Genomic DNA, 104480 nt, shown 5'->3' on the forward strand with positions numbered 1-104480 from the left:
GGAGGGAGCAACCGGCTCGACTGGTTCGACCGGCGCAACTGGCTCGACAGGTGCGACTGGCGACACTGGTGCGACTGGCGATACCGGCTCGACCGGAGCCACCGGCTCGACTGGTGCGACTGGCTCGACTGGTTCGACCGGCGATACCGGCTCGACAGGCGCCACTGGCGATACTGGAGCCACAGGTTCGACTGGAGCAACCGGCGCCACAGGTGCGACCGGCGATACCGGAGCTACTGGCTCGACCGGTGCAACCGGCGCCACGGGTTCGACGGGTGCGACTGGTCATACCGGCTCTACCGGTGCAACCGGCTCGACCGGAGCAACGGGTTCGACGGGCGCGACCGGCCATACCGGCTCGACAGGCTCTACCGGTGCGACTGGCTCTACCGGTGCAACCGGCTCGACCGGAGCAACGGGTTCGACGGGCGCGACCGGCGATACCGGCTCGACAGGCTCTACCGGTGCGACTGGCTCTACTGGGGCAACCGGAGCAACGGGTCATACTGGTTCCACTGGCGCCACTGGTTCGACGGGTGCGACTGGTCATACCGGCTCTACCGGTGCAACCGGCTCGACCGGAGCAACGGGTTCCACGGGTGCGACTGGCCATACCGGGTCGACAGGCTCTACCGGTGCGACGGGCTCTACCGGGGCAACCGGAGCAACGGGTCATACTGGTTCCACTGGCGCCACTGGTTCGACGGGTGCGACTGGTCATACCGGCTCGACCGGTGCAACCGGCTCGACCGGAGCAACGGGTTCCACGGGTGCGACTGGCCATACCGGGTCGACAGGCTCCACCGGTGCGACTGGCTCTACCGGGGCAACCGGAGCAACGGGTCATACTGGTTCCACTGGCGCCACTGGTTCGACGGGTGCGACTGGTCATACCGGCTCGACCGGAGCAACCGGCTCGACCGGAGCAACGGGCGCGACCGGCCATACCGGCTCGACCGGAGCAACCGGCTCGACCGGAGCAACGGGTTCGACGGGTGCGACTGGCCATACCGGGTCGACAGGCTCTACCGGTGCGACTGGCTCTACCGGGGCAACCGGAGCAACGGGTCATACTGGTTCCACCGGCTCTACCGGTGCAACCGGCTCTACCGGAGCAACGGGTTCGACGGGTGCGACCGGCCATACCGGCTCGACAGGCTCTACCGGTGCGACTGGCTCTACCGGGGCAACCGGAGCAACGGGTCATACTGGTTCCACTGGCGCCACTGGTTCGACTGGTCATACCGGCTCTACCGGAGCAACCGGCTCTACCGGTGCCACTGGCTCTACCGGGGCAACCGGCTCGACCGGGGCAACCGGCGCGACTGGAGCAACGGGAGATCCAGGCGCCACGGGTTCGACGGGTGCGACCGGCCATACCGGTGCAACCGGCTCGACCGGAGCGGCGGGCTCCACCGGTTCCACAGGTGCGCCTGGTCCGACTGGTGCGACCGGTTGGGGCGGTGATCATGACAAGTATGACCAGCATGGTCACCATGGCCATCATGGCAACAACGGCAACGGCAACAATGGCAATGGCAATGGCAATGGCCACGGCCACGACAACGACCACAAGAACAGCAGCAATTCAGCGAAGGGACACAACAAGCATGACCACGATGGCAAGCCGGGTAACGGTCACGCCGGCAAGGTCACGTTCGAGTCGCTCGGGCTCAAGGACGCTGCGAAATTCCTGCAGTCGGGCTCGACACATGGCAACAGTGATCACGGCAGCCATGCGTCGTTCCGCAACCTGATCGGCCTGGCGTCCACATCTGTGACGACAGACCTGCTCAATGTCCTCAAGACGATTAGCGGATTTGGCCAGAACCAGAACAAGCCGTCGGGGGCGAGCACGGATCTCACCTCGGATCAGACAAAGCATGGCGCCGGCTTCGCCAGCAACGACCACACCGCCAAGACCCTGAAGGACCTCTTGAAGCCACACGAGTGAGCAAGAACCTTGAAGAGAGACGACCGACAGAAAAACGTGCGCGCGGATTTCGCGAGGGAGCGGATCCGCGCGTTCATCATCTCAAGACAACGAGTGGCATGAGAGTCGCGCGGCCGATCAGTTCGGAGTACAGTGGGGCATTGCGGGAAATCGAGGCTGAAACGCCTCGGCCCGGGCATTGTTGAACCTCGCCCTGCGTACCGGATGAGAAGTCCATGGTGAACGTCCCTGTGAATGCCGAAAACCAGCCGGTCCCGATCCGTTCCGGCACCGAAGCCGAAGTCGCGACGGGCAGGGCGGACGGCGAAAACGCGGCCAGGAGTCCCGGCGGACCCGCCGAGTTCGACCGGATCCAGCCGCGCCTCAAGGCCATGCTGCGGGTCGCGCGCTATCATGGCGTCGAACTCGACCCCAACGAGTTCAGGGCGGCGAGCCCAAGCACGGTTCCGAACGCGACCGACCTCTCGCAATGGGCCCAGAACGGCGGCATGTGGTCGCGCGCGCTTCGCATCCGCTGGTCGCATCTCCTGCGCTTCGAGCACACGGGGCCGGTCGTCCTGCTGTTCAATGACGGTGGTGCAGGGCTCCTCACCGGGGCCAGCCCGGAGCGGAAGGTTGTCTTCCTCAAGAGCGCGGGCGCGCCAGACGATGACGAAGCCATCGCCATCGACGAGTTGCGGCTGTCGCAGGTGTGGACCGGTGAGGCGGTGTTGTTGCGTCCGGCGCGATCCTACATCGCGGCCGATGCGCCTTTCACGCTGCGCTGGTTGATCGACCTGGTACGGTTAGAAAGCCGTTCCATGCGTGACATCGGTATCGCCTCGTTCACGCTCAGCATCCTTACCGTTCTGCCGCCGCTCATCGTCATGACGCTGGTCAACAAGGTGCTGCAGTTCAACAGCGTTTCGACCCTCGTGCTGCTGTCGGCCATAATCGCCGTCCTGTTCGTTTACGAGACGCTCCTCGGTCACGCCCGAAGGCTGATCATCAACGTCGTCGGCGCCCGGCTGGACACCAAACTGAACTTGCATGTCTTCAGCCGGCTCCTGCGCCTGCCACTTGACTATTTCGAGCGTCATCCGGCCGGCCAGACGATGTACCACCTCGCGCAGATCTATCGCATCCGCGAGTTCCTGACCGGAAAACTCCTCAGCACGTTCCTCGATCTGATCACGCTCTGCGTGCTGATCCCGGTGATGTTCTACATCAACGCCACGCTCGGCTGGATCGTGCTTGCCTGCGCGGGCGTGATCATGCTGATTATCTTCGCCTTTCTCGCACCATTGCGCCGCAGCTACCAGCAGGTGGTCGAAGCGGAGACCTGGAAATCGGCGGCGCTCGGCGAAACCGTCGTCGGCATCAAGACGGTGAAGGCGCTCGGTCTGGAACCGCAACGCAAGGCGCTCTGGGACGAGCGGGTGGCGGACGCGGGCAGGGCCCGACTTGCCTTCGGGCAACTCGCCAACTGGCCGCAGACGCTTGTCACGCCAATCGAGCGTGTGATGGTCCTCGGAACCATGTTGATCGGCGCTTATCTCGCGATGAGCGACACCTCTGGCTACATGATCGGCAGCCTGTTCGCATTCATGATGATCGCCCAACGCGTCGCGCAGCCTCTCGTCGGCCTTGCTCGACTGGTCGAGGACTTCGAGGAGGTAGGGGCGGCAATCGGCGAAGCAGGATCCGTCCTCAACCGACCCCTGGAAAGCAGTTCGAATTCCACCGGCCTGAGGCCGAAGCTGGTTGGCGAGATCAGTTTCCGTGACCTGACCTTCTCCTACATCGGCACCAAGACGCCAGCGCTCGACCGGGTCAGCTTCGACATTCCGGCAGGGACGATGTTCGGCATCGTCGGGCGCAGCGGTTCAGGAAAATCGACAATTGCGCGGCTGCTGCAGGGGATCAATCGCGATTACAGCGGTTTTCTCAAGCTGGATGGCGTCGACCTCAAGGAAATCAACCTGCGTCACCTTCGCCAGGGGCTCGGCGTGGTCCTCCAGGACAATTTCCTTTTCCGCGGGTCGATTCGTGACAACATCATCGCCGGGCGCCCCGGTCTGACCCTTTCGGATGCCATGCGAGCCGCTCACCTTGCCGGCGCCGAAGAATTCATCGAACGCATGCCGAACGGTTATGACACCTATATCGAGGAAGGTTCGCCCAACCTGTCGGGTGGTCAAAAGCAGCGGCTGGCGATCGCGCGCGCTCTCATCCACAATCCGACCGTCATGATCCTCGATGAGGCGACCAGCGCGCTTGACCCGGAGAGCGAGGCGGTGGTCAGCGCCAATCTCATGCGCATCGCCAAGGGTCGCACGATGATTATTGTTTCGCACCGGCTTTCCTCGTTGACCGAGTGCGACCAGATCCTGGTCATGGATCAGGGCAAGGTCCTCGATGTCGCGCCGCATGCGACCCTGCTCGAACGATGCGCGCTCTACCGCCAGCTATGGTTGCAGCAGAACCGACATCTCGACAGCCGTCACGGTCGTCTGGCCGCCGTGCCGCCGCGACTTGTTTGAGCATCGGCATCGGGGCGCCCCATGAGCAGCATCAGCATCACCCAATCCAGCCTTCCCGCCCGCCGGCGCCGGACAGAACCGAGCGATCCGACGATGCCCGCCATCCTGGAATTCCAGTGGCCGTCGACGGCTATCGCCAATGCGCCTGTTCCGCGAATGGCGCGCAGCATCGTCTACATCATCTTGAGCATGGTCGTCGCCCTGATAACACTTGCAGGGATCATACCGGTCGATCAGGTCGTCACCACCAGAGGGCTCGTGGTCTCGCAATCGCCAAACATCGTGGTGCAGCCGCTCGAGACAGCCATCGTGCGCTCGATCGAGGTACGCGAAGGACAGCGCGTGCGAGCCGGTCAAACGCTCGCTCGCCTCGATGCGACCTTCGCCTCGGCTGACCTCACTGCGCTGGCGACACAGGTTTCGACGCTTGAGGCCGAAGTGGCGCGGTTGAAAGCGGAGGCCGACGGCAAGCCCTTCAACTATGACGGCCTGGACCCGAGTTGGACCCTGCAGGCGTCGATCTACGATCGCCGCAAAGCCGTCTACGACGCCAAGCTGGCGAGTTTCGACCGGCAGAGCGATGAACTCAGTTCAGTGATCTCGCGTTCCCAGTCCGATGCTGACGGCTACCGCCAGCGGCTGGCCGTCGCGGCCTCGATCGAACAGATGCGCAAGCAACTGGAAGCAAGACAGGTGGGGAGCCGCCTCAACACGCTTCTGGCCGAGGACAACTCGGCGGAAATGTCCCGGGCGCTCGGCAACGCCTTGCAGACATCGGAAGCCGCCAAGCGACAGCAGGCGACGGTGTCCGCCGACCGCGATGGCTACATCCAGAGCTGGCGCGCGGAAGTCTCGCAGGGCCTGTCGGAGGCGGGATCGCGCATGTCCGACGCCCGTGAGCTTCTCAACAAGGCGAAGCTGCGCAAGCAGCTGGTCGAGCTGAAGAGCGAGGCGGATGCCATCGTCCAGTCGGTAGCCAAGGTCTCCGTCGGCTCGATCCTGCAGTCCGGCGACCGATTGATCACGCTGGTGCCGGACGACGCGGTGCTGGAGATCGAGACGAACATTGTCGGTCGCAGCAGTGGGTTCGTCCATGTCGGCGATCCCGTGGCCATCAAGTTCGATACCTTTCCTTATTCGCAATATGGCCTGGCTCATGGCACTGTGCGCGCGGTCAGCCCGGATTCCTTCTCGGCTCGCGAACAAGCGCGCGACCCGAACAGCTCGTTGGCCATGCTGCCATCGGACACTGACCTGTTCTATCGCACGCAGATTTCCATCGACCAGGTCGCCCTCCATGGCGTGCCCGCCAGTTTCACGATCAGCCCCGGCATGCCGGTGACCGCCGACGTCAAGGTCGGCCGTCGCACCGTGCTCAAGTACATTCTCGGCGCCATGCTCCCCGTAGGCCAGGAAGCGATGCGGGAGCCATAGGCTTGGGTGCCGTGCCGCGACAAACGGAGGTATGAGTTCTCGCATCGATGGCAATCCTTGACCGGCTGACTGCCCTTGCCCCGCCGGCGCTGGTGTTGCGCCGGGCGATAAAGCTTTCCGACAGTGGCAAGCATTCAGAAGCCTTTCCGCTGATGGCAATTGCCGCACGCGCCGGCATCACCGATGCCGAATACCGGGTCGCTCGTTGCTATCTCGAAGGTTTGGGTGTGCCGCCGAGCCGGTCGGAAGGCGCGCGCTGGCTGCGGCGGGCCGCCGATCACGGCAGCCCCGATGCGCAGTCGCTTCTCGCCGCGCTTTACGTGGCTGGACTGGCGACACAGGAGCCCGACGGCAATCGCATCGGATCGGAGAGCCTGTTCGAACGGGATTCTTCGCGGCAGCCGGAATTCGCGCCAGCGCTCGGCCTCGCGAAAAAAGCTGCCGAAGCCGGCTCCGCGACCGGGCAGGCAATCCTCGGCTATATCCTCAGCAGAGGCCCCGAAGCGATGCGCGACCTCGATGCGGCGCATGGCTGGTATGAGAAGTCCGCGGCTGCCGGCTGCCCCGAGGGATGCCTGGGCCTTGCTCTTTCCCTCGCCCGGCGCAGGCAACCTGGGCAGGCGGACAAGATTGCCGCCGAGGTTCGACGCGCTGCCGACGCCGGCCTGCCCACCGCAATCTACCTCCTTGGGGTGCTGACCGAGCATGGGCGTGGCGTGCCGGTCGATCGAGCGGCAGCGGCGCGACTGTATCAGCTCGCTGCCGAGAAAGGCCTTCCCTCGGCCCAGTTCCGGTTGGGATTGGGGCTCATCGATGGTGGCCTTGCGGGTCAGGATATCGCGGCCGGCGAGGCGTGGCTGCGGCGCGCCGCATTGGCGGGAAACATCGAGGCAGCCTACCGTCTCGGCGATCGCTATGTGAAGAGTTCGCATCCGGACTATGCGGAGGCCGCGACGTGGTATCGACGCGCGGCCGATGCAGGACATCAGGCCGCCGCTCGCGCCTTGGCATCGCTCTATCTGTCGGGAAACGGTGTCGCCCAGGACGTCGAGGAGGGCGCGCGCTGGCTGCGGACGTCCGCAAATGCGGGAAATCAGGAAGCGCAGGTCGACTTTGCCAATCTGGTCCTCGAAGGCGCAGGCGAGCCTGACGATCGCGCCAGCATTGCCGGATGGTTCGAGGCGACCGCCTCGTCGGGCGATCTGGTTGCAGCCTTCAACCTCGGGCTCTGTTTTGCCCAGGGCGTCGGCGTGCGAAAGGACGAGGAGCAGGCGGCGCAATGGGTGAGGCGCGCGGCCGAAGGCGTGGCCGAGGCGCAATATGCGTATGCGCGCATGCTTCAGGATGGGCGCGGCGTGGCCGCCGACCAGAAACAGGCCCGTCTCTGGTTCGAGCGCGCGGCCAACGCCGGCATGGTCGACGCGCAGGTGGCGCTGGCCGAAATGCTCCTCAATGGGCGCGGCGGCGCATCCTTGCCCGTGGCTGCGGCGCAGTTTTTCAAGCGGGCAGCCGCCGCCGATCACGTCGGGGCGATGTTTGCGATCGGCGCCCTGTACGGGAGCGGCCAGGGTCTGTCACTCGACCCGGCGGCAGCGCAGAAATGGTTCGCCGCCGCCGCCGAGCGGGGACATGGCCAGGCCCAACTCATGCTCGGGCGCTATCTCTCCAATGGTCTTGCCGGGGACCACGATCCGGCAGCCGGTCGCCTGTGGTTCGAGCGAGCGGCTGCACAAGGTGTTCAGGAAGCCGTCGACGAACTCGCCGAGTTCGCCTCGATTTGAGGCTGGTGTGGCGGTCGCCGCACGTTGCCGAACGACCCGCTTACCGGATCGGCGTCTCGCCGCGAAATAATGGCTGGTGCGCCCGCATCAAGGTGGCAATCCGGTCGGCGACCTTTCGCACCGGCGGGGCGTGACGCTCCTCGTGATGGGTGACGATCCATTGGTCGGTTTCGAGTTCGGGGATAGGCTGGGCGACGCGAACCAGCCGCGGATCGCTGTCACCGACGAAGCACGGGAAGACCGAAAGGCCGGCGCCGGCGGCCACCAGTTCGCGCACCGAATGGGTGTTGTTGCCGCGCACCGCGATGCGGTCGCCATGATGGGCTTGCAGCCAGCGCGCCGAAGCAATGTTTGCCCCTTCGCCGGTGACGCCGACGAACAGCCCGGCGGCGATGCCGTTGATCAGGTGGCGTCCGGAATAAATGGCGTGGGCGACCTTGCCGCTTAGACGGCCGGCCAGCCACTGCTCGGTCGGGCGCTCGCTGCGGATGCCGACGTCGGCGGCACGGCGTCCGATATCGACCCGGTCGGTTGTGGTGACGAGTTCCACCCTGATGCCGTCATCGACCGTCCAGATCTCGCCGATATGGGCGGAAACGAAGGCCGAGGTCCACGGTCCGGCCGAGACGCGGACGATGCGGTCGGGCAGGCTTCCCTCGCGCCAGCGGGTCAGCGACTGCATTGCCGCCTCGACGTCCTCGGCGCGCCGCAGCAGTTCTTCACCGACCGGGGTCAGCCGGTAGCCGGTCTGCTGGCGCACGAACAGGGGTTCGCCGATCTGCTTTTCGAGGGCGGTGACGCGTCGTCCAAGGGTGGCCGCGCTGAGCCGCGTGGTTCCCGTCGCCGCGCTCAGGCCACCCAGCCGCGCAACGTCGAGAAACAACCTTAGATCGTCCCAGCCGATATCCATTTTGCAGAAATGAAAAACTCCTTGCGACCCTGGCTGTAGCGCGAAGCAGGCATCATACGCAAGTATGCAGGCCTTGGAGGCGTTGGACAATCCTGCCTGGCGGGATCGTGCCAATCGCCTCGGGCTTGCCAGCAAGCCAGTGCAATCCCTTCGATCGCGCATGCGCTTGGCGCGGATGCTTTGCGCTTTCGACCAACCAGGCGCGCTGGCCATCCGCGCGCCAGAGGAGACGATCATGTTGGATGAACTTCGACGCCGTTTCGCCCGCTGGCGGGCCTATCGCCAGACGCTTGCGAGCTTGAGGCATGTCCCCGACAGCACGCTGGCGGATGCCGGCATTTCCCGCCAGGAGATACGCAAGCGCGCCCGCCAAGCCAGCCAGCGTCTTTGAGATCGTGGAGGGGCGTGCGCCGAGACCGCCTAGTGCGGTTCCACCGTTTCAGGCAAAACGCAGAACCGCTCTATCGGCTGCCGAGCGCGGCGCTCAAGGTACCGGTGCGCCGGCTTCGATCAGCCCGGCCTGCTTGAGATCGGCCCACAAAGCCGGCGGAATGTCCTCGCGCAGATAGGCCAGGTTCTGTTTCAGTTCGTCGGCCGATCGCGCCCCCGGAATGACGCTTGAGACGATGGGATGGCCGAGCGGGAACTGAAGCGCGGCCGCCGGCAGCGACACCTTGTGACTGATGCAGATCGCCTCGATGCGGCGGACGCGCTCGAGCACCGGCTCAGGCGCCGGCCTGGTGTTGAAGGTTGCGCCCTTGACGGCGCCGGTGGCCAGGATGCCGGAATTGTAGGGCCCGCCGATGATGATCCTGGTGCCGCGTTGCTCGCACAGCGGCAGCAAGGTCGCCAGCGGTTCCTGCTCGAGCAAGGTGTAGCGGCCGGCGAGCAGGAAATAGTCGAACGCACCTGCCACGACGAAGTCGGACAGCATCTGCCATTGGTTGATGCCGACGCCGACCGCCTTGATGACGCCTTGCGAACGCAATTCGTCGAGCGCCGGGTAGGCGCCGTCCATGGCTTCCCTGAAACGGCTCCTGGCATAGGGATCCTCGCCTGGGCCGAAATGAATGGCTTCGTCCGGGTCATGGATCGAGACCATGTCGACATAGTCGGTGTCGAGGCGCTTCAGCGTTGCTTCGAGCGAGCGCATCACGGCATCATGCGAATAGTCGAACTCGGCGCGGAATGAACCGGGCTGGTCCCAAAGCGCCGGCTGAAGCTCCTCGGGCGGGATCGGCACGAGGTCGTAGCCAATCTTCGACGAGATGACGATGTCCGCGCGGGGTAAGGATCTGATCGCCAGCCCAAGCCGGGTCTCGCTGACGCCAAAGCCATAGACAGGTGCTGTGTCGAAATAGCGGATGCCATTGTCATAAGCCGCCTGCACCGTCTTGACCGCGGCGTCGGTGTCGACGGCGCGATACATATTTCCCAGCCCGGTGCCGCCGAGCCCGATCGTCGTCAACTTCAGGCCGTTCTTCGCGACAGCCCTGAATTCGATTTCAGCCATTTTCTCTTCCTGTGATCCCTGCTGTCCATCGTGCCGGCCAAGCGGCAGCCTTCCCGCACCACGGTCGGGCCGCGAAAGCCCGTCGTGAATCCGGTGTCGAAAAACCATTGACACAAAAGTTATCATATAACAATGTAACCAGACGACAAATGTGGGCAAGCCCGCAAAACGAAGAGGGAGGAACCAAGTGGACGACGAAACGAAAAATCAGATGGAGATGGGCAATGCCGCCATCAGCCGGCGCAGTGCCTTCGCGCTGGCCGGCAAACTCGGTCTCGGCGCCGCCGGCCTTGCCAGCGGATTGGCGGGTGCCGGACTTGTCGGCGGCGTCAGCGCCGCCAAGGCAGCGGATTCATCGGCCGGCCTGCCAAAGAAGCCCTACAAGTTCCACTTCGTCTGCCACGTGACGCTCGACCAGTTCTTCACCCCGACCGTCTATGGCATCCAGGACGCCTGCGCCGCCTTCGGCTGCAGTTACCAGTGGACCGGTTCGCAGAAGAACGTCGTCTCCGAGATGGTCAGCGCCATGCAGACCGCGATTGCGCAGAAATCGGACGGCATTGCCGTCTGCCTGGTCGATCCAACCGCCTTCGACGCCGCCACCGACATGGCCGCACAGGCCGGCATTCCGGTCGTGGCCTTCAACGCCGACGTGCCGGTCGGCAGCCCCAACAAGCGGCTGTCCTATGTCGGCCAGCCGCTCTATCAGTCCGGCTACAACTCGGCGCTGAAATGGCTGAAGCTGATCCCCAAGGGCGGCCACGTCATGCTGTCGATCGGCGTGCCCGGTTCGCTCAACACGCAGCCGCGCCTCGACGGCTACATCCAGGCGATCAAGGACAGCGGCAGCGGCGTCACTTACGATGTCGTCAACACCGGTCCCGATCCGGCAACGGAAATCTCGCGCGTCGAGAGCTACTATCTCAGCCACAAGGACGTGAAGGGCATGTTCGGCACCGGCGGTTCCGACACCTACGCCTGCGGTTTCATCTCCAACAAATATGGCCTGGTGAAAGCCGGCGGCGCGGTGGCCGGCTTCGACCTCTTCCCGCAGACGCTGGACTTCATCAAATCCGGCGACGTCAATTTCACCACCGACCAGCAGGCCTATCTGCAGGGGTTCCTGCCTGTCCAGCAGATGTATCTCTACAAGCTGTCGGGCGGTCTCGTCGGCCCGGCCAACAGCGACACCAGCCAGGCCTATGTGACCAAGGACAATGTCGACGCCTATGTCGGCAAGTCCCGCTTCGAGGGCCGCAGCGACGTCGAGCCGACCTGACGCAGTTCAGCCAAGCGAAAACTCCTGCCCTCGCCACGTCATTGTCCGATGACGTGGCGAGGGCGCCGCTGACTGCCGCCGGCTTGCCCGTCGCCGATCCCCGCCCAGAATTCGAAATCAGGAAGACAAGAGTGCCGCCAATCGCAACAGCAAGAGCCGGGAAGGGCGCCGTTGGCGTCAAGGTTCCGCACACGATGGCGGAAAGGCTGCTCATCCTGCTTTCCCGTTATCGCGAGGCCAGCATCGCCGTCGTCGCCATCGTGCTTGTGGTCTATTTCCAGGTCGGCAGCGATGGCGGGTTCCTGTCGCCGCAATTCATGAGCGTCGTGCTGCGCGACACCGGCCGGCTCGGCCTGATCGCGGCTGCCGAAGTCATGCTGATGATCACCGGCGAGATCGACCTTTCGCTGAGCGCCATCTTCTCGATCGCGCCCTATGTCATGGCGCTGATGTCGGTCACCTGGGGCGTGCCGCTGGCCGTCGGCGCAGTAATCGGCGTCTTGATCGGCGTGCTGGTCGGCGCCATCAACGGCATCATCACGGTGCGTTTCCGCGTGCCCTCGCTGATCACCACGGTCGGCATGCTGTTCTTCCTGCAAGGCATCGTCGTCTCGATCTACAACAGCCAGCCGATCGTGGCGCCTGTCGAGCAGCCCTTCAACGCGATCTTCGGGCAGAGCCTCTACCAGCCGTCGGATGCGCTCCTGTCCTGGCATGGCGTGACGGCCTTCACGCCCTTCCTGTGGGCGGTGCTGATCGTGCTGGCGCTGGCGCTTGCGCTGAACCGCACCACCTTTGGCCTGCACACCATCGCCACCGGCAGCAACATCATCGGCGCGCGCGAAATCGGTGTGCGCACCGACCGCATGAAGATCTACAATTTCATGATCGCCGGTGGCTGCGCGGCCTTCGCCGGCATCATCAACACCGCCCAGTTCACCTCGGCCGACCCGCAGGCCGGCAGCCCATTTCTCACCTTGCAGGCGATCGCGGCGGCGGTCATCGGCGGCACCTCCCTGCTGGGTGGCTCAGGCACCGTCATCGGCGCGCTGATCGGCGCGTTCGTGGTCGCCTCGCTCAACAACGGCCTGGTGATGATCGGCGCCCAGGCCACCGTTTCCGACATCTATCTGGGCGCCGCCATCATCGCGGCGATGATCCTGAGCATCCAGGTCGACCGGCTGCGCACAAGGAGGCGCCTATGAACACGCAGAGCATTCCGCCACTCGCGCCCGACGCGCCCGTGGTGCTGGAAATGTCAAACATCTCCAAGAGCTTCGGCGCCGTCACAGCACTTGTCGACGTCTCGATCAAACTTCGCCAGGGCGAGGTTCTGGCCCTGGTCGGCGACAATGGCGCGGGCAAGTCGACGCTGATCAAGATCCTGTCAGGCTTTCATCAGCCGGACACCGGCACGATCGTCTCGCAAGGCAAGGAGGTGCGTTTCGCCTCGCCGCGCGACGCGCGCGCCCAGGGCATCGAAACCGTCTACCAGGACCTTGCGCTGATCGGCGACCTCAGCGTCTTCCACAACATGTTCCTCGGCCGCGAATACCGCAAACGAATCCTTGGATTGAACCTGCTCGACAACCGGAAGATGCGCGAACAGGCGCAGGTCTATCTGGACACGCTGGGCATCTCGATCCCCAGCGTCAACAGCACGGTCGACCTCCTGTCGGGCGGACAGCGCCAGTGCATCGCCGTTGCCCGCTCGATCTATTCGTCGCCCAGGATCCTGGTCCTCGATGAGCCGCTGGCGGCACTCGGCGTGCGTGAGAGCGCGCATGTCCTGGGCCTGATCCAGAACCTGCGCCAGCAGCGCCAGGTCTCGGTGATCCTGATCGTCCACAACTACAACCAGATCTTCGAAGTCTGCGACCGCATCAACTTCCTGCATTCGGGCGAGGTCGCGCTGGACGCCTCCACGGCCGACACCAGCGAGGAGGAATTGATCCGCATCGTCAAGTCGGGCCTTGGCCGCAAGGCGATCGACGCCGCCGCGGCCGAAGTCCGGCCCGGCATCATATGAGCCCGCACAACGCCACGGCTGCGGAAGTCTGCCAGCCGACCATCCATCTACCGGCCCCACACACGGAGTACTCGTTTTGACGTTCTCACCGACCGAGCTGACCAAATCCCTTGGCCGCGGGCTGCTGTCCTTTCCGCTGACCTTCTTCGACGATGCCGGCGCCTTCAACGAGAAAGGCTATCGCGCCCATGTCGCGCAGCAGGGCGCTGCCGGAGCAAGCGGGCTTTTCGCGGCCGGTGGCACGGGTGAGTTCTTCTCGCTGACGCTCGAGGAGTACAAGCGGGTCGTGCGGGCGGCATCGGAGGAAGTTCCCGATCACCTGCCGCTGCTGGCCGGCGTCGGCTACGGCACGCATATGGCGGTCGAGTTCGCCAGGGCCGCGGAGGCCAACGGCGCCGACGGCCTGCTGGTGCTGCCGCCCTATCTGGTCAAGTCCGAACAGGATGGCCTGCGCCGGCATCTGACCGCCATCTGCCGCTCGGTCGGTATCGGCGTGATCGCCTACAACAGGGACAATGCGGTGCTGACGCCCGAAACCCTCGACCGGTTGGCGCAGGACTGCCCGAACCTGATCGGGCTCAAGGACGGCGTCGGCGATATCGAGCTTCTCACCGCCTTGCGCTACCGCATGGACGACCGCCTGATCTTCATCGGCGGCATGCCGACGGCCGAAGTCCATGCCAGTGCCGCCGCGGCAATAGGCATGACGACCTATTCGTCGGCGATCTACAATTTCGCCCCGGAAATGGCACTGCGTTTCTTCAACGCCTTGCGCGCCGGTCGCACGGCCGAGGTCGGCGATCTCATCCGCAGCTTCTTCCTGCCCTATCTCGCCATCCGCAACCGGCGCGCCGGCTATGCCGTCTCGATCGTCAAGGCCGGCGCGCGCATCGCCGGGATCAACTGCGGGCCGGTCCGGTCACCGCTGCTTGACCTCACAGTGGATGAAGAGCGGCAGCTCGCGGCGCTCATGCAGTCCTGCCGCATGCCGGTTGGAGAGCTGGCGTGAGATCACGGAACGAAGAAGGTCAGGCTTGTGGTCGTGCTACGAGCTGACCGAACCGTCGACCATGCGGCGATAGCGCTCGCGGCCCGCCTCCAGATGCTCGCGCAAGGTGAAGCGGGCGGCCTCGACATTCTGCCGCTCGATGGCTTGGTAGATGCGGCGGTGCTCCGTCTGGACCTGCTCGAGATAGAGCCGCCGCTGCTCCGGCGTTTCGGCCCGCGGGCGGATCGACTGGCGCGGAATGATGACGGGTCCGAGAAAATGCATGAAGCGCTCGAAATAGGGATTTCCGGTGGCCGAGGCGATCGCCCGGTGGAAGGCAAAATCCGGCTCGATGGCGCTGTCACCGGCCGCGATCGACGCGTCGATGGCGTCGAGGCAATCGCGCATGCGGGCAAGGTCGTCGTCGCTGCGCTTCTCGGCGGCGATGCCGGCCGCTTCGAGTTCCACGGCGAGCCGCAGCTGCAGCACGTTCTGCACTTCCGTCAGCGAACGAAGCTCGTCGGAGACGATACGAAATGTGGTGTTGGCCTCGTGGTCGGCGACGAACACACCCGAACCCTGACGGCTGACGACCAGCCCTTCCGAGCGCAGCGAAGCCATGGCCTCGCGTATCACCGTGCGGCTGACCCCGAATTGCGCGATCAGTTCCTGCTCGGTCGGCAGTTTCTCGCCACTGGTCAGATGGCCGGCGCGTATTTCGCGCGCAAACCAGTCGGCCACCTGCGCCGTGCGGCTGATCTGGGGGGGAAGGCCAAAGGAACGTTTCATCGCCACCAAGCAATAAACGAACCGCAGTTCTTGGCAACCAATTATTTATATGGTGATATGATGACATTCGCCAGTCGCCCGAAGCGCACTACAGCCATTCGCCTTACCGGGCGGGCGCGAACATGTCTCCCGATTTCCCTATCATGAAAGGACAGGGATTGGCTCTCTCCGACAAACCGGTGCTGCTGACCGGGGCATCCGGCACGATTGGGCGCCTGCTTTCGGTCAGGCTGGCAGAACTGGGCTGGACCTTGCGGCTGGCCGATGTCGCGCCCTTGCCAATCCCGCTGCCGCAAAACGCAAGTTTCGATCGTGTCGATCTCGAGGACCGGCACGCGGTGAACGATCTTGCCCAAGGCTGCGGGCTGATCCTGCATTTCGGCGGCATATCCACCGAGCAATCCTTCGAGACGGTGCTCGGCCCCAATCTGCGCGGCAGCTTCCACATCTACGAGGCGGCGCGCAGTCAGAAGGCACGCGTGGTGTTCCCGTCGTCCGTACACGCGGTCGGCCTCTATGAGCGGACCGAGATTCTCGACCAGGACTGCCTGTTGCGTCCGGATGGCTACTACGGCCTGTCGAAGGCCTATGGCGAGATGCTGGCGCGGCTTTATTGGGACAAGCATGCGGTCGAAAGCGTGTTGATCCGCATCGGCTCGGTGCTGCCGGAGGTTCCGGACGAAAGGATCCTGTCGACCTGGATATCCCACGGCGATTTCGTCCGCCTGATCGAGCGTTGCGCCGAGGCCGAGCAAGTCGGCTGCTCGGTGATCTGGGGGCAGTCCAACAACAGCCGCGGTTTCTGGCGGCATGATGCCAGGCAAAAGATCGGCTGGACGCCGCTGGACAGTTCCGACAGCCAGGCCAAGCGCGTGCGTGGCAAGGTAACGGACAATCCGGTCGTGGAACGATACCAGGGCGGCAAGTTCATCGTCGTCGACTACAGCCGCGCCGACTTCCCGCCGCGTTCGATGTTCCCGGACGAGTGAGTTTGTTGCGCCGGGAGCGGGATAATCGCCTATGGCGTCCCCCACTCCGTCTCGGCTTCGCCGAGCCACCTCTCCCCCCACATTCGTGGAGGGAGAGGAAATGCCAATCGCCGAAGTCGCGGCCTCGAAAAGCTTGGGTTTCCTCTCCCCCATGGACATGGGGGAGAGGTGGCCGCGCAGCGGACGGAGTGGGGGGCTGGCGCCGCCATATGCAATCGCCTGCCCTTGTGGGAAGGGTTAAGGTTAGGGATACTCGTCGGGCGAAAGCCACCTGCGATTATCCTGCCTATCCCGCTTGCGCCTTCCGCCCGGCGATCATGTCGGCGGCCTTTTCGGCGATCATGATGACCGCTGCGTTGGTGTTTGACGACACGATGCTTGGCATCACCGAACTGTCGCAGACGCGCAGGCCCTGAAGCCCGCGCACGCGAAGCTCGGGATCGACGACGCTCTGCGCATCGCCGCCCATCCGGCAGGAGCCGACCGGGTGATAGGCGCTGCGGCCATGCTCGCGGGCGAAGGCTTCGAGTGCCGCGCGTCCCTTCGTTGCCGTGCCCGGAAGGTGCTCCCGGCTGATGTATTTGGCGAAGGCCGGCTGGGACAGGATCTCGCGGCTGATCTCGATCCCGTCGACGGCGCGCTCCAGGTCGTAGCGTTCGGCGAACGGGTTGGGATCGATGATTGGCGGATCGCGCGGATCGGCTGATTTGAGCGTGACGCTGCCGCGCGAGCGGGGGCGGACATGGTAGGAATTCAGCGTGCAGCCATTGCCGCCGGGTACCGAGCCGATGCCTTCTTCGACGCCCGCGCCAGGCAGGAAATGGAACTGGATATCCGGCGTCTTCTCCGTTCGGTCGCCCCACCAGAAGCCGCCGGCTTCGACGATGTTGGACGCCACCGGCCCCTTGCCAAACAGCGCGTATTCGAGGCCGGCGACCGCCTGCCAGCGCTTCTTCTTGTAGCGGTCGATGCCGTGCGGCCCGTTGAGTTCGGCGACGACATCGACATCCATGTGGTCATGCAGGTTCTGGCCGACGCCGGGCAGATCGTGGATCACCTCGATGCCATGCGTGCTGAGGTGCCCAGCCGGGCCGATGCCGGACAGCATCAAGAGTTTGGGCGAGCCGATGGCGCCGGCGGTGACGATCACCTCGCGCCCGGCGCGCAGCAGCTCGGTACTGCCATTGGCGACGATCTCGACGCCGATGGCGCGCCCGTTCTCGACAACGATGCGGCTGACCGTGGCGTCGGTGCGCAAGGTCAGATTGCTGCGGCCAAGCGCCGGCCTGAGATAGGCGACCGCCGTGCTGCTGCGTTTCCCCTGACGCGTCGTCGTCTGGTAGAATCCGGTGCCTTCCTGCTGGCCGGCGTTGAAGTCGGCCCTGAAGGGAAGACCGGCCTGCTGCGCCGCCTTGACGAAGACCCGGGTCAGCGGATGCGGCGCGCCGCTGGAAACGCCGAGCGGTCCATCAATGCCGTGCTGTGGGCCGGCGAAGGTGTCGTTGCCTTCGGAGCGCCGGAAATAGGGCAGCACGTCGGCGTAGCTCCAGCCGGTGCAGCCATCGTCGACAGCCCATCCGTCGTAATCCTGCGGGCAGCCGCGGGTGAACACCTGGGCGTTGATCGAGGAGCCGCCACCGAGCACGCGCGCCTGCGGATAGACCATGGTGCGGCCGTCGATCGCCTCGCCGGGCGCTGTGTCATAGCCCCAGATCAGCGGCCCTGCCGTCATCTTGAAGAAGCCGACCGGCAGATGGATGTAGCGATCGGTGTCCGGCGGCCCGGCCTCCAGCAAGGTGACGGACAGGTCCGGGTCCTCGCTCAGCCTGGCAGCCAGAATGCAGCCGGCCGAGCCGCCGCCGACGATGATGTAATCCGGCATTCTCGCTCCCTCATGTGGGCACAATCGGCGCCCCCTCGTGTGCGCGACGATCTCAAGTCCCTTGTGCCGCGTCAAGAGAAAGGGTATGGTTGCCGTGTTGAAGGGTTGTCGTACAAGTGGAGGAGCTTGACAACCCGTCGATCGGAGGCCCGGCCGCGCTCCCCGCGCAAGCCGCCGGGCGGAAACAGAATTCAATCGGGAGGTTCGATAAATGAAGGACAGGACAGGTTTAACGCTTTCCGGCGCGGTCAGCCGCCGGACGCTGATGATGGGCGCCACCGCCGGAATGGCGGCGCTCGCCATGCCAAAAGTTTTGCGGGCGCAGGAAAAGCCGACATTGGTGACGTCGATCCGCTCGCTGTCCAACCCCTACCACGCGGTGTGGAAGACCGGCGCCGAGGCCTACGCCAAATGGGCCGGGCTCGAACACGTCACGCTGGTTTCGGAAGGCAACAGCGAGAAAGGCATCGCCGACATCAAGGCGATGCTGGCCAAGACCGGCGGCAACATGGTGCTCAATTCCGATCCCAACGACACGCCTGATGCACGCCCGATCGTCGAGGCCTGCGCCAAGGCTGGCGCCTATGTCGTGACGCAGTGGAACAAGCCGGCGGATTTGCATCCCAAGGACTTCAACCCGAACTACGTCTCCCACATCGAGTTCGACGGCATCTCGAGCGGCAAGACCATCGCCGAGATCCTGTTCAAGACCATCGGCGGCAAGGGCGGCATCGTCGCCCTCGGCGGCCTGATCTCGACCACGGCGGCGATCGAGCGCAAGAAGGGTCTCGACGCAGCCCTTGCCGCCAACCCCGACATCAAGCTGCTCGACTTCCAGGTCGCCAACTGGAAATCAACCGAAGCCTTCGACCTGATGGGCAATCTGCTCACCCGCTTCGGCGAAGACATCAAGGGCATCTGGGCCGCCAATGACGACATGGGCTCAGGCGCGCTCGAGGCGCTGCGCGCCGAAAACCTTGCCGGCAAGGTGCCGATCGTCGGCGTCGACGGCATCAAGACGGCGGTCGACGCGGTGCGCACCGGCGAATTCGCCTGCACCGTCACCTCGGATCCGTTCTGGCAGGGCGGCATGGGTCTGGCCATCGGCTACAACGCCAAGATCGGCAAGTTCGACCCGGTCAAGGAACCACCGGAGCACCGCGAATTCTACGGCAAGGCGGTGCTGATCTCGCACGACAATGTCGAGGAATATTACAAGACCAATGTCGACGCCAAGCCGGAGATCGACTGGAACGATCTTTGGGGTCGGGTGACCGGAGCCATCCGGACCTGACCGCCGGGGCGGGCTGCTGCTCCCTGGCGGCCCGCTCCCCTTTACAGTTCGTCGTGCATTGTACCCGCCCGGCGATGGTCTTCAGCAGACGGGAAGCGGTTTCTTGACAATCCATACAGAACCCCTGAAGTCCGTTTCGGACATCGAGCGGACGACGCTTATGACATTTCTCCCCGGCCGCATCGCCACCATGTTCGGCGGCAGGCGCTGGCGCAGCCTGGCGCCGCTGGCGGTGCTGATCGTGCTGTGCGTGCTGATCGCCATCGCCAATCCGAACTTCATCGAGCTGCGCAACCTGGTGCGCCTCGCCAACTCCGCCGCCGTGCCGCTGACGCTGGCGATGGGGCTGACCTTCATCATCCTGATGGGCAGCATCGACCTCTCGGTCGAGGGCACGCTGTCGGTCTCGGCGATGGTCGTGGTGCTGCTCGCCGCCAATGACAGCAATGGCAACGACTATGGCTGGTGGGCGGTGCTGGCCGCGATCGTTGCCGGCACCGCCATGGGTTTCGTCAGCGGTCTCGTCCAGACCATGCTGCGCATCCCGTCCTTCATGGCGACGCTCGGCATGTGGTTCATCGGCCTTGGCCTGTCGGTCTATATGCTCGGCGGCTCGGCGATCCGTCTCAACGACGCCTCGATCCGCGATCTGGCGCTGACCCGTTTCCTTGGCCTGCCGCTGGCGGTGTGGGTCGCCACCGGAGCGTTCCTGCTCGCCGCCGTCATCCAGTATCACACGAAGCTCGGCCGCCACATCCTGGCCATCGGCGGTGACGAGGACGTCGCCAAGCTCTCCGGCGTCAACGTCTTCCGCGTGCGCATCACCGCCTTCGCGCTGGCCGGTTTCTTCTTCGGCATATCAGGCGTGCTTGCCGCCGCTCAACTCGGCCAGTCGCATGCCGTCATCGGCGACGGTCGGCTGTTTGCCGCGGTCACCGCCGTCGTCGTCGGTGGTACGGCCTTGACCGGCGGCGAAGGCGGCGTCGTCAACACGCTGATTGGCGTCCTGATCGTCACCGTGCTCGCCAACGGCATGATCCTGCTCGGCATCTCGCCCTATATCCAGCAGACGGTGCAGGGCCTGATGATCATCGCCGCGGTGGCGCTGTCGCTCGACCGCGTCCGCCTCAGGATAGTCAAGTGACCGCCATGCTGCGCGCATCCGGCATCATCAAGAACTTCCCCGGCGTCCAGGCCTTGCGCGACGTCTCGATCGACGTCCGGCCGAACGAGGTGGTCGGGCTGATCGGCGAGAACGGCGCCGGCAAGTCGACGCTGATGCGGGTGCTGGCCGGCAGCTATCGGCCGGACGGCGGCAGCCTCACCCTCGACGGCGAGCAGCTGCGCATGCGCAGTCCGCGCGACGCGGCACGGCATGGCATCGGCATGGTGTTCCAGGAACAGTCGCTGGTGCTCAATTTGACGGTCGCCGAAAACATCTATCTCGGCGAGGAAGACCGCTTCACCCGCTTCGGCATCGTCAACTGGCGTGCCATGAACGCGGCGGCGCGCCGCCAGTTGGCCAAGATCGGCATCGACATCGACGTCACGGCACGCACTTCCGAGCTCACCTTTGCAGCACGCCAGATGGTGGAGTTGGCCAAGGCTCTGACGCTGGAGGAAGTGGTCGAGCGACAGCTGCTCATCCTGCTCGACGAGCCGACCTCGGTGCTCAACGCCGCCGACATCGAGGTGCTGTTCGCGCGCGTGCGTTCGCTCAAATCCCGCGCCAGCTTCGTCTTCGTCTCGCACCGTCTCGACGAGGTGCTGGCGATATCAGACCGCGTCTACACCATGAAGGATGGCGCGGTCGTCGCCGAGCATCGCGCGGCCGATGTCACCGCGCCGGAGCTGCACGAGATCATGGTCGGGCGTGGGCTGCAGGCGGAATATTACCGCGAGGCCCGCCAGCAGCCGCCGCGCGATACGATCATGGTCGAGGCAAAAGGGCTGGGGGCGGGCGGCGCCTATCATGGTGTCGACCTCAAGATCAGGGCCGGCGAGATCGTCGGCATCGCCGGCGTCGTCGGTTCCGGTCGCGAAGAGGTGACGCGCACCATCGGCGGCTTCCTCCAGCACGATGCCGGCGAAATGAAAATCGCCGGTGACGCGGTGCGTTTCGGCTCGCCGGAACCCGCGGTGCGCAGGGGTATCGGCTATGTGCCGCGCGAGCGCAGGCTCGAAGGGCTGGTGATGTTCCTGTCGATCGCGGAGAACATTTCACTGGCCGACCTGTCGAGCGTCATGCGCCATGGTGCCATCGACTATGGCAAGGAGCGCCGGCTCGCCGCCGACTGGATCAAGCGGCTGCGCATCAAGGCGCCGGGCCCCGACGCCGCCTGCCGCAAGCTCAGCGGCGGCAACCAGCAGAAGGTGGTGCTGGCACGCTGGATGACGGCGGGCTCGCGCATCCTCGTGCTCGACCATCCGACGCGCGGCCTCGATGTCGGCGCCAAGGAGGAGGTCTACGAACTGGTCCGCGATCTCTCCGCGCAAGGCGTGGCGATCCTTTTGATTTCCGACACGCTGGAGGAAACCATCGGCCTGTCGCACCAGGTGCTGGTGATGCGCGACGGTGAGATCACCGCGCGTTTCGACGCCAGCCCTGGCAACAAGCCGAACCAGGTCGAGTTGCTACGGGCGATGGTGTGAGGCAAGCCGATGAATGAAGTTTCCATCAGGCGCATCTTCGAAGGCAAGTGGACGCAAGGCGCCATTCCGCTGGTCCTGCTTGTCGCCCTGCTTTTGATCATCGAGATCGCCGCGCCCGGCTTTCTCACCGGCGAGACCGTGGCGCTTTTGTTCGCCAACACCGCCGTGCTGTTCATCCTGGCGACCGGCGTCACCTTCGCCATCCTGCTCGGCGGCATCGACCTGTCGATCCAGGCGGTCGCCTCGCTGGCCAGCGTCATCCTGGCGCAGCTGCTGCCTTCGCTCGGCCTTGCCGCCTTTCCGGTGACGATCCTGTCCGGGCTCGCCTTCGGCACGCTGAGCGGCATCGTCCATGTCAAGCTGCGCGTCCCGTCTTTCGTGGCGACGCTCGCCACCGGCGGCGTGGTCACCGGCATCGCACTGTGGGTGTCCGACGGCCGCGCCATCACCATCGAGGAAGGCGGCCGTGAAAACACCGCCTGGATCAACGCCACGGTCGCTGGCCTGCCGGTGGTGGTGCTGATTTCGGCGGTCATCGGCATCGCCAGTTTTCTCGCGCTGCGCTACACGCGCTTTGGCCGCCAGGCGATTGCAGTCGGCGCCGGCGAGCCGGCAGCCTGGGCGGCGGGCATCAATGTCGACCGCACCAAGATCATCGCCTTCGCGGCCTCCGGCATGCTCGCCGCAATCGCCGGCGTCGTGCTGGCAGCCAGGCTGTCGAGCGGCTCGCCGGTCCTCGCCAACCAGCTGCTGCTGCCGGCCATTGCCGCCGTCATCGTCGGCGGCACCGCCATCACCGGCGGGCTAGGCGGCGTCGCCCGCACGGCGGTCGGCGCGCTGATCATCTCGATCGTGCGCATCGGCATGACCTTCGTCGGCGTCAACATCTTCCTGGAAAACATGGTGTTCGGCGCGGTGCTCATCGCCGCCGTCGCCATCACCATCGACCGCAGCAAGATCGCGGTCATCAAGTGACAGATCCATCCGCACCGCCTCCCAAGCAAGCGCGGACCGGACGGGGTCGCATCAAAAGCGCGATGCGGCCCCGCCGGCTCAGGTCATTGCATCGTGTCGAGACCGATCAGCTCGATCTTGTAGCCGTCCGGGTCCTCGACGAAGGCGATATGGGTGGTGCCGTGCTGCATCGGCCCAGGCTTGCGCGGAATCTTGGCGCCACGCTTTTCCAGTTCGGCGCAGACGGCGTAGATGTCGTTGACGCCGAGCGCCAGGTGGCCGAAGCCGGTGCCGATCTCATAGGGCTCCTCGCGGCCCCAGTTCAGCGTCAGTTCGACGACGGCTTCCTTGTCCTCCGGCCCATAGCCGACAAAGGCGTTGGTGAACTTGCCCCCGGGATAGTCCTCCCGGCGCAGCAAGGTCATGCCGAGAACCTCGGTGTAGAAGGCGATCGACTTGTCGAGATCGAGCACCCTGATCATGGTGTGCATATAGCGAAAGCCCGGGGCGTCGCTCATTGGGAAAGTCCTCCGAATTTGGTGATTGGCTGGTCTGACCGTCCACATCAAGCAGCTGGCGGGAACATGGCCTTGCTTGATGTTCTAAATCAGGGTTGTATGATAACACGACAAGCAAGGTGGTTGTCCAGTCGTTTTCCCAGAGGGTCCGGAACCAGGTCATGAATGTCGTGCCGCCTACTTCCGCATCGCTGCTATCGGCCCTTGCCGGCGTGCTGCCGGATGGCGGGCTGCTGACCAGCGACGAAGACCTGGCGCGCTACAGCCGCGATTGGTCGGGCGATCATTTCGGCCGCCCGCTGGCGGTCGCGCGTCCGGCCTCGGTGGAGGAGATGTCGGCGCTGATGCGGCATTGCCATGCGGAGCGCATCCCTGTCGTGCCGCAAGGCGGCCTGACCGGCCTCGTCGGCGCCGCGGTCGCCGCCGATGGCGGCGAGATCGTCATCTCGCTGGAGCGCATGAACCGCATCCGCTCGATCAGCCCGATCGACTTCGCCATGGTGGTCGAGGCCGGCTGCATCCTCGAGGACGCCAAGCGTGCCGCCGGGGAGAGCGACTGCCTGCTGCCGATCACCTTCGGGGCGCAGGGAAGCTGCCGCATCGGCGGCAACGTCGCCACCAATGCCGGCGGCTTCAACGTGCTGCGCTACGGCATGACACGCGACCTGGTGCTTGGCCTCGAAGTGGTGCTGGCCGATGGCCGGGTCTGGAACGGGCTGAAGGTGCTGCGCAAGGACAATCGCGGCTATGACCTCAAGCAGATCTTCATCGGCTCGGAAGGCACGCTCGGGATCGTCACTGCCGCCGCGCTAAAGCTCTTTCCCAAGCCGACGCAGATCGAGACGGCGCTGGTGGGCTTGCGTTCGGTCGAGGACGCCATGGCGCTCTATGCGCGGGCCCGGCGTGACTGCAGCGATCTCCTCACCGCCTTCGAACTGATCCTGCGCCAGGGCATCGAGATCACCATGCGCGAGGGTGCGGATTTTGCCGATCCGCTGGCAAAAGCCTATCCGGCCTATGTGCTGATCGAGGTTTCCTCCGGTGGGCTGATCGACCTGTCCGCCATGCTCATGGGTTTTCTCGGCGGCGTCGCCGATATCGTCGAGGACGGCATCGTCGCATCGACCCGGGCGCAGGCCGAGCGGCTGTGGCTCTATCGCGAGATCATGGTCGAGCGGCAGGGCAGGGGGGGCCGCTATCTGCGCACCGACGTCTCGGTGCCGATCTCCAAACTCGCCGATTTCGTCACCGACGCGCTCTTCGAATTGCAGCGCGCCCGGCCCGACGCGCTCGCCGTCACCTACGGCCATGTCGGCGACGGCAACATCCATTTGAACGTCGTGCCGCCGGAAGGCATGGACCCGCAAGCGGTGGAGCAACTGTTCGAGGAGGCGGAGGCCGAGATCTTTGCCGTCGTCGACCGCTATGGCGGCTCGATCAGCGCCGAGCACGGCATCGGCCGGGTCAAGCAGAAGGCTTTCCTCGACCGGATCGATCCGGTGACGCTTGATCTGGCGGCCGGCATCAAGCAAGCCTTCGATCCGCGCCATATCCTGAGCAATGGCCGCATTCTGGCAAGCAAGGCCAATCATGGTCTATAGGTGAGCGATGACGCTGAAGCTCGACAAGGTCAATCGCGGTCCGCACCTCTCAACCCTGGTTGCGAGTTCGATCTCGCGCGAGATCGCGCAGGGGCGCCTGAAGCCCGGCGACCAGTTGCCGACCGAACAGGCGCTGGCCACCACCTTCGGCGTCAGCCGCAACGTCGTGCGCGAGGCGATCGCCCGGCTGCGCTCGGAAGGCCGCATCTGGTCGCAGCAGGGGCGCGGCGCCTTCGTGGTGGAGAGCACCAACCCGACGGTGCTGACCATCGACTACGAGGCGCTGCAGCGCGCCGACTCCTTCCGCAACCTGTTTGAGCTGCGCGGCATCCTCGAGGTGCAGGCGGCGGCCCTTGCCGCAAGGCGGCGCACCGAAGCCGATCTCACCGCGATGGGCGATGCGCTGGCCGGTATGCGCGCGGCCCCCTATGGCAGCGTCGCCTGGCTGCGCAGCGACCTCGAGTTCCACCGCACCGTCGCCGAGGCGACGCGCAACGCCTATATGGGCCAGTTCCTGGTCTTCGTGTCCGAGCGGGTTCGCGAAAGCATTCTCGCCGCCGGCAACCAGCAGAAATCGGACGACATGGCCCGCATCACGCTCGGCGAGCACGAGCGCATCCTGGCCGCCATCCGCGCCGGCGACGCCGAGGCCGCGCAGACGGCCATGCGCGACCATCTGGCGGGCGCGGCCCTGCGGGTTGGGTTGCACGATGGTGAGGCGGAGGCGGAGCCAGCAGCTCCGGTGCGGCACTCGAGACTGAGGAAGGCTATCCGCAAGCAGGCGGCGGGATAGGCACTGGCTCAGTTTGCAATCTGATGGGTGGTCGAGCGAAACAGCAAGATCCCTTCCTCGGCAACAATCTCCTGCACTTCCGATAGATAGAAGAAATCGCTTTCCAAACCGTCCAGAAAGCGTCCTACCTATCCACAAACTGACCAAGCCGATCACGCCTAAGCAATTGGTGAGGCTTTCCGGCGATGGCGGATCGCAAAGAAAAAGGGTGCGCGAGACGATCCCTTTTTTGGTGGGGCGTAAGGGACTCGAACCCTTTGCCTTCGGATGCGAGTCCGATGCTCTGTCCAGATGAGCTAACGCAACACGTACCTGGTGCTCCGGTCTCGCGACTACAAGAGTTCGATGCACTTTCCGCGCCTGATTGACTCTTTTTGTCCTTTGGCTTCCCCTTCGTCTCGTCTTGGACGGAGGGTTTTCAATGCATTGCGAAGAGCATAATCACGACGCTTGGCGGTTTGTTGCTCTGACTGCATGTCTGTGTTTGGTTCCTTTACGGTGCCAACTGTCTTGACCAACCTGACGCGAATTCACACACTAAAGGTAGAGTACGACCGAGCCGAAAAATGCATCTACTGCGGCTCGAATGGAGGCACCGAAGGCCTGCGAAAAGAGCATATCATACCCGACTCCATTGGAGGTCGATTAATCTATCCAGGCGCCAGCTGCCACAAATGCGAGAAAGAGACACACGCTTTCGAGGGTCGAGTAGTCTCGGCTGCATATGGTGATACTCGTGCCATTTTTGGCATGCGACGAGGGAATAAGCGCAAATGGCCGCCTCTTTTCAACGTACCGGTGAAGCGCGGTGATGATACCGAAGTCGTTGCCGTGACCGAAGAGGATCTTCCAGCGGCCAATTGGCTGGTGATGCTAAATCACGCCCCTCCGATTATCGAAAACAAACCTGCTTTGAACGGACTCAAAGTTGATTTGGCTCTGTGGAGTCCATCAGAAGACTATTTAGAGCGCCTGCATAGGTTGGGACCTGGTACTGTAGACGTTGCCAAAACCTTCAAATTCGATGAGTTCTTTCGTTTTCTCAACAAGATCGCTTATGGCTTTGCGCACGCAACCCTAAAGGGTCAGTTCAACCCGTTAACAAACACATGTGTTTATATGGATAAAGGCAAGCGCGTTCGACAGTATATCGGGGGAGACATTATTGGGAGACGATCAGATCGAGTTAGCGATATTCACGAACTGGACCTAGTTCAGATACAGTCGGGGTCGATTCCCTACATAGCAGTTAGGGTGCATCTATTTGCGTTCGCCGACTTCCCAGCTTACGTTGTGGTTGTTGGCACTGCGAGCGATCTCACAAAGCCGCCAGAGGGCATTTCTTATTGTGTAGGAAAGCCCGAACGCTGGATCGAAAAAAATTCTGATCGAATTCGGCCAGATCCTCCCACTTCTCGGGTTCGCTTTCAACGGAAATAGGATCGAAACGCTACATCTTCCAGGGAAGATATTGGGCGCCAGGTGTGTCTATTGTGTCGAGTCTTTGTTGCCGTGACGCTCGTTGTACGTGATAGTTGCCGCAAGCGAGCTTTTCCCTTCCCTTTCTGTCTGATTCTCTTGAGCCTAGTCGCTATCGTGGCCTTCTGGCGGCGTTTTGAGCATCCGCTCAAGCGCATCGTTGAAACGGGTTTCGTCTTTTTCTTGAGGGTCTTGCATGTTCACTACACACCTCCCTGACGATGCCATTTTCCGCATCATCCCTCAGTCAGTTAAGAAGGGGCTCTGGTACATTGGCGTCATATGCGCAGGTTGCGGTGAGCCGATTTTAGCGCTGGATGATCCGTCAAATGGTAAGTTTTTGATTCCGCTCACCGGGGAGGGCAAACTCAGCATACCGTGTTTTCCATGCGGCCATGATACGCAGTACGGAAAAGAGGCCCTACAACTTTTTAAAGCCGCAGAAGACATTCCAACATATCGGGACCTCCGCCCTGATCCCTCCAGTTCCTCCCGTCAACCACTCTTGAGAAAGTATCGCGACGCCAAGATCACGCTCGGCGTTGGCGCCATAGAGCAGCGCCCAGAAGCGGCAAAGGTTATTGCTAGGTGTATCACTTATTGGACCTTTGTGGAGGTTCAGTCGGCGCGGCTACTTTCCATCATGCTGAAAGCCAATACCGAACCCGCAGTCGCCTTATTCCTCTCCATTCGAAACGCTAGATCTGAACGCGAAGCTCTCAGCGCTGTAGCTGAGAAGGTCCTCGACCAGAATGATCTCGATCTGTTTTTGGCACTTCTCCAATACAAAAGCGCTGTCGAAAAGGAAAGGAACGCCTTGGCTCATGGAGTTTTTGGCTTCTCTGCGCAGATAACGGACGGCCTCGTGTGGATAAGCACATCAGACTACATAAGTCATTTGGCTAATCACGCAGCTACTGGAAAGAACCAAGTTAGGGACAAATGCTTTGTATACGAAATCGGCGATCTGGAGACCATTGCGCGAGATGTGGAAGACTTGGCCCAGCAGATTGGGTTCTTTCTAGGATATCTTGCCTCTGACGAACCTTTGTGGCGTGCGACGCGATATCCACAGCTATGTTCCTCGCCTCGCGTGGCGCAAGAATTAGACCGTCTACGTCTACGTCGGCAAAATGCACAAGACGCTCAGCCTCAATGATCTCCCACAATTGATGCGTGGCCGGCTATCAAATCAGCGCCGAAATGCTCGATCGTGCGACTGCCGGTTGACAGCGAATGATACGGGATCAAATTTGAAATAGAGACGCTGCCTTGCCATACGGTCTATCGCTCGCCGTCACATCTATGCCGGCCCCACCAACGAAACCCCGTTCAGGCCAGCGATGACATCGGGCAACGCCGGCACGAACGTCTCGCAATGGCCGGTTGCTGCCGCGGTGGCAAAGCCATTGCGCACCGCCGCGCCGATTTCGACTAGTCGCAGGATCGCTCTCACGGCAGAGTGTGGCCATGTGCAACCTCTACAACATCACCACGTCGCAAGAAGCCGTCCGCCAATGGACCAGGACGTTGCGGGACATCCTGGGCAACCTCGAGCCGTCCATCGACATCTATCCCAACCAGCCCGGCCCGGTAGTGCGCAATGCACTGGACGGAGAGCGCGAGCTTGCCAACCTTCTGTGGGGCATGCCGACACCCGCCGAGCGGATGAAGGGCAAGGCCGACTACGGCACCACCAACATACGCAATCCACAGTATGGCCATTGGCAGCAATATGTCGGTGTCGAGAACCGCTGCGTGGTGCCCGTGACGAGCTTTGCGGAGCCGAGCCCGACGCCCGGCGACAAGGACCCCGATACGGGCATCCAGCGAAACTATTGGTTCGCGCTCAACGAGGACCGCCCGCTGTTCTTCTTCGCGGGCCTGTGGACGCCATGGCATGGGGTGCGCAAGGTCAAGGACGGCCCCGGCGACTTCGAGCTTTACGGTTTCATGACGACCGCGCCCAACGCCCTCATCAAGCCGATCCACGAGAAGGCCATGCCGGTGATCCTGAGGACGCAGGAGGAAACCGAGACGTGGCTGACAGCGCCCTGGCCGGAAGCGAAGCGGCTGCAGCGCACGGCCCCGGACGATGCCCTGGTGATTGTCGAGAAGCCGGCCACGCAGATCAAGTTTCCCGAGCAGCCGGCATCGCCTGCGCCCGCTCAGGGCTCACTGTTCTAGGGACTGAAAAATGCACGTAATTATTTGGTTTGGCGTCGGCTTTATCATTCTTGGATGTTTCCTTTTCGCCATCGCCGGCATGATTGACATGCGAACCAACTACCAGCGACACAATGACAGCGTCCTAAGAGTGTCTAGGGAAGGTGGTCGAACAGGGGTAGATCTCTCAAATCCAAAAGCTCGATGGTGGGCTATATCCGGCATTGCCGTGATCATTTTCGGTTTTATGATTATGGTGTTCGGCTAGAAAAAGCGTTTTTTCTTAGCCCTCATCCTTCCATATCACCCGGCGCACCATGCGGATTTCGACAAGCCGCCTCACGCGTATCGTCATGCCCTCCAACGCACTCGGCAGCAGGATATCCACGTCGAGCTCGCGGCGTTTGCACCGCTCGCAACGCATGTGCCGGGCCACGTCCCAAAACGGAATGTCCCCGACGAGCTTGGCGAGGTCCCCCGGCAGGTAGTGGCGGGTGATGTTGCAGTTGATGCAGCGGACGCGGATCAGCTGCCCGACCTCATGCGCTCGGCACAGGGTCTGCACAAGGCGGCGCGGTCGTCTGCTCTGTTCCGGCATGGCCAAAAATAGGAACCTATTCCTCGCCAAGTCAATTCGCTCTTGACATTTTCGTTCCCTTTTTGTTCACTGCGGCCATGCAGCGTTTGGAGGAATTGCCATGGATCGCATTGTCACACTCAACAGCCGGAAGGAGGCCGCCCTCCAGGCCCATGCCGAGGATTTCATTGCAGTCCACAAGGGCGACGCGATGAAGGCGCTCAAGGAAATGATCGTACTCAACGGGCACCTTCAAGAGCGGCTCGACGCGCTCTCGGCCCCGCGCAGGGCAAGCCGCTAGGGGAGGGACCGCAAATGGCCAGGGCGATGTTCCGGCTCGTGGACTCGGCCGGCCGTCGCCCGTACAATCCCGGCTCTGCTGCGCTTGAAGGACAATCTCGCGAATGGCCGAGGGACGCGTCCAACGCCGTCTTGCCGCAATCCTGGCCGCTGACGTGGAGGGTTATACGCGCCTGATGGGCAGCGACGAGGCCGGCACACTTGGCGAACTGAAGACGATACGGGCCCACCTTATCGACCCCAAGATGGTCGAGCACCAAGGCCGCATCTTCAAGACGACCGGCGATGGCGTCCTCGCCGAGTTTCCAAGCGTCGTCAACGCCGTGGCTTGTGCGGTGGCCACCAAATGACGCCTTACAAAAGTTTCGGCGATCTGGAACACCTTCGCGAGAATTTGCGCAAGGCCGGCATGCGGGAATGAGACGAAACGCTGGCGCATTGCCGTCAGCGTACCTGGTGGGCGTCTGGCAGCGCGACATGATCGGCATGGCGCCTTTGCCTAGTCTCCGGCATGGGCGTCTACCTGCTGTTAGCGCTTCTCCTCGCCCTTTGTGGGTATTTGCATTTAGAGGATGCTGGCGATCACTCAAATGCGTCGGGTCCGCTGTCGACGGCTCCAAAAGCGCAAACGTTTCGCAGATGGGCACTTCCGAGAGACAGCGGACTCAAACTCGGGCCAAGAGGGGCAAGGCCCGTTATGATCCCTATGCGGGGATCAAGGTGACAACACCGGGCGAGTACAAACGTTCCGTTGGCTTAAAGATATATCCCAAGCTCCGTTCCACGCCCGATTTGACTCGCTAATCCCCGACTAAAGCGTACTGAAGGAACGTCGCTGGCCAATTTGAACGGGCGCCTGGCGCTTGGAAGAGTCGATCACGCTTTCGCCCCACGAGGGATAAAGCGATGTCATTCGACGATCATCTCGATTCTGAGCAACTTGCAATGCTGACAAAGGTTCTCAACAACTATTGCACAGAGGCAGGAATTCCCGAAGGCCATCCGGCATGGGAACACTTCGGCCGGCGCCTCAAGGGCCTATTCCAGTCTGGGATACATCATCCCGATGAACTGATGTCCAAAATGAACACTGGCTACGAGGATTGGCTAGGCGAGATCGGCGCTACCGGTCGTTTCATACCGCCCAAACTATCGTCCGAAGACCGTCTCGTAGGCGACAATCGCTTGCCAGGGTCAGACCTAAGAGGCAGGCCAGCCGTAGCGAATAGAGTTCGGATTTAAGAAAGCCATAGCCAAGGCCCATATTCCGCCGCTCAACCCCAGAGCGGGCTTGCCTGTATGCTGTTGCTGGCAGGCGCCTGTTGATCCATGCCAAATCGCAAGATCGGTCGAGCGCGCCATATGCCGAAGGGCCTAGCTGGTGTCGCCACGGAGGAAGAGACGGTGAAGGCGTCGCTTGAAAACTACCATGCCCGAATGCAGCGGGTGCTGGACCACATAGACCGGCATCTGGACGTCGATCTGGGCCTGGAAGCGTTGAGCGGCGTCGCGGCGTTCTCGAAATACCATTTCCACCGGCAGTTCATGTCCACCTTCGGATTGTCCGTGCATCGCTATGTCCAACTCGCCCGCATGAAGCGCGCTTCGTACCGGCTGGCCTACACGGACGCCCAAAGCGTCACGGACATCGCGATGGATGCCGGTTACGACGCACCCGATGCCTTCGCCCGCGCCTTTCGGCAACGGTTCGGGCAATCGCCTTCGTCGTTCCGGAAGTCTCCCGAATGGGAGCCGTGGCTTGCGGCCTTCGGGCCTCTCGACAACGCCAGGAGCAAGCTCATGCAGAAGACTTTTGCCATCGACGACGTGACAATACGCGATGTGGCCCCGACGCCGGTGGCAATCATGGAGCATCGGGGCGACCCGGCGATGCTCGGCGCCACCATCCAGCGGTTCATCGCCTGGCGCAAGGCCGCCGGCCTGTCGCCGAAGACAAGTCCGACCTTCAATGTCTGGCGTTCCGAGCGGCGTCCTGCGTCGCCTGCCGACTACAGCGTGGACCTTTGTGTCGGGACCGGCCAACCGATCGAGGCGAACGGCGGGCAGATCAAGGCCGGCGAGATCCCCGGCGGGCGCTGCGCGGTGCTGCGCGTCGTCGGCAATACCCACAATCTGGAGCCCGCCGCGCTCTACCTCTATCGCGACTGGCTGCCGGCCAGCGGCGAGGAAGCAAGGGATTTCCCGATCTATTGCCAGCGGCTGAGCTTCTTTCCGGAGGTGCCGGAGCATGAGACGGTCGCGGAGCTGTTCCTGCCGCTGAAATAGTTCTGCTGGACAGCGGCTTGCAATGGTTCGGGACGCCCAGTGACCAAGGGACTTCAGTCTTAGTTGAGCTATGACTAATATGCCTGTAGCGTTGGCAGTGCGGGGGACGATCCCAAATCCTATCCCGCAATGGCCGGTGCAGCTCGCTTCACCCAAGCACCCCTGCACCGGCCATTCTTTTCTGCCATGGCCGGCTAGGCTCGCTAGCGCTGGGTAGCCTATGGCCGGCTTGAAATCGTAACCTGGGTGGGCGATTATCGCCCGCTTGGGGGAGATAGGTGATCGATGCGCCGCACTACAAAGGCTCTGCCTTTCGTGCCGACCGAGCTTCACGTCAGTACTGTCGAGGATGAGAAGGGCCTTCTAGGCATCCTTTCGATTCAGACAACGGAGGGCATTTTAGACCTGGCCCTCGACCTCACGACTGCGGACGCCATTGCAAGCGCCGTCAAGGAAATCCGGTCGAAGCTGGTCCCCGAGAGTTAAAAGAAAGCCCGGCTTGAAACCGGGCTCGGGAGGTCAGTTGGGAACACCGAAAGTGAGAGGATCCCCTTCGGTATTGCTAACTTTGCATCGCCTTCATGACGACTGCGTGAAGCCACCTGTCCGGTCCCCTCAAGTCGCCGGCGGCTCCACCAGCGAGACGCCATTCAGGCCGGCGACGATATCCGACAGCGCCGGCACGAACTTCTCGCCATGGCCGGTCGCGACCGCGGTGGCAAAGCCGTTGCGCACCGCCGCACCGATCGGATTGGCGACATTGGCGGCCTGGGCGAAAGAGGCGAGGTAGGTCATGTCCTTGAGCGCATTGACGATGGCGAAACGCTGGGCGTTCTCGTTGCGGGTCAGCACGAAATCGAAGAACGCCTGGTAGAAGCCGCAATCCATGCGGCTGCCGGAGATCACGCTGTTGAAGACCTGCGGCGTCAGCCCGGCCTTGGCGCCGAGCGTCAGCGCCTCCGAGTAGATCGCCGAATAGCCCATCGAGACGAAATTGTTGAGCAGCTTCATCGTGTGGCCGCTGCCGGTCGGCCCGGTATGGACGACGCGCGCGGCAAACGCCTCGAGCACCGGCCGCGCGCGGGCGACGGCGTCGGCCGGGCCGCCGACCATGACGTCGAGCTTGCCCTCGGCCGCTTCCTTGGGCGTGCGCGCCAGCGGCGCATCGATCAGCGTCATGCCAAGTGCCGCGAGGTCGGCCGCAAGCGCCGTCGTCGAGGACGGATTGGAGGTCGAGCAGTCGATGACCAGCAGCGGCTTGCCTGCCGCGGCCAGTCCATCCGGCCCCTTGACCAGCATTTCCACCTCGCGCGAGCCGGTGACGCACAGGATGATGACATCGCAGGCGGCGGCGAGCGCGCGCGGGCTTGCCGCCTCGGTGGCGCCGGCTGCGATGAGCCGGTCAGCGGCGGTGCGGCTGCGATGCACGTACACCGCCAGCGGCCAGCCCTTGCGCAGCAGGTTGTCGGCCATGCCGGCGCCCATGCTGCCCAGACCAATGAAGCCGATGCGTTCTTTCATGCAATCCTCCAAATGGCCCACGTCGGCGGGCCGCATTTCGTCACCTTGCGGCGGGCACCTGTCGATGCAATCCTTCGAAGAAGAATCGGCCTTTGCCGAAGAATCGGACCGGAGGCCGTATCCCCCGATGGCGGAGCCCATGCTTTTCGATGCCATACCGCAAGCGCCCAATCTGCGGACCGGGCTCGTCAACACGCTTATCGCGCAGATCGAGTCCGGCGACCTGGCGCCGGGTCAGCGGCTGCCGACCGAGCAGGAGATCGTCGCCGCCACCGGCGTCAGCCGCACCGTCGTGCGCGAGGCGCTCGCCGCACTGCGCGCCCGTGGTCTGATCACCACGCGCCAGGGCCTCGGCGCCTTCGTCGCCAAGGACCCGCTGCCGCGGACCTTTTCCATCCTGCCGGACGACCTTGAATCGATCGACGAGGTGCTGCGCGTGCTCGAACTGCGCATGGGCATCGAGGTCGAAGCGACAGGGCTTGCCGCCGAGCGGCGAAGCGACGCGGCACTCGAGCAGATGGGGTCGCGGCTGGATGCGCTGGAGGCGGCGGTGCGCGCCGGCGGGTCGGGCTCGGAAGAGGATTTCGGCTTTCATCGCGCCATCCTCGCGGCGACGCAGAACGCCAATTTTACCCGGCTGTTCGACACCTTCGGCAGCGCCATGATCCCGCGCCAATGGATACGGCTCGACCGGATGACCCTGCCGGAGCGGGAGAAATACCTGGCCCGCATGCAGCGCGAGCACCGCGCCATCCTCGCCGCGATTGAGGCCAGGGATGCCAACGCGGCGCGGCGCGCCATGCGCAGCCATCTGACCAAGAGCTATGCCCGCTTCGAGGAGTTGCGCGACAGGGCAAGCCACGACTGAGCGCTTGCTCATGCCGTGGCTCCCGCCACGCCGCCGAGATAGAGTTCCCGCATCAGCGACATGTCGTGCAATTCGGCGATCGGTCCCGAGACGACGATGCGGCCGTTCTGCATGAGATAGCCGCGCGATGCGACGGAGAGCGCCAGGCCGGCATTCTGCTCGACCAGCAGCACCGAAGCGCCGAAGCGCTCGCCGATGCCGAGGATGATCGCCTTGATCTCCTTGACCAGCAGCGGCGACAGGCCGAGCGACGGCTCGTCGAGCAACAGCACGCGCGGCCGCGTCATCAGCCCGCGCGCGATGGCCAGCATCTGCTGCTGGCCGCCGCTCAGCGAGCCGCCCTTGTCGCGCCGCTTGGTGGCAAGGATCGGGAAGAAGGCCAGCATCGTTGCGAAATCGGCCTCCACGGCCGCAACGTCGCGGCGTGCATAGGCGCCGAGACGCAAATTCTCCTCGACGCTCATCTCGACGAAGATCTTCCGCCCCTCCGGCACAAGCACGACGCCGCGCCTGGCCATGACATCGGCGGCAAGTCCAGTCACCTCGGTACCGTCGAAGGAAATGGTGCCCGCGCGCGGCCGGATCAGCCCGGCGATCGCCTTGAGCAGCGTCGACTTGCCGGCGCCGTTGGGGCCGAGGATGGTGACGATCTCGCCCGCCCCGAGCGTCAACGAGACGCCGCGGTTGACGATGGTCGGCCCGTAGCCGGTGACGACATCGGAAACGGCGAGCAGGTTCACAGATCGCCTCCCAGATAGACTTCCAGCACCTTGGGATCGGCAAGCACCGCTTCGGTCGGTCCGTCTGATATCTTGGAGCCGAAATCGAGCACGGCAAGGCGCCGGCACAGCATCTGCATCAGCTTCATGTCGTGGTCGATGACGCAGACGGATATGCCGTGGCCGGGAAGCTGGCGGACGAGTCCGACCAGGGCCGTGGTCTCGCGGTCGTTGAGGCCTGCGGCGGGTTCGTCGAGCAGGAGCAGCGACGGCCGCGTGGCGAGCGCCAGCGCGAGGCCGAGCAGGCGCAGGCTGCCGAACGGCAGCACGCCGGCCTTCTCATTGGCAACCGCGCTCAGCCCGACGAAGTCGAGCAGCGCCTGCGGCGTCGGCCACGGGTTGGCGATGCTGCCAGTCCCCACATGCTCGCCGGCGATCCGCACATTCTCCAGCACGCCAAGGCCGGCAAAGGCCATCGCCTGCTGGAAGGTGTAGCCGATACCGGCCCGCGATATGGCATGCGGCTTGAGACCGGTGATGTCCTGACCGCGAAACAGCACGGTGCCGCCGCTCGGCCTGTGCACGCCGGTGACGACGTTGAACAGCGTCGTCTTGCCCGAGCCGTTCGGACCGACGACGCCGAGGATTTCTCCCTCTTCGATGGCGAGGTCGACGCCGGCCAGTGCGGTGACGCCGCCGAACTGCTTGCTCAGGCCGTTGATCGCCAGGATCGGGCTCATCGCCGCGCCTCCGAGGTGGCCGCGTTGCGCTGTTGCGTCTCCGGTTTCGGCTTGCCCGAAAACCCTGCACGAAGGGCGCGCACGATGCCGCCGATCAGGCCGTCGGGCAAAAGCATGATCACCGCGATCAGGCAGACACCATAGACGATGCGCGACTGGACCGGGTCGAGATTGAGCACTTCCGGAAGGAAGGCGACCAGGATGCCGCCGGCGAGCGGTCCCTCGATCAGGCGGGCGCCGCCGATCATGACCATCAGCGCCAGGTAGATACTGGGGAAGGAGGAGAACTGCGACGGCGAGATGTGGCCGAGGAAATAGGCGAGCAGCACGCCGGAGATGCCGGCAAAGACGCCGCTGACGACGAAGGCGCCGATCTTGTGCCGGCCGACATTGATGCCGAGCGAGGCGGCAAGCTTCTCGTTCTCCCTGATGGCGCGCAGGGTGCGGCCATAGGACGAGTTGATGATCGCCCAACTCGCCACCGCCGCGGCCGCCACGAAAGCCACCACCATCAGGTAGTAGCGCGTCAGGTCGCTCATATCGGCGCCGAACAGGGTGACGGGGCCGGCCAAGTCGAGCCCGGTCGCCGCACCGGTATAGTCGCCGCCATTGGTGAGGACGATGGCGAGCAATTGGCCGAAGGCAAAGGTCATGATGACGAAGTGGTGGCCGCCGACGCGTAGCGACGGAATGCCGACGATCATAGCGAACGCAGCGCTCGCCAGGGCCGCCGCCGGCAGCGCTGCCCAGAACCCCACGCCAAAGTCCCGCGCCAGGATCGCCGCCGCATAGGCGCCGACGCCCACCAGCGCCGCGTGCCCCATGGACAGGATGCCGGTCTGGCCGAACAGCACCGAAAGGCCGTAGAGCGCGATCACGTTGATGCCGGCCGAGATCGCCAGCGACAGGAAGCGGTTGCTCGGTGAGAACAGCGGCACCAGCACGATCAACGCCAGGATGACCAGCACCGGCAGCAGCGATCGCAACGCCTTGAAGGCGGGACCCGCGCGATCCTGGTGGAGGCCTTCCCTCATGACGCCATCCTGGGTCCGCTGGTGCCGCCGAACAGGCCGTGCGGGCGGACGATCAGCACCAGGATCATCAGGGCGAAGGAATAGGCATCGGTCCATTGCGAGAAGCCGTAGCCGGCGCTGAAGCCCTCGACGATGCCGAGGATGAGCCCGGCGGCGACGGCGCCGTAGATGTTGCCGAGCCCGCCGATCAGCGCCACGGCAAAGCCCTTCATCACCATGGTGCCGCCGGTGAACGGCGTGATCGGAAACAGCGCGATCAGCAGCGCCCCGCCGAGCCCGGCCRGCGCACTGCCGAGCACGAACACGCCGGTGATGTAGCGGCGCACCGGAATGCCCATCAGGGCCGCCGTATCGCGGTCTTCGACGCTCGCCCGCAAGGCGCGGCCGTAGCGGCTGGCGGTGATCATGCGGAAGCTGAGCGCCACCACGGCAATGGTGATCGCGATGACCATGACCCGCACCGAGGCGATGCGCACGCCGCCGACCTCCCAGACCGTTGTCAGCGGGCGCGGAATGCTCTTCTGGTTGGGGTTCCAGAACAGCACGACGACATGCTGCAAGACGACGATAAGGCCGAGCGAGACGATGAAGCCGTTGGTCGGTCGCTCCAGCGTGAAGCGGAAAAGGCCGCGCTCGAGGATGTAGCCCATCAGCCCGACCGCCAGGATCGCCAGCACCACGGCCAGCGGGAAGCCGAGGCCGGCGCTGACAGCAAGCCAGGTGACGATGCCGCCGATCATCAGGAATTCGCCATGGGCGAAGTTGATGATGCCGGTCAGACCGAAGATCAGGGTGACGCCAATGGCGATCAGCGTGATGACGCTGGCGATCGAAAGCCCGTTGAGGATCTGCTGTATGAAAATGTCCACGGCTCGCATTCTCTGTCGAAGTGATGGCGCTTTTCACGTGGTGGCCGGCTTTCAAGCCTTGCCTGCATTCTGAGAAGGAGAAGTTGGCGGCGTGAGTGACGCCGCCAACTCAAGGCTCGGTTCGCCAGATCAGCTCTTCGGCGCTTCAGCCGGCGGCTGTTGCATCGAGCAGGAGATGGCGCCGCCGGGTGCCGCGGCGCAGACCTCGGTGGCATGGGTGACCTGGTGGGTTGGGTTGAAGGTCAAATCATCCGAGACCACGCCCTGATGGTGGAGGGTCAGCAGCGCCTCGACCGTCTTGTCCGGATCGAAGCTGCCTGCCTTCTCCCAGGCTTCGGCGAGGAAGTGGACATAGTCGTGGTAGAGCAGCGACACCGACGAGGTCACGCCGTGCGGCGCGCCGGCTGCGAAATAGGCGTCGAAATAGGCCTTGGCCTTCGGGTTGGACGACTCGCCCCAGCACACCGGAACGCAACTCATCGCCACCGGCACGTCGGCCGAAAGCTGCTTTTCCTTCCAGATGCCGGGGTCGACGCCGAACAGGAAATAGCTCTTGGCGGCTCCCAGTTCGAGCGCCTGCGGCAGCGCCGTCAGCGTTGAATCGCCATTGTACCAGAAATGGATGATGTCCGGATTGAGGCTCTTGGCGCGGGTCAGGAACGGCGAGAAGTCGGTCGTGTCAGGCGGATAGAAAATGATGTCGGGGACGTCTTGTCCCTCGGCCTTCAGCGCCTTGTAGTAGTAGGACGACAGGAACTGGCCGGTCGCGTCGTTGCCGACGATCATGACCGACTTCTTCGGCTTGTAGCCAAGCAGCGGCTCGAGCAGCGTCAGCACGCCGCGCGCGGTCGATCCGGACCGCTGGAACTCCTGCGGCTCGGACTGGAACAGATAATGATCCTCGCCGCCCGGCTTGACCGAGTCCGGTGTCAGGATTTTCGCCAGGGTCGAATTGCCGGCGAAATGGATGATCTTGGCCGGCTGCGTGATCTTGGCCATGGCCAGCGTGAAGTCATGCGTTTCGGATCCGAAGATCGCCTGCACCTTGACGTCGCGCACCAGTTCCTGGGTGGCGGCGATTGCGGTCGCGATATCCGTGCGGTCGTCGCGCTTGACCATTTCCAGTTTGTAGTTCTTGCCGCCGACATTGATGCCGCCGGCGTCGTTGATCTGTTTCACGGCAAGTCCGACGCCTGCCGGCAAGGTATGGCCGGCGGAAACGAACGAGCCCGACTCCGCCGCGACGACGCCGATCTTGACGATGTTGTCCTCGGCCAATGCCGGATGAGCAAGCACGCCAAGGCACAAGGCCGCCGACGCGCCCATTTTCAGAACGGTTTTCAACTTGAGATCCTCCCGACTCCAAATCATTGCAGTCTTACCGGGTTGTCATACAACCCTGTTATCTGGTAAATCTAACGAACGGGGATGTCAATCGCGTTGCCATGCGATAAAAGGCGGCCCGCAGATCAGGAATCACCACCAAGCCGCAGTTAGGAACAGGACATGCAGTCACGGAAATTCGGCCGTACCGGCCGCGACGTCAGCGAGATCGGCTTTGGCTCATGGGCGATCGGCGCCGCTTGGGGCGAGGTCAATGACGACGATGCGGTGGCCGCCCTGCATGCCGCCCTCGACGCCGGCGTCACCTTCATCGACACCGCCGACGTCTATGGCGACGGCCGTTCCGAAAAGCTCATTGCAAGGGTGATGAAGGAGCGCGGCGGCGAGCGGCCGTTCATCGCCACCAAGGCCGGAAAGCGCCTGCCGGAGCAGACGGTCGAGGGGTTCAGCCAGAAGAACCTGACCGACTGGATCGACCGCAGCCTGAGATATCTCGAAGCCGACACGCTCGATCTGGTGCAACTGCATTGCCCGCTGACCGACCTCTACTATCATCCCGAAGTGTTCGAGCGGCTCGACCGTCTCGTCGAGCAAGGTAAGATCCGCAACTATGGCGTCAGCGTCGAGCGCGTCGAAGAGGCGCTGAAGGCGATGCAGTATCCCGGCGTCGTCAGCGTCCAGATCATCTTCAACGCCTTCCGCCAGCGGCCGGCGGAACTGTTCTTCGACCTGGCGAAAAAGAACGATGTGGCGATCATTGCCCGCGTCCCGCTGGCCAGCGGTTTGCTGTCGGGCAAGTTCAAGGCCGATACCAAATTCGAAGACAGCGACCACCGCAAATTCAATCGCCACGGCGAGGCCTTCGATGTCGGCGAGACCTTCTCGGGCGTGCCCTATGAGGTTGGGTTGGCGGCGGTCGAGCGCATCCGGCCGCTAGTTTCCGGCGACACGACCATGGCCAAATTCGCCCTGCGCTGGATCCTGATGTTCGACGCGGTCACGGTGGTCATCCCGGGCGCCCGCAATCCGGCGCAGGCGATATCCAATTCCGAAGCGGCGGACCTTGCGCCGCTGTCGGATGAGCTCATCGGCAAGATCCGGGATATCTACGACCAGGAAATCAAGCCCCATGTGCACCAGCGCTGGTGATCGAAGGCCTGCTAGGCTTCCTCAATTCATGGCGCGACGTCCCAGCCGACTTCGCTAGCTGAGCTAGCCGGCGGCTTGCGAGATGAGCTGGGCGATCTCGTGCGGGCGAGAGATCAGCGACAAATGGCTTGCCTTCACCTCAATGGTCTTTGCGTTCATGCGCTTTGCCATGAAGCGCTCGAGATCCGGATTGATCGTGCGGTCCTCGGTCGAGACCGCATACCAGCTTGGCTTCGAGCGCCAGGCCGCTTGCGTCGTCTTTCCGGTGAAGAGCTTGTCCGAGATCGGCCCCTGGACGGCATAGAGGATGCGCGCCTTCTCGTGGGCAATATCGCCGGCGAAATCCCGCAGGAAAGCCTCCTCGCTGAGCTTGCCGTAGCCCTCGGACCAGACAAGGCCGGCGGAGGCGGGCGGCGTCGCAAAGGTCTTGGCGAGCGCCGTGTAGTCTTCGCCCGCATCCGGAGCGCGCGCCGCGACATAGACGAGCGAGGAAACCTTCGGATCCATCCCTGCCTCGGTGACGATCATGCCGGCAAAGGAATGTCCGACAAGTATCGTCGGTCCGTCCTGGAGCGCGATCGCGCGCCGCGTTGCCTCGACGCCCGCCTCCAGCGTGGTCAGCGGGTGCTGGACGACGGTTGCCTTGAAGCCGGCCTGCTGCAGGATGCCAACCACTTCCGACCAGCACGAACCATCCGCATAAGCACCATGGACCAGAACGACATTGCGGGCCTTGGGGCCCGTCTGCGCTTGCGTCTTTCGGGAGCCGGCCAACAAGCCCGTCGCCACCCCGGCGACAAGTGCGGTGGAAAAAGTACGCCGATTTATCATGGTCGTGGATTCCTTGGGCGGTTGGCAGATGGGGATCTAGTTTGTGCCGAAACTTCGGCCGAGACGAGCCGTAGGCGCTTTGCGCGGCGCTCACGTCCAATCTTCGCAGCCCACTGCGCCTTCGTTACAGCCGTCACCGCTTCGTGATCGCGTGTCACGGGGCTGCGTCCTTCAGGAATGCATTTTCCCCGCGACTATCCACAGGTTCGCCCGGCTATTTCGATGCGCGTGGCGGTGGCGTAGAATGACGCAATTCGACGGGGCCGCGGCCCACCGATGGCTTGGAAACGAAGTGGAGAAACTTGATGCGGAACACGATGCTGGGCTTCGCGGCACTTGCCCTGGCCGCGTGCCAATCGGCTCCTGAAGCATCGCAATCACCCGCTCCCGACCCTGCGTTGAGCCCCGCCGCCATCGCTCCCCTATCCACCTTGGATCCCGCCGCTGCTGCTCCTGGTTCGGCGACAATGGATCAATCGACAACGATCACCCCGCCAGCGAAAGGCGTTCCGGCAAAGTACGCCGCATTCTCCGGCATGTGGGCTGGACGGTTGGAGGGGACGTCCCAAGCCAAAGTCGCTGTGCAGACGATTTCTCCCAGAGGCGATGTGACGGCCACCGTTGCCTGGGGCAATCTGGGCGACAACAGTCCGGGAGAGGCAGCCGGCGCTGGAAGAATTGCGGGGAATACATTGAAGCTCAAACGCCTCCCGAATGGCGCGGACGTCAGTCTTGTGATGCTGCCCGAAGGAACCTTGGCCGGAACCGTTGCGCTTGCCGGCCAGACCTACACGGGCCCGTTCATCAAGCAATGATCACAGAACCATCCAACCGGCCGCATTGATTGCGCATCGCCTTCCGGTTCCTCGCGGACTGTTCAAGCGTTCCGATGGCCACCGTGAAGGGCGCAACAGACGCCATCGTCGTGTCGCATGCCTTCTTCCCGCGGCTTGATTGGAGCGGCCCGGCATCCCTTCTGTTGGGATGAGCTAGGACACCGGGCCTAACCGACAGGATGCCTGTGAGGAACAATGCCGCCGGCTGCATAATTTATGCGCCTCCGCTAATGTAAAGTGAAGCCATCCGAACGAGGGAACGCAGCGGTCCGGCGATGACCGACATCGTGAGCGTGTTCGAGAAGCCCTCACTGGGACAAGGCGAAGGCCTTTGATCTCGCCAAGGAGTTCGGAGACAACGTGCGGACCGAAGAGATCACGCCAGGAACCGAAAACTGAAAATGGCCGACGCCTGTTGGGCGGGGGGCCTGGTTGGGGTCAAGGCGCCGGCCAGGCGGAATGGATCCGCCACCCGACGAATCTAACAGACGGACCGCTGGCGCCTATGGTGTTATCGCGGAAGCAGGGCCGGACACGGTGGACCCCGCAATGGGATGCCGCCGACGCACGCATGGTGGTTTGGTGCCGGCCATCCCTGACACATGATTTCTCGACGGGAGGGGACCAGGCCTCGTATGCCGATACGCCCTAGCTTTCGATATATTCGTGCTCGAATCCAGCAAACTTCGTCAGGCCCGGTTGATCGAGCACGCGCACCTGGCCTTGGCGGAATTCGAGAAACTTGCGCTCGCGCAATTCCCGCAGCATTCGATTGACATGAATCGGAGTGAGGCCGAGAGCGTCCGCGAGATCGTACTGGGTGAGAGGGCATTCAAAGCTGTTTTGGGTAACAGAGCCGGTCCGTTCCAGGCGCGCCTTCAGTTCGAGGAAGAGATGCGCTGTCCGCGCCAATGCGCTGCGTCGTCCTACATTGGTGAGATGTTGAGCGATGACCGCTCCATTGTGCACGAGGGTTTCGAGAACAAGGGAGAAGAGATGAGGCGACTGCATGGCGGCAAGGGTAAATGTCTTGGTCGAAGCCACCAGCACCGTAAGTTCGGTTTGAGCCACGAACGTTTCAAGAGCGCTGCCCGAGTACGATTGAGGCAGGACGATATCGCCTCTCAGTGCAAAATCCAGGATCTGTCGCTGCCCGCCGGCGAGTTCATGGGATCTACAGCCCCAGCCCGACTCGACGATGAACATGCGATCGCTGTCCTCGCCCTGATTGACGATGACCGTCTCCGCCAGATAGCGCTTCGGCGTGAATCCCAACGTCTTGATAAGCGCCGCATCGTCGTCGTTAAGTCCGACATACGATGGACGATTTTCATTCCCGCGCAAAAAAGGATGTGAAGCGTACGTCATCTATAGCCCCGCCCATTGCCCCAAAATACCTCCCTCTGACGGAATGTACATCAAATTTGATGTGATGAGTATCCGTTGATGGCAAACTATCGATCGGTGTTGCGACGGCGCTTTTCGATGAAAATGCGCAGGTTCCACCGGCTTGCCACCGGCACGCTTCGGAATTGGCACGTGGCGGCAGGATTAGGTTTTGTTTCTTTTGAAACTTTCGCGCATGGAGTCGACGATTTCGCTGGCAATGAGACAGCTGCGATTGTCGACCTGTTCGGCGGCATTTCGTAACGTCGTCGACGCGTCCTTCAGCAATCCCCTGATCTCTGCCGCGGACAACACCTCGGAGGATTCGAGTTCCAGCAGCACGGATTCACTCACGTGCAGCGCGGCAAGCGCCACCGCTCTCGGTCTGGTGGCGAGCAGTTTCAGAAGATCACCGCTGGGCCTGGAACGCGCTTTTTTTTTTGCCATAGTTGCGTCTCAACCGTTCGGACATGAAGGTTCATAGGCTCAAAATTACAACGCCTCGACGAGTTAGCCGCAACTCCAAGATCGGAAGAGGTCGCTCAATGCCTCTCTTTCAGGCATCCTGTAAGCATACTATCCCGGTTTGCAGCCACGACACAGAGGCACGGGATACCGAATTAGCCGTAGTTACCACCTCCCTACCACCTCTGGGCTACCGTGGTTACAGGCCGACGCAGGAGAAAGCATAGCTGCTCGTAGCCTCTTTGGATTGGCGTCGCTTTGGTTCGCCGCATACGACCACAATGGCACGAACATCGTATCCCAGGATCGGCGCATTAGCGGCGGCTGAGGATCTGCTTCAGACCCGTCTTGCCCACATCCAAAGCTGGAAGCGGGAAAGGCTCGACCTGTCCGCCGGTCTTGTCCAGATACTGCATCAACGCCGTCACCAGATGGTAGAAGATGCTTGCCGGGACTTCCGTCGCCACTGACCTTCCGCGTTCGTCGATCCTGTCGACCCACAAGCCAAGCGGTGCGGGATCGATATGCCATCTGAACAGGCGGGCGACACGAGCTTCGATCTCGGGTTTCAGATCAGGCCCGCCAATGCCGTCAAGGGCTGCGGCTGCCTTGACGGCTTCGCATTGCGGCCAGCTGCGGGAGAACCGGTCGAGAGGCATTCCCTGCCGCGATACGGCTGCGTAAGCCAGACCTGTGGCTCGGTTCAATCCACTGGCGACCGCCGACGAATAGAGCTTCCTGGCGTAGGCGACCAGGTCCTTTTGCCCGCTCGCCCGCGCGAACTCGACAAGGAGCGAGGCCCACTCGAAATGATGCCCTGGTTCGGTCCACTGTCCTTTGTCTCCCGGCAAGGGCAGCCAGTCGACGTCGAAATATTCCCCAAGCGTCCAGCTTTCCTGGTCGAAGAAATGGCACCGGAAGAGATCGATGACGCGTGCCGCCCGACGCAGATAGGCTCGGTCGCCGGTGACACTGTGCCAGGCAAGAAAGGATTCCAGCATATGCATGTGCGGGTTCGAAAACCGCGCCCCGTTGGAGCCGGGGCTCTCAAGGAACCCGGTCAGACTGTCGTCCTCGAGATAGGTGTCGACGAAATGAAATGTCTGTTGTGCAAGCCGCAGGGCCTCCTGATGGCCGCACCGATGAGCATGTGCCAGCGCCAGGAGCACGCAGGAATGGTCGTAGGCGTCCTCGGTCGGGTCAGCCACGCTGCCGTTGACATTGAGAGTGCGCACCCAGCCGCCACGGTCGGTGCGGCCGTATTTGGCGATGAAGTCGATACCGTGGTCGATGAGTTTGTCTGCCGGTCCAGTCCAGCCACGTTCCTTGGCTACCGCGAACGCATAGATCTGGCGAGCCATCGTCCGCATGCGCTTGGGCTTGCCCAATGGCCTGGCATCGAAGCCGAGCGCCTCGTGGAAGCCGCCATATACATCGTCGACACCGGCAGTGGACCACAGCGGCAGGGTTTCTTCGAAGAGCCAGTGTTCGACGCGCTTGCGCCATGAGCCGCTGATGATGACCCGGTCTTCCGAGGCGGTGAATTTCGTTTCGAGGCGTCCGCTCTTCTCCAGCTGTTCGACGACTTTTTTCACGTGCTGGCTGTGGCTGACGGGGGCGACGAACACCGCGTCCGGCGTCGCCACTATCGCTACATCCTTCATTCCGACGACGGTCAGTAGCCTGCCCTGGCTTCTGAGGTAGGAGTTGCCGCAATCCATGGCGACGATGTCACCCATGACGACGTTGCCGTCAACGTCGGTCGGGGTGGCTTCCAGCAGCGATTGCCACGATCCAAGGTCGTTCCAGCGGAAGGAAGCCGTGACCATCGCGATGTCGCCCGCATGCTCCATGATCGCGTAGTCGATCGACGTCGAGGGGACAGCGAGGTAGAAGCCCTGTGGCAGGTACAGGCCCGAGACCTCGGTCCGCGCTGTCTTGTAGGCCCGTTCCGCAGTCTCCCAGATGTCCGGCTGGAAATCGAGAAACGCCTGCCGCATGGCGTCGGCACGGAAAAGGAAGATGCCGGCGTTCCAGTAGAATCGTCCCGAAGCCAGGTATTGGCGTGCCGTCTCGGCGTCTGGCTTTTCAACAAAACGCGAAACCGAGGCTACTCGGTCACCCTTTGCCGTGGCCTCGATGTAGCCATATCCGGTTTCGGGGTGCGTCGGCTTGATGCCGAACACGATGATACTTCCTGCATCGGCGGCAGGCACGCCCGCCTCGACGGTTTCCCAGAATTGCGCTTCGGTCGATATCTGATGGTCGGACGGGACCACGAGCACAAGCGCGTCGGCGCCATGTTCGGAGATCGTTTGCAGGGTGGCTATGGCGACCGCGGCGGCGGTATTGCGGCCGACCGGCTCGAAGATCGGTCTGCCGCCGTTCAGGCCGAGCGGAGCAATGTCCGAGATGACGCGGTCGGCATGCCGTTCGGACGCTATCAGGTAGATAGGCGTCTCACCGTCCGGCCGCGCCTTGAGGCGTCGAACAGTCTTCGCAAGCATGGAGCCGTCGCCCGAAAGGTCATGGAATTGCTTGGGATTGTCTTCGCGCGAAAGCGGCCACAGCCGTGAGCCGACGCCCCCGCTCATGACGAAGCTTACGATCCGGTCCGGCATGGTTCCAATTCCTCTCAGCCAATTCCCATCAGAATGTCTGGTTGTAGGCTCCGACCTCTGGATTGCGGCGCAGCACGGCATCGAGAGCCTCGAACATCTCGCGACGTCTTTCCGACGAGACGGGGCTTTCCACCACGACGACGATCTCCGGTTTGTTCGACGAAGCCCTGACCAGCCCCCATGTGCCGTCCTGGGCAACCACACGCACCCCATTCACGGTGACCAGATTGGCCAGCGGCTGGCCGGCGAACTCGATCCCGTCCCCCTTCATTTTCGTGAATTCTCCGACAACTTTCGCGACCACGCCGTATTTCACCTCGTCCGGGCAGTGGGGCGACATGGTCGGGGTGCCGAAGGTCAGCGGCAGATCGCGGTAAAGGTCGGCGAGTGTCTTGCCAAGGTTGCGGTCGAGCATCTCGCAGACGGCGATCGCCGTGAGGAGCCCGTCGTCGTAGCCGCGTCCGATTGGCGGGTTGAAGAAGAAATGCCCCGACTTCTCGAAACCAGCGATGGCATTGAGTTCGGCAACGCGCCTCTTGATGTAGGAGTGCCCGGTCTTCCAATAATCCGTCCTTGCACCGTTCTGTAGGAGGACGGGATCCGTCATGAAAAGGCCCGTCGACTTGACGTCCACGACGAAGACGGATTTCGGATGCAGGCCCGAGATGTCTCGCGCCAGCATGACGCCGACCTTGTCCGCGAAAATCTCGTTGCCTTCGTTGTCGACCACGCCGCAGCGGTCGCCGTCGCCGTCGAAGCCGAGCCCAACATCGGCACCCGTCTCCAGAACCTTGTCCCGGATCGCGTGCAGCATCTGCATGTCTTCGGGATTGGGGTTGTAATGCGGAAACGTGTGGTCGAGCTCAACGTCCAGCGGGATGACTTCGCAGCCGATGCCTTCCAGCACCTGCGGTGCAAAAGCGCCGGCGGTTCCGTTGCCGCAGGCCGCCACCACCTTCAGCTTTCGGCCGAGGTTCCTTCCGGCAGTCAGGTCTTCGATGTATCTCTCGCGAAATCCGGACACGAATTCATAGCTTCCCCCGCCTATGAGATCGAAATCGCCGTCCAGCACGAGCGCTTTCAAAGCGGTCATCTCATCAGGCCCGAATGTCAGCGGCCTTTGCGCTCCCATCTTCACGCCGGTCCAGCCGTTCTCGTTGTGGGAGGCCGTCACCATGGCCACCGACGGAGCGTCGAGCGCGAACTGGGCGAAATAGGCCGTGGGAGAAAGTGCCAGGCCGATGTCCTTGACGCGCGCGCCGGCCGCCATCAGGCCGGAGACCAGCGCCATCTTGATCGCCATGGAATAGCTGCGGAAATCATGGCCCGTGACGATGTCCGGGCCAACACCCATTCGGCGGATCAGGGTGCCGAGCCCCATGCCGATCGCCTGCACGCCCATCAGATTGAGTTCGGGTTCTTTGTCCGAGCCTGGCTGCCCGAACCACCAGCGCGCGTCGTATTCCCGGAAGCCAGTGGCTTTGACCAGGGCACTGGTTTCGAAGGCGAATGTGTTTGGCCTGGCTTGGCCGACTATGGTCACGGTCACGGTTTCCGCTCTGCAGTTACAGGCGAATAGTCCTAGCACGGTGCCGGACGCAGCCCCCTTCATGAATTCGAGTAGCCCTAACGCGCTGGTTTGCACCCCCTCATCCAATAGGAGCATGACCGCCGATGGCCGAAAGGATGTCTCGTCCAGGCAATGGGGTCTTGTATTCTATAAGGTGCGTCCTGCTCGGGCGCTGACGAGAAAGGTGGGCTGCAAGATGCCGCTGACCGCATTCATGTACCCGTTCCGCGAGGATGTCGACGAAAGGCGGTTCGCTCGCTTGGCTCGGCTTCTCGAGCTCATTCAAGTGGAAATCGAAAGGGAATCCGCGGCACTGCGTCCGTCCGTGGAAAGGATGACGGACTGCGCCGCGTTCGCTTTGGAGGCCATGGAAAATGGCGAGAGCCCCGAACGCATATCCGCGCGGATCGATTCCCTCGCGCGCGACCTGGCACTCAGCCGCGGACGGCAGGCCTTGCTGGAAAAGCAGTTGTCTTTTGTCGACAGGACGAGAGCAGGGCTGCCGGGCATTCTCCCTTCCCATAGGGCGTAGGTCCCTACGCCAATTGGCGACGTTTAACCTTCCCTGACGCAGGCGTAATCTTTTCGCGGCAGTCTGGGATCGAGGGGCCTCAGCTTTCAATGAAAACATCGGCTGAATGTCATCGACCGCCTGCATGGGGACCGCCTGCATGGGGACGGCGTGCATGGGGACGGCGCGCGCGCAGGATTTCCCGCACGCCTGCAGGAGAATTTGAATGAACCGTATGTTTCCCAATCAATGGCCTCCGGCAGCGGACCAGCAGGCTTCCGTCGGCCAGGAGTTTATTGGCCTCTCCGACATAACCGAATTTCTGCGTCACTACGTTGGAACCATCATCGCCTGCCTTGCCGCGGCTCTCTTGGTGGCCGGGTTCTACAATTCGACCACCGACCCAACGTTCATCGCCAGCGCGCAGATTCTGATCGAGCCGAAATTGCCACAACACTTGCAGGAGGGTGGCGAAGTAGATCTGTCGTTGGACACCGCCCAGGTGGAAAGCCAGATAGCAGTGATGCAGTCGGAAAAGATCGCCGCGATGGTCCTCGACCAGTTGAAACTCGTCGACGACCCCCAATTCAACCGTCCGCAGACTCCGACTTTGCGGGAGAGATTCAAGAAGATAGGATCAGTCCTGCTCGATGCTTCCGGGCTCAGGAAAAGCGCCTCGTTGACGTCGCTTGCCGAGCATTTCGGCCAAGGCGTGCCTGAAACACCCGTGACGCTGACCGATTACCAGAAGTCCCGGCGCAGCATGTTGATTTTCCGCAACGGCCTCGACGTGCGCAGAGTCGGCGTTTCCTACGCGATAGACATATCCTTCACCTCTCTCGATGCCGAAGGTGCAGCCAAGGTTGCGAACGCCACGGCCGATGCCTTCGTGCGTGAGCAGATCGAAACCAAGGCCGACGCGGCAAGGGAAGGCGGCGCGTGGCTCGAGATGCGCCTTAAACAACTGCGCACCCAGATGAACGAGGCCATGGCGAAGGCGCAAGAGTTCCGGTCACGCCACGATTACAGCGTCGGCAGTGAAGCCACGGACGAAGGTGGGGCGAACGCTGTGCCGACGCTCGAAGAACTCGAGGTGACTGCTGAAACCTACCAGAAGATGTACGAGAGCTTCCTGCAGGCCTACACCAACTCGGTAAGCCAACAGTCGTACCCGGTCGCCGACGCAAGGGTGATCACAGCTGCGACGGCGCCGCTCTATCCGAGCACTCCAAGGCCGAAGCTGATGCTGGCCTTCGCGGCGGTTGCCGGGCTCATTTTCGGCATCGGACTTTCGTTTGTGAGGCATACGTTCGACTGGACCATCAGGTCAGCACGACTCATCCGGGACAATTTGGGTGTCGAATGCGTCGGAGAGCTGCCGCCCACCACCAGGAGAAGGGAATCCGGCCACCTCGACGAAGTCGCAAGATATCCGCACTCCCGATACAGCCACAGTCTCAGGAAAGCGCGAACCGAAATCAGCCTTGCGGAAACCAGCCGCCCGATCAAGCTGCTTGGGCTGACGGCTGTATCCAACGACAGTTCGAAGAGTTCGGTCGCCAGCAATCTTGCCACGCTATATTCGATGTCCGGCCTGAAGACGTTGGTAATTGACGCCGACATCAGGCGACCGACACTGACCACGCGGCTGCTCGGCCCGTCGGGCACCCTCGACAAACCGTGCCAGGACCCCGTCCGGCTTAACATCGTCCGCGCTCCTGGGCGGCCGTTCGACTTGCTTCCAAGTTCGGTGGTGGACGCCAGGCACCTGCTGTCACCAAGCAACATGGAGGCGTTCCTCCTGGATCTGACCGCTCGCGACCTTGCCGCCTACGAACTTGCCGCCTACGACATCGTCATCCTGGACCTGCCCACGCTTGCCTCGGGAGCCGACGAACTGATTGTCGGATCCGTCCTGGATGGCGTCGTCGTCGTTGCCCAGTGGGGCAAGACACACGTCCAAACGTTGCGGGAACTCGTCAGGACGCTGCAGGCCAGCAGGACGCCCATCCTGGGCGTGCTCCTGACGAAGGCCCGCGCGATGAAGTCCAAGCCCCGCATGAAACTGGTGGCGAGACATCCCTCCCTCGGAAGTCGCAAAAGCGTGTAGGGGGATCATTCCTTGGGATTAGGGGGTAGCCCTGGAGCGTCACGCTACGTCCTTTGCCTTTCTTGCCGACAAGCCCCGACCTTGGAAGAGTGACCGGAACAATTCGAACAGCAATCGTCCCATGTCAACAAACACCTTCGAGTCGCACCAGGGAACACCGATCTGGGTTCAGCCACCTCTTCCCGTGGCGGCTGACAGCCGAACGGCAGTCCTGCACGTTGTTCCTGCGCCCGACCACAACAGTGCCGGGGCAGTATTGACAGACCTGTCGCCCGCCATCAGGACGGGAACGACGAACCCTCCCATCGGAGGTCTCCTGAAGCGGATCATGGATCTGGTCATAGCGGGCACGGCGCTTATCATGGCCGCGCCTGTGATGATCGTCGTTGCCCTGCTGATCAGGATGACGGCAGGAGGCCCGGCAGTGTTCTCGCACAGCCGTATCGGGTTCGGCGGAAAGCCGTTCGATTGCTATAAGTTCCGCTCGATGGTTGCCAATTCGGAAGAAGTTCTGAAAGCATATCTCGAAGCCAACCCTGATGTCTGCAAGGAGTGGGAAGAGACCCACAAGATCAGGAACGACCCCCGCGTCACGCTGCTTGGGTGGATGCTGCGCAAGTCGAGCCTCGACGAACTCCCCCAGCTCTTCAACATCATCCGTGGCGACATGAGCTGCGTGGGCCCAAGGCCCATCGTAAAGGACGAACTCATACGCTACGGCGACCACCTAGGGGAATACCTTCGGACAAGGCCGGGACTCACCGGTCTCTGGCAGGTGAGCGGAAGAAGCAGCATGGACTACGCCAACCGCGTGGCGCTCGACAGCCAGTATGTGCGGAACTGGTCGATCTGGCTCGACATCGTGATCTTGTTCAGGACGATTTTCGCAGTGATGCGCTTCGACAGGGCTGCCTGAAGTCCCGACCGCTCACCCTTCCGTCCGCTTCCAGTGGACGGACAGCGACAGGCCGACGATGTAGGCGCAAGCCAATACGAATGCCAGGATCAGGAATTTGGTGACGGTCACATGGCCGGGCAACCCAAGGCCATTCCAGGCAAAGCTTCCGATCACAAGCAGCGCAGTAGCCGCGATCAGGGCGGGAGCCTTGAACCGCAGTCCCAACAGAACGCCCCCCGCCGATACAGCCACGACACTCATGAGCACCGAAATCTCCAGTGATACCCGCAGGACTGATCGCCTCACTGCGGCAGGGAAGGTTTCGTCAGCGTGTGCTCACTGATATGCGGCCTCAAAGTGCATGGCAAGTGCCAGGGTATTGCGCAGATGATCCGGGTAAGCATCACCCCCAGTTTTCTTGCGCCCTTGTTTTCTTGCGCCCTTGTGTTCTCGCGCTTCCGGGCGGCTTCCTGCGGCAATTTCAGCTTCCGAAGCCCACGCCAATGGGTGCGGCGAGTCGTGGACCTCCCTGAACCAATGCAAGTTTGATCAGTTGGTGCCCTGAATCGGGAGCGTCTCTGCCTGCACGCTGCCGCCTGCAGGGAGGGCAGCCAAGCCGGATGGGGGCGGGGGGATATCGATCTTCACGGTATCGCCTGGCTCGATCGGCGTGGTTTCCTCAGCCGTGAGTTCTTGCGAGCCACTGTCCGTCATCCTCACGATCTTGAAGATCGGCTTGGCCCTTTCGCCGCGCTCTCTAAGGGCGAGCAGAGCAGGTGCCGTGACCTCGGTATCGTGCAGCAACTGCACCGCGGTGTTGGCCTTGCTGGTCACTTCATTGAGCTGGAGCTGCGTCTCGCGCAAGGAAGCGGCGACTTCGCTGGCTTGGCTATTGCCGAGGTTGAGGATCTCGATGTCGGTCTTGCTTATCTCCTGCCTGACTCGCAAAAGCGAGGTCTCGGCAACCAACCTGTCGCTCTGCATCTGTGCGACCGTTCCCTGTAGAGAGAGTTCCCGCGGTGCAACCGCCAACCCCTTCTGGACAAGGGCCGAAACACCCGCGAGCTCCTTCTGGATGAGTTCGATCTGTTGGTCGTGGAAGGCCATCTGCTGGCCGAGCGAGGTCAGTTCCTTTTCGAGGAAATCCTTGAGTTCGCGGAGGGCACGGAGTTGCGTCGCCATAGCGTCCTTGCGGACAGCGAAGATCTTGCGCTCCTGCTCCATCGCAACCGCGACCGTCTCGTTCGAAGCTCTGTCCATCAGTTGCGCAGGGAAGGCGATGTCGTCGCTGCCAGCCAGTTCCGATTCCAGCCGCGCTTTGCGGGCGAGCAGACTGACGTTGCTCAGCGCCAACAGACCCACGTCGCCCTGGCCCGCGATGACTTCACGCTCGAGCCTCGACATGTCCTCCTCGCGTGTTCGCAGGCCGCCGGCGATTCCCATCGCCTGCAAGACCGTCAGTCCGGGTCTGAAGGGAAACTCGCCGGGCTGCGTGACGTAGCCGACGATGTAGAACGGCCTGTACTGGACAATCTCGACGGCGACATCCGGCTGGCGGCCGAGTCCCATCTGCTGCATCAGGCGGTCGCCGATCGCGCGGGCGAGGTCGCCGGGGGCGGTGCCTTGCGCCCGTATCTGGCCGACAAATGGAAGGAAGAGCGTGCCGTCGGCACCGACAACGAAGCTGTCGTTGAGAGCCGTCCATTCAAAGATCACGTCGCGTGATGCGCGCCATTCGTAAACCTTGAGCCTGACCTTGTCCTGGGGTCCGAGGAGATACTCGGCAGCCATCGTCGGCAAGGGGCAGGCAGCTGCTGCCGCCAATGAAACCGCCGCCACCGTCAAAAGCCATTTCCGCATTGTCTTTCCCGCCGTCAGATTTTCAGGATGTATTCGGGTTCGATTCGTCCCATGGCGATGTGCAGGATCGCCAGCATATTGCCCCTGAGCCTGCCCCTGCGATCGATATACGGCTCGGGCCGCAGGCTCTTTGCGAGGTTGGCCGCAATATTCCTGAACATCAGGGGAAGCGCGAAAGAGGCCGGAACGGAGCCCTTCCTGATCAGGTAGATCGCATTCGCAACCTGGGAATAGCCGAACCGCTTTCCGCTGACCCGGCCTGACTTGATACCGAGGTGGACGCCTGTGATTGCAGTGACGCAGACCACGCGGCCTTTGGATCTCAACTGGCTGGTGAAGTCGATGTCTTCCTGCCAGCCGTACAAGACCAGGCGCTCGTCGAAGCGCAAATCTCCCACAAACGAGGACCGGAAGGACATGTTGCATCCGTACGCACCGACATGGTCGACCACCGGTGGTCCATCATGTTTTTTGCCCCGGGTTTCCCGCAAGGCGGCTTCGGCATCTTCCCAGGTGAGGCCGGCATTCGTGGCGCCGTCCCTGACGACCATGCCCATCACCACCGCCCATCCGTCATTTTCCACGAAAGCTTTCTCGACCTGCGCCAGGTATTCGGTGGACGGAACGAAATCGTCGTCGAAGAATGTGATGATGTCGAAGCGCGCCAGGGAAGGTACGAGAGCCGTGTTCCGCTGGGCAGACGATCCCATCGGTCCGAAAACGAGCGACAAGGGGAAAGGACAATCTTCCGGCAGTTCGACATGCGTGGCGTCGGGCGCCGACACGATGACCTCGTCGGGAAGTCTCGTCTGGTCACCCAAATACCGAAGCAGGCGCGCGACCTGTCCGCGGCGGCCAAGGGTCGGGATGATCACTGCTAGTCTCATGCTCGATCCAGTTTCGGTTCCCGCCGAACCTAGACCGGCGAGGGGGCCGAAACAGCCTGCATAAAAGGTGACGGAACGAGCTTGGCCTACCCCCGGAGACAGGCTTTCGGAGTATCTCGGTAAACGACCCACAGCCATAAGTATTAGATAGGCATGCGTCCGGAACAGTCTGTAACCGATCGTACAACTTGCCGGGGCAACAAGATGGAATGGAGACTGCTGGCCTGACGAGGCTAGGGGGAACCATGCTCCACGAACGCTCTTCCGATTTGGCGGTCGCGGCCAAGGTCGATGTGCCCATCGAGGAGTTCCCGGCCGCGCCGGGGCCTGCCGTCGACAGGTATGCGAAGATAGCGGTCGTTCATGACTGGTGTCCGAATTTCCGGGGAGGGGAACGGGTTCTGGCGCAAATCTGCAAGCAGTTCCCCAATGCTGAAGTCTTCACGCTTTTCGATTTCCTGCCGCCCGAGGTGAAGGAGCAATATTTCCGTGACGTGGAATTCCATACCTCCGCGGCCAACCGGATCCCGATGGTTCAGAAATTCTATCGATCCCTCTTCTTCTTTTGTCCCTTCCTGATCGAACAGTTCGACGTGACAGGCTACGATGCCGTGATCTCGTCTTCGGCCGCATTTTCGCGCGGCGTGATCACCAGGCCGGACCAGCCGCATCTGTGCTATGTGCACAGCCCCGTCCGCTACGCCTGGGACGAACAGTTTTCCTATCTTCAGCAAGGGCGCCTTGGCTTCGGGCCCAAGGGGATGCTCTATCGGTACATGCTCCATCGCCTGAGGACGTGGGACACGAGAACCGCGCACGGTCCGGACCTGATGCTGGCGAATTCGAATTATGTCCGCTCCCGAATCCAGCATATTTACGGGCGCGAGGCACGCGTCGTTTTCCCGCCGGTCTCGCTGGGAGAACTGCCCTGTGTGGAGGACAAGGACGACTTCTATGTCTCGGCGTCCTTCCTCGCCCCTTACAAGCGCACCGACCTCGTCATCCGGGCCTTCAACGAGATGCCGTCGCGGCGACTGGTCATCGTTGGCGAAGGGCAGCAATCAGCCAGCTTGCGGGCGCTTGCCGGTCCCAACATCACCTTCTCGGGTTACCTGCCCCGGAAAGACTATGTGGACACCCTGGCGCGGGCGAAGGCGATGGTATTTGCGGGCTGCGAGGATTTCGGCATAGCGCTGGCCGAGGCGCAGGCCTGTGGGACGCCGTTGGTGGCCTTCGGCCGCGGCGGGGCCGTCGACATCGTACAGCGCCTGGGATCATCCCCCGAGCCGACAGGGGTCCTTTTCAAGGCTCAGACCGTCGAGCACCTCAAGGAGGCCGTCGAACGGTTCGAAGAGAGCAGCTATGCCATCACGCCCCGCGCTTGCGCCAAGAATGCCGGACGTTTCTCCGAGGAGAACTTCGACCGCGCGATCCTGGAATCACTCGGGGCCGTCCAGGCACTTCACGAGATCATGTGAATTCGCGAGCCCTGACGATCTTTGCTTCCGCATCGACGCCGTCCGCGGCCGCCATCGCCTTGAGATAACGCAAGGCCGTCGCCCTCCAGCTGTATGCCGAGGCTCTCGCCCTTCCCTTGCCTATCATCTGCAGTCGCAAGGCCTGGGAACCGCGAAGCTGCGCGAACCTGTCGAACCATGCGTTCGGGTCGTCGGGCGGTGCAAACAGGGCTGCGCCGCCGCAGACTTCAGGCAGGCTGGCGCGGTCGGAAACCACCACGGGGCAGCCGACGGCCATCGCCTCGAGGGCCGGGAGTCCGAAGCCCTCCGTGAGCGAGGGGAAAGCCAGGCATAGCGAGTCCCTGAGCAGGGCCGCCAATTCGCCATCGGAAACGCGGCCGAGCCAGTGGATGTTTCGAGCTTCGGTCCTGGCCGTCCCTGACCTGAAGACCCGCGAATCCGACATGCCGACGATCGCTATTCTGAGTCCGGCCTCGCCAAGACGACCAGCCATGTTCAGGAGGAGATCCACATTCTTGTGGGGTGCGGCACTGCCGATCAGGACAACGGTTTCCCGCGAGGCCGCCAGCCGTGTCTGTGCCGAGTGTTCAGGCTTCCATCGCAAGGCATGCTCATGGCCGTTCGGCGCGACGAAAGCCCGTTCTGCCGGGAAGACGCCGCGGCGAACCAGTTCATCCAGGGAGTAGTTGGAAACGGTCGAAATTCCGCACGCCGTCTTGCCGAGGCCGGGCAACAGGTTCCTGTAGAGAAGCTTGAAGGCAAGGGAGTAGCTCTGCGGGGCGTTCCAGACATTTGCATCATGGATGCAGACGATATGCTTGCGGGAAAGCAGCGGCCCGGTGTTGCAGAGGCTGAGCAATCCGCCGCCATCGAGGGATGAGGGGAGCTGCACCTGCTCCCAGACATGCCCGCTCGTGCGGCCGATCTCGCGACGTTCGATGAAAGCCAGGGGGATGTCCCCGGACCCGGGCGGACAGTGCAGACTGAGTTCTAGGCCGCGGGCGAGCGGCTCCTGTTCCGCGATCAAGGCGTCGAGAGAGTTGACGACCTCGCGCGCATAACGCTGGACACCTGTTGTCGGCTGGGAAAGAAAACGCCCATTGATGGTCCAACGCCGCGCCATGTCGTCCCCCTTTGCAACCTTCAATGTGGAGCCGCAAAGACGCCAGGTCACCATGGCCATCGGGTCATCCGGCTAAGCGGCAATCATCCGGATAGGCGAGGTCGGACAGCGTGCCTACCTCAAACGTTTGAGGGCCTTGGTGCCCCCGGGGATGCTAGTCTGGCCCAAGGTGCGGGAAGGACCGGGGAAGGGGGACATGGGCAAACTCGAGTTCGACACGACGGAGTCGCCGCCACCAAGACGGGCCAGACGGGTGAATGGACACCGAGCCGACACAGCCCTGGCCAGATCTGCTGCCGACGGCGCCGAATTCCTGATCGGGCATTCGGCTGGGGTGTGCGTCGACCCTGAAGCGCCGAGACGACGCTGGACGATAAACGGAGACTTCACGACGCTTCGGCCGACTGGAGTGGCCCGTTACGCCCGCGAGGTCACCTTGGCTCTCGACGCCCTCATTTCGGAAGGGCATCCCCTCGGTCGCGACCTGGAAATCGATCTCGTGGTGCCGCGCCCGCTTTCCGAACCTCTCCACCTCGATGCCATCTCCGTGCGTGTCGTTCCCGAATTCAACAGGCCGCGACTTCCCCAATTCTGGGTGCAGGCGCAGTTGCCCTGGCATGTGCCCGGAGGATTGCTGAGCTTCTGCAACCTCGCTCCGGTCGTGCTGAGGCGCCAGATCGCGTGCATCCACGACATGCACACCAGGCTCATGCCGTCGAGCTACGCGCGGGGGTTCCGGTGGGCGCACCGCCTGATCCTGCCGGCACTCGGCAGGCGGGCCGCCCGCATCACCACGGTCTCGCAACTCTCGCGCAGCCATCTGGTCGATTTCGGGATCGCGCCACAGCAAAACATCGTCGTCACCTACAACGGCAGCGACCATGCGAAGAGATGGGATGCAGCGAGATCGTCTCTGGTCGTCGACCGGGGCAGGCCGTATGTCCTTTGCCTTGGCAGGCGGGACCAGGAATACAAGAACATGGGGCTTCTCGCCAGGCTAGCCCCACTCCTCGACGGGATGGGTCTCGACCTCTGGATGCCAGGCGATGTCGACGAGACCACGGTCCTGAGGTACGTCCCGGAAATGCCCGGAAACATCGTCCTCCCTGGCCGCATAGGCGATGACGACTTCAAGAAGGCGCTCGAAGGCGCCCTGTGCTTCCTGTTCCCGTCACGGATCGAGGGCTTCGGGCTGCCCGCTGTCGAGGCGATGGCTTCGGGCTGCCCGGTCGTTGCCTCGACCTCGCCGTGTCTTCCCGAAATCTGCGGGGATTCGGCCCTCTATGCCGATCCCGACGACGTCCAGTCATGGGCCGAAGCCATCCGCCTGCTGATGCTTGCCCCTGACTTGCGGCAGCGGCTGGTTAGCAAGGGGCACGCGAGGGCGAGCAGTTATTCCTGGCGGTGGATAGCGTGGAAATACCTCGAACTGATGGTCCAGGTCGACGCCGATTTCGGGGAGTACGGCAGTTGACCGGCAGCCAGTACAAGGATTGATCTCCAGGAGAGCACGATGAACGAGCGGCCCGACCCGCACGACCTACGCGCCGCGAGCAGGCGGGCATCCGCCAACATGCTGCTTTTCGACAACTCCCTGTCGATCCTGAACAGGACCGGCGCCTACCACATTGCCAAGGACCTCACCGGGGAATTTGTCCCGGGCCGGGCCAAAGTCCGCTACTGGCGGCTGGGTTCCTTCGCTCCCGAGGGTCTTGTCCGCAAGATAGTCGCCCGGCTGATGATGCTGGAAATCAACTGGCTCCGCGACAGCGAGTTTCTCCTGATCCGTGACGGGGTCGAAGAGCGTGGCTTCCGGCTGTTTTTGGATCCGCTCTACGTCCTGAGGTCACACCTGACCGAGAATGATATCGTCCTGTGCCACGATGTCGGTCCGCTGACGCACAAAGACCTCTACGGCGAACGGACTTGCGCCAACTACCACCTCGCTTACGAGAAGATCCGGCGCATCAAGCCCGGGGTCGTCTTCGTCAGCAATTTCTCTGCCAAGCAATTCGAGTCTCTTTTTGGCTCTGGTTTCCGGTTCCTGACGACAATCCCGCTGTATCTGCGCACCGAACTGTTTGACGGCCCTGCGGAAGCAATCTCCGGCTTGAGCAGTCGGTATTTTCTTACCGTGGGCGCGTTCGAAACCCGCAAGAACCAGATCGCCGCCCTGAAGGCGTATCGGGACGGTGGGTTCCATCGTGAGGGAATAGAATACGTCTTGTGTGGGTCGCGTGGCGATGGTCATGCAGAGACCGCGGAACTGGCGGGATCCATCGCCGGAGTAAGGCTCATGGGCTACGTGCCCGATGCACAGCTGCGCTGGCTCTATGCAAACGCCGAGGCATTCGTGCTGCCGAGCCTTCTCGAGGGTTTCGGGATGCCGGCACTGGAGGCGGCCTACATGGGATTGCTGCCGATAGTGTCCGCGGACAGTGCGCTCGTGGAGGCGGTGGGAGGCCAATGCTTGCAGGTGCCGCCGAACGATCCGGCGGCGATCGCAGACGCGATGCGAAAAGCGCTTTCCCGAAGCCCTGCGGAGAAGGCGGAAACAAGCCGCTCTCTGCGCAACACGGCGTCAGCTGCAACCAAGGATCGGTTTCTCCAGCAATGGAGGGATTTGCTGGTCGCCGACGCAGCCAGACGTGCAAGTTTGCGCAAACTGCAGGCAACAAAGCCCATTGGCTGAAATGCCCGGCTAGCCCGTTACCTTGCATGCGCTCGCACAGCTGACGGATTTTTGCGGCGATGGTATCCCGCAGCGGGTCGGGTCAACCGGCTTTTCGGCGCAGATCAGCCTCATAAGATGCGCCGCCGGACAAGGCTTCGATTGCCGGACGCCCGGCCACCCGCAGGCGCTGACACACCCAAAAAGAGGTGTTCTTCAGCCCATAGGTTGAGGCGAAGAAACGGACCGGTGGTTCTATAGTGCACTGCACTCACGCACTCACTCACTTGAAAGCTACGGGTTCTTATGCAGTCCCAAAAAACGCAAACTGAAACCGTGCTTGAGCCTCAGCTCCGATCGCATCAATGGATCAATGGCTACGACCACGCGCATGCAGTGCCAAGCACCAAGCGAATTCGGATTGGCTTGATAGGGCAGTTTGGCGTCGGCAACTTCGGCAATGACGGCTCACTCGAGGCAATGATCGACACGCTCAGGCGGATTTGCCCCGAGGCCGAGCTTTCCGTGATTTGCACATGGCCCGAATCCGTCGAGAAGGCCTTCGGCGTGGAGACCATCAGATTGACGCGGCCAGCTATCAAGTCGCGTTGGCTCGACTTGGCGAACCGCATGCTCGGTCGAATGCCTTACAAGATGTGGGGACCGATCCGCGCCTTCCTCAAACTTCGTGGCTTTGATGCTGTCATACTGCCCGGAACTGGCGCGTTCGATGATTTTGGCGACACTCCGTTTGGAATGCCCTACGTTTTCCTTAAGTGGTTCCTGATGGCGCGGCTAAGGGGCTGTGTCGTCGCATTTGCGAGCATCGGCGCCGGGCCCGCCTACCACCCCCTGAGTCGCGTGTTCTTCGCCTGGACTGCCCGCTGCGCGTCATATCGTTCGTTTCGCGATAGGATTTCACGCGAATTCGTCGGGAGCCTCGGAGTTGATGTTGCGAACGACCGGGTTTTTCCCGATCTTGCTTTCGGACTACCAATCCTGACCGTGGAGCGTGAGGTCTCTAAGACCACTGTTGTTGGCGTGGGCGTGATGAACTACCGCGGTCGCACGGGTGGAGATGACTCGATCTATGACACGTACATTACCAACCTCGCGGAGTTTGTCGCACGCACTGTGACACGAGGCTTCGACATTCGACTTATCCTGGGCCAGGACAATGACGAGGTTGCAGTGGTCGATCTCATCGAGCGACTCCGCGGCCGGCTTTCCGACGCGGATTTGGCCCGGGTCGTTTTCAGTCGGTCTGCATCGCTTCACGACGTTATGGCGCAAATGCAGACTACTGACGTCGTGGTCGCCACCCGATTTCACAATGTTGTTTGCGCCCTGCGGGTCGGGCTCCCTGTCATATCTCTCGGATACCTCGAAAAGCACGACGCACTTGCTGCCGACACCGGTCTATCGGCCTTTTGCACCAGCGTCGAAACCTTCAGCGTCGAATGGCTGGAGTCGCGGCTGGACGCACTCCTTGCCGAGCGGGAATTGCGAGCGCAGGAAGTTCGCGAAACGGTTTCGCGATATCGGCAACAACTTTTGGACCAGGAGGTTCTTCTTCGAACACAAGTTTTCGCCCATGCCGTGTCGCGCCCGATCTTGTCTTGAAGCTGAGTGCGGGCATGTGCGACGCAAGAATCCGTAATAACGACACCAAAGATCGGATCGCCGTCTTGGTGAAACAGATGAGCAGATGCTCCCACGTCCAACAAATTCGCAAAGGTTGATCAATGCCACTAATTGACGTTGTGATTCCAAATTACTGCTACGGGCGCTACTTGCCTCAGTCCGTCCAGAGCATCGTGCGCCAGCAAGTAGAAGACATCAGGATTCTGATCGTTGACAATGCGTCAACCGACGACAGTGTCGATGTTGCAAATGAACTGGCAAGCCGTGACAGGCGGATAACGGTTATCGCACGGGAAAAAAATCTCGGGTTGCACGCATCCTGCAATGAGGGCATCGATTGGGCCATCTCGAAGTATTTTGTGATACTTTGTGCCGACGATCTGCTCGTCGAGGGTTGTTTTAACCGTGCCCTGTCGGTTCTTGAGCGAGAACCCGATGTGTCCTTTGCGTGTGGAGGCGAACTGGTTTGGCATGAGGACCGGCCCTTCCCGGCAGTGGAGAATTCAGACGCACATGACTGGCGATTTCTGTCCATGGAATCGTTCGCCCTGGAGCGGTCGCTTCCGAGCAAAGTGTTGTTTGGAGGCGGCGCAGCGGTGATGAGAACCGCCGACCTCAAACGGGTTGGCCATTTCAGGCCGGAGATATCGTTCAGCGAGGACTTGGAAATGTTCTTGCGGCTCTCATTGGGCCGCAGAGCAGCGCTAACAAAGGCGATTCACGGAATACGGCGGGTGCACGGCGCAAATCTATCCGCCATATTCTGGCAGGACTTCAAGCGGGACATGATCGAGAAGAAACTCACCTTCGATAGTTTTTTCTCGCACGAGGCAGCCTCCGTGCCCGGGGTGGAACGGTTGCGCAGGGGCGTTTACCGAAATCTCGGAAAGCGCGCATACTGGTCCGGCCTTTCACACATCGCGCGCGGTGAGCGAGCAGCTGGCCTTGATCTGCTTAAATTTGCGGCTCAGCTCTCGCCAAGCTTGGCCTACATTCCGCCTGTAGACTATCTGGCCCATATGCCCAATCCGCTAGGCCACATCCGTACGCGCCTGGCGGAGGCCTGGAGCCGGCATTGAGAAACGATGTGACTGGCCATGTGGCTGCCATCACGCTGGTTCAGCCTCGGATCGGATGCCGACCGCGTAGAGGATAACGCATGACCGAAAAGCGCATCGGGGTCGTTTACCTGACCGACGGCAAGCGTGATGACCTGACTTATGCCAGCGCGGTGGCGTTGGGATTAAATCATGCACGAGGGATAGACATCCACATCGTCCAATCGGGGTTCAGCTCGGCCCCCCCGCCGACGGTGTTCAGGATCCTCCAGGCGAAGGGTCATCGGCTGGCGACCCACAGCCTTCCGACGGTCGACCGGGGCTTGCCCGGTCATGGCCACATAACATCGACTGCCTTTGAAAAAGCCGCAGCGATCGCTGCCGTTTCGGGCGATCACGATGTCGTCTGTTATCTCGACAATGATACGCTGGCCGTGCGGCCTCTTGATCTGGCAGCTGCCGCCCCGACAACGCGACCTCTCGCGGCCGTGCCCGACCTTTCCATCTGCACAGGTCTCGACAACCGCGCATTCTTTGAGAATTGCGACAAGCATGGCCTCGAACGGCGTTACTTCAATTCCGGCTTTATGGCCATCAATGTGTCTCGATGGATTGGGTCGGGAATTCCCGAACGGTTCTCTTCCGCTCTAAAGTCGCACGCGTACTTCTGTCCCTATTGGGACGGCTCATGCACCCATATCGACCAATGCGCCTTCAACATCGCCGCCCAAGGTGCATGGGAGACGCTTCCCGTGGAATTCAACGTGCAGAAGTCGGCATTCCAGACCAGCTATTGGGATCGGGCGTTGATCCGCCACTATACGGGGCCGGAGAAGTTCCTGCCGGCGGTGGCACATCGCATCGACAGCCAGGAACGGTCTATACTCGGCCGCATATCTTGCAACTGCGGGGAACTCGGCCTGAATATTCCTCCTGCGTATCTGGGGTTAACCTACAAGGTCAACAGATTGCGCAGGAGAGCGTATCGGATCAGAATTTCGAGGCTCATTGGACAGCTTCCGGGGCCCTCCATCTGAGCAGTCCTCCCGTCGACTTGCCGCGAGTTGATGGCGCGGGATCTCGGATAAGTTTCGGTATCAACCTACCGAAACCCGTGCCCGCCGGAGTCCCGGGAAAATCTTGATGATCTCATCGAGCAGGGGATGCCGGGTGATGATCAATCCAGCTGACCATCCCCCGAACGCCAACAGGCCCGCCGCAATGGCTTCCATATTGGAGAGCTCGAAGCCGGAACCGGAAAGCCCCACGGCTGCGAGGGGAGGCACCGCGCTCGCGAAGGCAACGACCGCACTTTTGCCTAGCGCTGCGGCGATCTCCAAGCGTCCAAGTCCGAGGCTGCGCCGGACGAAGCTCAGGGCAATATATGCCTGGAAGGGAACGGTCACTAGCATACACCAGGCGGCTGCCTGCAATCCGCCGAAGACAATGGCTGCGGAGAGGAGAATGCCCGAAATTGGGAAGGCGATCAGCGCGCGGATGAACAAGTCGCGGATCGCTCCCATCGCAACCATTACGGGGTAATTGAGTTCGAAACTGAAGGAGAAGAGCAACGCGATTGCGACGATTTGCACGAGCGGCGCGACTTCGGTCCACTGGTGACCCAGCACGATGTTCACGGTCGGGTACGCCAAAACCGACAGCACGAGGAGCGCCGGCCAGTGGAGCGCGGTGATGAGGGAAAGGGCGGATAGATAGGGACGTTTCAAATCCCTGCCTTGCCTGACCTCGGCCGAGAAGGCGGGCAGCACGACCGCCATGGCGCCTCCGATAACCAGCTTGTCGGGTATCTGCCCGATCCAGAGCGTCCTGCTGAACAAGGCTGCAGCATTCGGCGATATGAAGCGGCCGAGCAGGAGTAGGGGCAGCGCGTCAAAGATGCGGAAAAGAATGGCGATGGCGCCGTTGTATCCGCCGAACAAAACCATTCCTCGCCAGTTGGCGAGGGACGGTTTGAACATCCAGAAATGGGGCCATAGGGCGAAGGCGAGGCCTGCGGCAAGACCGCTGCCGATCAACCACGCCCAGACGAAACTCATGTAGCTGAAGCCCGCCAATGCCAGAATGATCGTGGCCGCGGAATTCGTCACCGCTGCCACTATGTCGATGGCCGCAACCTTGCCGAAGGACATTTCCCTCCGCAGCAGAGCGGTTATCAGCGTTAGAGAGGTATCGAGAAAGAGACAGGCCGCGACAACCCTGAAGTAGGGGATGAGGGTCGGCTCGCTGTAGAACGAGGCCAGGAGAGGGGAAACGACGACGAGAGCGACGGCGATGACCCCGGTGAGGATGAACATTACCGTGGAGGCGCCGCGGATATCTTCACGGCTGAGTTCCTCGCGCTGGATGAGAAAGCTCGCACTGGAGAACTCCCTTAGGGACAGGGCCATCGCCATGATGGCCATGGCGATCACCGACACCCCGATCTCCTTGGGCGTCAATATCCGGGAAATAAAAGCTGCTGTGGCAAAATTCGTCACGAGCAGCACGTAGCGTTCGCCCACGCTCATCAGGAGTGCGCGTTTCACCGAAAGCATGCGTGTACCTTCCCGACCGAGGCGACCCGCCGCCTGCGTCCCGAGGGATAGTCGGACAAACCCAGTTGAAAGTCATGGCGTCCAATAGGCGAGGAATACAGCCGCCTAAAGCGGTAGCGCAAACCCAAGTGCTCCGTCTGCCCCTGGGCCGGCCCGCCGGCGGCTGAAGTCGTCGGGGCGGTCGGTTGGCGGAATATTTGCCGAACGAGCAAGCAGGGATCATTCGTCGGACGTAGGAGGGCCACGTCGGAGGGATGCCTTGTATTAAGGCCGGTTAGACGTAGGGTCAGTGACCCCTCTTTGCCCCCTCTTTCTCACAGGACCGGATGGGATGGACCAGCAGGATCGCGAACTCTATGGACTGCAGATACTGCGTGCGATCGCAGCCTCGGGCGTCGTCATTCGCCACACCCTCGACATGTCCGATGGATCGGAAGCTGGGCGGTTCAGCCCGGTTTGGATGGCGACCTTCGGTGCGGCAGGCGTAGATCTTTTCTTCGTGATTAGCGGTTTCATCATGGTGTATGTGAGCTTTCCGCCCGGTCGGGCTGCGGATACACCTGGGCGTTTCATGATCAAACGGGCGAGAAGAATATTCCCGCTGTATTGGATCTGCAGCGCTGGGATACTGGCGATATCGTTGGTTGGGTTTTTGAAGCACAAAAACATAGGCGAGTTTTCAATATTTAATTCTATATTTTTGCTTCCAGGAGACAAATTAATATTTGTTGCATGGACACTTTCGTATGAGATGTATTTTTATGCTGCCTTCGCAATATGTCTAATTTTCGGGAAACTTATCCAAACGTCCATCTCGACAGTTTTACTTATGATCTGCGGAATTGTGTTGGGGCGTTGGATTCAGGATTCGAGTTTTTCTGAATTTATCTCTAGCCCTATCGTGCTTGAGTTTTGCTTCGGTATTGCTATAGCGCTATTGTTTATCTCAAGAAGTAAATGGGAATATCCGCCGGCACTCGGCGCGCTCGGGTTTTTCTTGATAATTGTTTCTCCAGTCTTCGTTAGCCATCCCGGCGATACAGCCATATTGCGAGTCATCGCATGGGGCCTTCCAGCAACTTTGATAGTGGGGGCCTTCCTAAAGACTAAGCGACCGCGATCGAAGGCCGGCCGGGGAATGATCCTGCTTGGGGATGCATCTTATGCCATCTACCTAACCCACATCTTTGTCATGCTGGGGTATGGTTGGCTAATCAAGGCGACATTCGTTGGGGGAGTATCGCAGGTTTCCTTCGCTCCCATGATCATATGCTTGTGCCTTATTGTCGGTGTTCTGACGCATCTGTTTGTGGAAAAGCCAATTCTGGAGCTGCTACGGAAGGCCACAATCCTTCAGCGGAGGCGGCCGCCGCTGGAGGCTGGCAGTCTGCCAAGGTAATCCAACCGGCGGCTGTCCATTGACGACGCGGGCCTAAGGAGCAGTCTCCGAAAGGGGTAGTGCAAGTACTCTGTTCACCCGTATGAGCAAATTGCTTCCCCCGATCACATGTCCGACAGTACGGGCTGAATTTGAAATCGGGCAGCGGAGGCTGTTGCCATGTCCTTTCGTTTCGCAACCGCTGCGGCCTGCCTGCTGGTGGCCGTTGCGCCTGCTTCCGCAGATGTCCTCTGGGGCGTCAACGGCCATCCGATAACCGCCTATCCGGGCATCCCGGTTGAGTTGCAGCTCGACTTCGTCAAGAATCTCGGCCTGAAATCATACAGGGTCAACATAACCAGCGAAGACAACGCAGATATGCTTGCCGCCCTTGTCGACGCCGCAAAGGCCAGAGGGATCGAGATCCTGCCTTTGATCACCCCCGCGGGCATCGACCTGGACAAGGATACTCCGGACGAGCTCTACGGGAAGACCCGGAAACTGGCGATCGCCCTTGGCACCAGGTTCAAGAGCGATATCCGCGTTTGGGAACTTGGCAACGAGATGGAGAACTACGCCATCATCAAGCCCTGCGAGAAACGCGACGACGGCTCGCAATATCCATGTGGATGGGGACCTGCAGGAGGAACGGGAGCGCTCGATTACTACGGCCCGCGCTGGGTTAAGGTGAGCGCCGTCCTCAAAGGTCTGTCCGACGGCATGACAGAGGTCGATCCGGGCATCAGGAAGGCGATTGGCACCGCCGGATGGGGCCACACCGGCGCTTTCGCGCGGATGAAGCACGACGGGATCGCCTGGGACATCTCGGTCTGGCACATGTATGGCGACGACCCGGAATGGGCTTTCCGCGAAATCTCGGCATACGGCAAGCCGATCTGGGTCACCGAATTCAACAGTCCCAATGGAAGTCAGCGCGGCGAGCGGCAGCAGGCCGATGGTATCAAGCAGACAATGACGCGGCTTCGCGAGCTCAACGAGAAGTACAAGGTCGAGGCCGCGCAAATCTACGAACTGTTCGATGAGACCTACTGGGCCCCCGGCTTCGAAGCCAATATGGGACTGGTGAGGCTCACCGCGGCATCCGAAGGCAAATGGAGAGTCGGCGAGCCGAAGCCCGCCTACAAGACGGTGCGTGACTTCATCCGCGGCCCGCAGCCGCTGCCCAAGCCGCATCGCGAGTGCGATCCAGAGACGACCGCCGCGAACAAGTCCCCATATGTGAGGCAGGCGAGCTTCACCTACTGCCTCGTGCTTGGGCGTGAGGGCGACACCGAAAGCGTGGATCAGTGGTCGGCTGCTCTTGAAAGCGGGGACAGGACGATCGCTGGAATGGCCGTGGAACTGATGCGCTCGGACGAGTTCCAGACCAGCTATGCTACGATCGGCCTTACCGACCGCGCCTACATCGGTTTCCTTTACATGCTGTTTCTCAACCGTCCCGCTGACGATTATGGGATAGAAACCTATTCCCGGCAGCTGCGCGCGGGGACCATGACACGCGAGGATCTGGCCTTCGGCATCATCGGTTCATCGGAATTCAAATCCCAACACGCCGCCACCCGCGAAGCGTCCGCAGCGCCGCCCCCCGGGTGAGCAAGAGGAGCGTCAAGGCAGTGCGCCTCGCATCTGTTCTGATGGCCAGCGCCCTTTTGGCGGCTATGGCGACCGGAAGCTTGGCCTGTGAGCGCTCTGGCGGGACAAAGTTCCCGCTGCGGATCGAATCCGGAAAAAACTACCCGGTCGACAGGGAAGGCCATCCGTTCTTCATGCACGGAGACTCGCCCTGGTCGCTGATCGGCGACCTGACGGACGAGGACGCTTACCTCTACCTTGAGGACCGCAAGGCTCGCGGGTTCAACACCGTTCTGGTCAACCTCCTCGAGCACCGATTTTCCCGCAACGCGCCAGCAGACGCGTATGGCGACAGGCCATTCGCCGACAACCAAGATTTCGTTGTTCCCAACGAGGCATATTTCGCCCACGCCGATCGCATCCTGCAGCGGGCTTGCGATCTTGGTTTCCTGGTGCTGCTCGCTCCGGCATATCTCGGATATGGCGGTGGCGGTGACGGTTGGTATCAGGAAATGGCGGCTGCAGGGGCAGGGGAGCTTGCCACCTACGGCCATTTCGTAGGACGTCGCTACCGACGCTTCGATAACATCATGTGGGTCAACGGCGGCGACTACAATCCTGCGGACAAAGATCTGGTCAGGGCTCTCGCCAAAGGCATCATGGACGAGGACCCCGATGCTCTCAGCACTTTCCACGGCCATTCCGATACAGCGCCGCTCGATTTTTGGGGTCAAGAAACCTGGCTGAAGGTGAACAACGTCTTCACGTACGGCCCGGTCTATACGGCAGCGATCAGAGAGTACGATCTCGGCAGGGGTATGCCTTTCTTCCTGATCGAAACTGCCTACGAATTCGAATACGATGCCGACGAGTACCGGATCCGCGTCCAGGCTTACCAGGCGATCCTCTCGGGCGCATTCGGGCATCTCTATGGCAACAACCCGATCTGGCATTTCGAGGGGCCCGGCCTCCATCGGCAGACCATGGAGTGGAAGGAGGCCCTCGACAGTCCCGGCGCAAAGAGCATGGAGGTGCTCATCGCCTTCATCTCGTCGATAAAATGGTGGCTGCTCGAACCCGACAGCAAGAACAGATTTCTTGTCGAAGGCATGGGCAAGGACATGGGGAGGGCGGTCGCCGCGATGGCCAAGGACGGCTCCTACGCCGTCGTCTACATGCCCAGCAACGAGGCCGTCACCGTCGACCTCGCGCAGCTTTCGGAGACTATCGTCCACGCCCGCTGGCGCGATCCCACCAGCGGGGAAATGACGGATGTCGAAGGTTCCCCTTTCAAGGCGGAGCGCACAGCTTTCAAGCCGCCAGAGCTCAACAGCCGCGGCTACCCGGACTGGATTCTGGAACTCACGCCTTAGTGTCCTATGGCGCAAGGCCGACGCCGTGCACGAGCTGCGCGCGGTCACCGATGGACCTCTGACGGAACGCTCGCCGAAAGGATTAGCCGCGCACCATCCGAAAGGGGTAGCGGGCGGCGAGGCTTCGTCCAACGGGCCATCCTGATCGCCTATTGGCGTTCTCCCTCACTGTTTTCAGCCCAAGTAGCCTCTGCGCGATCATATCCGTTGGGGAAAGGTGTGCGATGAAAGTCATGGTAACGGGCCATCAAGGCTATATCGGCTCGGTGATGGTGCCTATGCTGCTCCGCGCGGGGCATTCGGTGACGGGTTACGACAGCGATCTCTACCGGCGCTGCACCTTTGCTTCGGGCGGAGAGCAGGCTTCCGTTCCCTCCATCCAAAAGGACGTCAGGGACGTGCAAGCGCGCGACCTCGAAGGGGTCGATGCCGTCATCCACCTGGCGGCTCTTTCCAACGACCCGCTGTCCGACCTCGATCCGGATATCACCTATGAGATCAACCACAAGGGCAGCGTTCGTTTCGCGAAGGCGGCCAAGGAGGCCGGCGTGTCGCGCTTCCTCTTCGCCTCGTCGTGCAGCAATTACGGCCAGGCGGGTGAGGGGATGGTCGATGAAACGGGCGAGCTGAACCCGGTCACGCCCTACGGCTGGTCCAAGGTGCTTTCGGAACGGGATATCTCGGAATTGGCCGACAGCAGCTTCTCTCCGACCTATTTCCGGCCGGCCACCGCCTACGGCGTGTCACCCCGGCTCCGCTTCGACATCGTGCTGAACAATCTGGTCGCCTGGGCCGTCACCAAAGGCGTGATCCTCCTGAAGTCGGACGGGACACCGTGGCGGCCGATCGTCCACATCGAGGACATTTCCAGGGCGTTCATCGCCGGACTGGAAGCGCCGCGCGAGGTCGTCCATAACGAGGCCTTCAATGTGGGACGGACGGACCACAATTACAGGATCCGCGACATAGCCGAGATTGTCGCCAAAGTCGTGCCGGGCTGCCGGCTTGAATTCGCGTCGGATGCTGGACCCGACAAGCGGTCCTACCGCGTCGACTTCGGCAAGATCGCGCGCTCCCTTCCTGCATTCAAGCCGCAGTGGGATGCGCGCAAGGGCGCCGAGCAGCTTTACCAGGCCTACGGCAAGTCGAATGTCACTCTCGAGGAATTCGAAGGACCGCGCTTCCAGCGTATCGGCCACATCCGGTATCTTCTGGCCAACCGGCTTCTGGATGAGCGGATGCGGGTCACCGAACCTTCGCGAAAGCTGGAGGCAGCGGCAAGCTAACCGGAATGGAACACATAACCCCCGAGGGACTCGGCCCGCCGCCGTCTTCCATCGACCTCGGCCAGGAAATCTATGCCTTGGCCGAACGTCTCTTTCCGATTTGCAGGAGCATCACCGGGGACGGTGTGCGGCAGACGCTGGATATCCTGTCGGGGCACGTCGACCTGGACCGGCATGAGGTGCCCACCGGCACGCAGGTGTTCGACTGGACGGTTCCAAAGGAATGGAACGTCCGCTCGGCCAGCATCATAGGCCCGGACGGGCAAACGGTCGTGGATTTTGCCGACTCTAACCTGCACGTCGTCAACTACAGCGTACCCTTCAAGGGGATCCTGCCGCTCAACGAGTTGATGTCGCATATCCATACGCTGCCCGACCAGCCGGGAGTAATCCCCTACCGCACCTCCTACTACGCCCCGACATGGGGCTTCTGCGTAGCCTACGACCGCGTCGCCAAAATGCCCGACGGTCTCTACCGGGTGGAGATCGACGCCGAGCTCAAGGACGGCAGCCTCACTTACGGCGAATACCTGCACCGCGGGCAGACCGAGCGGGAATTCCTTCTTTCGGCGCACATCTGCCATCCCTCATTGGCCAACGACAACTGTTCGGGCCTGGCCCTGCTGGCAACCCTTGCGAAAAGCATGAAGGCAAGAAAGACACGATACAGCTACCGCTTCCTGTTCGCTCCAGGCACGATCGGGTCGATCGCGTGGCTGTCTCGCAACGAGGGCCGGACACATCTCATCGACCACGGTCTGGTGCTGTCATGCGTGGGGGACGCGGGACGCCCTGCATACAAGCGCAGCCGGCGTGGCGATGCCGTCATCGATCGTGCCATGGCTCATGTGCTGGGGCGTGAAGCCGGGGCAAAGTTGATGGATTTCTCCCCCTACGGCTATGACGAGAGGCAATATTGTTCGCCGGGCTTCAACCTTCCGGTCGGCATGTTCCAGCGGAGCGTCCACGGCACCTTCCCCGAATACCACACGTCGGCTGACGATCTCGACTTCATCAAGCCGGAGTACCTGGAGGATTCCTTCCGTATCCTGACCGACGTGATCGACATCGTCGAAGGGGATTGGACGCCGTTGAACCTCTGTCCCAAGGGCGAACCACAACTCGGCAAGCGCGGCCTCTACGCCGCCCTGGGCGGACAGGCGTCTTCGGGAGCAACCTCGATGTCCCTGCTTTGGGTGCTCAATCTCGCCGACGGCCAGCATTCGCTTCTCTCGATGGCGGAGCGCTCGGGTCTGCCGTTCAGGGAACTGGCCGCCGCCGCGAGAATGCTGTCGGATCACGGTCTGCTGGCCGCGGCTTCATAAGGCTCCAGCGGCCGTTCTCTGCTTGAGCAACGGCCACGCCTTGTCCCTTTCGGACATCGCCGTCGGCATCAAAGGCCAGGCTATCGAAAAGGCAGGGTCGTTGTAGCGGACGCCCGTCGACGCATGAGGCGTATAGAATTGCGATATGAGATACGAGACCTCGGCATCGTCCGTAAGGGTCTGCAGCCCGTGGGCGAAGCCGGCAGGGATGTAGACCTGCTTCATGTTTTGGGGCGTCAGCTCGAAGCCCAGCCAGTTGTAGCGTGTCGGCGAGTTCGGGCGCAGATCCACCACGACATCGAAAATCGCGCCGCGGACACAGGAGACGAGCTTCACCTCGGCGTACGGGTCGTCCTGGAAATGCAGGCCCCGCAGTGTTCCCTTTTTGACCGAATGTGCACGGCTGTGCTGGACAAAGCGCGTCGCCAGCCCGCAATCGGCCATCTCCTTTTCACAGAATATGCGGGTGAAGGATCCGCGATCGTCGACCACCGGTGTCGGCTCGATCAGCCAGACACCCTTCAGCTCCGTTTCGGTAAACCGCATATCTGCCTAAATCCCTAGTAGCCGGGCCCAGTTAGCCGGGGCTAGCACCGCGGTCGGATTGTCGGCACCGCCTGCCTGGGCTGGAAGAGCTACCTAAGCCTTAGGTGGCTTCTCCGATCGCGGTATGCCCGGCCGACCGCATTACCCCGTTCGGAGGTCCTTGCGCAGTCATTGCCCCCGCCGTTTCCCTATAAGGATTAAGGCACCCAACGGATTGGCAAATCGAACTCGCGGGGCGCCCCGTCCTAACCTGCGTTGAAAAGATGCACTCCCTGCGGAGCGCGGCGGGCACAGGTTCATCGTCAGGCCACCGCGTCTCCGTTTTTTCAAACCAGGGCGACAGAGGGGTACGGAATGAATATTCAGGCTGTCGAGATTGCTCGCGACCAGAACACGGCACGCCGCAGTGTCAGCTGCAGGCTGTGCGGATCGCGCCTGCGCCACAGTCTGGTCGACCTGGGCATGTCGCCACCTTGCGAGAGCTTCCTGCAGGCCGACCAGCTTGACCAGATGGAACTCTATTATCCACTCAATGTCCTGGTCTGTGAGCGCTGCTACCTGGTGCAGCTCAAGGAGTATGTGAGCCCCGAGACGATTTTCAACGAATATGCCTACTTCTCGTCCTTCTCGACAAGTTGGGTGGCCCACTCGAAAGCCTATTGCGAAGCGATCACGAAGCGACTTGGGCTTGGCGCCGACAGCTTCGCGGTAGAACTCGCAAGCAATGACGGCTACCTGCTGCAGCACTTCCTGCCGCTCGGCGTTCCCGTGCTTGGCATCGAGCCGGCGGCCAACGTTGCGCGCGCTGCGGTCGAGAAGGGCGTGCCCACCCGGGTCGACTTCTTCGGGGTGCGGCTGGCACTTCAGATGGTGGCCGAAGGACTCCGCGCCGATCTGATCATCGGCAACAATGTCCTGGCGCAGGTGCCCGACCTCAACGACTTCGTCGCGGGAATAAAGATCCTGCTCAAACCGGAGGGCGTGGTCACTCTCGAGTTCCCGCACATCGAGCGGCTGATGATGGAGAACCAGTTCGACACCATCTACCACGAGCATTTTTCATATTTCTCACTGCTGACGATCGACCTGATGGCGGCCCGCCACGGGCTGCGGTTGATCGACGTCGAGGAACTGCCCACCCATGGCGGATCGTTGCGTGTTTATCTCGCCAACGAGGGCAGCAGCTGGGCCACGGATGACAGTGTCGCCGAACTGCTCGAGCGCGAAAAAAGACATGGGCTTACGGAAATGACGACCTACGCGTCTTTCGGCTACAAGGCGCAGCGTGCGAAGCGCGATCTCCTGGCGTTCCTGGTTTCGGTTAAAAACGAGGGCAAGACGATTTGCGGTTACGGCGCGCCTGGCAAGGGCAACACGCTGCTCAACTACTGCGCCATCGGCACCGACTTCCTCGACTTCACGGTGGACCGCAATCCTTACAAGCACGGCCGCTTCACGCCGGGCATGCACATCCCGATCAAGCCCATCGACGCGATCGACCAGGCCAAGCCAGACTACATCCTGATCCTTCCGTGGAACCTGAAGGACGAGATCATTCAGCAGATGCACCATGTCGCCGCCTGGGGCGCGAAATTCGTGGTGCCAATTCCTTTTGTGACAGTGATCGATCTATCGGAGTTACGGAGATGAAAGTCGTCCTTTTCTGCGGCGGCCGCGGGACCCGGATCCGCGACTATTCCGAAAGCATACCAAAGCCGATGATTCCGCTCGGCCACCAGCCGATCCTGCGCCACGTCATGCAGTGGTACAGCGATTACGGGCATGACGAATTCGTGCTGTGCCTTGGCTACAAGGCCAATGTCATCAAGGATTTTTTCCTGAACACCCGGCCACAGACCTTTTCCGATTGCGTGGTTACGCACGGAGGCCAGGACGTGAAGCTGCTGGGTGACACGGTCAAGGACTGGAGCATCACCCTGCTCGATACGGGCATCTGGCGCAACATCGGAGAACGCCTCTGGGCTGCGAAGGATCACGTCAAGAACGAGAAGATGTTTCTGGCCAACTACTCCGATGGCCTGACCAATGTAGACCTCGACGATGTGATCGCGAAGTTCGAGGCCAGCGGCAAGATCGCCTGCTTCCTCGCCGTGCGCGCGCCGCTGACATACCATTTGGCCGACATCGCTGAAGACGGTCGCGTACGCGAGTTCCGCACGACGGAGACGTCCGAGATCTGGATCAATGGCGGCTACTTCGTGTTCCGTCCCGAAATCTTCGACTACATGCGTGACGGCGAGGAACTCGTTATCGAACCTTTCAAGCGATTGATCGATGACAACATGCTGATGGCGTACAAGCACGACGGGTTCTGGCGTTCGATGGACACGCTGCGTGATTGGCAATCGCTCGAAGACATGGTCGAAAAGGGGGACATGCCCTGGAATAGGAGGGTCACCGCAGAGAAAATCAGGCGCAGCATGGTGATGGCTGCATCATGAGGGGACTTGGCCTCGCACGTCGCGGGGAGAAACTCTCGATCCTCTGCCTTGGTGCCCATTCCGACGACATAGAGATCGGTGCGGGAGGCACGATCCTCGGGCTGATCGCGTCGGGGGTCGAATTGGATGTCGACTGGTGCGTACTGAGCGCCGGCGGCCAGCGGTCTGCCGAAGCCAGGGCTTCGGCAGAGGCCTTTCTCCAAGGATCGCACTCGTCCACGGTCCACGTCGCCGATTTCGAAGACAGCTACTTTCCGACCCATAGTCGATCCATCAAGCAGTGGCTGATGGATCTAAGATCGCGGGTTCATCCCGACGTGGTGTTGACCCACGCCAGGTTCGACGCCCATCAGGACCACCGGGAGGTCAACCAACTGACCTGGAACGTCTTCCGCGACCACCTGGTGCTCGAATACGAGATTCCGAAATGGGACGGTGATCTTTGCCAACCCAATGCCTACGTGCCGCTTACGGCCAACGTGCTGGAACGCAAGATCGAACTCCTTCACGAGCACTTCGGGACGCAGCGCTCCAAGGACTGGTTCGACCGCGAAACATTCGCCGGCCTTGCCAGGTTGCGCGGGATGGAATGCCGGGCACCCGAGCATTTCGCCGAGGCTTTCACGCTTCGAAAGGTCAAGATTTTTTAGCGGCTTTTCACATATTTTTTCGCCAAGGAGAGAATGGTGGATGACCGATGAATCGGGTGAAAAGGGGGTTGAACTGACCGGACGATCTGTTACTTAAATCGCTGCATCTGAGTGAAAAATACCACAGAATCGGGCCATCGATCCTATGGCTTTCCTTTCTGCCTTTTCTGCCTTCCATTTTGAAATTGAAGGGATTTTTATCAAAATGGGCAATGCAATCATTGCGCCGGGTTTCTCTTTCAGCGAAGCTCGCATCGGAACGGTCGAGGGCGGAGAATCCGGGGTTCTAGTGTGGAAATCCGACCAACTGGTCGCCGTGCTTACCCAGATCGACGAGGAAGCCTACTGCACGAAAGGCAAGTGGTTCCTAGAGACAGGCTTCGGCCTGCTGAGCGGGCTGCACAAGAACTTCGATACGATCGAGGAAGCCGTTAAGTGGGTGGGCATATACACCTTCCCCGGGCCTGTTCCTGCAGTAGATTGATCGGCGGCTTCCGCGGCAGCAAGGCGCCTGTGCAAGCCAGCGATGGCTTCGGCCCGTGTCCTGTACCTCACTCGCCGGAAGGGCCTTGACAGCCCGCACCTTGCTGCTTCCGCAATGGAAGTGAGATCCTGTCCCATCCCCTCATGCGGAAACAATGCGGGATGGCCGCATAAGGTCCGTCCTTGCTCCAAGAGAACGAGAAAGCAACGCCTTCGTGGCGTCAGGATGTTGCCGCGAGTCGGGCTTCAGATTGCCCCATGGTCGCATTATTCGCGGCTGGAGGGTTCTCTGGAGTCGTCATTTCAGCTCGGCCGTCACCACTGTTAAAACGGCGGAAGACAACCTGCGTGGGGCGGCCTACCAAGAAACGGCTCGGTCCCGATTCCAGGGCCTGCGCATAGACCGCCAGGGCACCGTCGACGGCCTCTATCGTCTTCATGACGGCCGCGTCGTCATGGGTGTAGCTGACAACGAGAGACGGCATGAGCACTCCACGCCTGATCGTCTCCTGCAGGAACAGCGAGCGGTATGTCTGTGACGGCTTGCCGTTGGGGTCGAGCGTGGCATATGCCAGGCAGCAGGGACGGCCGACAACCTTGAAGTGCCCATCCACCCCATGCCGTCTGGCAGCCTCTGCGATCCCCGCCCTCAGTTTCGTTCCCTGACGGTGCAGGTGTTCGATGACGGACTCGTTCTGGTAAGTCCGCATGGTCGCGATCGCGGCCGCAAGCGCATGGGTCTCGGCGCCATGCGTGGTCGACAGCAGAAACACCCTTGGGCGGTCCGTATGCTCGAGGCCGCCGAGCCGCATGTATTCGCGTTTGCCGGCCAGGGCAGAGACCGAAAACCCATTGCCAAGCGCCTTGCCGAATGTCGACAAGTCCGGCTCTATGCCATAGAGCTTCTGCGCCCCGGCCGCATGCCATCTGAACCCGGTGATCATCTCGTCGAGGATGAGCAGTGCGCCCTTTTCCCTGCAGAGACGCTGGACTTCATGCAGGAATCCGTCCACCGGATCGTCGCCGCGGGAAGGCTCGAGGATCAGGGCGGCCAGCTTGCCGGGGTGCCTGTCGAACAAATCCTTTACGCTGGCGATGTCGTTGTACCGGAAAGTGACGGTGAGCTTTCGGACCGCCTCCGGAATTCCGGCATTCATCGGCGTTGTCCCGATGAACCAATCGTCTGTCGAAAAGAAGGGATGGTCGGCGCAGCAGGCAACGAGATCGCGACCCGTGTAGGCGCGGGCAAGGCGAACGGCTCCCGAAGTCGCATCCGATCCGTCCTTGCAGAACTTCACCATCTGCGCGCCGATGAGCTCCAGGAACGTCTCGGCGCAGTCGACCTCGATCCTGGCCGGCCGCGTGAAATTGGACCCACCTTGGAGGGCCGTCTCCACGGCTCTGACCACGGTCGGGTAGGCGTGTCCCAGCCCGACGGAACGGTTGCCCATGCCGTATTCGATGTACTCGTTCCCGTCGACGTCCCAGACATGGCATCCCAAGCCACGCTCGATGAAGCCCGGCGCGAGGACGGGATACTGGTCTTCGCCTTTTGCGTAGGTGTGGCTACCGCCCGGGATCAGCTCACGACCGCGTTCCTGCAGGCGCACGGATTTGCGAAAACGAAGGCTTTGCTCAGACATGCCGACCACTCCATTCCGGCAGCAAGTCTACATGCTCGGCTCAGGATTTCGCGTTCTCCATAAGGTCAGCGGTTAGCACTTATGGTGGATACACAGGCGGGCACCGACTGTACCGAGCAAATGGAACAGCTTTTCAGGGTGCCACAGAACGAGATCATCGCTACGGATCCAGGCGTTTCGGAGCACTCCGCAAATGTCCACCTGCGGCACACTGTCGGGAGTTAGGGGCAACGATCCGCGTCGAAGCGCGACCGTATATCTCGGCCGGCTCCATCGACCGTCATTGATTGAATCTGTAGTGCGGAACAAATACGACCCGCCAAGGGTTCACCCAAGGCGGGTCGTCTTATTGTTTGCGATCACTCTTCGGCCAGAGCTCCCTCTGCGAAGAGATCATTGACCTTGTAGGCCACTTCCGTGCGGTTGCTGGCCTTCAATTTCTTCATGATGTTTCGGATGTGGACCTTCACGGTGCTTTCGCGCAGGTTCAGCTCGTAGGCGATGATCTTGTTCGCCTTGCCGCGCCGAAGCGCCTGGGCGACCTCTGCCTGCCTGAGCGTGAACATGCCCGTCAAAGGCTGCGTGTCGCGGCTACCTGAACCTATGAGGTGCCGCATGGAAAGGACACTGCTCGCCGGGACGAAGATGCCTCCCGCTGCCGCAAGGTTGATCGCCTCGACACAGACGTCGATCCCGACCGAGGTCGGAATGTAGCCGCGTGCGCCGCATTCGAGAGCCGTCAGTATCTGTCCAAGGTCTTCGGTGTCAGCAAGGATGACCACGGGGACCGACTTGAACTCGGACGAAATGTGCCTGATCTCGTCGGCGATGCCATGATCGGTGACCTTCCGGCCGCCAAGGTTGAAGAGGATAGCTGCAAGTGGCGGGGCTGCCCCCTTCTTCATGCGCCATTCTTCGATCGACCCCATGGCGACGACCGCCATGCCGAGTTCGTGATCCTCGAGGGCCGATGCAAGACACTCGCGGTCCAGTGCCCTTCCGTCCAGCATGAGAAGGTATTGCTTGCCTGCCTGCTCGTGGACATTTTCTATTCCGCTAGACGGAACTCCCGATTGATTTGTCGAAGTGTAGTTGTGCAGTCCTACTGTTGAACCCATACTTATACCCACCCTTTCCCCAACGAAAGCCGCTTAGCGGCGCCCAACAAAGCCCCTCATCTCTTGAATTGAAAGTTTGATACCCAACCCATTTTAAAGCTTCAGGCCGTTACCCCAACCTGGAGCCTTGAGCAGTTCTTGGCTGCCGACATGTACAGCAGCTTGGGCAGTCTATGGGCTATCCATAAGCAGTCTCTAACCTAGGTTAATTTTCGGTAAAATTTTTAAGTCTGTGTATGAAACGTACACAGTGGGTCCCGGAGCGCTGCGAGACCTTGAATGGGACGGCCCGGCCATTCCCAGGGCGCAGCTCCGCGCGGCGAACCCGCCGTCAGCCAGGTCCCAAGAAGTTGATTTTGGAGCGGCAAAGCAGGATCCGCCTGCGGGCAGGGCTGACGTCGGGAGAAATGAAGTCCTTCACCGCAAGGCTTCACGGACCCCAAGATGAGGCCTGGTCTCAGGCGTTTCCCTGGGGATTGGCCTCGCTGAGCCACTTCACATCCAGAACCGTACCGTCAACGTGGATCACGGTTTCGAAGGCCTCTATAAGCCTTTTGGCGGCTTTGCTGGCAATGTGAGACTCGGGATAATTTGCCTCCACTACCCGCGCCCGCTCGTAAACTTCCTTGAGTTTCGTGACCTGCTTGGGGCCGAATACGCTCTGTACAACCTGAGTGGTCATACCGCTTCTCCTCCTGGTGCTGGAACTCAAACAACCCGCCCTTTGCCCAGCGCTCCCACAATTTCATCATTAACACAGGATTTTGCAACTGAAAGCAAAAACAAGCCTGCAACCGTACTGTAAGATTACTATTTTCTTTGGTCGAGGCGTTCTTTAGTAGGCGTTCGCGGACCGAGGGTTAGCCGTTTGCAGGAGGCGTAGGCCGGACTGCCGTCGCGAAACAAAGAAGCCCACCGACCGCTGGTCACCCCTCGCTCGAAAACGAAAGGCACTCCTTTCATATCCTCCGATCTGCCGCCGTGCATTTTACATCGCAGCACCCGTGACCGGGACATTCAGCTTATTCAACCTTTGAGCGTACGCCGGGCGGATGATCACACTTCGGTACCCACCGCAGGGAGGGGTACCTGCACGTCCAGCAGATGCGGGGGGCAGGCTACGTCCTTTGGCTCTCTTGCCCGCGATATCCATCTGCCGAAAGATGGGTGGTCGGACGGCGTCCTGCGTCCGCACAGTCCGGGGCCAAACCAAGCGGGAGGCTCGATCAACAATGCAGGTCTCTTTGGTGGGGCTGCTGGTGTGCGCGGCGATTTTGGCCGTTGCCCGCTATTCCAGGGGAATGCTGATCATCGGGCTGATCGCGTCCCAGGCGTTCGGTGCGACCGCCATCGTGACGCTTACCTTTCTAGGAGGGTCGTCCCCACTGATCTACACCATGTTTGCGGCCCTGCTCGTCATGGCCGTGACAGTCAGGCGTCGCATCTGGTTCGATCTTGGAAGTGTGTTCGGGAGCATCCGCCCGGTCTGGGTTCTCACAAGCCTCATGGCTTACGCAATCATCGGGGCTTGGCTGTTTCCAAGATTCTTCGCGGGACAGACCGCCGTCTTCGTGCAGTCGAAAACCCGAGGCGCTGTCGTAGAAGCGTCCTTGGCCCCGGTTTCGGCCAACACTTCACAGACGGGCTACTTCATTCTTGGCGGGCTCACCGCCATCGCGCTTTGTGTGCTGCTGCTCCACTCCCAAAGGATCGACCAGGTCCGCCGCGGCTTCTTCTTGTGGTGCGGTCTGCACACGGGCTTGGGGCTGGTCGATTTTATCGGCAAGAATGTAGGAGCGGGAGACTTGCTGGCCCCGATCAGAACCGCCAATTACGCACTCATAACGGAAGCGGTCGAGCAAGGATTCGTGCGGATTACCGGGCCATTTGCGGAGGCCTCTTCGTTCGCCAGCGTTTCCCTCGCCTGCCTGGCATTCTGCTACACCTACTGGCGAAAGACCAAGTCACGCCTTGCCCAGTGGCTGGCGGGCATCCTGCTCTTCCTGACCATTCTGTCGACTTCATCGACCGCTTACGTCGGTCTGACTCTCCTGTGCCTTCCGGTCGCCTTCTCGATGTTGGTTTCAGTCCTCAGGGGGCGGGTTGAGCGCGAGGACATACTGGTAACCGCTCTGATGGCGATAGGCGTGGTCGCCATCATGGGCATCAGCCTCTACCATGCCGGAGCCTTGGAGCCTTTCGTCAGGCTGATCAACAGCACCATCATCAACAAAGCGGATTCTGCCTCAGGCCATGAGCGCACCTATTGGAACGTCAAGAGCCTGCAGTCCTTCCTGGACACAAGCGGCCTTGGCGTCGGTTTCGGCAGTTCCAGGGCATCAAGCTGGCCGATCGCAGTCCTTTCCCAACTAGGCTTGTTCGGATCACTGATGATGGCGATCCTGCTCGGCGTCCTGGTCGGCGGATTGGGACGGATGCGGGAATGGGTGGACCCAGAAACCGAAGCAGTCGTGACGAGCGTCAGGAATGCTTCCCTCGCCGGCATAATTGCCATCTCCCTGTCGGGTGGCAGCGCCGATCCTGGCATCCTCTTCTTCATCGCACTTGCCGTAGTTTGCGCCACGAAGGTCCATGCTCGACGTACGTTGACAGCGTTTGAGCGAACCGCCTGGCATCAGACAGCGGTGGAGGCAGCATGAATGGTCTCACCGTCTGGCACGGTGTAACCATGGCGTAGCAACGGTGGCAACTCCGCTCCACGGGATCGCCTCGTCGGTTGAGGAACGGACAGTCCCGCCAGCCTAGTTGGTCTTCAGCTTGCCGACCCGGTTTTCGGCGATCCAGCGCGCGGCGAGCACCAGCGCGCCCATGCTGAAATCCTTGCCATGCCTGGCCACCATCTCTTCCGACAGTTTGGCCAGCCGTTCGAAAAATTCGTCCTTGCTCTCGTCTTCGGCCGTAAGTTCGGTCTGCATCTCATCCTCCTGTTTCGCCACGTCTGCTATTTGAACATCTGTGCGGGAAAGGTGACGATCGCGGCGGTGCCGTCGACAGATCCCATCGCCAGGTGCCGTCCGTCGCCGGACCAGGCGAGAGCGGTGACCGCGCTGCCCAGGGGCCTGACGAGAAGCTCGTCGCGTGACCCGATCTGGGCGACCATGATACGGCCGTTGGCGTAACCCGCGGCAATCAGCTTCTTCTCGGGGTGCGCCGCCATCGTTTCGACCAGAACCAGCCCAGCGCGACCCGTCTCCAGTGCGCCCGAGGCTTCGCCGCCAAATGGCGGGGCGGTCATCGACCAGCCGGCGATCCGGAACGCGCCCGAGGCAAACAGAGCATTTGCCGGCGGGCTCCAGCACACCGTCCGCACCGGCGATGGAAATCCCGCGACGATATCGGCTCGGCCATCGGCCAGGCTGATCAGCGCAAAGCCGCCTGTCTCCAGCCCGCAGGCCAACCAACTTCCGTCGCCGCTCCAGCGGATCGACACCGGGCGCGATGAAAGAGGAATGTCTCGTATCAAGGCAGCGTCGCCTTCGACCGACCAGATCGACAGCCCCTCATCAAGGCCGCAGGCGAGGCGTTTCCCACCAGGTGAGAACGCAAGGGCGTCCATAGACGATGTCGTGGCATGTCTCAGCTTCACCGCATCGCCCTGGCCACTCGCCAGGAAGACATCTTTTCCGTTGCTGGCTGCTGTCAGCGTCGCCTGGGCGCTGTAGTCGATGGCTACGATCGGCCCGTCGATCCTGACCAGGGGTTCCCCGACTTCACCGCCGGCGGTCAGACGCAACGCTTCGCCGCTGGCCCCGCCGACCAGAAAGCCGGAATGCGCATGGGCGCAGAGCGGGACGTCGCCATCTCCGAATGCCGCCGTGGCGATCAATGGTACCGGTGGCTTTTCCCGGGGGCGGATCGTCGTCTGGCCGAGATCATTGCTCACCCTGATCCGCGACTCCGGCGGCTCGTGATCCGCAAGCGCGGCAATGGCGACGGTTCCGTCGACGGAGGTGAAGGCGACAGCCGAACCGTCGGCGCTGAAGCGCAGATCGGCGATCGCCGACGGTCGCTGCCAGCTGCGGGCCAAAAGATCGAACAAGGTCAAGTTCTGCATCGTCTGCTGGTTCATGCTATCTCTCCCGTCAGTCCTCGTTCGCGTTGCGGCAAGCCTGCGATCAACGTCCTCGATGTCGCCTTCCGCCGCGACGATGCGATCCTCGCAAGCCATGCATGCCTGCACGATCGCCGCGGCACTTCGCTCTGCTTCATGCAAATCCTGCACCAGTTGTGCATCGGCGCCGCTTCTGCCGATTTCGAGCTCCAGGCGCAGGACGTCCATTTCGATGCCGGCGCGTTTCTGATTGAGCCGCAGCGCTTCGGCGGTGAGGGCGGAGACGCTGGCGACGAGATTAAGCCGGCGAGCAAGCAGCACGTCACGCCTGGCAATACTGGATCCGCCGGTCATTTTTCGCTCCCCGAAAATCCCTGCGGTTTTTCGAACGCCGACAGTAATTTGGGTAACGTGCCGGCCTGCGAATGGAACTGCTTTTCCGCCGTCTCGATGTGGCTCTTGAGCTGATCCCAGATGTCGACGCGGATCATCGATGTCGTGTCGCCGGTCAGGCGCTCGATCTCGTCGACGCGGAACTGGCGTGTCAGCGAAACGCCGGAAAACACGAAGTCGCGCAGCAGGATCGCATGGTTTTCGATGAACAGATGGATCATCGGATGCGTCTCCGTGGTGACGCCGCCGGCGGCCAGCTCGGCCCGGATGAAGTCCTGGAAATGGCTCTGCAGGCGGTGCTGGCTCTCGCCCATGAAGCGCATGACAAAGACCAGATCGCGGGGCATCAGCTTGACAAGATCGCCGGTGACGCCGTCGGCATGGCTGGACATTGGCCGGGGCGGCCCGCTCCTGTCCCTATCGTTCGGCATGGTCTTTCTCCAGCGCCAGGCCCGCCCATGGGCCGTTGGCTTCAAATAGTAGAGAAAGACGAATAATTAAATAGATGGCGCATGCATTTTAGTATTTGTTGCAACTGCTAACTAGATATGTTGCAGTTGCGAATAGATTGAGAATATTACAGTCGTAAGTTACACCTGTAAAATAACGTTACAGTTTGTTGTCCACTCACGCGCCGAAGAGATGGCGATCTTGTTTTAAGCGTTAGCCGCGAACCTCGTTTTCAAACTGGCACGACGCTTGCATTGTTCATTTCACAAGAAGCCCATCGCGCTTGGCGCGGTGCCAAAAGAACGAAGGAACGGAGGAAGCAGAGACAAATTCCGCTTCGATACGCCCATCGCTATTGCGGTTGGCGCCGCGGGTCCCTGCCAGACGCCTCGAAAACCTTTGCCGCGATCCACTTGAATGGCCGGACCATGAGTCGCGCCTTGATGCGCAACCCTTTGTCATGCCGTTCGCACTCTCACTGGCGGTGCTTTGTGCCGCTTCATGCCGGGGTCAAGGGACCCGCGGCCCAAACCTGGTGGAGGCTTATGACCATGACGTCTCTGACGCTCAACAAGATTACCTCGCAACGCGGAATTTCCGTCGGCGAGGCGACCAAGAAGATTGCCGATCTCGGCTGGAATCCTTCCTACGTGCAGGAAGCGATGACATTTCCGACCGACTACAAGATCAACAAGACGCCGCGCGATCCGATGAAGCAGGTCCTGCGGTCCTACTTCCCGATGCAGGAAGAGAAGGACAACCGCGTCTATGGCGCGCTCGATGCGGCATTGCGCGGCGACATGTTCCGCAACGTCGAACCGCGCTGGGTCGAGTGGATGAAGCTCTTCCTGGCCATCATTCCGTTCCCGGAAATCTCCGCCGCCCGCTCGATGGCGATGGTCGCCCGCATCGCACCTGGCGAGGAACTCAGAACCGGCTTCACCATGCAGATGATCGACGAGTTCCGTCACTCGACGATCCAGATGAACCTGAAGAAATGGTACATGGAGAACTACATCGATCCGGCAGGCTTCGACATCACCGAGGAAGCCTTCGGAAAGTGCTACGCCACAACCATCGGCCGACAGTTCGCCGAAGGCTTCATCACCGGCGACACCATGACCGCCGCCTGCATGTACCTGACCGTGGTGGCCGAAACCGCCTTCACCAACACACTGTTCGTCGCCATGCCTTCGGAGGCCGCCCGCAACGGTGACTATGCGCTTCCGACCGTCTTCCTGTCGGTGCAATCCGACGAGAGCCGGCACATCGGCAACGGCCACTCGCTGCTGATGGCGGCGCTCAAGGAGCCGGAGAACCATCTCTTGCTCGAGCGCGACCTGCGCTACGCCTTCTGGCAGAACCACGCGATCGTCGATGCCGCCATCGGCACCTTCATCGAATACGGCACCACCAACCGCGACAAGAACAAGGAGTCCTACGCGGAAATGTGGCACCGCTGGATCTATGAGGACTACTACCGCACCTACATGCTGCCGCTCGAGAAATACGGCATCAAGGTCCATCACGACGACGTCCAGGCGGCCTGGGAACGCATCACCAAGAAGAACTATGTCCACAAGGTCGGGCAGTTCTTCGCGGTTGGCTGGCCGGTCAATTTCTGGCGCATCGAAGCCCAGACCGACAAGGACTTCGAGTGGTTCGAGCACAAATATCCGGGCTGGTACGCCGAATTCGGCGACTTCTGGAAATGGTACGCCAAGCTCAGCCACAAGGGCGAGAAGGTGCTGCTGTTCAACAGCGACGTCGGCTACGTCTATCCGCACCGCTGCTGGTCGTGCCTCGTTCCCTGCCTGATCCGCGAGGACATTGTGGTCGGCGAGATCAATGGCGAACTCTACACCTTCGCCCATGAGCTCGACCGCTGGACCGCAACTGTCGCCTTCGCCGACGAGTATCAGGGCCGTCCGACGCCTGCGATGGGCCGCTTCAGCGGCAAGCGCGAGTGGGAGACGCTCTATGACGGCTGGGATCTGGCCGATGCCATCAAGGACCTGAACTTCGTCCGCTCCGATGGCAAGACGCTGGTTCCGCAGCCGCATCTGCGCTTCGACGACAAGGAGATGTGGACGCTCGACGATGTGCGCGGCAACACGCTCGGATCGCCGCTCAACGCGCTGCGTGCCATGTCGCCCGCCGACCGTGAGAAGCACCTGGCGGAATACCGGGCCGGCTTCACGATCAATCCCTGCAACTGATCAGGCCAAAGGGGGGCGGGTTCGTCCCGCCCCTACCTTTCACTGGAGGTCCGTATGTCGGAAACCCACACGGTCAGGCTGAGCCCGGTCGGCGTCGAATTCGAGGTCGAGAATGGCGAAACGGTGCTCAACGCCGCGTTCCGCCAGGGCATTGCGCTGCCGCACGGTTGCAAGGAAGGGCAGTGCTCGGCCTGCAAGAGCGTGTTGCTCGAAGGCGAAGTCGACATGCTGAAATACTCGACTTTCGCACTGAACGACATGGAGAAGGAAAGCGGCCACGTCCTGTTGTGCCGTTGCATCGCCTACTCCGACCTGGAAGTCGAGCTTCTCAACTACGACGAGGAGATTTTGGCGAAAGCGATCGCCGTGAAAACGTACAAGGGCCGGATTGCTCGGATCGAGCAGCTGACCCACGACATTCGCGGCATCGAGATCGAACTCGGCTCCCCGATGAAGTTTTGGGCGGGGCAATATGTCGACATCACGGTTACCACGCAAAAAGGGGAGACGATTACGCGCTCGTTCTCCATGGCAAATACGCCGGACCAAACCCAAAAACTCTCCTTCATCATCAAAAAATACCCTGAGGGAAAGTTCTCGGGAGAACTCGATTCCGGAGGCATCAGGGCCGGAGCCGAAGTCACCGTCGTCGGACCCTACGGAACCTGTTTCCGCCGCGACGAACGGCAAGGACCCCTGATCCTGGTCGGCGCCGGATCGGGCATGTCGCCGATCTGGTCGATCCTCAACGACCACCTGAAGAGCGGCGAGAAACGTCCGGTCTATTTCTTCTACGGTGCCCGCACCCGCAACGACCTGTTCTATCTCGACAGGATCGCCGAGCTGGTCGGCAATCATTCCGACGTCACCTTCATTCCCGTGCTGTCGCACGCCGATGACGACGCCGAATGGCAAGGCGAACGCGGCTTCGTGCACCAGAGCGTCGACGCCAAGCTCAAGCAACTGGCGGTCGACGGGCAGGGTGATGTCCATGCCTGTGGCCCGCCGCCGATGATCGATGCGCTGCAGCCGGTCCTGTTCATGAACGGGTTCGAAACGGAGCGGATCTTCTTCGACAAGTTCACCACGTCGGCAGGTGCAACGCCGGCCCATTGAGGGCGGCCGTGCCAAGCCAACCACAACTGCAACAAGGGAGAGAGACTATGCCTGCAACCTCGAGTTCAGTCGGATCCGGAGCCGCCGGCGCGGCGATCTTCGCCGATTCCGATAGCCGGAAATACCGGTATTTCGACCCGAAAGGCCAGCGCGCCACCCACTATGAGGATATGACGGTCGACGTTCAGCCCGACCCGGAACGCTACCTGATCCAGGACTGGATCATCTCCTTCGCCGACGGCAAGGGCGCCTATGTCAAGCAGAACACCGCCGCCCAGAGCTCCAACTGGCATGCCTTCCGCGCCCCCGACCAGGAATGGGAGCGCACGCACTACCAACGCCAGTCGAAGATCGAGACGATGGTGCAGAGCGTCATCAACAATGCCCGCAAGTCGGGTGCGCCGAAGACCTTCGACAAGGCCTGGGTCAAGATCCTGCAGACGCAGCTCGGCGCCTGGAAACACGCCGAATTCGGGCTCGGCACCTCGCTGATGCAGGCGCAGCGCTACGGCTACACCCAGATGATCAACAACGCGACGCTGACCAACTCGTCCTACAAGCTAAGGCTTGCCCAGGACATCACGCTCTACCTTGCCGAGATCGGCATGGACCTTCCCGACTGGGACGACGAACTCGGCAAGAAGGCTTGGCTCGAGGACAAGAACTGGCAAGGGACGCGCGAAGCGGTCGAAACCATCATGGGCGCGACCGATTATCTCGAGCAGTATTTCGCCATCAACATCGTCTTCGAGCCGCTGGTAGGCGAAGTGTTCCGCTCCGGCTTCCTGATGCAGATCGCCGCCGCCAACCACGACTTCATCACGCCGGCGGTGATTTCGGCGGCCGAGGCCGACTACGAGCGCAACCTCGCCAACACGATCGACCTCATCCACATGCTCGCCAATGACGAGACGCATGGCGCCGCCAACCGCAAGCTCTTCCAGGGTTGGGTCAAGAAACACGGCGCGCTCGCCGACAAGGCAGCCATCGGCCTGCAGCCGATCTGGTCGATGCCGCATTCCAAGCCCGTCGCGTTCGTCGATGTCCGCGCCAAATCCGAGGAACGGATTGGCCAGATCCTCGGCGAACTTGGCCTCAAGCGCTGAAACAGGAGAATTTTGTCATGTCACTAGCAGCACGCGACGCAACGCATTCCAACATCTTCAAGGCGATGAAGGACATCACCTTCGAGCAGACGATTTCGCATCAGTGCGGCGTCACCATGAACGACTCGGTCGAGGCTCGCGCCATCGCCGAATTCATGGGCCAGAAGCCGGGGGTGACGATCACCTACCAGCCGGCGCTGATCCGTATCGACGGCGATGGCAAACTGATCTTCAAGATGGATGCGATCGGTGAATATCTGGGCCGCGAGATCTCAGCCGAGACCTTCGAGGTCAACACCTCCACCCACTACGGCCGCATGGTTCGCGTCGACGACAACACCGTGATCCTGTTCGGCAACATGGACGAGATGTTCGAATACATCGAATAGCCGCCAAAAATCTGGCGCGCCGTTGCATGCGGCGCGCCGAACCCGTCAACGCGATCATTGTGGAGGCAAGAATGTACAGGACACCGGAAGGCAAGGACATTTTCGTGGTCGACGGCCACACCCATTTCTGGGACGGCAGCCCGGAAAACCAGAAGAATATCCACGGCAAGCAGTTCATCGAGTGCTTCTATGCCTATCACACGGGCTTGAGCCCGAAGGACCAGCTGTGGGAGAAGAGCAAGTTCGAGAAATACAGCGCCGACGATCTCTATCGCGACCTGTTCATAGACGGTCCCGACGATGTGGCGATCGTGCAGTCGACCTATCTCAAGGACTTCTACAAGAACGGCTTCAACACGATCGAGCGCAACGCCGAGGTGGCCAAGCGCTATCCCGAGCGTTTCATCGTCAACGGCGCTTTCGATCCGCGTGACGGCGAGAAGGCGCTGGAATACATCCACTTCCTCAAGGAGACCTACAACGTCAAGGGCGTGAAGATGTACACGGCCGAATGGAACGGCGCTTCCAAGGGCTGGAAGCTCACCGATCCCGATGCCTACAAATGCTTCGAACTCTGCGACAAGCTCGGCATCAGGAACATTCACGTCCATAAGGGCCCGACCATCCTGCCGCTCTCGAAGGATGCATTCGATGTCCATGACGTCGACCATGCGGCGACGGATTTCCAGGGCCTCAACTGGATCATCGAGCATTGCGGCCTGCCGCGCCTCGACGATTTCTGCTGGATCGCGACGCAGGAGACCAATGTCTATGGCGGGCTGGCGGTGGCGCTGCCGTTCATCCACGCGCGCCCGCGCTATTTCGGCGAGGTCATCGCCGAGCTGCTGTTCTGGCTCGGGCCGGAGAAGATCCTGTTCGGTTCCGACTATGCTATCTGGACGCCGCGCTGGCTGGTCGAGAAATTCTGGGCCTACCAGATCCCGCAGGACATCGCGGCCGAACGGGGTGTGCAACTGACCGACGAGATCAAGGAGAAGATCCTCGGCCTCAACGCCGCGCGTCTCTACAACATCGATGTCGAAGCCAAGAAGAAGGCGCTCGCCAGCACGCCCTTCAGCATCGCGGCGGAGTAGGGGCCATGGCAACCGCCAGCGTTTCCGACGGCCGCGAGAAGGAACTCTGGCGGCGCCTTGGTGAGGTCAATGACCCGGAACTTGACGAACCCGTCACCGAGATTGGCTTCGTCGAGCGGGCGCAGGTCACGGGCGAAGGCAGCGTGGAGATAGACTTCCGCCTGCCGACCTACTGGTGCTCGCCCAACTTCGCGTTCCTGATGCTGGACGGCGTGCGCAAGGCGCTCGACCAGCTCTCCTGGGCGCCGGCCTATCGCGTCAAGTTGCACGACCACATGTTCGCGGAAGAGGTCAATCGCGGCATGGAGGCCGGCAAGACGTTCGGCGACATCTTCGCCGTGCTTGCCGAGGATCAGGATCTCGGCGCCTTGCGTGAGACCTTCAGGATGAAGGCGTTCAAGCGGCGCCAGGAGGGGGTTTTGCGCGGCCTGCGGCAGCACGGTCTGACCGATCGCGAAATCCTCGGCATGGACCTGCCGGCATACGATGTCGCACGGTTCGAGCCGGGCGAGGCGGCCAAGCAGAAGCCGAGATACAGGGCGGCTCTGCTCGAGCGGTTTCCCGATCGCCGGGTGGATGATCCCGTCTTCGTGACATGGGAAGGGCAGCGCATACCGCCTGGCGCACTCGGTGCCCATCTCGCCGAGTTGCGCGGTGTGCGCATCAACATGGAGTTCAACGGCGCGCTGTGCCGGGGGCTCAAACAGACCAGATACAAGGAACTGGATGTGATCGACGGCGAACCGACGCTGGTCGATTTCATTCTGGATCGCGTGCCGGCCACGACCGCACCGACCGCCTGAAGCAGAACTGACAGCAACGGCCTCCCTCGCACGAGGCCCCTAACCAACAACCCGCCCGTAAGGCGGAAGGAGGAATCATGCCCAAGATAATGCTTCACAATTCCGAGGCCCGCCGTGCTCTCGCCCGTGGCGTCTTCCGGCTCGCCGCCGCCGTCGAGCCGACGCTCGGCCCCAAAGGCATGAACGCCATGATCGACCGGCCGATCGGCACGCCGATGGTGACCCGCGACGGTGTCAGCATCGCCTCCGAGATCGAACTGCACGACCGTTTCGAAAACATGGGCGCACAGGTCGTCCGCGAAGTGTCGATGCAGACCAACGAGATCGCCGGCGACGGCACCACGACGGCCATCGTGCTCGCCAACGCGCTGATCCAGGGCGGCGTCGAGGCGAATGAGCGCGGGGTGAAATCCGTTGATCTCTGCAAGGGCATCGACCTTGCCGTGGCGGCGGTGGTGGCGGCGCTCAAGGCTTCGGCCAAACCGGCCAAGGGCAACGGCATCCTGGCCTCGGTCGCCAACATCGCGGCGACCAACACCACGCTTGGCGCGCTGGTGGCGGAAGCCCATCGGCGGGTGGGCGCCGAAGGCGTCATCACCACCGACTTCAGCGTCACCACCGAGACCACGCTCGATGTCGTCGAGGGCATGTCTTTCGAACGCGGCTATCTCTCGCATCACATGATGACGGACCAGGAGAAGATGGAGGCTGTTCTCGAACGGCCCTACATCCTGATGACCGATCTCAAGATCAAGGAGCCCGGACAACTCGATGCGGTTCGCCGCATTGCCGACGAGGCCGGCCGGCCGCTGCTGGTCGTGTCCGAGGAAATGTCGCCGGAAGTGGTGGTGACGCTGCTCGGCAAGCAGGGACCGGGACGGTACCTCGTCGTCCATCCGCCGGAATATGGCCACTGGCGCAAGGCGATGATGGAGGATCTGGCCATCATCACCGGCGGCAAGGTGATCGCCCGCGATCTCGGCGGCCGGCTCGAGGACGTCACTGCCGAGGATCTCGGTACCGCTGACCGGGTGAAGACCAGTTCGTCCTACACCTCGATCATTCGCGGTGGCGGCGACCATGCCGCAATCGCTTCGCGCCGCGCCCAGGTGCAGCGGCAGTACGAAGCCTCGCAGCCGAACATCGACCAGGACAAGCTGCGCGAACGCCTGGCCAAGCTCTCCGGCGGCACCGCGATCCTCTATGCCGGCGGTGTCACACCGGTCGAGCAGAAGCGGACCATCCAGCTGATCGAGGATTCCTTGAATGCGGTGCGCGCCGCATCCGAAGAGGGCGTCGTCGCCGGCGGCGGTTCGGCACTCGCGCAGATCGCGCCGCTGCTCGACAAGGTCGCGGCTGGCGTCGATGGCGATGTCGCCGAGGGCGTGCGCCTGGTGCGCTCGGTCCTGTCGCGACCGCTGTGGCGCATCGCCGCCAATGCCGGCGCCGATCCCGAAGCCGTCGTGGTCGAGGTCACCCGCATCAACGGCGGCTACGGCTACAACGCCTCAACCGGCGCGTATCAGAACATGTTCGAGGCGGGGATCATCGATCCCGTCCGCGTCACCTACACAGCACTCGCCAACGCGGCTTCCGTGGCGACGCTGATCCTGACCACCGAAACGCTGATTGGCGATCTCGCCGAGGCTGAGGATCCGACGGCCGGACCGGCACGTGGCGGCGGCTCCGAAAAGCTCGGCCGCGCCTGAAGCAATCCAGACATTTTGAAAGGATACAGCCATGAAAGCTGCCAGACTGTACGAATACGATCCGAAGATGAACGTCCAGCTCAGGATCGAGGAGGTCAAGGCGCCGACGATCACCGCGCCCGACGAGGTGATCGTGCGGGTCGGTGCCGCCGGCCTTTGCCGTACCGACCTGCACATCATCGAGGGCGTGTGGAAGCCGACCATGGATCCCGAAGGCACGCTGTTGCCCTACATCATGGGCCACGAGAATGCCGGCTGGGTCGAGGAGGTTGGCAGCGGCGTCAGATCGGTCAAGCGTGGCGACGCCGTGATCTGCCACCCCTTCCGCTCATGCGGCATCTGCCTCAACTGCCGCCATGGCGAGGACATGTATTGCGACAACGGCCAGTTCCCCGGCCTTGGCATGAATGGCGGCTTCGCCGAATATTTCATCACCAGCGAGCGTTCGCTGATCAAGCTGAATGCCAACATCACGCCGATCGAAGTGGCACCGCTGGCCGATGCCGGCATCACCGCTTACCGCGCCGCCAAGCGCGCCGCAAAGCTGCTGCGGCCGGGGAGTTACTGCGTGCTGCTCGGCATAGGCGGGCTCGGTCATATCGCGCTGCAATCGCTGCACGCGATTTCGGGATGCCGCATCATCGCCGTCGATCGCGAGCCGGCGGCGCGGGTGCTGGCCAAGGACCTTGGCGCCGACTTCATCCTCGATGGCGGGCCAAACGTCGTCGAGGAGGTCAGCCAGATCACCGGCGGCGGCGCGCATGTGGTGATCGACTTCGTCGGCGAACTCGGTGTCGAGAACATCTGCTGGAAGATGGTGCGCAAGGGCGGGCAGCTGTTCGTCGTCGGCTATGGCGGTAACATCAACGTACCGACCGCGCATCTCGTCATCGAGGAGATCAATATCGGCGGCAGCCTGGTTGGCAATTTCACCGAGCTTGTCGAACTGATGGAGCTCAACGCCGACGGCAAGGTGAAGATGCACTACACCGAGTACAATCTCGCCAGCATCAACACCGCGCTCGACGATTTCAAGAACCGCCGGTTCACCGGCCGCGGCGTCATCGTGCCCTGAAGGCGGTTTCGGTCGCCGAACTTTCCCCGACCCGCGGCGCGAATGCCGCGGGTTTTTTGCCGATGATTGGATCTAGTGCATGTCGCCCAAAAGTGACCCGCGACGCGCTTTAGAGGAAACCGCGCCGGATGCCGTATTGGCCGAGTTTGCGATAAAGCGTCGGCCGCGAAATGCCGAGCCTCAGCGCGACCTTGCTGAGATTGCCGCCCTCCACGACAAGCGCATTCTTGATCGCCTGTCGTTCTCCATCCTCGAATGTACACACGGGTGCTTCCAGCATGGTCGTGGGATGGTCGCTGTGCATGGCCATGGTGTTGCGATTGTCCGCACTGATTTCTCCAGGAAGGTCCTGGAGTCCGATCGTGCCGTCGCGCGCCAGTATATGCAGGCGCTCGACCAGGTTCTTCAATTCGCGCACATTGCCCGGCCAGCGATAGGCCAGCAGCGCGTCGAGTGCCTCGTTTGAAAACGCCAACGGATCAGTGCCCGCCAGTCTTGCGATCTGACGATTGAAATGCTCGACCAGCAACAGCACGTCGTCGCCGCGCTCGCGCAGCGCCGGGACATGAATCGAGACCGCGCCGATGCGGTAATAGAGATCGCTGCGGAAGCGTCCGTCCGCGACTTCCTGCTTGAGATCGCGATTGGTCGAGGCGACCAGTCGCACGTCCACCGGCCGGCCCCTCGAGTCGCCGATGCGGTGAACCACGCGCTCCTCCAGGACACGCAACAGGAATGGCTGGATTTCGAGCGGCAACTCGCCGATTTCGTCAAGGCTGAGCACGCCGCCATTGGCGAGTTCGAAGATGCCCGGCTTGCCGTCCCGCGAAGCTCCGGTAAAGGCTCCGCCCACGTGGCCGAACAATTCGCTGCCGAACAGTTCCTTGGTGATTGCGCCACAGTTCATGGCGATGAACGGGTCGTTTTCGGTGCGCCGGCTGCCGGCATGGACAAGCCGTGCAAACAGCTCTTTGCCGACACCGGTTTCGCCTTCTATCAGCAGCGAGGTAACACCGTTCGATCCGGCCACCCGGGAAGCGATATCGACGGCGGCCAGCAATTTTTCGCTTTCGCCGATGATCATCGCTGCGGCTGCCTGCAGGTGTTTGTCCCCCTCCCGACGCATCACCGTCATGCTGGAGACGGCCGGTACGGAGGGAAACACCAGAGCGGCGCCACGAAGGTCGCCATCCAGCTTCAGCGGCGTGACATGGCAAGATCGCAGATGCGCCGGCAGCGCGTTGGCGAGATCGGTCTCCGAGCCTGAGGCCGGCAGGTTCATCAGCCAGCGACCGCGGCCCGGCTCCATCGGTCCGTCCATCATCTCCGTCGCGTCGCCGTTGGGCACGTTGTTGCAGAAAATCGCGCGGCCACGATGATCGACAATCACCAACCCATCTTTCCGGCGGTAGCTGGGCGCCGAGGAAATAAAGGCTTCGAGCAGGCGCGTGCGCTGCTCCTGCTGCTGTTCGGCGAGAGCCTTTTCGATCTGCCTGGCGGTGGCTGCGACGAGCGCCGTGTTGTGCGGCCGGAAGATCGGCGAATAGCCCGACAGGTCGACAACGCCGATGATCTTGCCGTCCAGGGGATCGCGGATCGGGGCGCCGGCACAGGTCCAGGACTTGATGCCGGCACAGAAATGTTCGGCCGCGTGGACGAATATCGGTTGGCCGGTCCACAGCGCGGTGCCGATGCCGTTGGTTCCGACGGCATCCTCGTTCCATTTGCCGCCGACGGCCAGATGGATGTCCATGCCGTCATGCAGTGTCTTCTTGTCGCCGATGGCGTCGATCAGCACGCCATCGCTGTCGGCAAGCACCAGCATCGCTCCCGTTCCGTCCAGCAACTGGCCGAGCGACGCGAATGACCGCCTCGCCGCCGAAAGCAGTTCGGCATTGGCGCGGGTCAGGTATTCGATCTCGTTTCGATCACTGCTCAGCGGCGCTTCGATGCCCTGCGCATTGATGCCGCCGGTGGCGCTGCGGTACCAGGAATCGTGGATCAGCGAGCGGACGTGGACCGGATCGCGGGCGCAAGTCGGCTCGTCGGAAAGAAAACTCTCCCAGGCGCGCATGGTGGCGCGCTCGTCATAGTCGATGTTGTCCAGGAACAATTGTCCGGTAGCCATTGCAGGGCGCGCCGGAAGAGCATCGGTCTTCGTCTGATCGGGGCCGTTCGCGTGTCTCATTCAGCCATCACAGTACCTTTGAGGTATGCCATTTCTGTATGCTGTCGCGGATTGGACGCGCAGGGACGCCCGAATGCCGGTCGTCAGTCGATGCCGAGTTTCGCACCGATGTCGGCGGCAAGCTGGTCTTCGGTATAGGTCGCGGTGAGCCGGGATCCATCCAGTTCGGCAAGGGCCTCGGCGATGGTTTCGTCGATGGGCGAGAAAAACCCGTTCTGCCTCGTTGCCAGGACGAAAATCTGGTCGCCATTCCGGTTGCGGACGTCGCCGATATGATGAAGCTGACGGCCGGTGTTCTGATCCTTGGAGATCACACGGCCGTTCATGGTAACACGGATGGACGGGCTCGCTTCGGAGGCGGTTGCCGCGCTACCGCCGACATGGATGATCAGGCCTTCCGCCTTGGGTTGCTGGCGTGGCTGTCTCGAAGCCGAATAGCCGCCGCCGCTGATCTGGTCGGCAAGACGGACGATGGTCGAGCGGTTCTGCTCGATCAGTCTTTTGACCTGGACATCCTCGCGCCGCGGGCCATCCCGCTTGGAGATGATCTCAACCATGAATCCTCCCAGATTCGCTCGGCTTGGCCGAGGGTACGGCTCACTTTTTCTTCTCTTGAGGTGAACCCTACCTCGCCTCGGTGAGGTTCGCCACCCATATCACATAGCACCTAAGTTCGGGTCGCCGGTAGCAGGTGGCTGCTACAAGGGGTTCGGGTACAATGACGTTTTTGTGTAGATGCCCACGCGCTGCCGCACTTGATCGATGTTGGCTGCCGATCCCTCAGGTGGGTACGAGCCCGTAGGCAAGGCCCATCTTCGTCCTAGCCATGGTGGTTGATGAAGCGTCCACCAGAAGGCGTTTGCCCCAGCTCTCGTCCCGATCGATTTGAAAGCCAACGTCGCGCAACATGGCAAAGAGGCTCGAGGCCGTCACCGCGGGCGGCGAGCGCGCCCGTGGGCTTGGGATGGTGATCGGGTGTTTGCGGAACAGCAGTAAGCTGGCGTTAAGCTTTCGGTAACCCTCCTAAGTCGAAGACCAAAAAAGACATTGGCTTCTCGTACCCTCCATAGATGCTGTGGCTGGCATCGAGTCGAGGAGCAAGACCACAATGACCACCGTCCTGAACGCCTATGGCGTTCCACTCCCCTACAGCGGATCCTCGACAAAATGGTACTCGGCCACGAATTCAGGCCCGGCGCTTTATGGCAGCATCTACAACGACTCGCTCTATGGCGACGGCAACGTCAGCGTCACGATGTATGGCGGGAAGGGCGATGATATCTACTATCTGTATTCCACGAAGAACAAGGCGGTCGAGCTGGCCAACGAGGGTGTCGACACCATCTCGACCTGGATGAACTACAGGCTCCCGGCGCATTTCGAAAACCTCACGGTCACGGGCGACAAGCACTATGCTTTCGGAAACGACCTGAACAACATCATCACCGGCGGGTCCGGCCAACAGACGCTCGACGGTTTGAAGGGGGACGACGTTCTCAAGGGCGGCTCCGGGGCGGACATCTTCGTCGTCGCCCCCGGCAACGGTAGTGACCTGATCCTGGACTTCAGCGCCGACGATACGGTGCGCGTCGGGAGCTACGGCTTCACCTCCTTCGAGCAGGTGCACGCCAACATGGTCCAGTCGGGAGCGAATGTCCGACTTGATCTGTCCGGCAACGAGTTCCTCGTCTTCGCCAACAAGACGATCGACCAGTTCGCCGCAAGCCAGTTCGATCTCGCCTTGGACAGGTCGCATCTGCAACTCACCTTCGCGGACGAGTTCAACACACTGAACCTGCGGAATGGCTCGAGCGGCACCTGGAACACGAACTTCTGGTGGGGAGGCGCCAGCGGCAGCTCGCTCACCGGCAACGGCGAGCTTCAATGGTATATCGATGCCAACTACGCCCCGACGAGTTCCGTCAAGCCGTTCAGTATCGAGAACGGTGTTCTCACGATTACCGCCGCCAAGGCCCCTGACGCTATCAAGCCCTACATAAACAACTACCAATACACGTCAGGTTTGCTGACGACGCACGACTCCTTCGCGCAGACCTATGGCTATTTCGAAATTCGGGCCGACATGCCCGAAAAACAGGGCGCGTGGCCGGCCTTCTGGCTTCTGCCGGCGGACGGCTCCTGGCCCCCGGAGCTGGACGCCATAGAGATGACCGGTCAGGATCCAAACAAGCTCCTTCTGACAAGCCACACGAACGAGACGGGAACTCATACGACAGTATCCTCCACGCCCTATGTCGCGGATACCGAAGGGTTCCACAAATACGGGGTGCTGTGGACGGAAAACGAACTCGTCTGGTATTTCGACAACGTCGAAGTCGCGCATGCCCCAACGCCTGCCGACATGCACGAGCCGATGTATATGCTGGTCGATCTCGCGGTTGGCGGCATCGCGGGAACGCCCGCCGACGGGCTTGCGACACCTGCGGAGATGCAGATCGACTACATCCATGCCTACTCGTTGCACGATTGGATTGTCTAGGCGGGGTCGTTCGGACACGGATTTGCACAGCGAAGTGGCGGCCGGACTCCGTGATGTCAGCGCAAATGTCGGCACCATAAGCATGCAATCAAGGGGCGGCAAAGAAGCGCGCCTGACCGCCAATATCCCTAGAACACGCCACCAATGCCTATGCCCGCACCAATGTCCGGCGGGGGCGCTGCTGGGCGTTGCGGGGCGGCCTGCGAGCGTTTCGCGGTCTTGCGGCCGGAGCCGGTTTGCGACGGGCCGGCATCCGACGCGACCTTAGCCGGCTTGGCCTTTACGATGACCGGCTGCTTGCAAATTCTGCCGGAGCGCAGAAAGAGATCGCCGAGCAGTCCGACGGTCGGCTCCATCGTCGACGTAACCTGTTTGGTGTTTTTGTAATAGTCGGTGAGGGCGCGGATGGAGCCGGTGCCCCAATCGCCGTCAACCTGCATCCGGTAGCAACCCAGGCGACGAAGTTCCGTCTGAATGCTGCGCGCAAGATCGCCAGCCTTGTCCTTTTCCGCTTCGCCCGGCGATGCGCCGACAATGAGGGTTTCGAGGCCGGAGACGACGTTTTGGCGAGCATCTTCAACGCTTTCAGTTGGCGACAGATTGGCGACCTGAGTGCCAACCGGCTCAGGTACCCCGGTTGATGGTGCGGGAATCTCGACCGACCGCAACGTCTGCCCGACGACCAGCACGGCAGTTTGCAGGTCGCTGGAGGCAAGCTCGACCTGCAATCTCTTCTTGGCGATGGGGTCCGCCAGAATTCGCGAAAGGCTTGCGCTCAACTGTGCCGGATCGAGTGCCTGCTGCTCCGTGAAATAGAACTGCTCGCGCAGGTTCGATTGATCCCACGGAACTTGACGGCCGACCGTCAATGCTTCGGTTTCATTGCGGACGCGGATCATCATGTCGGAGACGCTCAGTCCGGGGATCTCGAGGTTCTTCAGCAACGCAACGGTGAACGGGCTGTTCTCGCCGCCGCCATCGGCCGTGACATTGCCGGGCTGCGTGGCAAAGGCAACGAACGTGTTTTCACCGACGTCGACTTGCGCCAGACCATTGCCCGCACCGGCGCCGGGACCGAGCGGATTGTTACGGCACGCGTCCAGGAATATGAATGTCTGGCGGTCCCGGCGCGCGTACCTGGCGATGACGTCATTCAGCTTGATGGCGCTGGCCACCAGTTTTTCCAGGCTTTCGGGGTCGGGCGTATCGACCGGGAGCAGGTAGTTTTCACCATTCAACTGCACGCCATGGCCGGCATAGAAGATCAAAACTGCACTGGCGGTCGGCAACTTTGCATCGGCGTCTCGAAGCAGTTTGGCGAAACCCTCGGTCGAAAGATCGGTTCCCGTCAGGACTTCGAAATTCAGCCGCTTCAGGCTCTCCGAAAGCCGTGTCGCATCGTTTGCCGCGTTGGGGAGATGCTCTAGGCGGGTGCTTTGATAGTTCGAATTGCCGATGACGATCGCCAGCCGGTTGCGGGGCTGCGGCGACGGGTTCTGCTCGACCGCGGCGCGAGCGCCGGCCCAGCCAAGAAGCACGAGAAGCAGAAGCAGCGGGATGCGAAGCAGGAGTTTGTGGCAATGGGTCATATCAGTATGCCCGTTCCGGTCTGCGTCAATCCTGGTCTTGCAACCTTCGAAGCGCACCCCCCACGCAAACACAGTCATGCCTGAGCGTATGGACCCCGTGCCGCCAAAGGCCAGCAAAAATTTATACCAAGAATCATGTCAAAGATAGGGAAAACGGGTTTGTATGCTCTCGGATGGACTGAGGAGGACGCGATGCCGATCAAGATCAACCTTGCGCTGCCGGTTTATGGAGCAGCCTACAAAAGCGTCTTCGTTCGCAGCCTCTTCGCGGCCCTGACCCACAAGAGCCTGTCCAGCTACACCTTCGCGCTGTCGGAAATCGAGTACACGGATATCCCGTTTTCCCGGAACTATCTGCTGACCAATTTCTACTACAACAAGCCGGATTGCAGTCACATCCTGATGATCGACAGCGACATGGGCTTTGCGCCCGATCTCATCGCGGCGATGCTGGCGCTGGACAAGCCGGTGGTCGGCACTTTGTATCCCCGGCGCCTGGTCGATCTTCGCAAACTTCACTCACTGTCGAAATTGCCCTTCGACAAGGCCTTTGCACGGAGTTTGGAGTTCCTCGGAACCATCATTGAACCGCGGCAGGAGATGGGCGGCTTTGTCCGGGTATCGCTATGTGGCACGGGTATTTTTTTGATTTCCCGTGACTGCGTGACGACCATAATTGAGAAACTGCCCGAAACGGTGAACCGGACCCGCTACAGAAACAACAAATACACCGCCCAGTTCGAGAGCTTTCTGACGCCGTTTTCAAAGATCGTGACGCCGGACGTGGATTTGCCCACCGATTTTTCTTTCTGTCACCGCTGGGCGCAGCAGTGTGGCGGCGAAATATGGGCAAGCTACAATCGCAAGGTTGCTCATGCGGGAGACCTGACCGTTTCCGCGGCCTATTCTGATCTCTAAGATGTGCCCTTTGAACTGTGAACATGGGTGTAAAAAGCTCGCTTTGAGCTTTTCTATAGTGACCTTCTCGCCACAGATGGCCTTATAGTGGTCCGAGGGCGAACGTCTAACCATTGCCGCAGAGCAGCCCGCCACGTACACTCAAGGTCAAGCAAGTCGACGAGCCCCATCAGATGGGTCGGGGACCTATCTTAATTGCCTTAATTCGTGACGGTATCGATTTCTCGTAAGGTGGAGTCGAATGAGAGTGCCGCGCGAGGCCTATCAGTTGGCAGGTGTTTCGCTGCTCGCGTTGGCGGCAGCATCTACTTTCCAAATATCTGGCGCGGCAGCCTGCTCCGCTGCCGCGAGCGGCACCGCGACAACGGTCGGCTCAGGCATCTCGGCCGTGACGACGTTCGAAACGACGTCGGTCACGGTCAAGTGCACAACAACCGGAAATGTCCAGGACATCAACGGCGCATTCACGACAGGGTTCAAGGGTTACCAAGGGCAAGACAACAGCTCTTCGACTGTCGTCGTCAACAATTATGACGGCAATGGCGACGACATTGTAAACATGGTTGGCGGCATCCTGGACAACATTACGGCTACGCCCAACGTCAGTGGCCTGCCGCCGATAACGTCGGAGGTAACGACCACCTTGGAGCCGGGAGCGGGGACCGTCCAACTCCTTGGCGGCAACGACCAGTTTGAGATGTCCTACGGGGATTCCGAAGGCGAGCCATTCGCCCCCAACGTCATGGCCAATCTCAATACAGGGGCGGGCGATGACAAGGTCATCATCCACGCCGGCAGCATTCAGGACATCGACCTTGGCGAAGGCAATAATTCGCTGGAGATGACCGGCGGTGAAATTCACGGTTCGGTCTTCGGCGGAGATGGCATCGACACCATCACCATTGGCAGCAATACAAGCGTCGTCGATGGGGCCGGCGGCGTTGTCACCGGATCTGTTTTCACCAATGGCGGCGCCGATATCGTCACCATCAAGAACGGCGCCATAGTTTACGGCGATTCGGAAGCAGGAGGTGCCATCGGGCTTGGCGACGGCGCCGACCAATTCACCATGACCAGTGGCATCCTCGAAGGCAGTCTGAGCGGTGACGGTGGCAACGACACGCTGGTTATCAGCGGAGGCGCGATCCACAGCTATGTGACCGGAAACGCGGGCGACGACCAGATCACGATCAACGGCAATGCCGCGGTCGATCTCTACGTCGATGGAGATATCGGAAACGACACGATAACGGTCGGCGGCAAGGCCACGATCGGCGGCAGCATATTCGGCAACGAAGGCAACGACACCGTCAACATCAACGGCGGCACCGTCGGGACGACGGCAGCTCCGAGGATCGTCGACCTTGGCGACGGCGCCGATATTTTCAAAATGACCGCAGGCCGTGTGACCGGTTCGGTTTTCGGCGGTGGCGGCGGCGACACCTTTGACGTGAGCGGCGGCAGGATTGACGGTTCGATTTTCGCCGGCAGCCAGAACGACAAGGTTACGATCTCAGGCAACGCCAGTATTGGCGTCGATCTTGGTGAGGGTGGGGACGGCACCGATTCTGTCGGCCTGGAAGATGGCGACGACAGCTTCCTGATGACCGGCGGCACGCTCGGCGGCGCCGTGAGCGGCGGCGCGGGCAATGATACGATCGATCTGCGCGGCGGCACGATAAACGGTTTCATCGAAGGCAATGACGGCAACGATCGGATTTTGGTATCCGGCGGTGTAGTAACCGGTCAAATCATCGGCGATCTCGGCAACGATACAATCACCATCAGCGGCGGAACGATCGCTGGGTCGGTTTCCGGCAATGACGGCGATGACCATATCAGTATCTCGGGCGGCACCATCGGCAGTTCGGTCAACGGCGGCACGGGCAACGATACGATGACCGTCAGCGGCGGCACCATCACTGGGAACGTAACTGGCGACGACGGTGATGATATCGTAGCCGTCTCCGGCGGCACCATCCACGGCAGTGTCAGCGGCGGTGCCGGATTCGACCAGGTTTCAGTTTCGGGCGGCACCATCGAGGGTGGCATCGACGCAGACCACGTCCATCTCTCCGGCGGCACGATTGACGGCAACATCACCGGAATCGGCGCCAACACGCTGATCATCGACAATGTGGGTACGGTCGATCCGCTCAGCCTTGCCGACGGGGTCCTGTTCAGCGGAACGGGCGCCAATGGTTCCGTCACCAGCACCGACCTCGCTGCCGGCGGCAAGAGCCAGAACTTCACCGGCTTCGACAATTTTTCGGCCGACGCTTCCACGCTCCGCTTCAGCGGTGGCACGCAAGGCATCAACCAGCTCAACCTCGGCAACGGCTCGACGCTGTTCATCAACGGCAACATCACCATGTCTGGTTCGATCATCGCGACGACGAATTCGCTGATCAGCATGAAGGACGGTGTCGCCGACGACGTCTTGACGACGCTCGGCGGCCTCACCCTCAACGGCGCCAGGATCAGCCTCGACATAAACCAGCAGACGCTTCAGTCGGATCAACTCGTTGCCAACCCGTTTTCGGCCACCGGCGTCAACACCATCATCGTCAATCTGTTGGGCACGCCGCAATTCGCCCAGGCGACCGATATCCCGCTCATCGTCTCGACCGGCGGACCGATTGCCGGGACCTTCAAAGTCGAAGGCACTCCCGGCACGCCGGGTTCGCTTTTCACCTATGAAATCGTAGCTGGCCCGAATGGCTTGTTCCTGCGTGCCACGCCGGCCAATTTCGGTATTGCCGCGGCGCCCACCAGCGCCACCAACGCCGGCGCTGTCACGGTGGCAATCGACGCTCTCTACGGCATAAACCGTGATGCGCTCGATGCTGACCTCAACCTCTCGCCCGCAACCGGGGGTGCAATGGTGCCGGTTTCGTCCAGTTTCGGCGTCTTCGCCTCCGGCCAGTTCGCCCATACCGAGCATGACGGCTACGACATCAGTGGCGGTGGTTTGAATGGCCCCGGCCCGAGCTTCGATGCCAATGATTTTTCGGCCGCCATCAGCCTGGATTTCAATGCCGCCAAACACTTCCAGTTCGACAATGAGTATGGCCTGAACCTCGGCGTTTTCGCCGGCTATGCCTCGACCGATGTCAACCTCGGCGGGTTCCGGGGATTTGACGCCATCGGCGAAGGCACCAACAAGGCCGGCATGTTCGGCGGCTACGCGCTGTTCCGCAAGAACTTCAACTACGCGCTGGTCTCCGCTTCCGGCTTCATCGGCGGAAGCGATGTGACGAACGGCGTGCTCGGCACCACCGGCAGCTATGACACCCAGGGCTATGCGGTGACGGCATCGGTCGGCCACATCTTCAAGCTGGGCGAGCGTACCCGTTTCGATCTGCGAGGCGGCCTGCTTGGCGTTTCGTTCCGTGGCGATCCCTACACCGACAGCGGCGGCAACGAGTTCGGCAAGAGCCGGCTTTCTTTTGGCGCGATCAAGTTCGAGCCCGGCATCTATGGCGATTACACGCTAAGCAACGGCATGGTGATCAGCCCCTATGCGCGGGGCGAATTGCAGCAGCGTTTCGGCTACAAGAACAC

88 protein-coding genes, 1 tRNA gene and 1 pseudogene are annotated in these 104480 nt (G+C 61.6%); 56 read left to right on the plus strand and 34 right to left on the minus strand.

Annotation, left to right across the window (positions count from 1 at the left end):
• From AC1DZU_RS28245 to AC1DZU_RS28260, 4 genes are all read left to right on the plus strand, one after another.
• A partial coding sequence (locus AC1DZU_RS28245) for a beta strand repeat-containing protein (protein WP_477289882.1) occupies positions 1-1954 on the plus strand: 1954 nt, incomplete at its 5' end.
• Between the two features lie 215 nt (positions 1955-2169).
• Complete coding sequence (locus tag AC1DZU_RS28250) at positions 2170-4476, plus strand: peptidase domain-containing ABC transporter (protein ID WP_477289883.1); 2307 nt, start codon at positions 2170-2172, stop codon at positions 4474-4476.
• A 21-nt stretch (positions 4477-4497) separates the two neighbouring features.
• Positions 4498-5910: an HlyD family type I secretion periplasmic adaptor subunit gene (locus tag AC1DZU_RS28255; protein WP_477289884.1), complete on the plus strand. Its 1413-nt coding sequence runs from the start codon at positions 4498-4500 to the stop codon at positions 5908-5910.
• 47 nt (positions 5911-5957) lie between these two features.
• Positions 5958-7691 (plus strand): tetratricopeptide repeat protein, encoded by a 1734-nt coding sequence (locus AC1DZU_RS28260; RefSeq protein WP_477289885.1) that lies wholly within the window; start codon positions 5958-5960, stop codon positions 7689-7691.
• A 40-nt stretch (positions 7692-7731) separates the two neighbouring features.
• On the opposite strand, the gene AC1DZU_RS28265 is transcribed toward AC1DZU_RS28260, so the two are convergent.
• The gene (locus tag AC1DZU_RS28265) at positions 7732-8601 is read right to left on the minus strand and encodes a LysR family transcriptional regulator (RefSeq protein ID WP_477289886.1); all 870 of its coding nucleotides are present in this window, start codon (positions 8599-8601) and stop codon (positions 7732-7734) included.
• Between the two features lie 235 nt (positions 8602-8836).
• Between AC1DZU_RS28265 and AC1DZU_RS28270 the strand changes: the two genes are divergently transcribed.
• A complete protein-coding gene (locus AC1DZU_RS28270) occupies positions 8837-8992 on the plus strand; it encodes a YjiS-like domain-containing protein (protein WP_477289887.1) in 156 nt (51 codons plus the stop codon).
• Between the two features lie 93 nt (positions 8993-9085).
• Here AC1DZU_RS28270 and AC1DZU_RS28275 read toward each other — a convergent pair whose 3' ends face one another.
• Positions 9086-10114, minus strand: coding sequence for an aldo/keto reductase (locus AC1DZU_RS28275; protein ID WP_477289888.1), 1029 nt, complete (start codon positions 10112-10114; stop codon positions 9086-9088).
• A 187-nt stretch (positions 10115-10301) separates the two neighbouring features.
• Between AC1DZU_RS28275 and AC1DZU_RS28280 the strand changes: the two genes are divergently transcribed.
• From AC1DZU_RS28280 to kdgD, 4 genes are all read left to right on the plus strand, one after another.
• A complete protein-coding gene (locus AC1DZU_RS28280) occupies positions 10302-11393 on the plus strand; it encodes a substrate-binding domain-containing protein (protein WP_477289889.1) in 1092 nt (363 codons plus the stop codon).
• A 131-nt stretch (positions 11394-11524) separates the two neighbouring features.
• Positions 11525-12598 carry an ABC transporter permease gene (locus AC1DZU_RS28285; protein ID WP_477289890.1) on the plus strand — a complete coding sequence of 358 codons (1074 nt, stop codon included), beginning with the start codon at positions 11525-11527 and terminating at the stop codon, positions 12596-12598.
• Entirely contained in the window at positions 12595-13422 is an 828-nt protein-coding gene (locus AC1DZU_RS28290; RefSeq protein ID WP_477289891.1) for an ATP-binding cassette domain-containing protein, read from the plus strand. The genes AC1DZU_RS28285 and AC1DZU_RS28290 overlap by 4 nt, the downstream gene beginning before the upstream one ends.
• A 76-nt stretch (positions 13423-13498) precedes the next feature.
• Positions 13499-14431 carry a 5-dehydro-4-deoxyglucarate dehydratase gene (kdgD, locus tag AC1DZU_RS28295; RefSeq protein ID WP_477289892.1) on the plus strand — a complete coding sequence of 311 codons (933 nt, stop codon included), beginning with the start codon at positions 13499-13501 and terminating at the stop codon, positions 14429-14431.
• A gap of 36 nt (positions 14432-14467) precedes the next feature.
• Here the strand turns inward: kdgD and AC1DZU_RS28300 are convergent, their stop codons facing one another.
• A complete protein-coding gene (locus AC1DZU_RS28300; protein ID WP_184871750.1) occupies positions 14468-15199 on the minus strand; it encodes a FadR/GntR family transcriptional regulator in 732 nt (243 codons plus the stop codon).
• A gap of 158 nt (positions 15200-15357) precedes the next feature.
• On the opposite strand from AC1DZU_RS28300, the gene AC1DZU_RS28305 reads away from it, so the two are divergent.
• Positions 15358-16188, plus strand: a complete 831-nt coding sequence (locus AC1DZU_RS28305) for an NAD-dependent epimerase/dehydratase family protein (protein ID WP_477289893.1) — start codon at positions 15358-15360, stop codon at positions 16186-16188.
• A 286-nt stretch (positions 16189-16474) separates the two neighbouring features.
• Here AC1DZU_RS28305 and AC1DZU_RS28310 read toward each other — a convergent pair whose 3' ends face one another.
• The gene (locus AC1DZU_RS28310) at positions 16475-18070 is read right to left on the minus strand and encodes a GMC family oxidoreductase (protein ID WP_477289894.1); all 1596 of its coding nucleotides are present in this window, start codon (positions 18068-18070) and stop codon (positions 16475-16477) included.
• A 211-nt stretch (positions 18071-18281) separates the two neighbouring features.
• Here AC1DZU_RS28310 and AC1DZU_RS28315 point away from each other — a divergent pair, with 211 nt between their 5' ends.
• The 4 genes from AC1DZU_RS28315 to AC1DZU_RS28330 all read left to right on the plus strand — a co-directional run bounded on the left by AC1DZU_RS28315 (position 18282) and on the right by AC1DZU_RS28330 (position 22991).
• Positions 18282-19364 (plus strand): sugar ABC transporter substrate-binding protein, encoded by a 1083-nt coding sequence (locus AC1DZU_RS28315; protein ID WP_477289895.1) that lies wholly within the window; start codon positions 18282-18284, stop codon positions 19362-19364.
• A gap of 160 nt (positions 19365-19524) precedes the next feature.
• The gene (locus AC1DZU_RS28320; RefSeq protein ID WP_477289896.1) at positions 19525-20508 is read left to right on the plus strand and encodes an ABC transporter permease; all 984 of its coding nucleotides are present in this window, start codon (positions 19525-19527) and stop codon (positions 20506-20508) included.
• A gap of 5 nt (positions 20509-20513) precedes the next feature.
• A complete protein-coding gene (locus AC1DZU_RS28325) occupies positions 20514-22016 on the plus strand; it encodes a sugar ABC transporter ATP-binding protein (protein ID WP_477289954.1) in 1503 nt (500 codons plus the stop codon).
• Between the two features lie 9 nt (positions 22017-22025).
• A complete protein-coding gene (locus tag AC1DZU_RS28330; protein ID WP_477289897.1) occupies positions 22026-22991 on the plus strand; it encodes an ABC transporter permease in 966 nt (321 codons plus the stop codon).
• 83 nt (positions 22992-23074) lie between these two features.
• Here the strand turns inward: AC1DZU_RS28330 and gloA are convergent, their stop codons facing one another.
• On the minus strand, positions 23075-23488 hold the full coding sequence (gene gloA / locus AC1DZU_RS28335; protein ID WP_095080570.1) for a lactoylglutathione lyase: 414 nt from the start codon (positions 23486-23488) through the stop codon (positions 23075-23077).
• A 161-nt stretch (positions 23489-23649) separates the two neighbouring features.
• Between gloA and AC1DZU_RS28340 the strand changes: the two genes are divergently transcribed.
• Complete coding sequence (locus tag AC1DZU_RS28340) at positions 23650-25089, plus strand: FAD-binding oxidoreductase (RefSeq protein ID WP_477289898.1); 1440 nt, start codon at positions 23650-23652, stop codon at positions 25087-25089.
• Positions 25090-25096: 7 nt separating this feature from the next.
• Positions 25097-25882 carry a FadR/GntR family transcriptional regulator gene (locus tag AC1DZU_RS28345; protein WP_477289899.1) on the plus strand — a complete coding sequence of 262 codons (786 nt, stop codon included), beginning with the start codon at positions 25097-25099 and terminating at the stop codon, positions 25880-25882.
• Between the two features lie 230 nt (positions 25883-26112).
• On the opposite strand, the gene AC1DZU_RS28350 is transcribed toward AC1DZU_RS28345, so the two are convergent.
• Positions 26113-26188: transfer RNA gene (locus AC1DZU_RS28350), tRNA-OTHER, on the minus strand.
• Positions 26189-26392: 204 nt separating this feature from the next.
• Here AC1DZU_RS28350 and AC1DZU_RS28355 point away from each other — a divergent pair.
• On the plus strand, positions 26393-27322 hold the full coding sequence (locus AC1DZU_RS28355; RefSeq protein ID WP_477289900.1) for an HNH endonuclease: 930 nt from the start codon (positions 26393-26395) through the stop codon (positions 27320-27322).
• Between the two features lie 235 nt (positions 27323-27557).
• On the plus strand, positions 27558-28520 hold the full coding sequence (locus AC1DZU_RS28360) for a hypothetical protein (RefSeq protein WP_477289901.1): 963 nt from the start codon (positions 27558-27560) through the stop codon (positions 28518-28520).
• 144 nt (positions 28521-28664) lie between these two features.
• On the opposite strand, the gene AC1DZU_RS28365 is transcribed toward AC1DZU_RS28360, so the two are convergent.
• Entirely contained in the window at positions 28665-28817 is a 153-nt protein-coding gene (locus tag AC1DZU_RS28365; RefSeq protein ID WP_477289902.1) for a hypothetical protein, read from the minus strand.
• A gap of 14 nt (positions 28818-28831) precedes the next feature.
• Here AC1DZU_RS28365 and AC1DZU_RS28370 point away from each other — a divergent pair, with 14 nt between their 5' ends.
• Together AC1DZU_RS28370 and AC1DZU_RS28375 are read left to right on the plus strand one after the other, a co-directional pair.
• The gene (locus tag AC1DZU_RS28370) at positions 28832-29548 is read left to right on the plus strand and encodes an SOS response-associated peptidase (protein ID WP_477289903.1); all 717 of its coding nucleotides are present in this window, start codon (positions 28832-28834) and stop codon (positions 29546-29548) included.
• A 10-nt stretch (positions 29549-29558) separates the two neighbouring features.
• Positions 29559-29795, plus strand: a complete 237-nt coding sequence (locus tag AC1DZU_RS28375) for a hypothetical protein (protein ID WP_477289904.1) — start codon at positions 29559-29561, stop codon at positions 29793-29795.
• Between the two features lie 15 nt (positions 29796-29810).
• Here the strand turns inward: AC1DZU_RS28375 and AC1DZU_RS28380 are convergent, their stop codons facing one another.
• Positions 29811-30125: a hypothetical protein gene (locus AC1DZU_RS28380; RefSeq protein WP_477289955.1), complete on the minus strand. Its 315-nt coding sequence runs from the start codon at positions 30123-30125 to the stop codon at positions 29811-29813.
• Between the two features lie 100 nt (positions 30126-30225).
• Here AC1DZU_RS28380 and AC1DZU_RS28385 point away from each other — a divergent pair, with 100 nt between their 5' ends.
• From AC1DZU_RS28385 to AC1DZU_RS28395, 3 genes and pseudogenes are all read left to right on the plus strand, one after another.
• A complete protein-coding gene (locus AC1DZU_RS28385) occupies positions 30226-30405 on the plus strand; it encodes a hypothetical protein (RefSeq protein WP_477289905.1) in 180 nt (59 codons plus the stop codon).
• A gap of 103 nt (positions 30406-30508) precedes the next feature.
• Positions 30509-30745 (plus strand): annotated as a pseudogene (locus AC1DZU_RS28390) (adenylate/guanylate cyclase domain-containing protein); the annotation flags it as partial.
• A 1063-nt stretch (positions 30746-31808) separates the two neighbouring features.
• Positions 31809-32690 carry an AraC family transcriptional regulator gene (locus AC1DZU_RS28395; protein ID WP_477289956.1) on the plus strand — a complete coding sequence of 294 codons (882 nt, stop codon included), beginning with the start codon at positions 31809-31811 and terminating at the stop codon, positions 32688-32690.
• 615 nt (positions 32691-33305) lie between these two features.
• Here AC1DZU_RS28395 and AC1DZU_RS28400 read toward each other — a convergent pair.
• Positions 33306-34211: an NAD(P)-dependent oxidoreductase gene (locus AC1DZU_RS28400; protein WP_477289906.1), complete on the minus strand. Its 906-nt coding sequence runs from the start codon at positions 34209-34211 to the stop codon at positions 33306-33308.
• A 127-nt stretch (positions 34212-34338) separates the two neighbouring features.
• Between AC1DZU_RS28400 and AC1DZU_RS28405 the strand changes: the two genes are divergently transcribed.
• A complete protein-coding gene (locus tag AC1DZU_RS28405; RefSeq protein ID WP_184871733.1) occupies positions 34339-35079 on the plus strand; it encodes a FadR/GntR family transcriptional regulator in 741 nt (246 codons plus the stop codon).
• 8 nt (positions 35080-35087) lie between these two features.
• On the opposite strand, the gene AC1DZU_RS28410 is transcribed toward AC1DZU_RS28405, so the two are convergent.
• From AC1DZU_RS28410 to AC1DZU_RS28430, 5 genes are all read right to left on the minus strand, one after another.
• On the minus strand, positions 35088-35819 hold the full coding sequence (locus AC1DZU_RS28410; protein ID WP_477289907.1) for an ABC transporter ATP-binding protein: 732 nt from the start codon (positions 35817-35819) through the stop codon (positions 35088-35090).
• Complete coding sequence (locus tag AC1DZU_RS28415; RefSeq protein ID WP_477289908.1) at positions 35816-36538, minus strand: ABC transporter ATP-binding protein; 723 nt, start codon at positions 36536-36538, stop codon at positions 35816-35818. Before AC1DZU_RS28415 ends, AC1DZU_RS28410 begins: the two co-directional genes overlap by 4 nt.
• Positions 36535-37572, minus strand: a complete 1038-nt coding sequence (locus AC1DZU_RS28420; RefSeq protein ID WP_477289909.1) for a branched-chain amino acid ABC transporter permease — start codon at positions 37570-37572, stop codon at positions 36535-36537. The genes AC1DZU_RS28415 and AC1DZU_RS28420 overlap by 4 nt, the downstream gene beginning before the upstream one ends.
• Entirely contained in the window at positions 37569-38450 is an 882-nt protein-coding gene (locus AC1DZU_RS28425) for a branched-chain amino acid ABC transporter permease (RefSeq protein ID WP_477289910.1), read from the minus strand. Before AC1DZU_RS28425 ends, AC1DZU_RS28420 begins: the two co-directional genes overlap by 4 nt.
• A gap of 120 nt (positions 38451-38570) precedes the next feature.
• Entirely contained in the window at positions 38571-39785 is a 1215-nt protein-coding gene (locus AC1DZU_RS28430; RefSeq protein ID WP_477289911.1) for an ABC transporter substrate-binding protein, read from the minus strand.
• 162 nt (positions 39786-39947) lie between these two features.
• Between AC1DZU_RS28430 and AC1DZU_RS28435 the strand changes: the two genes are divergently transcribed.
• Positions 39948-40934 carry an aldo/keto reductase gene (locus AC1DZU_RS28435; RefSeq protein ID WP_477289912.1) on the plus strand — a complete coding sequence of 329 codons (987 nt, stop codon included), beginning with the start codon at positions 39948-39950 and terminating at the stop codon, positions 40932-40934.
• A 63-nt stretch (positions 40935-40997) separates the two neighbouring features.
• Here AC1DZU_RS28435 and AC1DZU_RS28440 read toward each other — a convergent pair whose 3' ends face one another.
• On the minus strand, positions 40998-41765 hold the full coding sequence (locus AC1DZU_RS28440) for an alpha/beta fold hydrolase (RefSeq protein WP_477289913.1): 768 nt from the start codon (positions 41763-41765) through the stop codon (positions 40998-41000).
• Positions 41766-42070: 305 nt separating this feature from the next.
• Here AC1DZU_RS28440 and AC1DZU_RS28445 point away from each other — a divergent pair, with 305 nt between their 5' ends.
• The gene (locus AC1DZU_RS28445; RefSeq protein WP_477289914.1) at positions 42071-42580 is read left to right on the plus strand and encodes a hypothetical protein; all 510 of its coding nucleotides are present in this window, start codon (positions 42071-42073) and stop codon (positions 42578-42580) included.
• Positions 42581-43249: 669 nt separating this feature from the next.
• Here the strand turns inward: AC1DZU_RS28445 and AC1DZU_RS28450 are convergent.
• From AC1DZU_RS28450 to AC1DZU_RS28465, 4 genes are all read right to left on the minus strand, one after another.
• Entirely contained in the window at positions 43250-43969 is a 720-nt protein-coding gene (locus tag AC1DZU_RS28450) for a Crp/Fnr family transcriptional regulator (protein WP_477289915.1), read from the minus strand.
• 183 nt (positions 43970-44152) lie between these two features.
• A complete protein-coding gene (locus tag AC1DZU_RS28455) occupies positions 44153-44434 on the minus strand; it encodes a hypothetical protein (protein ID WP_184871726.1) in 282 nt (93 codons plus the stop codon).
• Positions 44435-44766: 332 nt separating this feature from the next.
• Complete coding sequence (locus tag AC1DZU_RS28460; protein WP_477289916.1) at positions 44767-47073, minus strand: AGE family epimerase/isomerase; 2307 nt, start codon at positions 47071-47073, stop codon at positions 44767-44769.
• Positions 47074-47101: 28 nt separating this feature from the next.
• Entirely contained in the window at positions 47102-48622 is a 1521-nt protein-coding gene (locus tag AC1DZU_RS28465) for a phosphomannomutase/phosphoglucomutase (RefSeq protein ID WP_477289917.1), read from the minus strand.
• A 217-nt stretch (positions 48623-48839) separates the two neighbouring features.
• Between AC1DZU_RS28465 and AC1DZU_RS28470 the strand changes: the two genes are divergently transcribed.
• The 3 genes from AC1DZU_RS28470 to AC1DZU_RS28480 all read left to right on the plus strand — a co-directional run bounded on the left by AC1DZU_RS28470 (position 48840) and on the right by AC1DZU_RS28480 (position 52180).
• The gene (locus AC1DZU_RS28470) at positions 48840-49175 is read left to right on the plus strand and encodes a hypothetical protein (RefSeq protein WP_477289918.1); all 336 of its coding nucleotides are present in this window, start codon (positions 48840-48842) and stop codon (positions 49173-49175) included.
• Positions 49176-49380: 205 nt separating this feature from the next.
• Positions 49381-51264 (plus strand): GumC family protein, encoded by a 1884-nt coding sequence (locus tag AC1DZU_RS28475; protein WP_477289919.1) that lies wholly within the window; start codon positions 49381-49383, stop codon positions 51262-51264.
• A gap of 121 nt (positions 51265-51385) precedes the next feature.
• A complete protein-coding gene (locus AC1DZU_RS28480; protein WP_477289920.1) occupies positions 51386-52180 on the plus strand; it encodes a sugar transferase in 795 nt (264 codons plus the stop codon).
• Positions 52181-52192: 12 nt separating this feature from the next.
• Here AC1DZU_RS28480 and AC1DZU_RS28485 read toward each other — a convergent pair whose 3' ends face one another.
• From AC1DZU_RS28485 to AC1DZU_RS28495, 3 genes are all read right to left on the minus strand, one after another.
• Entirely contained in the window at positions 52193-52423 is a 231-nt protein-coding gene (locus AC1DZU_RS28485; RefSeq protein ID WP_095080619.1) for a hypothetical protein, read from the minus strand.
• A gap of 288 nt (positions 52424-52711) precedes the next feature.
• A complete protein-coding gene (locus AC1DZU_RS28490; protein WP_477289921.1) occupies positions 52712-54022 on the minus strand; it encodes a polysaccharide biosynthesis/export family protein in 1311 nt (436 codons plus the stop codon).
• A 14-nt stretch (positions 54023-54036) separates the two neighbouring features.
• Positions 54037-54909: a glycosyltransferase family 2 protein gene (locus tag AC1DZU_RS28495; protein ID WP_477289957.1), complete on the minus strand. Its 873-nt coding sequence runs from the start codon at positions 54907-54909 to the stop codon at positions 54037-54039.
• Between the two features lie 245 nt (positions 54910-55154).
• On the opposite strand from AC1DZU_RS28495, the gene AC1DZU_RS28500 reads away from it, so the two are divergent.
• Complete coding sequence (locus AC1DZU_RS28500; RefSeq protein ID WP_477289922.1) at positions 55155-56387, plus strand: glycosyltransferase; 1233 nt, start codon at positions 55155-55157, stop codon at positions 56385-56387.
• Here the strand turns inward: AC1DZU_RS28500 and AC1DZU_RS28505 are convergent.
• Positions 56380-57570 carry a glycosyltransferase family 4 protein gene (locus AC1DZU_RS28505; protein WP_477289923.1) on the minus strand — a complete coding sequence of 397 codons (1191 nt, stop codon included), beginning with the start codon at positions 57568-57570 and terminating at the stop codon, positions 56380-56382. The genes AC1DZU_RS28500 and AC1DZU_RS28505 overlap by 8 nt on opposite strands.
• Positions 57571-57706: 136 nt before the next feature.
• Between AC1DZU_RS28505 and AC1DZU_RS28510 the strand changes: the two genes are divergently transcribed.
• The 5 genes from AC1DZU_RS28510 (at position 57707) to AC1DZU_RS28530 (ending at position 63920) form a co-directional block, all read left to right on the plus strand.
• Positions 57707-58984: a glycosyltransferase family 4 protein gene (locus AC1DZU_RS28510; RefSeq protein WP_477289924.1), complete on the plus strand. Its 1278-nt coding sequence runs from the start codon at positions 57707-57709 to the stop codon at positions 58982-58984.
• A 39-nt stretch (positions 58985-59023) separates the two neighbouring features.
• The gene (locus AC1DZU_RS28515; RefSeq protein ID WP_477289925.1) at positions 59024-60202 is read left to right on the plus strand and encodes a glycosyltransferase; all 1179 of its coding nucleotides are present in this window, start codon (positions 59024-59026) and stop codon (positions 60200-60202) included.
• Positions 60203-60487: 285 nt separating this feature from the next.
• Positions 60488-61804, plus strand: a complete 1317-nt coding sequence (locus AC1DZU_RS28520; protein ID WP_477289926.1) for a polysaccharide pyruvyl transferase family protein — start codon at positions 60488-60490, stop codon at positions 61802-61804.
• A 122-nt stretch (positions 61805-61926) separates the two neighbouring features.
• Positions 61927-62904 (plus strand): glycosyltransferase family 2 protein, encoded by a 978-nt coding sequence (locus AC1DZU_RS28525; RefSeq protein WP_477289927.1) that lies wholly within the window; start codon positions 61927-61929, stop codon positions 62902-62904.
• Between the two features lie 80 nt (positions 62905-62984).
• Entirely contained in the window at positions 62985-63920 is a 936-nt protein-coding gene (locus AC1DZU_RS28530; protein ID WP_477289928.1) for a glycosyltransferase family 8 protein, read from the plus strand.
• Between the two features lie 60 nt (positions 63921-63980).
• Here AC1DZU_RS28530 and AC1DZU_RS28535 read toward each other — a convergent pair whose 3' ends face one another.
• Complete coding sequence (locus AC1DZU_RS28535; protein ID WP_477289929.1) at positions 63981-65438, minus strand: oligosaccharide flippase family protein; 1458 nt, start codon at positions 65436-65438, stop codon at positions 63981-63983.
• Positions 65439-65769: 331 nt separating this feature from the next.
• Between AC1DZU_RS28535 and AC1DZU_RS28540 the strand changes: the two genes are divergently transcribed.
• From AC1DZU_RS28540 to AC1DZU_RS28560, 5 genes are all read left to right on the plus strand, one after another.
• Entirely contained in the window at positions 65770-66837 is a 1068-nt protein-coding gene (locus tag AC1DZU_RS28540) for an acyltransferase family protein (protein ID WP_477289930.1), read from the plus strand.
• 159 nt (positions 66838-66996) lie between these two features.
• Complete coding sequence (locus tag AC1DZU_RS28545; RefSeq protein WP_477289931.1) at positions 66997-68430, plus strand: DUF4214 domain-containing protein; 1434 nt, start codon at positions 66997-66999, stop codon at positions 68428-68430.
• Between the two features lie 20 nt (positions 68431-68450).
• Positions 68451-69782 carry a glycoside hydrolase family 140 protein gene (locus AC1DZU_RS28550; protein ID WP_477289932.1) on the plus strand — a complete coding sequence of 444 codons (1332 nt, stop codon included), beginning with the start codon at positions 68451-68453 and terminating at the stop codon, positions 69780-69782.
• 224 nt (positions 69783-70006) lie between these two features.
• Positions 70007-71068, plus strand: a complete 1062-nt coding sequence (locus AC1DZU_RS28555) for an NAD-dependent epimerase/dehydratase family protein (RefSeq protein ID WP_184871709.1) — start codon at positions 70007-70009, stop codon at positions 71066-71068.
• A gap of 5 nt (positions 71069-71073) precedes the next feature.
• Positions 71074-72393, plus strand: coding sequence for a DUF4910 domain-containing protein (locus AC1DZU_RS28560; RefSeq protein ID WP_477289933.1), 1320 nt, complete (start codon positions 71074-71076; stop codon positions 72391-72393).
• Here the strand turns inward: AC1DZU_RS28560 and rfbC are convergent.
• Positions 72388-72939, minus strand: coding sequence for a dTDP-4-dehydrorhamnose 3,5-epimerase (gene rfbC / locus AC1DZU_RS28565; RefSeq protein WP_477289934.1), 552 nt, complete (start codon positions 72937-72939; stop codon positions 72388-72390). The genes AC1DZU_RS28560 and rfbC overlap by 6 nt on opposite strands.
• A 354-nt stretch (positions 72940-73293) precedes the next feature.
• Between rfbC and AC1DZU_RS28570 the strand changes: the two genes are divergently transcribed.
• The 4 genes from AC1DZU_RS28570 to AC1DZU_RS28585 all read left to right on the plus strand — a co-directional run bounded on the left by AC1DZU_RS28570 (position 73294) and on the right by AC1DZU_RS28585 (position 76535).
• Entirely contained in the window at positions 73294-74589 is a 1296-nt protein-coding gene (locus AC1DZU_RS28570) for a methyltransferase domain-containing protein (RefSeq protein WP_477289935.1), read from the plus strand.
• Positions 74586-75401: a sugar phosphate nucleotidyltransferase gene (locus AC1DZU_RS28575; RefSeq protein ID WP_095080663.1), complete on the plus strand. Its 816-nt coding sequence runs from the start codon at positions 74586-74588 to the stop codon at positions 75399-75401. The genes AC1DZU_RS28570 and AC1DZU_RS28575 overlap by 4 nt, the downstream gene beginning before the upstream one ends.
• Positions 75398-76051: a PIG-L deacetylase family protein gene (locus AC1DZU_RS28580; protein ID WP_477289936.1), complete on the plus strand. Its 654-nt coding sequence runs from the start codon at positions 75398-75400 to the stop codon at positions 76049-76051. Before AC1DZU_RS28575 ends, AC1DZU_RS28580 begins: the two co-directional genes overlap by 4 nt.
• A gap of 145 nt (positions 76052-76196) precedes the next feature.
• The gene (locus AC1DZU_RS28585; protein WP_477289937.1) at positions 76197-76535 is read left to right on the plus strand and encodes a hypothetical protein; all 339 of its coding nucleotides are present in this window, start codon (positions 76197-76199) and stop codon (positions 76533-76535) included.
• A gap of 220 nt (positions 76536-76755) precedes the next feature.
• On the opposite strand, the gene AC1DZU_RS28590 is transcribed toward AC1DZU_RS28585, so the two are convergent.
• From AC1DZU_RS28590 to AC1DZU_RS28600, 3 genes are all read right to left on the minus strand, one after another.
• Positions 76756-78177, minus strand: a complete 1422-nt coding sequence (locus AC1DZU_RS28590) for a glutamate-1-semialdehyde 2,1-aminomutase (RefSeq protein ID WP_477289938.1) — start codon at positions 78175-78177, stop codon at positions 76756-76758.
• Positions 78178-78536: 359 nt separating this feature from the next.
• A complete protein-coding gene (locus tag AC1DZU_RS28595) occupies positions 78537-79295 on the minus strand; it encodes a LuxR C-terminal-related transcriptional regulator (RefSeq protein ID WP_477289939.1) in 759 nt (252 codons plus the stop codon).
• A gap of 457 nt (positions 79296-79752) precedes the next feature.
• Entirely contained in the window at positions 79753-79977 is a 225-nt protein-coding gene (locus AC1DZU_RS28600; protein ID WP_095080680.1) for a hypothetical protein, read from the minus strand.
• Positions 79978-80527: 550 nt separating this feature from the next.
• Here AC1DZU_RS28600 and AC1DZU_RS28605 point away from each other — a divergent pair.
• Positions 80528-81955 (plus strand): hypothetical protein, encoded by a 1428-nt coding sequence (locus tag AC1DZU_RS28605; protein ID WP_477289940.1) that lies wholly within the window; start codon positions 80528-80530, stop codon positions 81953-81955.
• Between the two features lie 102 nt (positions 81956-82057).
• Here AC1DZU_RS28605 and AC1DZU_RS28610 read toward each other — a convergent pair whose 3' ends face one another.
• The 3 genes from AC1DZU_RS28610 to AC1DZU_RS28620 are packed head-to-tail and all read right to left on the minus strand — an operon-like array spanning position 82058 to position 84191.
• A complete protein-coding gene (locus tag AC1DZU_RS28610) occupies positions 82058-82231 on the minus strand; it encodes a hypothetical protein (RefSeq protein ID WP_167458684.1) in 174 nt (57 codons plus the stop codon).
• A gap of 26 nt (positions 82232-82257) precedes the next feature.
• Positions 82258-83721 carry a WD40 repeat domain-containing protein gene (locus tag AC1DZU_RS28615; RefSeq protein ID WP_477289941.1) on the minus strand — a complete coding sequence of 488 codons (1464 nt, stop codon included), beginning with the start codon at positions 83719-83721 and terminating at the stop codon, positions 82258-82260.
• Positions 83718-84191, minus strand: a complete 474-nt coding sequence (locus AC1DZU_RS28620; protein WP_477289942.1) for a hypothetical protein — start codon at positions 84189-84191, stop codon at positions 83718-83720. The genes AC1DZU_RS28615 and AC1DZU_RS28620 overlap by 4 nt, the downstream gene beginning before the upstream one ends.
• Before the next feature lie 564 nt (positions 84192-84755).
• Between AC1DZU_RS28620 and AC1DZU_RS28625 the strand changes: the two genes are divergently transcribed.
• From AC1DZU_RS28625 to AC1DZU_RS28660, 8 genes are all read left to right on the plus strand, one after another.
• Positions 84756-86429 carry an aromatic/alkene/methane monooxygenase hydroxylase/oxygenase subunit alpha gene (locus AC1DZU_RS28625; protein ID WP_477289943.1) on the plus strand — a complete coding sequence of 558 codons (1674 nt, stop codon included), beginning with the start codon at positions 84756-84758 and terminating at the stop codon, positions 86427-86429.
• 54 nt (positions 86430-86483) lie between these two features.
• Positions 86484-87545: a 2Fe-2S iron-sulfur cluster-binding protein gene (locus AC1DZU_RS28630; protein WP_477289944.1), complete on the plus strand. Its 1062-nt coding sequence runs from the start codon at positions 86484-86486 to the stop codon at positions 87543-87545.
• A 47-nt stretch (positions 87546-87592) separates the two neighbouring features.
• The gene (locus AC1DZU_RS28635) at positions 87593-88651 is read left to right on the plus strand and encodes an aromatic/alkene monooxygenase hydroxylase subunit beta (protein ID WP_111547139.1); all 1059 of its coding nucleotides are present in this window, start codon (positions 87593-87595) and stop codon (positions 88649-88651) included.
• A gap of 17 nt (positions 88652-88668) precedes the next feature.
• Entirely contained in the window at positions 88669-89040 is a 372-nt protein-coding gene (locus AC1DZU_RS28640) for an MmoB/DmpM family protein (RefSeq protein WP_096455128.1), read from the plus strand.
• Positions 89041-89111: 71 nt separating this feature from the next.
• Complete coding sequence (locus tag AC1DZU_RS28645) at positions 89112-90134, plus strand: amidohydrolase family protein (protein WP_477289945.1); 1023 nt, start codon at positions 89112-89114, stop codon at positions 90132-90134.
• A gap of 5 nt (positions 90135-90139) precedes the next feature.
• On the plus strand, positions 90140-90937 hold the full coding sequence (locus AC1DZU_RS28650) for an iron-sulfur cluster assembly protein (RefSeq protein ID WP_477289946.1): 798 nt from the start codon (positions 90140-90142) through the stop codon (positions 90935-90937).
• 77 nt (positions 90938-91014) lie between these two features.
• Positions 91015-92646, plus strand: a complete 1632-nt coding sequence (gene groEL, locus AC1DZU_RS28655) for a chaperonin GroEL (RefSeq protein ID WP_477289947.1) — start codon at positions 91015-91017, stop codon at positions 92644-92646.
• 31 nt (positions 92647-92677) lie between these two features.
• The gene (locus tag AC1DZU_RS28660; protein ID WP_111547135.1) at positions 92678-93721 is read left to right on the plus strand and encodes an NAD(P)-dependent alcohol dehydrogenase; all 1044 of its coding nucleotides are present in this window, start codon (positions 92678-92680) and stop codon (positions 93719-93721) included.
• 109 nt (positions 93722-93830) lie between these two features.
• On the opposite strand, the gene AC1DZU_RS28665 is transcribed toward AC1DZU_RS28660, so the two are convergent.
• Positions 93831-95909: a sigma-54-dependent Fis family transcriptional regulator gene (locus AC1DZU_RS28665; RefSeq protein ID WP_477289948.1), complete on the minus strand. Its 2079-nt coding sequence runs from the start codon at positions 95907-95909 to the stop codon at positions 93831-93833.
• A gap of 83 nt (positions 95910-95992) precedes the next feature.
• The gene (locus AC1DZU_RS28670; protein ID WP_477289949.1) at positions 95993-96466 is read right to left on the minus strand and encodes a hypothetical protein; all 474 of its coding nucleotides are present in this window, start codon (positions 96464-96466) and stop codon (positions 95993-95995) included.
• Positions 96467-97017: 551 nt separating this feature from the next.
• Between AC1DZU_RS28670 and eglC the strand changes: the two genes are divergently transcribed.
• Complete coding sequence (gene eglC, locus AC1DZU_RS28675; protein ID WP_477289950.1) at positions 97018-98409, plus strand: endo-1,3-1,4-beta-glycanase EglC; 1392 nt, start codon at positions 97018-97020, stop codon at positions 98407-98409.
• A gap of 128 nt (positions 98410-98537) precedes the next feature.
• Here eglC and AC1DZU_RS28680 read toward each other — a convergent pair whose 3' ends face one another.
• Positions 98538-100115, minus strand: a complete 1578-nt coding sequence (locus tag AC1DZU_RS28680; RefSeq protein WP_477289951.1) for a caspase family protein — start codon at positions 100113-100115, stop codon at positions 98538-98540.
• Positions 100116-100190: 75 nt separating this feature from the next.
• Between AC1DZU_RS28680 and AC1DZU_RS28685 the strand changes: the two genes are divergently transcribed.
• A complete protein-coding gene (locus tag AC1DZU_RS28685) occupies positions 100191-100916 on the plus strand; it encodes a hypothetical protein (protein ID WP_477289952.1) in 726 nt (241 codons plus the stop codon).
• Positions 100917-101157: 241 nt separating this feature from the next.
• On the plus strand, positions 101158-104480 hold a 3323-nt coding region (locus AC1DZU_RS28690; protein WP_477289953.1), incomplete at its 3' end, for a hypothetical protein.

This window comes from Mesorhizobium sp. P2_A12 (assembly GCF_056405075.1).

Coding starts and splice junctions, on each gene's coding strand:
- AC1DZU_RS28320 (WP_477289896.1), top strand. CDS start 19,525: ATGACATTTCTCCCCGGCCGCATCGCCACCATGTTCGGCGGCAGGCGC.
- AC1DZU_RS28340 (WP_477289898.1), top strand. CDS start 23,650: ATGAATGTCGTGCCGCCTACTTCCGCATCGCTGCTATCGGCCCTTGCC.
- AC1DZU_RS28330 (WP_477289897.1), top strand. CDS start 22,026: ATGAATGAAGTTTCCATCAGGCGCATCTTCGAAGGCAAGTGGACGCAA.
- AC1DZU_RS28270 (WP_477289887.1), top strand. CDS start 8,837: ATGTTGGATGAACTTCGACGCCGTTTCGCCCGCTGGCGGGCCTATCGC.
- AC1DZU_RS28625 (WP_477289943.1), top strand. CDS start 84,756: ATGACCATGACGTCTCTGACGCTCAACAAGATTACCTCGCAACGCGGA.
- rfbC (WP_477289934.1), bottom strand. CDS start 72,939: ATGCGGTTTACCGAAACGGAGCTGAAGGGTGTCTGGCTGATCGAGCCG.
- AC1DZU_RS28370 (WP_477289903.1), top strand. CDS start 28,832: ATGTGCAACCTCTACAACATCACCACGTCGCAAGAAGCCGTCCGCCAA.
- AC1DZU_RS28575 (WP_095080663.1), top strand. CDS start 74,586: ATGAAAGTCGTCCTTTTCTGCGGCGGCCGCGGGACCCGGATCCGCGAC.
- AC1DZU_RS28375 (WP_477289904.1), top strand. CDS start 29,559: ATGCACGTAATTATTTGGTTTGGCGTCGGCTTTATCATTCTTGGATGT.
- AC1DZU_RS28605 (WP_477289940.1), top strand. CDS start 80,528: ATGCAGGTCTCTTTGGTGGGGCTGCTGGTGTGCGCGGCGATTTTGGCC.
- AC1DZU_RS28600 (WP_095080680.1), bottom strand. CDS start 79,977: ATGACCACTCAGGTTGTACAGAGCGTATTCGGCCCCAAGCAGGTCACG.
- groEL (WP_477289947.1), top strand. CDS start 91,015: ATGCCCAAGATAATGCTTCACAATTCCGAGGCCCGCCGTGCTCTCGCC.
- AC1DZU_RS28505 (WP_477289923.1), bottom strand. CDS start 57,570: ATGGCCATGGTGACCTGGCGTCTTTGCGGCTCCACATTGAAGGTTGCA.
- eglC (WP_477289950.1), top strand. CDS start 97,018: ATGACCACCGTCCTGAACGCCTATGGCGTTCCACTCCCCTACAGCGGA.
- AC1DZU_RS28510 (WP_477289924.1), top strand. CDS start 57,707: ATGGGCAAACTCGAGTTCGACACGACGGAGTCGCCGCCACCAAGACGG.
- AC1DZU_RS28310 (WP_477289894.1), bottom strand. CDS start 18,070: ATGCCGGATTACATCATCGTCGGCGGCGGCTCGGCCGGCTGCATTCTG.
- AC1DZU_RS28450 (WP_477289915.1), bottom strand. CDS start 43,969: ATGACGTACGCTTCACATCCTTTTTTGCGCGGGAATGAAAATCGTCCA.
- AC1DZU_RS28495 (WP_477289957.1), bottom strand. CDS start 54,909: ATGAGACTAGCAGTGATCATCCCGACCCTTGGCCGCCGCGGACAGGTC.
- AC1DZU_RS28555 (WP_184871709.1), top strand. CDS start 70,007: ATGAAAGTCATGGTAACGGGCCATCAAGGCTATATCGGCTCGGTGATG.
- AC1DZU_RS28500 (WP_477289922.1), top strand. CDS start 55,155: ATGCTCCACGAACGCTCTTCCGATTTGGCGGTCGCGGCCAAGGTCGAT.
- AC1DZU_RS28660 (WP_111547135.1), top strand. CDS start 92,678: ATGAAAGCTGCCAGACTGTACGAATACGATCCGAAGATGAACGTCCAG.
- AC1DZU_RS28535 (WP_477289929.1), bottom strand. CDS start 65,438: ATGCTTTCGGTGAAACGCGCACTCCTGATGAGCGTGGGCGAACGCTAC.
- AC1DZU_RS28515 (WP_477289925.1), top strand. CDS start 59,024: ATGAACGAGCGGCCCGACCCGCACGACCTACGCGCCGCGAGCAGGCGG.
- AC1DZU_RS28300 (WP_184871750.1), bottom strand. CDS start 15,199: ATGAAACGTTCCTTTGGCCTTCCCCCCCAGATCAGCCGCACGGCGCAG.
- AC1DZU_RS28540 (WP_477289930.1), top strand. CDS start 65,770: ATGGACCAGCAGGATCGCGAACTCTATGGACTGCAGATACTGCGTGCG.
- AC1DZU_RS28670 (WP_477289949.1), bottom strand. CDS start 96,466: ATGGTTGAGATCATCTCCAAGCGGGATGGCCCGCGGCGCGAGGATGTC.
- AC1DZU_RS28405 (WP_184871733.1), top strand. CDS start 34,339: ATGGCGGAGCCCATGCTTTTCGATGCCATACCGCAAGCGCCCAATCTG.
- AC1DZU_RS28315 (WP_477289895.1), top strand. CDS start 18,282: ATGAAGGACAGGACAGGTTTAACGCTTTCCGGCGCGGTCAGCCGCCGG.
- AC1DZU_RS28400 (WP_477289906.1), bottom strand. CDS start 34,211: ATGAAAGAACGCATCGGCTTCATTGGTCTGGGCAGCATGGGCGCCGGC.
- AC1DZU_RS28260 (WP_477289885.1), top strand. CDS start 5,958: ATGGCAATCCTTGACCGGCTGACTGCCCTTGCCCCGCCGGCGCTGGTG.
- AC1DZU_RS28560 (WP_477289933.1), top strand. CDS start 71,074: ATGGAACACATAACCCCCGAGGGACTCGGCCCGCCGCCGTCTTCCATC.
- gloA (WP_095080570.1), bottom strand. CDS start 23,488: ATGAGCGACGCCCCGGGCTTTCGCTATATGCACACCATGATCAGGGTG.
- AC1DZU_RS28345 (WP_477289899.1), top strand. CDS start 25,097: ATGACGCTGAAGCTCGACAAGGTCAATCGCGGTCCGCACCTCTCAACC.
- AC1DZU_RS28585 (WP_477289937.1), top strand. CDS start 76,197: ATGGCTTTCCTTTCTGCCTTTTCTGCCTTCCATTTTGAAATTGAAGGG.
- AC1DZU_RS28525 (WP_477289927.1), top strand. CDS start 61,927: ATGCCACTAATTGACGTTGTGATTCCAAATTACTGCTACGGGCGCTAC.
- AC1DZU_RS28380 (WP_477289955.1), bottom strand. CDS start 30,125: ATGCCGGAACAGAGCAGACGACCGCGCCGCCTTGTGCAGACCCTGTGC.
- AC1DZU_RS28435 (WP_477289912.1), top strand. CDS start 39,948: ATGCAGTCACGGAAATTCGGCCGTACCGGCCGCGACGTCAGCGAGATC.
- AC1DZU_RS28570 (WP_477289935.1), top strand. CDS start 73,294: ATGAATATTCAGGCTGTCGAGATTGCTCGCGACCAGAACACGGCACGC.
- AC1DZU_RS28360 (WP_477289901.1), top strand. CDS start 27,558: ATGTTCACTACACACCTCCCTGACGATGCCATTTTCCGCATCATCCCT.
- AC1DZU_RS28290 (WP_477289891.1), top strand. CDS start 12,595: ATGAACACGCAGAGCATTCCGCCACTCGCGCCCGACGCGCCCGTGGTG.
- AC1DZU_RS28490 (WP_477289921.1), bottom strand. CDS start 54,022: ATGCGGAAATGGCTTTTGACGGTGGCGGCGGTTTCATTGGCGGCAGCA.
- AC1DZU_RS28615 (WP_477289941.1), bottom strand. CDS start 83,721: ATGACCGGCGGATCCAGTATTGCCAGGCGTGACGTGCTGCTTGCTCGC.
- AC1DZU_RS28620 (WP_477289942.1), bottom strand. CDS start 84,191: ATGCCGAACGATAGGGACAGGAGCGGGCCGCCCCGGCCAATGTCCAGC.
- AC1DZU_RS28440 (WP_477289913.1), bottom strand. CDS start 41,765: ATGATAAATCGGCGTACTTTTTCCACCGCACTTGTCGCCGGGGTGGCG.
- AC1DZU_RS28685 (WP_477289952.1), top strand. CDS start 100,191: ATGCCGATCAAGATCAACCTTGCGCTGCCGGTTTATGGAGCAGCCTAC.
- AC1DZU_RS28325 (WP_477289954.1), top strand. CDS start 20,514: ATGCTGCGCGCATCCGGCATCATCAAGAACTTCCCCGGCGTCCAGGCC.
- AC1DZU_RS28250 (WP_477289883.1), top strand. CDS start 2,170: ATGGTGAACGTCCCTGTGAATGCCGAAAACCAGCCGGTCCCGATCCGT.
- AC1DZU_RS28590 (WP_477289938.1), bottom strand. CDS start 78,177: ATGTCTGAGCAAAGCCTTCGTTTTCGCAAATCCGTGCGCCTGCAGGAA.
- AC1DZU_RS28460 (WP_477289916.1), bottom strand. CDS start 47,073: ATGCCGGACCGGATCGTAAGCTTCGTCATGAGCGGGGGCGTCGGCTCA.
- AC1DZU_RS28485 (WP_095080619.1), bottom strand. CDS start 52,423: ATGAGTGTCGTGGCTGTATCGGCGGGGGGCGTTCTGTTGGGACTGCGG.
- AC1DZU_RS28475 (WP_477289919.1), top strand. CDS start 49,381: ATGAACCGTATGTTTCCCAATCAATGGCCTCCGGCAGCGGACCAGCAG.
- AC1DZU_RS28665 (WP_477289948.1), bottom strand. CDS start 95,909: ATGAGACACGCGAACGGCCCCGATCAGACGAAGACCGATGCTCTTCCG.
- AC1DZU_RS28595 (WP_477289939.1), bottom strand. CDS start 79,295: ATGGGTTCAACAGTAGGACTGCACAACTACACTTCGACAAATCAATCG.
- AC1DZU_RS28530 (WP_477289928.1), top strand. CDS start 62,985: ATGACCGAAAAGCGCATCGGGGTCGTTTACCTGACCGACGGCAAGCGT.
- AC1DZU_RS28385 (WP_477289905.1), top strand. CDS start 30,226: ATGGATCGCATTGTCACACTCAACAGCCGGAAGGAGGCCGCCCTCCAG.
- AC1DZU_RS28635 (WP_111547139.1), top strand. CDS start 87,593: ATGCCTGCAACCTCGAGTTCAGTCGGATCCGGAGCCGCCGGCGCGGCG.
- AC1DZU_RS28630 (WP_477289944.1), top strand. CDS start 86,484: ATGTCGGAAACCCACACGGTCAGGCTGAGCCCGGTCGGCGTCGAATTC.
- AC1DZU_RS28480 (WP_477289920.1), top strand. CDS start 51,386: ATGTCAACAAACACCTTCGAGTCGCACCAGGGAACACCGATCTGGGTT.
- AC1DZU_RS28445 (WP_477289914.1), top strand. CDS start 42,071: ATGCGGAACACGATGCTGGGCTTCGCGGCACTTGCCCTGGCCGCGTGC.
- AC1DZU_RS28610 (WP_167458684.1), bottom strand. CDS start 82,231: ATGCAGACCGAACTTACGGCCGAAGACGAGAGCAAGGACGAATTTTTC.
- AC1DZU_RS28650 (WP_477289946.1), top strand. CDS start 90,140: ATGGCAACCGCCAGCGTTTCCGACGGCCGCGAGAAGGAACTCTGGCGG.
- AC1DZU_RS28640 (WP_096455128.1), top strand. CDS start 88,669: ATGTCACTAGCAGCACGCGACGCAACGCATTCCAACATCTTCAAGGCG.
- AC1DZU_RS28545 (WP_477289931.1), top strand. CDS start 66,997: ATGTCCTTTCGTTTCGCAACCGCTGCGGCCTGCCTGCTGGTGGCCGTT.
- AC1DZU_RS28455 (WP_184871726.1), bottom strand. CDS start 44,434: ATGGCAAAAAAAAAAGCGCGTTCCAGGCCCAGCGGTGATCTTCTGAAA.
- AC1DZU_RS28255 (WP_477289884.1), top strand. CDS start 4,498: ATGAGCAGCATCAGCATCACCCAATCCAGCCTTCCCGCCCGCCGGCGC.
- AC1DZU_RS28415 (WP_477289908.1), bottom strand. CDS start 36,538: ATGAGCCCGATCCTGGCGATCAACGGCCTGAGCAAGCAGTTCGGCGGC.
- AC1DZU_RS28420 (WP_477289909.1), bottom strand. CDS start 37,572: ATGAGGGAAGGCCTCCACCAGGATCGCGCGGGTCCCGCCTTCAAGGCG.
- AC1DZU_RS28275 (WP_477289888.1), bottom strand. CDS start 10,114: ATGGCTGAAATCGAATTCAGGGCTGTCGCGAAGAACGGCCTGAAGTTG.
- AC1DZU_RS28265 (WP_477289886.1), bottom strand. CDS start 8,601: ATGGATATCGGCTGGGACGATCTAAGGTTGTTTCTCGACGTTGCGCGG.
- AC1DZU_RS28520 (WP_477289926.1), top strand. CDS start 60,488: ATGCAGTCCCAAAAAACGCAAACTGAAACCGTGCTTGAGCCTCAGCTC.
- AC1DZU_RS28580 (WP_477289936.1), top strand. CDS start 75,398: ATGAGGGGACTTGGCCTCGCACGTCGCGGGGAGAAACTCTCGATCCTC.
- AC1DZU_RS28645 (WP_477289945.1), top strand. CDS start 89,112: ATGTACAGGACACCGGAAGGCAAGGACATTTTCGTGGTCGACGGCCAC.
- AC1DZU_RS28470 (WP_477289918.1), top strand. CDS start 48,840: ATGCCGCTGACCGCATTCATGTACCCGTTCCGCGAGGATGTCGACGAA.